Annotated in this window: 93 protein-coding genes and 5 pseudogenes (2 of these 98 cut by a window edge); 50 read left to right on the forward strand and 48 right to left on the reverse strand. The window is 38.3% G+C overall.

Annotated features, from left to right (window positions below; all coding sequences use genetic code 11):
* Nucleotides 1-1117: the 3' end of a S9 family peptidase gene (locus tag D172_RS18300; protein ID WP_007377220.1), read on the forward strand. The gene continues 1346 nt to the left of window position 1, outside the view; only the last 1117 of its 2463 coding nucleotides appear in the window; its start codon lies beyond the left edge, outside the window; its stop codon occupies nt 1115-1117.
* 71 nt (nt 1118-1188) lie between these two features.
* The gene (locus D172_RS18305; protein ID WP_007377221.1) at nt 1189-1806 is read left to right on the forward strand and encodes a LysE family translocator; all 618 of its coding nucleotides are present in this window, start codon (nt 1189-1191) and stop codon (nt 1804-1806) included.
* Nucleotides 1807-1910: 104 nt separating this feature from the next.
* Here D172_RS18305 and D172_RS18310 read toward each other — a convergent pair whose 3' ends face one another.
* From D172_RS18310 to D172_RS18330, 5 genes are read right to left on the reverse strand one after another with little or no spacing between them, the layout of a single operon-like run.
* Entirely contained in the window at nt 1911-3305 is a 1395-nt protein-coding gene (locus D172_RS18310) for a pectate lyase family protein (protein ID WP_007377222.1), read from the reverse strand.
* 25 nt (nt 3306-3330) lie between these two features.
* Nucleotides 3331-4380 carry a pectinesterase family protein gene (locus tag D172_RS18315; protein WP_033023704.1) on the reverse strand — a complete coding sequence of 350 codons (1050 nt, stop codon included), beginning with the start codon at nt 4378-4380 and terminating at the stop codon, nt 3331-3333.
* On the reverse strand, nt 4380-5330 hold the full coding sequence (locus D172_RS18320; RefSeq protein WP_007377224.1) for a sugar kinase: 951 nt from the start codon (nt 5328-5330) through the stop codon (nt 4380-4382). Before D172_RS18320 ends, D172_RS18315 begins: the two co-directional genes overlap by 1 nt.
* On the reverse strand, nt 5331-6818 hold the full coding sequence (locus D172_RS18325; protein ID WP_007377225.1) for a UxaA family hydrolase: 1488 nt from the start codon (nt 6816-6818) through the stop codon (nt 5331-5333).
* Nucleotide 6819: 1 nt separating this feature from the next.
* Nucleotides 6820-8277 carry a tagaturonate reductase gene (locus tag D172_RS18330; protein WP_033023710.1) on the reverse strand — a complete coding sequence of 486 codons (1458 nt, stop codon included), beginning with the start codon at nt 8275-8277 and terminating at the stop codon, nt 6820-6822.
* A gap of 176 nt (nt 8278-8453) precedes the next feature.
* Here D172_RS18330 and D172_RS18335 point away from each other — a divergent pair, with 176 nt between their 5' ends.
* The 6 genes from D172_RS18335 to D172_RS18360 all read left to right on the forward strand — a co-directional run bounded on the left by D172_RS18335 (nt 8454) and on the right by D172_RS18360 (nt 14189).
* Entirely contained in the window at nt 8454-9218 is a 765-nt protein-coding gene (locus D172_RS18335; protein WP_007377227.1) for an SDR family oxidoreductase, read from the forward strand.
* A gap of 21 nt (nt 9219-9239) precedes the next feature.
* Nucleotides 9240-10082 (forward strand): 5-dehydro-4-deoxy-D-glucuronate isomerase, encoded by an 843-nt coding sequence (kduI, locus tag D172_RS18340; protein ID WP_007377228.1) that lies wholly within the window; start codon nt 9240-9242, stop codon nt 10080-10082.
* Between the two features lie 50 nt (nt 10083-10132).
* Nucleotides 10133-11110 (forward strand): TRAP transporter substrate-binding protein, encoded by a 978-nt coding sequence (locus D172_RS18345; RefSeq protein WP_033023705.1) that lies wholly within the window; start codon nt 10133-10135, stop codon nt 11108-11110.
* A 6-nt stretch (nt 11111-11116) separates the two neighbouring features.
* Complete coding sequence (locus D172_RS18350; protein ID WP_007377230.1) at nt 11117-11608, forward strand: TRAP transporter small permease; 492 nt, start codon at nt 11117-11119, stop codon at nt 11606-11608.
* Entirely contained in the window at nt 11608-12909 is a 1302-nt protein-coding gene (locus D172_RS18355) for a TRAP transporter large permease (RefSeq protein ID WP_007377231.1), read from the forward strand. The genes D172_RS18350 and D172_RS18355 overlap by 1 nt, the downstream gene beginning before the upstream one ends.
* A gap of 263 nt (nt 12910-13172) precedes the next feature.
* Nucleotides 13173-14189 (forward strand): LacI family DNA-binding transcriptional regulator, encoded by a 1017-nt coding sequence (locus D172_RS18360; protein WP_007377232.1) that lies wholly within the window; start codon nt 13173-13175, stop codon nt 14187-14189.
* A gap of 171 nt (nt 14190-14360) precedes the next feature.
* Here the strand turns inward: D172_RS18360 and D172_RS18365 are convergent, their stop codons facing one another.
* The 8 genes from D172_RS18365 to D172_RS18400 all read right to left on the reverse strand — a co-directional run bounded on the left by D172_RS18365 (nt 14361) and on the right by D172_RS18400 (nt 27713).
* Entirely contained in the window at nt 14361-15092 is a 732-nt protein-coding gene (locus tag D172_RS18365; RefSeq protein ID WP_157770570.1) for an alpha/beta hydrolase, read from the reverse strand.
* A gap of 221 nt (nt 15093-15313) precedes the next feature.
* On the reverse strand, nt 15314-16999 hold the full coding sequence (locus D172_RS18370; protein ID WP_007377234.1) for a glycoside hydrolase 43 family protein: 1686 nt from the start codon (nt 16997-16999) through the stop codon (nt 15314-15316).
* A gap of 9 nt (nt 17000-17008) precedes the next feature.
* Nucleotides 17009-18202, reverse strand: a complete 1194-nt coding sequence (locus D172_RS18375) for a glycoside hydrolase family 88/105 protein (protein ID WP_007377235.1) — start codon at nt 18200-18202, stop codon at nt 17009-17011.
* 29 nt (nt 18203-18231) lie between these two features.
* Nucleotides 18232-20784, reverse strand: a complete 2553-nt coding sequence (locus D172_RS18380) for a glycoside hydrolase family 88 protein (RefSeq protein ID WP_007377236.1) — start codon at nt 20782-20784, stop codon at nt 18232-18234.
* Nucleotides 20785-20841: 57 nt separating this feature from the next.
* On the reverse strand, nt 20842-22287 hold the full coding sequence (uxaC, locus tag D172_RS18385) for a glucuronate isomerase (protein ID WP_007377237.1): 1446 nt from the start codon (nt 22285-22287) through the stop codon (nt 20842-20844).
* Between the two features lie 64 nt (nt 22288-22351).
* Entirely contained in the window at nt 22352-22981 is a 630-nt protein-coding gene (gene eda / locus D172_RS18390) for a bifunctional 4-hydroxy-2-oxoglutarate aldolase/2-dehydro-3-deoxy-phosphogluconate aldolase (RefSeq protein WP_007377238.1), read from the reverse strand.
* A 14-nt stretch (nt 22982-22995) separates the two neighbouring features.
* A complete protein-coding gene (locus D172_RS18395; protein ID WP_007377239.1) occupies nt 22996-24465 on the reverse strand; it encodes a glycoside hydrolase family 28 protein in 1470 nt (489 codons plus the stop codon).
* A gap of 218 nt (nt 24466-24683) precedes the next feature.
* Nucleotides 24684-27713 (reverse strand): TonB-dependent receptor, encoded by a 3030-nt coding sequence (locus D172_RS18400; protein WP_007377241.1) that lies wholly within the window; start codon nt 27711-27713, stop codon nt 24684-24686.
* Between the two features lie 564 nt (nt 27714-28277).
* On the opposite strand from D172_RS18400, the gene D172_RS18405 reads away from it, so the two are divergent.
* Together D172_RS18405 and D172_RS18410 are read left to right on the forward strand one after the other, a co-directional pair.
* Nucleotides 28278-29048 carry a rhamnogalacturonan acetylesterase gene (locus D172_RS18405; protein ID WP_007377242.1) on the forward strand — a complete coding sequence of 257 codons (771 nt, stop codon included), beginning with the start codon at nt 28278-28280 and terminating at the stop codon, nt 29046-29048.
* A gap of 64 nt (nt 29049-29112) precedes the next feature.
* On the forward strand, nt 29113-29604 hold the full coding sequence (locus D172_RS18410; protein WP_007377243.1) for a DUF2798 domain-containing protein: 492 nt from the start codon (nt 29113-29115) through the stop codon (nt 29602-29604).
* 52 nt (nt 29605-29656) lie between these two features.
* Here the strand turns inward: D172_RS18410 and uvrA are convergent, their stop codons facing one another.
* Complete coding sequence (gene uvrA / locus D172_RS18415) at nt 29657-32215, reverse strand: excinuclease ABC subunit UvrA (RefSeq protein ID WP_007375651.1); 2559 nt, start codon at nt 32213-32215, stop codon at nt 29657-29659.
* Nucleotides 32216-32471: 256 nt separating this feature from the next.
* Between uvrA and D172_RS18420 the strand changes: the two genes are divergently transcribed.
* The 3 genes from D172_RS18420 (at nt 32472) to D172_RS18430 (ending at nt 35267) form a co-directional block, all read left to right on the forward strand.
* The gene (locus D172_RS18420; RefSeq protein ID WP_007375650.1) at nt 32472-32876 is read left to right on the forward strand and encodes a hypothetical protein; all 405 of its coding nucleotides are present in this window, start codon (nt 32472-32474) and stop codon (nt 32874-32876) included.
* Between the two features lie 469 nt (nt 32877-33345).
* Entirely contained in the window at nt 33346-34179 is an 834-nt protein-coding gene (locus tag D172_RS18425; protein ID WP_007375649.1) for a tyrosine-type recombinase/integrase, read from the forward strand.
* The gene (locus D172_RS18430) at nt 34176-35267 is read left to right on the forward strand and encodes an IS91 family transposase (RefSeq protein ID WP_033023067.1); all 1092 of its coding nucleotides are present in this window, start codon (nt 34176-34178) and stop codon (nt 35265-35267) included. The genes D172_RS18425 and D172_RS18430 overlap by 4 nt, the downstream gene beginning before the upstream one ends.
* Before the next feature lie 314 nt (nt 35268-35581).
* Here the strand turns inward: D172_RS18430 and D172_RS18435 are convergent.
* Nucleotides 35582-35932 (reverse strand): annotated as a pseudogene (locus D172_RS18435) (excinuclease ABC subunit A); the annotation flags it as partial.
* 268 nt (nt 35933-36200) lie between these two features.
* Between D172_RS18435 and D172_RS18440 the strand changes: the two are divergent.
* The 7 genes from D172_RS18440 to D172_RS18470 all read left to right on the forward strand — a co-directional run bounded on the left by D172_RS18440 (nt 36201) and on the right by D172_RS18470 (nt 42131).
* Complete coding sequence (locus D172_RS18440) at nt 36201-36605, forward strand: hypothetical protein (protein ID WP_007375644.1); 405 nt, start codon at nt 36201-36203, stop codon at nt 36603-36605.
* A gap of 488 nt (nt 36606-37093) precedes the next feature.
* Nucleotides 37094-38047 (forward strand): DUF2971 domain-containing protein, encoded by a 954-nt coding sequence (locus D172_RS18445; protein WP_007375643.1) that lies wholly within the window; start codon nt 37094-37096, stop codon nt 38045-38047.
* A gap of 115 nt (nt 38048-38162) precedes the next feature.
* Entirely contained in the window at nt 38163-38882 is a 720-nt protein-coding gene (locus tag D172_RS18450) for a hypothetical protein (protein WP_007375642.1), read from the forward strand.
* A gap of 124 nt (nt 38883-39006) precedes the next feature.
* Nucleotides 39007-39714: a MalM family protein gene (locus tag D172_RS18455; RefSeq protein ID WP_007375641.1), complete on the forward strand. Its 708-nt coding sequence runs from the start codon at nt 39007-39009 to the stop codon at nt 39712-39714.
* A gap of 114 nt (nt 39715-39828) precedes the next feature.
* Nucleotides 39829-40191: a DUF3658 domain-containing protein gene (locus D172_RS18460; protein ID WP_168157905.1), complete on the forward strand. Its 363-nt coding sequence runs from the start codon at nt 39829-39831 to the stop codon at nt 40189-40191.
* A 173-nt stretch (nt 40192-40364) separates the two neighbouring features.
* Nucleotides 40365-41339, forward strand: a complete 975-nt coding sequence (locus D172_RS18465; RefSeq protein ID WP_007375639.1) for a transposase — start codon at nt 40365-40367, stop codon at nt 41337-41339.
* Between the two features lie 360 nt (nt 41340-41699).
* Complete coding sequence (locus D172_RS18470) at nt 41700-42131, forward strand: universal stress protein (RefSeq protein WP_007375638.1); 432 nt, start codon at nt 41700-41702, stop codon at nt 42129-42131.
* 328 nt (nt 42132-42459) lie between these two features.
* On the opposite strand, the gene D172_RS18475 is transcribed toward D172_RS18470, so the two are convergent.
* Nucleotides 42460-44043 carry a tetratricopeptide repeat-containing sulfotransferase family protein gene (locus D172_RS18475; RefSeq protein ID WP_007375637.1) on the reverse strand — a complete coding sequence of 528 codons (1584 nt, stop codon included), beginning with the start codon at nt 44041-44043 and terminating at the stop codon, nt 42460-42462.
* Nucleotides 44044-44128: 85 nt separating this feature from the next.
* Nucleotides 44129-46546 (reverse strand): TonB-dependent receptor, encoded by a 2418-nt coding sequence (locus D172_RS18480; RefSeq protein WP_007375636.1) that lies wholly within the window; start codon nt 46544-46546, stop codon nt 44129-44131.
* Between the two features lie 478 nt (nt 46547-47024).
* Between D172_RS18480 and D172_RS18485 the strand changes: the two genes are divergently transcribed.
* On the forward strand, nt 47025-48119 hold the full coding sequence (locus D172_RS18485; protein ID WP_007375635.1) for an NADH:flavin oxidoreductase/NADH oxidase: 1095 nt from the start codon (nt 47025-47027) through the stop codon (nt 48117-48119).
* 74 nt (nt 48120-48193) lie between these two features.
* The gene (locus D172_RS18490; protein WP_007375634.1) at nt 48194-49390 is read left to right on the forward strand and encodes an MFS transporter; all 1197 of its coding nucleotides are present in this window, start codon (nt 48194-48196) and stop codon (nt 49388-49390) included.
* Between the two features lie 82 nt (nt 49391-49472).
* Here the strand turns inward: D172_RS18490 and D172_RS18495 are convergent, their stop codons facing one another.
* From D172_RS18495 to D172_RS18510, 4 genes are all read right to left on the reverse strand, one after another.
* Nucleotides 49473-50336: an EamA family transporter gene (locus D172_RS18495; protein WP_007375633.1), complete on the reverse strand. Its 864-nt coding sequence runs from the start codon at nt 50334-50336 to the stop codon at nt 49473-49475.
* A 284-nt stretch (nt 50337-50620) separates the two neighbouring features.
* Complete coding sequence (locus tag D172_RS18500) at nt 50621-51361, reverse strand: FadR/GntR family transcriptional regulator (protein ID WP_007375632.1); 741 nt, start codon at nt 51359-51361, stop codon at nt 50621-50623.
* A gap of 442 nt (nt 51362-51803) precedes the next feature.
* Nucleotides 51804-52799: a Gfo/Idh/MocA family protein gene (locus D172_RS18505; RefSeq protein ID WP_007375631.1), complete on the reverse strand. Its 996-nt coding sequence runs from the start codon at nt 52797-52799 to the stop codon at nt 51804-51806.
* 28 nt (nt 52800-52827) lie between these two features.
* Nucleotides 52828-53835: an AraC family transcriptional regulator gene (locus D172_RS18510; protein WP_007375630.1), complete on the reverse strand. Its 1008-nt coding sequence runs from the start codon at nt 53833-53835 to the stop codon at nt 52828-52830.
* A gap of 101 nt (nt 53836-53936) precedes the next feature.
* Between D172_RS18510 and D172_RS18515 the strand changes: the two genes are divergently transcribed.
* Nucleotides 53937-55544 (forward strand): GMC family oxidoreductase, encoded by a 1608-nt coding sequence (locus D172_RS18515; RefSeq protein WP_007375629.1) that lies wholly within the window; start codon nt 53937-53939, stop codon nt 55542-55544.
* Here D172_RS18515 and D172_RS18520 read toward each other — a convergent pair.
* The 3 genes from D172_RS18520 to D172_RS18530 form a co-directional block, all read right to left on the reverse strand.
* A complete protein-coding gene (locus D172_RS18520; RefSeq protein WP_007375628.1) occupies nt 55530-56360 on the reverse strand; it encodes a class I SAM-dependent methyltransferase in 831 nt (276 codons plus the stop codon). The two genes, D172_RS18515 and D172_RS18520, sit on opposite strands and share 15 nt — an antisense overlap.
* Before the next feature lie 3 nt (nt 56361-56363).
* Nucleotides 56364-56765: a hypothetical protein gene (locus D172_RS18525; RefSeq protein ID WP_007375627.1), complete on the reverse strand. Its 402-nt coding sequence runs from the start codon at nt 56763-56765 to the stop codon at nt 56364-56366.
* A gap of 67 nt (nt 56766-56832) precedes the next feature.
* On the reverse strand, nt 56833-57252 hold the full coding sequence (locus tag D172_RS18530) for a DUF3429 domain-containing protein (RefSeq protein WP_007375626.1): 420 nt from the start codon (nt 57250-57252) through the stop codon (nt 56833-56835).
* A 258-nt stretch (nt 57253-57510) separates the two neighbouring features.
* Here D172_RS18530 and ahpC point away from each other — a divergent pair, with 258 nt between their 5' ends.
* Both ahpC and ahpF read left to right on the forward strand, forming a co-directional pair.
* A complete protein-coding gene (gene ahpC, locus D172_RS18535) occupies nt 57511-58080 on the forward strand; it encodes an alkyl hydroperoxide reductase subunit C (RefSeq protein ID WP_007375625.1) in 570 nt (189 codons plus the stop codon).
* 155 nt (nt 58081-58235) lie between these two features.
* A complete protein-coding gene (ahpF, locus tag D172_RS18540; protein WP_007375624.1) occupies nt 58236-59816 on the forward strand; it encodes an alkyl hydroperoxide reductase subunit F in 1581 nt (526 codons plus the stop codon).
* Nucleotides 59817-59925: 109 nt separating this feature from the next.
* Here ahpF and D172_RS18545 read toward each other — a convergent pair whose 3' ends face one another.
* From D172_RS18545 to D172_RS18555, 3 genes are all read right to left on the reverse strand, one after another.
* Nucleotides 59926-60165, reverse strand: coding sequence for a hypothetical protein (locus D172_RS18545; RefSeq protein WP_007375623.1), 240 nt, complete (start codon nt 60163-60165; stop codon nt 59926-59928).
* 32 nt (nt 60166-60197) lie between these two features.
* Nucleotides 60198-62222, reverse strand: coding sequence for a hybrid sensor histidine kinase/response regulator (locus D172_RS18550; protein WP_007375622.1), 2025 nt, complete (start codon nt 62220-62222; stop codon nt 60198-60200).
* A 180-nt stretch (nt 62223-62402) separates the two neighbouring features.
* Nucleotides 62403-62624 (reverse strand): hypothetical protein, encoded by a 222-nt coding sequence (locus tag D172_RS18555; RefSeq protein WP_007375621.1) that lies wholly within the window; start codon nt 62622-62624, stop codon nt 62403-62405.
* 642 nt (nt 62625-63266) lie between these two features.
* On the opposite strand from D172_RS18555, the gene D172_RS18560 reads away from it, so the two are divergent.
* From D172_RS18560 to D172_RS18570, 3 genes are read left to right on the forward strand one after another with little or no spacing between them, the layout of a single operon-like run.
* Nucleotides 63267-63554, forward strand: a complete 288-nt coding sequence (locus tag D172_RS18560; protein WP_007375620.1) for a hypothetical protein — start codon at nt 63267-63269, stop codon at nt 63552-63554.
* Nucleotides 63551-65146 carry a PepSY-associated TM helix domain-containing protein gene (locus tag D172_RS18565; RefSeq protein ID WP_205986676.1) on the forward strand — a complete coding sequence of 532 codons (1596 nt, stop codon included), beginning with the start codon at nt 63551-63553 and terminating at the stop codon, nt 65144-65146. Before D172_RS18560 ends, D172_RS18565 begins: the two co-directional genes overlap by 4 nt.
* Nucleotides 65143-65388: a hypothetical protein gene (locus D172_RS18570; RefSeq protein WP_007375618.1), complete on the forward strand. Its 246-nt coding sequence runs from the start codon at nt 65143-65145 to the stop codon at nt 65386-65388. Before D172_RS18565 ends, D172_RS18570 begins: the two co-directional genes overlap by 4 nt.
* On the opposite strand, the gene D172_RS18575 is transcribed toward D172_RS18570, so the two are convergent.
* On the reverse strand, nt 65377-66213 hold the full coding sequence (locus D172_RS18575) for a patatin-like phospholipase family protein (RefSeq protein WP_007375617.1): 837 nt from the start codon (nt 66211-66213) through the stop codon (nt 65377-65379). The genes D172_RS18570 and D172_RS18575 overlap by 12 nt on opposite strands.
* Before the next feature lie 154 nt (nt 66214-66367).
* Here D172_RS18575 and D172_RS18580 point away from each other — a divergent pair, with 154 nt between their 5' ends.
* Entirely contained in the window at nt 66368-67240 is an 873-nt protein-coding gene (locus D172_RS18580) for an SMP-30/gluconolactonase/LRE family protein (RefSeq protein ID WP_007375616.1), read from the forward strand.
* Nucleotides 67241-67274: 34 nt separating this feature from the next.
* Here D172_RS18580 and D172_RS18585 read toward each other — a convergent pair whose 3' ends face one another.
* Together D172_RS18585 and D172_RS18590 are read right to left on the reverse strand one after the other, a co-directional pair.
* Nucleotides 67275-67730: an NfeD family protein gene (locus tag D172_RS18585; RefSeq protein WP_007375615.1), complete on the reverse strand. Its 456-nt coding sequence runs from the start codon at nt 67728-67730 to the stop codon at nt 67275-67277.
* A 21-nt stretch (nt 67731-67751) separates the two neighbouring features.
* The gene (locus tag D172_RS18590) at nt 67752-68705 is read right to left on the reverse strand and encodes a slipin family protein (RefSeq protein WP_007375614.1); all 954 of its coding nucleotides are present in this window, start codon (nt 68703-68705) and stop codon (nt 67752-67754) included.
* A 447-nt stretch (nt 68706-69152) separates the two neighbouring features.
* On the opposite strand from D172_RS18590, the gene D172_RS18595 reads away from it, so the two are divergent.
* Nucleotides 69153-70049: a cation diffusion facilitator family transporter gene (locus tag D172_RS18595; protein ID WP_033015172.1), complete on the forward strand. Its 897-nt coding sequence runs from the start codon at nt 69153-69155 to the stop codon at nt 70047-70049.
* Between the two features lie 48 nt (nt 70050-70097).
* On the opposite strand, the gene D172_RS18600 is transcribed toward D172_RS18595, so the two are convergent.
* On the reverse strand, nt 70098-74609 hold the full coding sequence (locus tag D172_RS18600; protein ID WP_007375612.1) for an EAL domain-containing protein: 4512 nt from the start codon (nt 74607-74609) through the stop codon (nt 70098-70100).
* Between the two features lie 152 nt (nt 74610-74761).
* Here D172_RS18600 and D172_RS18605 point away from each other — a divergent pair, with 152 nt between their 5' ends.
* The 4 genes from D172_RS18605 to D172_RS18620 all read left to right on the forward strand — a co-directional run bounded on the left by D172_RS18605 (nt 74762) and on the right by D172_RS18620 (nt 79671).
* The gene (locus D172_RS18605; RefSeq protein ID WP_007375611.1) at nt 74762-75316 is read left to right on the forward strand and encodes an isochorismatase family protein; all 555 of its coding nucleotides are present in this window, start codon (nt 74762-74764) and stop codon (nt 75314-75316) included.
* Nucleotides 75317-75452: 136 nt separating this feature from the next.
* A complete protein-coding gene (locus D172_RS18610) occupies nt 75453-76919 on the forward strand; it encodes a methyl-accepting chemotaxis protein (protein ID WP_007375610.1) in 1467 nt (488 codons plus the stop codon).
* Nucleotides 76903-77430, forward strand: a complete 528-nt coding sequence (locus D172_RS18615) for a DUF6436 domain-containing protein (protein WP_007375609.1) — start codon at nt 76903-76905, stop codon at nt 77428-77430. The genes D172_RS18610 and D172_RS18615 overlap by 17 nt, the downstream gene beginning before the upstream one ends.
* Before the next feature lie 87 nt (nt 77431-77517).
* Entirely contained in the window at nt 77518-79671 is a 2154-nt protein-coding gene (locus D172_RS18620; protein ID WP_007375608.1) for a TonB-dependent siderophore receptor, read from the forward strand.
* 121 nt (nt 79672-79792) lie between these two features.
* Here D172_RS18620 and D172_RS18625 read toward each other — a convergent pair whose 3' ends face one another.
* The 3 genes from D172_RS18625 to D172_RS18635 all read right to left on the reverse strand — a co-directional run bounded on the left by D172_RS18625 (nt 79793) and on the right by D172_RS18635 (nt 82645).
* Entirely contained in the window at nt 79793-80350 is a 558-nt protein-coding gene (locus tag D172_RS18625; protein ID WP_007375607.1) for a TMEM165/GDT1 family protein, read from the reverse strand.
* A gap of 403 nt (nt 80351-80753) precedes the next feature.
* Complete coding sequence (locus D172_RS18630; protein ID WP_007375606.1) at nt 80754-81881, reverse strand: zinc-binding dehydrogenase; 1128 nt, start codon at nt 81879-81881, stop codon at nt 80754-80756.
* An 86-nt stretch (nt 81882-81967) separates the two neighbouring features.
* Complete coding sequence (locus tag D172_RS18635) at nt 81968-82645, reverse strand: glutathione S-transferase family protein (RefSeq protein WP_007375605.1); 678 nt, start codon at nt 82643-82645, stop codon at nt 81968-81970.
* 190 nt (nt 82646-82835) lie between these two features.
* On the opposite strand from D172_RS18635, the gene D172_RS18640 reads away from it, so the two are divergent.
* Nucleotides 82836-83741, forward strand: coding sequence for a LysR family transcriptional regulator (locus D172_RS18640; protein ID WP_007375604.1), 906 nt, complete (start codon nt 82836-82838; stop codon nt 83739-83741).
* A 601-nt stretch (nt 83742-84342) separates the two neighbouring features.
* On the opposite strand, the gene D172_RS18645 is transcribed toward D172_RS18640, so the two are convergent.
* Nucleotides 84343-84681: a hypothetical protein gene (locus D172_RS18645; protein WP_007375603.1), complete on the reverse strand. Its 339-nt coding sequence runs from the start codon at nt 84679-84681 to the stop codon at nt 84343-84345.
* A 595-nt stretch (nt 84682-85276) separates the two neighbouring features.
* Here D172_RS18645 and D172_RS18650 point away from each other — a divergent pair.
* Nucleotides 85277-85774, forward strand: coding sequence for a hypothetical protein (locus D172_RS18650; RefSeq protein ID WP_033015166.1), 498 nt, complete (start codon nt 85277-85279; stop codon nt 85772-85774).
* A gap of 68 nt (nt 85775-85842) precedes the next feature.
* On the opposite strand, the pseudogene D172_RS18655 reads toward D172_RS18650, so the two are convergent.
* Nucleotides 85843-86261 (reverse strand): annotated as a pseudogene (locus tag D172_RS18655) (group II intron maturase-specific domain-containing protein); the annotation flags it as partial.
* 77 nt (nt 86262-86338) lie between these two features.
* Between D172_RS18655 and D172_RS21965 the strand changes: the two are divergent.
* The 3 genes and pseudogenes from D172_RS21965 to D172_RS18665 form a co-directional block, all read left to right on the forward strand.
* A pseudogene (locus D172_RS21965) lies at nt 86339-86605 on the forward strand (transposase); the annotation flags it as partial.
* A gap of 572 nt (nt 86606-87177) precedes the next feature.
* Nucleotides 87178-87549 carry a hypothetical protein gene (locus tag D172_RS18660; RefSeq protein WP_007375600.1) on the forward strand — a complete coding sequence of 124 codons (372 nt, stop codon included), beginning with the start codon at nt 87178-87180 and terminating at the stop codon, nt 87547-87549.
* Nucleotides 87550-87913: 364 nt separating this feature from the next.
* Nucleotides 87914-88108 carry a (2Fe-2S)-binding protein gene (locus D172_RS18665; RefSeq protein WP_002960627.1) on the forward strand — a complete coding sequence of 65 codons (195 nt, stop codon included), beginning with the start codon at nt 87914-87916 and terminating at the stop codon, nt 88106-88108.
* Nucleotides 88109-88175: 67 nt separating this feature from the next.
* Here D172_RS18665 and bfr (D172_RS18670) read toward each other — a convergent pair whose 3' ends face one another.
* The 5 genes from bfr (D172_RS18670) to D172_RS18690 all read right to left on the reverse strand — a co-directional run bounded on the left by bfr (D172_RS18670) (nt 88176) and on the right by D172_RS18690 (nt 93656).
* The gene (gene bfr / locus D172_RS18670) at nt 88176-88640 is read right to left on the reverse strand and encodes a bacterioferritin (RefSeq protein WP_002958984.1); all 465 of its coding nucleotides are present in this window, start codon (nt 88638-88640) and stop codon (nt 88176-88178) included.
* A gap of 12 nt (nt 88641-88652) precedes the next feature.
* Entirely contained in the window at nt 88653-89123 is a 471-nt protein-coding gene (bfr, locus tag D172_RS18675; protein ID WP_007375598.1) for a bacterioferritin, read from the reverse strand.
* A gap of 275 nt (nt 89124-89398) precedes the next feature.
* Nucleotides 89399-91534 carry a TonB-dependent receptor gene (locus D172_RS18680; RefSeq protein ID WP_007375597.1) on the reverse strand — a complete coding sequence of 712 codons (2136 nt, stop codon included), beginning with the start codon at nt 91532-91534 and terminating at the stop codon, nt 89399-89401.
* A gap of 74 nt (nt 91535-91608) precedes the next feature.
* On the reverse strand, nt 91609-92679 hold the full coding sequence (locus D172_RS18685) for a PepSY-associated TM helix domain-containing protein (RefSeq protein WP_007375596.1): 1071 nt from the start codon (nt 92677-92679) through the stop codon (nt 91609-91611).
* A gap of 98 nt (nt 92680-92777) precedes the next feature.
* Nucleotides 92778-93656 carry a cation diffusion facilitator family transporter gene (locus tag D172_RS18690; RefSeq protein WP_007375595.1) on the reverse strand — a complete coding sequence of 293 codons (879 nt, stop codon included), beginning with the start codon at nt 93654-93656 and terminating at the stop codon, nt 92778-92780.
* Between the two features lie 244 nt (nt 93657-93900).
* Here D172_RS18690 and D172_RS18695 point away from each other — a divergent pair.
* The 7 genes and pseudogenes from D172_RS18695 (at nt 93901) to D172_RS18725 (ending at nt 102925) form a co-directional block, all read left to right on the forward strand.
* Nucleotides 93901-98663: pseudogene (locus D172_RS18695) on the forward strand (PAS domain-containing protein).
* Between the two features lie 12 nt (nt 98664-98675).
* On the forward strand, nt 98676-99158 hold the full coding sequence (locus tag D172_RS18700; protein WP_007375593.1) for a GNAT family N-acetyltransferase: 483 nt from the start codon (nt 98676-98678) through the stop codon (nt 99156-99158).
* Between the two features lie 76 nt (nt 99159-99234).
* Nucleotides 99235-99741, forward strand: coding sequence for a hypothetical protein (locus D172_RS18705; protein WP_007375592.1), 507 nt, complete (start codon nt 99235-99237; stop codon nt 99739-99741).
* Nucleotides 99742-99763: 22 nt separating this feature from the next.
* Complete coding sequence (locus D172_RS18710) at nt 99764-100375, forward strand: superoxide dismutase (RefSeq protein WP_007375591.1); 612 nt, start codon at nt 99764-99766, stop codon at nt 100373-100375.
* A 74-nt stretch (nt 100376-100449) separates the two neighbouring features.
* Nucleotides 100450-101802, forward strand: coding sequence for a DNA-3-methyladenine glycosylase 2 family protein (locus D172_RS18715; protein WP_007375590.1), 1353 nt, complete (start codon nt 100450-100452; stop codon nt 101800-101802).
* Nucleotides 101802-102272, forward strand: coding sequence for a methylated-DNA--[protein]-cysteine S-methyltransferase (locus D172_RS18720; RefSeq protein WP_007375589.1), 471 nt, complete (start codon nt 101802-101804; stop codon nt 102270-102272). The genes D172_RS18715 and D172_RS18720 overlap by 1 nt, the downstream gene beginning before the upstream one ends.
* A 59-nt stretch (nt 102273-102331) precedes the next feature.
* Nucleotides 102332-102925 (forward strand): thymidine kinase, encoded by a 594-nt coding sequence (locus D172_RS18725; protein WP_002958996.1) that lies wholly within the window; start codon nt 102332-102334, stop codon nt 102923-102925.
* On the opposite strand, the gene ltaE is transcribed toward D172_RS18725, so the two are convergent.
* Both ltaE and rlmF read right to left on the reverse strand, forming a co-directional pair.
* Nucleotides 102899-103903, reverse strand: a complete 1005-nt coding sequence (gene ltaE, locus D172_RS18730) for a low-specificity L-threonine aldolase (RefSeq protein WP_007375588.1) — start codon at nt 103901-103903, stop codon at nt 102899-102901. The two genes, D172_RS18725 and ltaE, sit on opposite strands and share 27 nt — an antisense overlap.
* Nucleotides 103904-103925: 22 nt before the next feature.
* A complete protein-coding gene (gene rlmF / locus D172_RS18735; protein WP_007375587.1) occupies nt 103926-104858 on the reverse strand; it encodes a 23S rRNA (adenine(1618)-N(6))-methyltransferase RlmF in 933 nt (310 codons plus the stop codon).
* A gap of 128 nt (nt 104859-104986) precedes the next feature.
* Between rlmF and D172_RS18740 the strand changes: the two genes are divergently transcribed.
* Nucleotides 104987-105895 (forward strand): alpha/beta fold hydrolase, encoded by a 909-nt coding sequence (locus D172_RS18740; RefSeq protein WP_007375586.1) that lies wholly within the window; start codon nt 104987-104989, stop codon nt 105893-105895.
* Here D172_RS18740 and D172_RS18745 read toward each other — a convergent pair.
* The 3 genes from D172_RS18745 to D172_RS21385 form a co-directional block, all read right to left on the reverse strand.
* Nucleotides 105892-107325: a tetratricopeptide repeat-containing sulfotransferase family protein gene (locus D172_RS18745; RefSeq protein ID WP_007375585.1), complete on the reverse strand. Its 1434-nt coding sequence runs from the start codon at nt 107323-107325 to the stop codon at nt 105892-105894. The two genes, D172_RS18740 and D172_RS18745, sit on opposite strands and share 4 nt — an antisense overlap.
* Nucleotides 107326-107574: 249 nt before the next feature.
* On the reverse strand, nt 107575-110232 hold the full coding sequence (locus D172_RS18750; RefSeq protein ID WP_007375584.1) for a TonB-dependent receptor plug domain-containing protein: 2658 nt from the start codon (nt 110230-110232) through the stop codon (nt 107575-107577).
* 336 nt (nt 110233-110568) lie between these two features.
* Nucleotides 110569-110727, reverse strand: coding sequence for an oxidoreductase-like domain-containing protein (locus D172_RS21385; RefSeq protein ID WP_007375583.1), 159 nt, complete (start codon nt 110725-110727; stop codon nt 110569-110571).
* 105 nt (nt 110728-110832) lie between these two features.
* Between D172_RS21385 and D172_RS18755 the strand changes: the two genes are divergently transcribed.
* Both D172_RS18755 and D172_RS18760 read left to right on the forward strand, forming a co-directional pair.
* Nucleotides 110833-111255 (forward strand): hypothetical protein, encoded by a 423-nt coding sequence (locus D172_RS18755; RefSeq protein WP_033023082.1) that lies wholly within the window; start codon nt 110833-110835, stop codon nt 111253-111255.
* Nucleotides 111256-111343: 88 nt separating this feature from the next.
* Nucleotides 111344-112708 carry a leucyl aminopeptidase family protein gene (locus tag D172_RS18760; RefSeq protein WP_007375581.1) on the forward strand — a complete coding sequence of 455 codons (1365 nt, stop codon included), beginning with the start codon at nt 111344-111346 and terminating at the stop codon, nt 112706-112708.
* 38 nt (nt 112709-112746) lie between these two features.
* On the opposite strand, the gene D172_RS18765 is transcribed toward D172_RS18760, so the two are convergent.
* Nucleotides 112747-113133: a VOC family protein gene (locus D172_RS18765; protein WP_007375580.1), complete on the reverse strand. Its 387-nt coding sequence runs from the start codon at nt 113131-113133 to the stop codon at nt 112747-112749.
* 69 nt (nt 113134-113202) lie between these two features.
* Entirely contained in the window at nt 113203-114282 is a 1080-nt protein-coding gene (locus tag D172_RS18770; RefSeq protein ID WP_007375579.1) for a ketoacyl-ACP synthase III, read from the reverse strand.
* 153 nt (nt 114283-114435) lie between these two features.
* Between D172_RS18770 and D172_RS18775 the strand changes: the two are divergent.
* Nucleotides 114436-115343 (forward strand): annotated as a pseudogene (locus D172_RS18775) (amidohydrolase family protein) (it continues 399 nt past the right edge of the window).

Below are 115343 nucleotides of genomic sequence, written 5' to 3' on the forward strand. Positions count from 1 at the left end.
TTATATTTACCTGCGCGGTAATGGTGCTTCAGAGCAAGGTAATGTGCCGTTTTTAGATAGGTACGATGTTAAAACAAATAGCAGTAAGCGTTTATGGCAATCACAAGCGCCATACTACGAGCGCGTACGCGCACTGCTTGACGACGAAGGTGAGCGATTTATTACTATTCGTGAATCTAAAACAGAGCAACCTAACTTTTTTATACGCGATTTAGATAACGACACGCTAACGCAACTAACAACATTTGAGCACCCGTACCCTGCATTTAAAGGGGTAACTAAAGAGCAATTACGTTATAAGCGCGACGACGGGGTTGAGCTTTCTGGCACGCTTTATTTGCCACCAGGGTATGACAAAACACAAGGCCCGTTACCGGTACTTATGTGGGCTTACCCACTTGAATACAAAGATAAAGCGGTTGCATCGCAAGTACGCGAATCGCCTTATGCATTTACCTACATTGGTTATTGGGGCCCAATGCCTTACCTTGCCAAAGGGATTGCCGTGTTTGACGACCCTAAAATGCCAATAGTGGGTATTGATGGCAGCGAGCCAAACGATAACTTTAGAAAGCAGTTAGTATCAAGTGCGCAAGCAGCTGTTGATGTATTGGTTAAAAAAGGCATTGCCGATAAAGATAAAATTGCCATAGCAGGGCACTCGTATGGTGCATTTATGGTTGCTAACTTATTGGCTCATAGCGATTTATTTAAAACCGGTATTGCCCGCAGTGGCGCGTATAACCGCACATTAACGCCGTTTGGTTTTCAAGGAGAAGAGCGTGATTTTTGGCAAGCACAAAGTGTGTACGCTAATATGTCGCCGTTTTTCCATGCTGAAAAAATTAACGAGCCAATGCTAATGATCCACGGCCAAGAAGATCCTAATTCAGGAACCTTCCCAATGCAAAGTGAGCGCATGTACGCAGCCCTAAAAGGTTTAGGTAAAGATGCTCGCTTAGTAATGCTCCCTTATGAAGCACATGGTTACCGTGCGCGTAAAAGCTTATTGCATGTATTGTGGGAACAAGAACAGTGGTTAGATAAGTATTTGTTAAATGATACAGCAAAGCCAGTAGAGGTCATTACTGAACCAATGGTAAGTGCTGGGAAATAGTAATAAACATGAGTAAGTAACAGCGCGGCTACTTATAGCCGCGTTTTTGCTTTTAATATGAGAGTAAATTAATGATTGATGTAGCAGCGCTTGCGGTTTTTATTCCTACGTTCTTTTTTGTGTCTATCACCCCTGGTATGTGTATGACGCTCGCTATGACTTTGGGTATGAGCATTGGCGTGCGCCGCACATTATGGATGATGATAGGCGAGCTATTAGGTGTCGCAAGTGTTGCTATAGCTGCGGTATTGGGCGTTGCAAGCGTAATGCTAAATTACCCAGATGCGTTCGCTATTTTAAAGTGGGTAGGCGGCGCGTATTTAATTTATATTGGCGTTAACATGTGGCGAGCCAAAGGAAAAATGTCGGTCGATACCTCAAAGCCAAGTGATGTAAGTAGGCAGTCGTTATTTACCCAAGGTTTTGTAACTGCAATTGCAAATCCTAAGGGCTGGGCGTTTATGATTTCACTACTGCCGCCATTTATAAGTGTTGAGCATGCTGTAGCTCCTCAGCTTTTAGTATTGTTAAGTGTAATAATGGTGAGCGAATTTGTATGTATGTTAGCTTACGCAACAGGCGGTAAAAGCCTGCGTTTATTTTTAAGCCGTGGCGATAATATAAAATGGATGAACCGTATTGCTGGCAGCTTAATGGCTGCTGTAGGTATCTGGTTAGCGCTAGGGTAATCGCTTAGCGAAGGAGCATATTTGTCATCTCTAAGTTTGACCTATTCAAAGGCCGGATGACTTTATTCACCAGCCGGCCTTCATATAATAAAAGTGAAGAATGATTACTCCGTAATCGAATTTATATAAGCGTTTATATTATGTTGGTTAGTTGGGTTTTTAGCTGCCCAACGATCATTTATACCATCTTTATTTTTATCAATTATGTCAGGGAATCCTAGAAATTGTCGTTCATATTCTTCCCAGCTTTTAATCATTTCTAGTTCACTGTTTATTAAACCTTTGCCGTTAATAGGCGTACTTCCATCTACTTGGTTTAACACTTGTGTATCAATATTATCTAAAAACATGCCATTGGCATTAAAATTAGCCCCTACGTTTTTTTCCTTTATAAGTGTGCTATAGGTTTTTTGAGTACTATTTATTGTCGCACTGTTTGCAGCACCATTGATTGGCTCTAACTTAACTCGACTGAGTCGTTTATCATCCATTGATATATTTTTACGTTTTGCATCTTTGCTAGTGCGATAGTTTACACCCAGTCGGTTATCGGCAGTTATTTCCTCATCTCCCTCAAAATAGTTACCAGATATATAAGCTTGAGACTTCGTTATATTTGGCGAGTACCATAAATCAACAAATTGTATTGCTTTACTTGCGGGTCCCGGTTTGTAAATGTTGTTTATTAAGTTAAAGCGGCCATTCTCGCTACCATAAACATTATTGCTGCCCCAGTTAAAAATGATATTGTTGGAAAATTCAACAAATTCAAACTGTTCATCGTAAGGGGGTTTTAAGCGTGAACCATTTAATCGTGGTGTGCGGCTATTATGATGAGCGATGACATTATTAATAAAACTGGCTTTATTTCCCCCCCAAATTCCACCATAGCCATGACGCCCTTTGGGATGGATTGAATGATTAAGGCTCGCAGCTACAATTGAATTTTGCAGCGTGAATCGTTGGTTATTATAAAAGCTAGCAGTTTCATCGACTGACCAGCTAAATGAGCAGTGATCAATTATTATATCTCGGCTATTGCGCACAGACATCGAATCTTCAGCTAATTTAAATGTACCAAGGCGAAAACGCATATAGCGAATAATGATATGATCAGCATCCGAAACTTGAACTGGCGCACCCGCAACGGTAATGCCACCTGGAGAGGTTTGTCCTGCAATAGTTAAAAAGCCACTTTTTACAATAATGGGTTCTTTTAAATGAATAACACCGGAGATATTAAATACCACTGTGCGCTTGTATTTACGCTTTAAGGCGTGTCTAAGTGTTCCCTTTGCTGGGTTTTTAGGATTATCTTCCAGTGAGTTAACAATATAGATTTTGCCGCCATGCCCCCCTTGCGTGTATTTCCCGTATCCATCGGCATTTTTAAAGGCTAAATTTGAGTCGAGTGCATACCCGTGAGAGGTGAATACGCCCACTAATAAAACAAATACACTTAAACTTAAATATTTAATTTTCTTATTGATTGTATCCAAAGTATGCACCCTAAAATTGTTATGTTTATAAGCTAAAGCTATCAGTAGCAAAAGCAGTTTTATTTATTTGTTGTGCTAAATTATGAAGTACGGCATTTGGTTGCCATTTATCACCAAATACCCACTGTTCGACAGTTTGTTGGGCTAAATAAGTGTTAGTGGGCTGAAAATTATTACGCGCCCATGAATAACTATTAATGTTTTGATTATTCGCAAAAAAATACCGAGCGCCAAATTTGTTTGCCTTATTACGGCTTTTATCAGGGTAGGTTTTTTTGAATATTGGTTTGTCAGCCATGTGGCTAGAGAACTGGTTATTAATTAAATAAAACTGTGCATCATAATGATGTCGACCTAACCAAAAACCTTTTACACCATCAAATTCACTGTCATTTACAACGAGCTTTTGATTTACATTGAGTTCGCCATCATGCCAAAGAGTGGCACTTTGCTTTATGTTGAAGAATTTAGAATGCTCAATTAACGCGGTACCACGAGGACACACCATATCGGTTGCGCCAGTAAATGAGCAATATGAATGGTAATATAATCCATCTTTTTTATTCCACAAACTCAGAGTATCGGCCCCGTCGGAACTAATGTTACATTGATGCAAGGTGATGCGGGTGGCGTTTTCAAAACTACGAACCGCAAACTGGTGCTCGTTAGTGTTGTGTTCTCGGCCGTAGTGATTAGTGATTTGTAAGTTGACGATATTTATATCGCTACCGTTAATATTTACAACCGCCGCCCCCCAATCACTGTCGTGATTTTTTCGCCAGTTATTTCTAAGCTCAGGAAAAGTAATTCGCGTATTACTTTGCGACTGACCAACTAAACTTAAGTTATTGCGAGTTATAAATAGCTTTTCGTTATATTCGCCAGCACTTATTAAAATAATAACGCGTTTAAAGTGAGTACTCGCATCAATAGCTTGTTGAATAGAGCTGAAATATTTAGGGTTATGCTTATCCACATACAAAATAGTACTGGGCTCACTTCCAATGGCCGGTGTTTTTGAGTAGATGTTGCAACTAACCAATAGACAAATAACGAAAAAAGTAAACTTCATCATTAACGACCTATTATTGACGTTTTTATTGAATCAGTATCAATACCTACAATCGCCCCTCGGTGTTGAATAACCTGTCCGGCTAATAAGTTACCAGCTTTGGCACAGTCCTCTATTGAATTACCGTGTAGCCAGTATGCTAGAAACCCCGCATTAAATGAATCCCCAGCCGCTGTTGTATCAGTAACATTATCGACTTTGTTGGTTTTAAAGTAGCGGGGCTCTGAGGTGTTTTTATTACTGTACTGACAACCATCAGCACCTGTTTTTATGAGCACATGCTGAGCGCCGGCTTTGTGTAAACGAGAATGGCAAGCGGCAATATTATTATCGGCCCAAATTTGTACTTCATCATCAAAAGTGAGCAATGATAAATTAGCAAGCGCATACATGACTTTGTTGGTTTTTTTACAGTGTTCATCACTTGCCCAAAGAGCCGGGCGGTGATTACTGTCATAAATAATATCGACACCTTGATGAGCAAGCTTTGTCAGAATTTCAAGCAGGGTATTGCAATCTTTAACTGATAAAATAGCGAGTGATATCCCTGATAGATAAATAGCATCAAAATGACTAAGAAGCGCGACAATATGGTTAAAATCAGGATGTGTTACCAAATATTTTGCTGCTGAGTCGCTTCGCCAATATTGAAAAGAGCGCTCTCCTTGAACATCGTTTTGGATCATATACAAACCAACCTGTTTATCAGGTGCGGTAAGTACAAAATCAGTATTTAATTGATGTTTTTGCCACTGCTTTATCATCGCGGTGCTCAAAGTGTCGGCACCCATGCAAGTAACATAATTTACGTCAACACTTTGACCTGCGAGCTTTTTCAAATAAATAGCGGTATTCATTGTGTCACCGCCATAGTTTTGTTGCATAGAAGAAAATAATTGACCCGATAGCTCAACCATACACTCGCCAATAATTGCTATTTTTTTGATAGACATTTAAAGCGTGACTCCTTTTTTCCAGATAGCGACTTCACGAATATCATTCTTTTCATTACAGGTTTGTTTTCCGTTGACTATCTCAACAAGCAAGTCAACAAACTCACCATGCACTTGCTCCATACTTACATCGTTGATGAGCACACCAGCATCAAAATCTATCCAGCGTGTTTTTTTCTTAGCTAGCTCTGAATTAGTGGCAATTTTAAGCGTAGGAACAAAGCCGCCATAAGGGGTGCCACGACCAGTGGTAAATAGTACAATGTGGCAACCAGAAGCACCTAAAGCACTTGTTGCAATTGGGTCATTGCCAGGTGCATCTAGTAAGTTTAAACCGGGTACGTTCAAACGTTCACCGTAGTGTAAGACGGCTTGTACTTTGCTGCTGCCAGCTTTTTGTGTACACCCTAGTGATTTATCTTCCAATGTGGTTATTCCGCCTTTTTTATTTCCAGGTGACGGATTTTCGTAGATGGGTTGATTATGTGCTTTGTAATAACCTTTAAAGTTGTTAACCATTTCAACTAACTTATGAAAGGTTGCTTCGTCTTTACAACGCGACATCAATAGCGTTTCGGCACCAAACATTTCTGGTACTTCGGTTAACACGGTTGTACCGCCTTGGGCTATTAAATAATCTGAAAACACACCTAGCATAGGGTTAGCTGTTATGCCTGATAGGCCATCACTGCCACCACACTCTAAACCAAATTTAACTTCACTTAATTTTCCAGGTTCGCGTTTGTCGTGCTTTATTCGACTATAAATTTCTTCGAGAAGAGCGACACCATCTTCAATTTCGTCATCAGCTTGTTGTGTGATTAAAAATTTAACGCGGTTTTCATCAAAATCCCCAAGCCCTTCTTTAAACACATTTAATTGGTTGTTTTCACACCCCAAGCCAACAACCAACGCACCGCCTGCGTTAGGGTGCAATACCATGTTTTGTAAAAGAATACGGGTTGTTTCTAAATCATCACCGAGCTGTGAGCAGCCAAATTGATGAGGAAAAACATGAATTCCGTCAATGCCAAGATCAGGGTTTCGTTGCATAAACTCTTTTTTCATTTGTGCAATCATACCGTTTACACAGCCAACAGTAGGGATAAGCCAAATCTCGTTGCGTATACCAATTTCGCCATTTTTACGACGATAAATATTAACATCGGGTGATGGAGTTGCTGCTGCTTGGTCAATAAACTCAGGGGTGTATTGATATTCAAGCTCATCGTTTAGGGTGGTTTTAACACAGTGTGTATGAACCCACGTACCTTTTGGTATATTAGCTAAAGCAAAGCCAATTGGAGCACCATATTTTATAACTTTTTCGTCTTTTTCTATGTCACGCAAAGCTACTTTATGGCCTTTGTCTACATCTTGAGTTACTAAAATGTCGATGCCATCAACCGGTAATGTTTCGCCTGCTCCAATATTGCGCATGGCAATTGCTACATCATCGGTTGGGTGTAATTTGATTAATGGTTTCATTTTATTGACCTAATTTACTTTCAATGGTGGCTGCTACACTGGTGTTCAACATACTCTGTAGATAACCTACGATGCTTTGTTTAAGGCCTGAAATATCATTTAAATTTGTTTCCCAGTGCCAATCACAGGCTAGGAACTTTTCAACCAATTGATCAATACTTAAGCTACCAAGGCCATACTCCAGCCAGTTGTCTTTAAAAAACGCTAACCATTGTTCGCTATCACTGAGAGCTATAGACTCATCATTACGTACACCACGGTAAAATAAAATTTGTCCAGCCATTGCCATCGCAATTAACTCAGGAACCTTTTGGTTTAATTCCACATATTTAAATAGCTGAGGTAGCAGGCGTGTCTTAAATTTAGTCATACTGTTTAGTGAAATAGACAATAGTAGATGGCAAATATAGGGGTTTCTAAAGCGGTTAAGTACATCGCTGGCAAACTTCTTTAGCTCATCTGCGGGTAAATCAAGGGTCGGAATAATCTCATCAGCAATGAGTTGAGTTAAATATCGTTCAAATAATTGAGCACTAAGGGCATCACCAACCGAGTCAATATTTGCCATATATGCCAGCGGCACTAACGCTGTATGTGCTCCATTTAAAATAGCCACTTTGCGTTGTTTGTAAGGTGAAATATCGTCGACAATTTTTATATTTACGTCACTGTCTTTCAAACACAATAACTCAGCGAGATGTTTTGGTCCTTGAATAACAAATAAGTGAAAATACTCGGCAGTGACCATAAAGTTGTCTAAATAACCGAGTGACTCTTGCAGTTGTTGATGTTCGTCTCGTGGAAAGCCTGTCACAATACGGTCAACTAGGCTTGAGCAAAAATGGTTATGTACATTTAACCATTGGGTAAACTCTTCTGGTAATTGCCAATTTTTTGCGTACTTTAAAACGATTTCTTTGAGCTTTTCGCCATTGTAATCAATAAGTTCGCACGGAATAATGACCATGCCACTTTCTGCTGAGCCAGTAAAGTGATTAAATCGATGAAATAACCATTGTGTTAGCTTTGCTGGGAATGCTTTTGCAGGTTTATCCTCTAGCTTGTCTGAATCAATGTACTCTATGCCTGCTTCAGTTGTATTTGAAAAAATGATTTTCAAATCAGAATTTGTAGCAAGCTCTAAAAAACGCTCAAGGTTTTTATAAATAGGGATCTCTTCATTAACGCAACCAATAATACGCTCTTCACTTACGGTTTCACCTTGCTCATTTAAGCCACGAATAATAGTGGTGTACAAACCATCTTGTGTATTTAGCAGCGGTAATGTGTCGTAATCAATTGGGCGAATAATTGCAATGCCTGCACTTAGATCACTCGTTTGGTTTAATTTATCTATTTGCCAATCGACAAAAGCGCGTAAAAAGTTACCTTCACCAAATTGCATTATTTTTGTTGGGTATTTGTTTTTATTAAAGTTTTTTCTATTCAATGTTTGCATAATATAACCCATTTTGAGTATCGATTGGCCTGTTGTTGATTTCATACTACTTATAAATGCCACCGGTGGCAAATTAAATTTGACAAACTGCCACCGGTAGCGAAGAATGGCTTTTAACAACTCAAATTATTTTATTTACATTATATAAATATAGAGATTAACGATAGGAATTGGCAATGAGCATGCATTTATTCGATTTAAAGGGAAAGACGGCCTTAGTAACTGGGGCCAGCCGTGGATTAGGGCAGCAAATAGCCTTGGGTTTAGCTCAAGCAGGTGCAAATATTATATGTAGCAGTAGCAAAGAGAATGGTTGCAAAAACACGTGCCAGATGATTAACAATGAGTCAGGGCAAGTGATTGAATTATCTGCTGATTTAAGCCGCGAAGATGCTGTAATTTCGCTTGCGGAGCGTGCATTAGAGTATGCTGGGACTGTTGATATTTTAATTAATGTAGGTGGCACTATTTTTCGAAGTCCAGCCGTAGATTATCCGTACGAGCAGTGGCAAAACGTAATGAAAGTAAATGTTGATGCTAGTTTTTTACTTGCTCAGGTACTTGCACCTGCAATGATTAGAAAAGGGCAAGGGAAAATTATCAATATTGCGTCAATGCTTTCATATAGTGGTGGCATGACAGTACCTGCTTACACAGCAAGTAAACATGCTATTGCAGGCGTTACTAAAGCATTAGCGAATGAATGGGCGCAATATAATATTCAAACAAATGCAATTGCTCCCGGTTACTTTAAAACCGATAACACACAAGCTTTACAAGATGATCCTACTCGAAACAGTGAGATCGAAAAACGTATACCAGCAGGGCGTTGGGGTGAAGCTGAGGATTTAATTGGAACCGCCATCTTTTTATCATCAGCTGCTAGCGATTATGTTAATGGACATATTTTAGCTGTTGATGGCGGCTGGTTAGCACGATAACTTTATTTTAGGTAGCAAACTATGAGTACAGAAATTGAGTCACGTTACGCCGTTGGTCCAAATGAAGTGAAAGGCTACGATACACAGCAGCTCAGAGATGAGTTTTTGGTTGATAAGCTTATGCAAGTAGACAAAATTTATTGGCTGTACACGCATTACGAACGTTTTATGGTAGGTAGTGCGGTTCCAACAGCAGGAGCTTTAACGCTAGAGACAGTAGATAACCTTAAAGCAGCTCATTTTTTGAATGGACGTGAATTGGGCATTATCAATGTAGGCGGCCGAGGTACGGTAACTGCAGACAATGAGACGTTTGAACTTAACTACAAAGATGCTTTGTATATAGGCAAAGAATCAAAAAATGTGACGTTTAAAAGCTGTGATAACACAAATCCAGCTAAGTTTTATTTAAATTCGGCGCCAGCACACCATAAATACCCAAATAAACGAGTTACCCGTAATGATGCAAACGTCTTGCATTTAGGCGCTTTAGAAACGTCTAACGAGCGTGATATAAACCAAATGCTGATTAATACAGTTGTAAAAACTTGCCAATTACAAATGGGTTTGACTGAGCTAAAGCCTGGTAGTGTATGGAATACAATGCCTGCTCATCAACATGATCGACGTAATGAAGTGTATTTTTATTTTGAAATACCAGAGCAACAAGCTGTGTGCCATTTTATGGGAGAACCCACAGAAACGCGCCATTTATGGATACATAATGAACAGGCCGTTGTTTCACCTGCGTGGTCTATTCATTCTGGGTCGGGTACTCAAAACTACAGTTTTATCTGGGGGATGGCTGGCGAAAATCTAGATTATGATGATATGGATAAATATCAGCCGCATGAACTGAGGTAATGTAGTTCGTACAATCGCTTATTCACACACTGATAAGAAGAAATATAATAATGCATAAGAATCTTCTCAATGTCGTTTTTTTGGTTTTATCGATCGGGCTACTCACCAGTTGTAGCGATGATAAAAAAACCATACGTTTAACATTAGCGCATACACTTGATACTCGTCATGTGGTTCACAAGGCGATGGAATATATGGCAACGCGGCTAGATTACTATTCAAAGGGGAGTATGGAGATAGTAATTTACCCAGGTGGCCAACTTGGTTCTGAACGAGAGTTAATTGAACTATTACAAATAGGCAGCCTTGCTATAACCAAAGTATCAGCCAGTCCTCTTGAAGGGTTTGTACCTGAAATGAAAGTATTTGGTATCCCTTACTTATTCAGAGATAGTGAACATTTTTGGCGAGTACTCAATAGCGAAACAGGCCAAAATTTACTCGATAAGGTTGCAACTGCAAAACTTAAAGGGCTGGGTTATTACGATGCGGGTAGCCGTAGTTTTTATACAACGAATAAACCAATCAACACACCTGATGACTTAGTGGGTGAAAAAATAAGAGTACTGAATAGTCCAACTGCGGTTGCCACTGTCCAAGCCCTTGGTGGTGCAGCTGCGCCTATTGCATGGGGTGAACTCTATGCAGCTTTGCAACAAGGTGTTGTTGATGGTGCAGAGAATAACCCACCTAGTTATTACTTATCTCGCCATTATGAAATAGCAAAATATTATTCATTAGATGAGCACACATTTGTACCTGATGTGATTATAGCCAGCCAAAGTGTGTGGAATTCGTTAAATACTCAGCAACAGCAATGGCTAAGCCAAGCAATGGCTGATTCAGTAAAGTACCAGCGTTCGTTATGGCAAACCGCTTCTGATGACGCCCTTGCAAAAGTAATTGAAGCGGGTGTTGAAGTAACCTATCCAGATAAAAAAGCATTTCGCGATCAAGTCGTTGAGTTTCATGCGTCTTTTGACAACACTCCTGTTGCAAAAGTAATAACAAAAATTAAAGCAATGTAGTGAGAGATGATGCGTAAATTTAACACACTTTTAAATCACCTAATTGAGCGTATTTTGATTATGGCTATGGTTGCCATTGTTGCAGTGGTTTGCTGGCAGGTTTTTTCGAGATTTATAATGCGTTCGCCAAGTTCATATACCGAAGAATTAGCGCGCTTTTTGCTTATTTGGATTGGCGTATTAGGTGCAGCCTACGCTTATCGAACACGTGCACATTTAGGGCTTGATCTGTTTTATGAAAAAATGAAACCGAGACTAAAGCACAAATGCGCTATTTTTATAGAATTAATAGCGCTAATAACAGCCAGCAGTCTATTAATTTATGGGGGCGCTTTATTGATGCTATTAAGCTTTGATTTGAAGCAAACATCAGCAGCTTTAGGCATTAATATGGGATTTGTTTATTTAGTGTTGCCATTAAGCGGGGTACTTATTGCGATTAATTGCTTAGATAATTTACTTCAATTAGCCGCTACTAGACAGAAGGAGGAGGTGTAATGGATTTTACAGCAATAATTCTCGTCGTTACTTTTTTTGCATTACTACTTATTAATGTCCCTATTTCAATATGCATTGGTTTAGCTACTTTACTCGCCTTATTAATGCATATGGATTTTACGCCGGCGGCGACGACTATCGCCCAACAGCTAGCTGGCGGATTAGATAGTTTTGCTTTACTTGCTATTCCATTTTTTATTCTCTCTGGGCTTATCATGGGCCAAGGAGGGATCGCCAAGCGGTTAATCGAATGTGCGATGGCATTAATAGGGTTTTTACCTGGTGGCTTAGCGTTGGTAAATGTTTTGTCGTGTATGCTATTTGGTGCAATATCAGGTTCTGCTGTAGCTGCAACCTCAGCGATTGGTAGTTTTATGGTACCAGAGATGAAAAAACATGGTTACAGTGAAAACTTTGCGGCTGCTGTCACCGCGACGGCATCCACGACGGGCATGCTAATTCCACCCAGTAATATTTTAATTATTTATGCAATCGCCAGTGGTGGTGTTTCAATTGCGGCATTATTTATAGCAGGCTACCTTCCAGGTATATTAGTTGGACTTGCATTAATGACTGTTTGTGCGGTGTATTCTATTAAAAATAAATACCCTGTAACAGCACGCCTACCGTTGAAAATTGTTATTGAAAAAGTGTTGGCTGCCTTTCCTAGTTTGCTGCTTATTTTTATTGTAATAGGCGGTATTATTGGAGGGGTATTTACTGCAACTGAAGCGGGGGCAATCGCGGTAATTTATGCGTTAATATTATCTGTTATTGTTTATAAGGAAATTAGTTTAGCCGCGTTACCTGGAATATTACTAAAAGCATGTGAAACAACCGCGATTGTAATGCTCATCATAGGTGCTTCTTCTGCAATGTCTTGGCTGCTATCGTTTACCCATATTCCGCAAATTGTCAGTGATTTCTTTTTAACACTCAGTGATAACCCAATTATTATATTATTACTCATAAACTTGATTTTAATTCTAGTGGGAGCATTTATCGATATGACTCCTGCGGTGCTTATTTTTACGCCAATATTTTTGCCTGTGGCTGAACAGTTTGGTATGTCGCCTATACAATTTGGTATTATGATTGTACTAAATTTATCCATAGGGTTGGTGTCGCCACCAGTAGGAAGTGTACTTTTTGTAAGTTGTGCAGTGGCTAAAACGTCTCTTCATAAAATTATTAAGCCAATGATCCCGTTATATATCGTTATGTTTTTAGTTTTAATGCTGGTTACCTACGTACCTGCTGTGAGTGAGTTTTTACCTCGCTTATTTGGTCTTATTGAGTAACATAATCTGAACTTGGGATAATAAACTTGTTTTAAGCCGTAATTTTCACGCTAACAGCGTTGAATCTACTACAATAGGCTATACAAAAAGCGGTTGGTCGAATTTATTTTGCGTAAAAGCCAACCGCTGTTATAACTATTGTCTTACAAAATAATTTATTTTTGGGTTCATTTTTGCCTTGAAAGACTAATCACTGCAATGGTTTCTTTACAGACATCAAGTAGCTGGTAAAATTGAAGATTACCCTTGTTCAGGAACTTATAATGTCAGTAACGATCAATGATGTAGCACGGCTTTCAGGTGTTTCAAAACGTACTGTTTCTCGCGTAATTAACTGCTCACCAGCAGTAGGTGAGGCAACGCGTGAGCGGGTACTGGAAATAATTAAAGAAACAGGCTTTTCACCAGATAAGCAGGCTCGTGGACTCGCATCTAGTCGTTCTTATTTATTAGGACTAATTTATGATAACCCTGATGCGCTTTATATTGACCAAGTACAACGCGGTGCTTTAAGTGTGTGCGCCGAACTGGGTTATGAGCTAGTTGTTCACCCCGGGTCGTCAAAGCATGAGGACTTTATTGATGATTGCTTACGTTTTATTTCACGCTCAAAATTAGATGGCGTGATTATCCTACCACCAGTATCTGAAAATAAAGCACTTGCGGCGGCTCTTCGTGAAGCACAATGTCCTTATGTACGCCTTGCCTCTGTTGATTTAGATGATGCAGACAATATAGTTGTCTCGGATGAGCGTGCAGCCATGCGTGATATGGCAAGCCATTTAGTTGAACTTGGTCATACCGATATTGGTTTTATTTCTGGGCCGCAACATTTTCGTTCATCTACTGAGCGTTTAGCCGGTTTTTTGGCTGAGTTACAGGTTTACAATGTGCAACTACCAGACAGTCGTATTGTGGAAGGGAAAAATAATTACGAAAGTGGCTTAATGTGCGCACAAACACTGTTAGACACGCCTAATAGACCAACAGCTATTGTAGCTAATAATGATGAAATGGCCGCAGCGGCATTACGCGTTGCAAGTAACTTAAATATCAAAGTACCCGATGAGCTTTCAGTTGCAGGATTTGATGATAATATTTTAGCGTCGCGCATTATTCCTTCGTTAACGACGATTCGTCGACCTGTTTATAATATGGCATGTTTAGCAGTACAAAAGTTAATAAATAAGTCACGTGCAACAAAAGAAAAGTTACCACTTCAAAAAACGGTTACGCCCACTTTAGTTAAGCGAGAGTCGACAGGGCAATGTAGCGAATAATACCAAACGGCATAAATACTTGAACAATTTAATGAATTAAATCACTCTATAACGTTGTTAAAAATTTTTTATTTAGAACAATTAGATATAAAATTTTTGCCTAGTTATAGTGCAATTTTCTTATCGTTAAATAGACCCCCCATATATAAGCCGGTTGGTATAAAATACCCGTTATAGCTGTTTTTTTAAAAATAACGTCATTGCTTTTATTGTGTCTGTTTGCCACGGTTGAAATAGCCAAAAACAATGAGGAGCATCCTTAAATTGATAAACTTCAGTGGTTATACCCAGAAAATTTAACTTTTGAATGGCTTTTTCTCTGCCTGCATAAAAACGCTTAGCACTACTATTGATAAATAAAGTCGCGGGTGAGCTTGCGTTAATATAGTTAATTGGTGACGCATTATGCCAACGTTGGGGGTTATCCTCATATCGCGAACCGAGCCAAGCACTCGCAGATGTTATTTTTTTACTTGGGTCATTTTCATAGCGTAGGGCTATAGGTGTTGTAAAATCGCTCAATCCATCAATATTTATTAATACGTTAGCTTTTATAAGTGGGTTATTAGTTTCTTTTAATTGCCCTTGACTGTAGGCCAGTAAGGCCGCCATTTGCCCTCCTGCAGAGCTGCCAATTAGCGCTAGTTTTGATGTATCTATATTATATTGTGCTTTATGAGTTGTAAGCCAGTTCAGCGCAGTGGCTAAATCATTAATTGCAGCAGGATATTGCGCCTCTGTTGATAATCTATATGCAGGCACTGCAACCACAAACCCTTGTGCTGCAATAGAAAATGCTAATGTTTTTAATAGTTCAGGTGTTCCTGATTGCCAGCCCCCACCATGAATCATGACAACAAGTGGTAAGGAAGCGGTTGAATTTTTGGGGCGATAAATAGACATTGCTAATACATGGTCGGTAACTTTTTTATAAACAACATCCTGATAGGACAAGATTTCGCGGGGTATTGTTTGTGAGGGTAACTGTATTTGTGGGTAATCCTTTATTAATTTTTTATACCTATTTTGCAACGTGTACTCTTTTCCATATGCGGATGATACTACAAGAAAGGTACTTAGAATGAGTATAATACAATGAATTAATCTGTTGCTATTACGCATTTTTAATTTTGCTCTATTGGTGTGAAACGAAAATAATCAACATCTATAAATTGCGTTGCGTTTGGCTTAGATGCAACATGAAATAAACCCACTTTTGCTCCTACCCAGCGTCCCTTTGTAGCACTAAAATGTTCACCAATAATTCGAAAAGGATCTGTGCTATTAGTGCGATAACTAAAAATAGCATCGCCAGTAGGTTGCATTGTCATACGTAACTCAACATTATTACCAGAGAAAGGTTGAGGTTCTTTTAAGTGTTCATTACAGCCTTTACGTGCATTTATACATTGTGCGTAAACCAGTTGATTAGTTTGCGTTTCTTTATCATAAGTAATACCGATCCATGCATAGTTCTCACCAAATAAAACAAGTCCTGCTTGGCCTTTTAATGGCAATTTAGGTAACGTAAGTTTAGTGGTTAGAGTAAAGGTATTTGTGGGTAATTTTTGTAGTAATAGGGAAGGTGTTAACCACAAGCTGTCATTGCTTTCGGCTATTTTTTTCTGCTGATATAAGCGCAAAACACCAAGCTTTTTAGTTAGCGAATACCAACGTACATCAGAATTTGCATTCCATTGCCATTGTAGAGCCAGTTGTTCAGCAGTAAAATCATCACTTGCTTTAAGTGATTTAATCGTCACTGTATCGCTATGCACTGGTTTTTTATAGCGTAAAACAGGCTCACCTATTTCATCACCGTCTTCGTCTTTGCCGATGATAGGCCAATCATTTTTCCACTGCATTGGTTGTAAATGTACGATACGGCCATACGCTTTTTTTGACTGAAAGTGGATAAACCAATCTTCATCAAAGTCAGTATGTATCCAAGCACCCTGATGCGGGCCATTAATAATAGAATTACCTTGATTCATAACTATTTTAGCTTGGTAAGGACCGGCTATATTTTTACTACGAAACACCGATTGCCAACCTAAATCAACGCCACCTGCTGGGGCAAATATATAATAATAGCCATTACGCTTATAAAATTTGGGTCCTTCAATCGTCCTATATCCAGGGAAATTTTTGCCATCAATGATATGAGTAAATAGGCTGCTTACCGATGATGCATCGCTTGTCATTTCCCTCAAACTTAAAACATTATTAAAGCCTGAACGACTCTTTGCCCAAGCATGTAATAAGTAACTTTTACCGTTATCATCCCACAGAGGTGTTGGATCGATGAGTCCTTTTCCTGATAAAATTAAGCGCGGTTTGCTCCATTTTTTTGCTGGATTGGCTGTTGTGGTAACATAAATACCAAAATCAGGATCTGGGTAAAATATCCAAAACAAGTTATTGTGATAACGTATATTTGGTGCCCAAACACCATTACCATGTTGCACTTTTTGGTAATGCGTTACGGGGATCTGTTCTGTTAGTGCGTAATTAATTAAAGACCAATTAACTAAATCGGTTGAATGAAGTATTGGCAATCCTGGGGCTGAATTAAAGCTAGACGCGGTCATGTAGTAGTGGCCATTGACAGCAACAACATCAGGATCGGAATAATCGGCGTGTAATATAGGATTTGTATAATCGTCGGTATTTAAACTAACGCGCTTAATATCAGTATTATCTGTTACATAGGCCGCGTCTGGTGGGGCAATTGATTTGGCTGAAAATGAAAAAGTAACGAGGTAATATACAAAAAATTTTAACAGTATTATTATATTTATTGGTCGCATTATTAGGCCTTAACGCATCAAAGCAAGGCTAGCTAAAATAAATGGCCCTACGCCTTTAGGATCATTGGCTCGAATATCCTCACTTATATAATACCCAAAGCTACCATCGCGATAGGGTGTACCACCAAGGCCTGCTACGGCACATGTCTGAGTAAAAGAAATACGTTGGTTCGTTGCATCGACTAAAATAAATTGTTTAATTAAACCGTTGTAGCTTCGCTGTGCATGTAACAAGTAGTCCGCAGGAAGGTAGCCGTTCATAACACCTTGAGCCATAGCATAAGTTAACATAGCGCTGCCTGATGATTCTAGGTAGTTGCCTTTAATACTTGCTTTATCAGTTACTTGAAACCAGGTGCCAGAACTATCTTGGTAAATAAGAGCGGCATCAATTAGCGCCTTAAAGCGTGTGTTTAGCCACGTTTTTTTATTGTAATTGTTCGGGAGTTGGTCAAGTACATCGACCATTGCCATGGCATACCAACCAATAGAACGAGACCAATGATTAGGCGATTGTCCCGTTTTAGGATTTGCCCATGCCTGTTGTTTAGATTCATCCCACCCATGTACAGGTAGTTTAGTATCACTGCGATAAATGTATTTTTCTATTAATTCAAACTGTTTGATTACATCGTCGAATTGCGTTTCGCTGCCATAGCGGCGTATATATTGTGCATAAAAGGGCGCACCCATATAAAGCCCATCGAGCCACATTTGGGAGGTATAACGCTTTTTATGCCAAAACCCACCTTCTTTAGTACGAGGATGATGTTCTAGCTGCTTGTAAAGAGTATCGATTGCTAAGCGATATTTATTGTTTTTAGTCTCATCATACATAAAAAACAATAATTTACCGGCGTTGAGCATATCAATATTATATTTACTCTGTTGATAGCTTTTAATGGTGCCATCTTCATTAATTAAGCTATCAACATACTCACGTATATAATCAAAGTAGCGTTTGTCTTTTGTATTTTGATAAAGCCGAGAGAATGCGAGTAGCTCAAGGCCGTGTGTGTAATCCCAACGTGGCGCTTTGCGCCAATCGAGGGTATACGCCTGTGGGTTTCGCTGCATCTCTGATTCAGCCATTCTGATAGACCATAAATTTTCATTTGGTAATGGCTCGGCTTTCAAAGTAAAAACACAACAAAAAATACAGATAAGCACTGAAAATACAGCTGAACTAAATGGTAAATGCATAGTAACGCAACCTTATTTTGAAGAATGACTTACTTTACTGAGTTATCTATACCTAGTAGCTTAACCATTTCGATACCAGCCAAAATGTATGGTGCAACACCTTTGGGATCGTTACGGCTAATAGGTTCGCTCATGTAATAGTCATAGCTTCCATCACGACCAAAACCTAACCCTGCTACGTAGCATTGATTTAGCATAGAAACAGTTCCATCTTTATGAACAAGGGTAAATTCACTGAGTAAACCTTTATAAGCTGATTTTACTAAAGCAGTATATTCTTTAGCTAAGTAGCCTTTATTGATTGCTTTGGCATAAAAGTAAATAAACATTGCTGTGGCTGACGACTCGCGGTAATTACCGCGCTGCGCAGGTTTGTTAAGTATTTGCCACCATGTTCCGGTGTTTTGATCTTGAACACTTTTAAGGCTAACGGCAATCTCACCAATCATTGTGACTAAAAAATCACGCTGCTCGATATTTTCTGTCGGAATATAATCCAGTACATCAACAACAGCCATGGCTAACCAGCCCATGCCGCGAGCCCAAAATTCTTGCGACAATCCTGTGTTTTTATCAGCCCAACTTTGTGCTTTTAGCTCATCCCATGCATGGTAGTAAAGCCCTGTATTTGAGTCGCGTAAAAATTCGCGAGTAAGTTTAAATTCGTTGACTACTTCATTAAGCGTTTCTTGCTGTTTATGACCAAGCTCGAATTTTTTTGCATAATGAGCTAAAAATGGCATACCCATGTAAACACCATCTAACCATACTTGACCTTGGTATTTCTTTTTATGCCAAAAAGCACCAGCAGAGGTGCGTGGTTGATCGTGCAATTGTTCTCTAAGTGTTTCAATAGCTACACGGTATTTAGCCTCACCAGTACGCTCATATAAGCTAATTAAGTTTTGGCCGGGGGGGATGTTATCAATATTGAAGTTACTTTTCTTATACGCATAAATTTTACCTTGATCAGAAATGAAGCTCGCGGTTACTTTTTCAATGACTTCGCTGTACTGTTTTTTTCCGGTCAATAGAGCTAACTGATTATATGCGTAAGGCTGAATACCAATGATATCGTATTCAAATTTTGGTAAGCGTTTACGGTTTACATCCCAGCCCATATAGTGATAACCAAGTACTTTATGAGAAAGCTCGGTGTCAGCTAATGCCTGTGTCCACTTTAAAGCACTTTTTGCATCAAGTGGTGCTTTGAATTGAGCTGCTGATAAACGCGTTTTAATTCGTAAACGTGGTTTTTGTGTTAATTTTTCGGCTTCCTTGTTTAAATAATCAATAAAAGCATCTTTACTATTTATGCCGCTTTCTGGTTGCCACACTGAAGCAAAATAGTAATTAACACGTTGCTGAGATTTATCCCCTTTAGGCTCAAGTATCGCGAGATAGTTGTTTTTATCTTCGGTTACTTTTTTTAGATCGCCTTTTTTGAAAAAAATAGCCATACCAAGTGGTGATTTATCTAAGCTTTGTTTACCCCAACTAGCAATATAGCTATAGCCATAGTTACTTAAGTTGCTTAAATCACCTTGTATGAACACAGTATTTTCATGTTTAACAATGCCTGTAGCCATATTCGGTAAATCTTTACTTAGCTTTAGTGCTACATTTGCTAGGCGTGAACCTGCATGCATACTAATATCAGCAACAAGATTTTGTTGATTATATGAGCTTTTCCAGTCGTTATAATCTAGCTGTACACTCGCGCGTAAATCGCCATTTTCGACAATGCGTGCTGTCCGTGTTTTTACATTGGCGACGTGCTCAAGCTGGTTTTTTGTATTCATTACACCAAAGCCGCCTGCACCGAGAGAGCTTCCTACTTTAAGGATATCCATCCCCCAACGTGCTTTGTGATGATAAGATTCATATCCATCTAAGCCAACTTGGTGTAACACGGGTTCTGGTGTTAATTTACCGAAAATATCAAAGCCATTTCGCCAATCTAAATAAAAGCGATAGCCTACTTTGTCTGATTCAATACCGGGTCCTTCATAGCGTATCCAATTTGAATGGTCCGTATAGTAATCTGGCGGTGTAAGTGATTTAACATTTTCAAAATGACCTCCAACGTATTCTTTTTTACCTGTATTTATTTGGTGTTTAGGGGGGCGACTATGTGGATGCCATTGCCCAGCAACTTTATGGGCAAGATCTGCCTGTACTCGTTTTACTTTATCGACAGGTTTAACACTAACAGGTGTATTTTCAATAGTAATACTGACAGGTGTGCTGTTATTTAAATCAACAACAAAGTAAAGTCCATCAACAGTGCCATCGTAGTCAATATCAACTGCTTGACTTGGAAGTTTCACATCAGCACTGAAAACGCTGAGTGCTTCTTTTGATGTGAGGCCTAAATCGTAGTAGCTCACGTAGATAGGCTCATCAGGACGTGCAAAATCAGAGGGGTTACTGATTTCTATTTGTGCTAAAGGGGGCGCTTTTTTAAGTGTTGGTAATGCTGCAGTGCTTTCTTTTTGCTGGCAAGCCGATAGAAACAAACTTGCAAAAATAATAGCACCGGATGTGAGTGCAAACTGTTTTAAAGGGGCGTTTATTGTCATAATCTTCTCCCAATAATAACAGCCAAGCAAAAAGTACTTGGCTGTTAATTAAATAAGCTAATCTAATTTATATGCTTTTTTAACTAACCCATAGGTTAATTGATAAGCTAACGTGTGAGCTGTTTCTTCATTAATTTGATGATTTGTTACCAGCTCGGCTAAATATCGGCAATCTACTCTGCGTGCTACATCATGACGTGCAGGAATTGATAAAAATGCTCGCGTATCATCATTAAAGCCCACCGTGTTATAAAATCCAGCAGTTTCAGTTGCTTGCTGACGAAATCTTAACATACCTGCGGGGCTATCATGGAACCACCATGCTGGGCCTAGTTTTAAACTAGGGTAGTGGCCTGCGAGCGGCGCAAGTTCACGACTGTAAGTTGTTTCATCAAGGGTAAATAGAATAATCTTTAGATTTGGGTTATTTCCGTATTTACTTAACAGCGGTTTAAGTGCATTAACATACTCGGTTTGACTTGGTATATCTGCGCCTTTATCTCGGCCAAATTGATTAAATATTGGTAAGTTATGATTTCGGTGTGCCCCCGGATGAATTTGCATCACTAGGCCATCTTTTATACTCATTCCAGCCAGTTCAGTTAGCATTTGAGCGCGAAAAAGATCTTGTTCTTGTTCTGTTGCTTGACCTGTACGGCATTTTTCAAAAAGGGCTTCACATTCATTTAAACTTAAATCAGCAGTTAGTGCACTAGGGTGACCATGATCAGTTGCTGTTGCTCTGCCTTCTTGTTTAAAGTAATCACGGCGAGTTTGAATTGCACTTAGATAACCTTGCCATGTAGCAGTATTTTGGCTGGTTAGTTCACCTAGTTTTTTTATATTTTCAATAAAGTCTTCTCGGCTTGCATCAACAACATCATCTGGTCTAAACGAGGTAATAACACGTTTTTCCATCGATGTACCAGCAATCGCTTTATGGTGCGCGAGTGTATCCAAAGCACCTTCAGTTGTTGCAATTAGTTCAATGTTGAATCTGTCCATCAGTGCTTGTGGCTTAAATGCTTCTGTTGCTAAGGCCGCCGTTATTTTTTCATAGTAGTCTTGTGCATTTACAGAGCAAAGTTTTTCTGTAAAGTTAAATACATCACTAAATACCGCATCTAACCAGTAACCACTTGGTGTGCCAGCAAATAGGTGATAATTGTCAGCAAAAATTTGCCACGCTTTTTTTGGATCCGCATTTCTCGAGCGTTCCATATCACCTTCAAGGCCATGCTCGGGGATCCCTAGCGTGGTAAGGTCAATACCTTGGCTGTACAGCATTCTAAATACATAGTGATCAGGTTTAATAAAGAGTTCAGTTGCGTTGCCAAAGTTCTTATTTTCGTTAAACCAACTTGGATCCGTATGCCCATGTGGGCTAATAATTGGTAAATCCTTTATTTTTTCATACAGTTGGCGTGCAATCTTAATAACGCTTGGATCACTTGAGAAAAGACGGTCCGGGTGTAATTTTAATTGTTCAATATTCTTCGTCATGGAAATTCCTGCATTCATTTCTTTTACCTATTTAGCCACCGGTGGCAAATTTTATAAACTTAAATTATTTAGCTTCGAGTACGTGTGAACATGCCTGTGTAATAAGTTGCCACTGTTTATTTATCACCCATTGAGGATTGGCTACCCATGTACCACCTACGGCAAAAACATTACTCAGAGCTAAATATTCTTGATAATTATCTTGATTTATTCCACCTGTTGGACAAAAGCGAACATCTTTAAATACGCTCGATACTGCTTTTAAAAAAGGCTGGCCTCCAGCAAGAGAAGCGGGGAATAATTTTTGTTCATTAAAACCAAACTCTGTTGCAAGTAATATGTCAGAAGTATTTGATACACCAGGTAAGCATGGAACTTCACAGCTAGAAAGCGCATCCAGTAATTTAGAAGAGACGGCAGGAGTAACAATATAATCAGCACCTGCGTTAAGTGCCTTGTCCAAAATATGTGTACTCGTCACCGTTCCTGCACCAACAATAAGGTTTGGTATTGCGTGTTTTATAGCTTTTAAGGCATTAATCGATTGCTCTGTTCTTAATACAACTTCAACAAGATGAATCCCTGACTCGTACATTGCGTTTGCTATATCAATACCTTGTTGTTCATCATTAGCTTGAATGATTGGTAAAATAGGTTGTGATGCCATTAATGCGGAAAACGGTTTATTGCTCATTCATTTACTACCTTTTACTGGGTTATTTTAGCTAATGACATTGGTTGTTTGTTTAGTGTGACATTATCAATTGTAAAATTAGTCACATGGTTAACGATTGATTCATCACCGACTTGGTCAAAGTGGCTGTTTGTTAGCGTAATATCTTTAATTGGATCACGGGCAAAGCCATTAAGATAAAGGGCTTTACTGAGTACATTTTTACAATGTAAGTTGTCTATTTTTATATCGCGGACAATGGGATCAAATTGTCCCGCATCGCCTTCTTCATAGTAAAAGTTAATTACAATCGCATTTTTAACGGTACCAACTTCAATGTTACGAATACGGATGTGTTCAATTAAACCACCTCGAACTGAGTTGGTCTTGATTCTAATAGCACGCTCTAAATGGGGGCTATCCATAGTACAATTTTGTACAAAAACATTATTCACACCGCCAGAAATTTCACTGCCTATTACGACGCCGCCATGACCTTCTTTCATATGGCAGTTTTCAATGACAATATTTTGTGAGGCTGTATTTACTCTGCGTCCATCAGCGTTTCTTCCTGATTTAATTGCAATGCAGTCATCTCCGGTATCAAATACACAATTTTTGATATGGACGTGATTACAGCTTTCAGGGTCGCAGCCATCAGAATTAGGTCCATGGCTTGAAAAAGTGACATCGCAAACCGTAACACTATTACAAAGTACAGGGTTTACTAGCCAAAATGGCGAGTTTTTAATTGTGATACCTTCAATAAGTACATTATTACAGCGATAAGGTTGTATAAAAGGAGGGCGTAAATAAGCGCCATCAGCATAAATGCGCTGCTCAACGGGGATATGTTGCTCAGCATCTCGCATTAACTTATCTCGAGCTGTTTTTTGCTCAATTATCTGGCCATTATTGTCAGTTAAAAGCTCCCAGTGAGCCTCTTTGTGTTTACCTTTCCATGGCCACCAGGTGGTATTATTTGCATTACCTTCAAGAATCCCTTTGCCTGTTATAGCAATATTTTCTTGCTCGAAAGCATAAATAAGCGGTGAATAACCCATCATTTCCAGGCCTTCCCAGCGGGTAAATACAGCTGGAAGATAGTCTTCAGGGCTTGTACTAAAACTGAGTATAGCGCCTTCCTCTAGATGTAAATTAACATTAGAAAGTAGGTGAATTGCGCCTGTTATAAATTGACCTTGAGGAATAATTACCTGTCCCCCTCCTTGGGCGTTACAGGATTTGATTGCATTATTAATTGCGACAGTATTGTTAGTTTTATTATTGCCGTTAGCGCCAAAATCAATAATATTAAATGTTTTATCTGGGAACGAGGGGACTTTAATGGATGATTTAATCGCATCTGCCATTTTCCAGTCATCACCTTTTACAGGGCTGCTTAGCATATCGACAAGGGGGGCTGATTTACATCCAACTAACGCTCCTCCAAGTAATGTACTAGATGCAACTGCCTTTATAAAAAATCTACGTGTATTATCCATGTATGTATCCTACAGTGTGGCACCTTATTTATTATTAGTAGTGCTGTTGGTACGCTTAACTAACACGATTAAATATTATTGAGTTAGTTATTATAAATTAACTTTATCAGCCATTGCCACCGGTGGCAATTTGTTTTTGTGATAATTAAAATCACTATAGCTTTTTGATATAAAATAACCGGTAACAAAGTTACCGGCTATTTTAGGTAAGATCATTGTTAGAATGATCCGCGCAAGCCTACTAAAAATTGACGACCAGAGGATAAGCTCTCATAAGGACGCTGGGTATAAATATCATTCCATTGTTCTTGTTTTTCGTCCGTTAAATTAACTGCTTCAAACGACACACTCATCGATTCGCTCAACTCATAGCGAGCAGAAAAGTTAAGTTTAGCTTTTGCATCATAACCACGTACAAAAGTAGATTCATCCTTATATTCATTGAGGTACTGTTTGTTATACCCACTGCGGTAGTTATAAGAAAAACGTGCCGACCAGCTTTCTTCTTCATAATAAAGTGTAATGTTGTACGAATTTTTAGACGTTTCTTCTTCTACCAAATTTAGCTCAGTACCATAAAAAGGGTCTTCAACATCGCGAGAATAATCAATGTAGGTATAGTTTGATTGCAGACCTAAATTATTAAATGGTGCAGGTAAAAATGTAAAAGGTTGCTGATAGATAAATTCAGCCCCCCACATACCCTCGGCATCCGTATTAACGAGTTGAGATACTTGCCAAGTTATAGTACTTGGATCCATATCACCAATATCAATCCCGAGTCGATCCAACTCATCTTGCGTTAATACCTCATCACTACTGTCCTTAGTTAAGCCAGTAATATCTTTATAAAATAATGAAGTTGCAATAAGCGACTCTTCTGCAAAATACCATTCTAGGCCTACATCATATTGTTTCGATTTGTAGGGTTGTAAAGAGGGCCCCGCGCCACGTTTAATTGATGCTGTAGGATCGTTTTCATCAGGGACATTAACACTAATCGATGAGCGTAAATCAGACAATTTAGGGCGAGTTATCGCATGTGAATAACTAAAGCGACCAACTAGATCTTCAGTGATATCGTAAGCAATATTTAACGATGGCAACCATTCGTCACCTTTACTTACTGATTCGCGCCAACTGTAGCCGTTATCAAAATTTGCACCGTCGCCGCGACCTGCTGTGTAACCATCTTTATAGATGTGATCTAAATTAACGATGCGACTGGTATTTTTATTATCAACATAACGTAAACCTATATTACCGCGCAGTTCATTATCAAAAATGTCGTGCCTAAAGTTAAGTTGAGCATACGCTGTTGTTACTTCTTCTTTAATATAATATGTGCGTTTATATTCTTCTTTAGCTTCGAAAAAATCACGACCTGAAAATGCAGCCATCATTGCATTGTAATCAGGCGTTAACCATGTGCCATCGTTTAGTGTTGATGTGGCAGGTACTGAAGCATCATTACCAAATTTGACACCTTGTTTATCTAACGTAGTTGAAAATAATAAGCCATTTATTTGTGAATTATCTAAATCCATAACGCGTGTTTCAGCACTTTTTCCACTGGTTTTATTTGTTTCAATATTAAGGTCTTTCCACGAAGATCGATAATCATGCTGCTCTGTTTCAAACGAACGTTGACCTACACCAAATTTAACTGTGTATTGGTCATTTATCTCGTAGCTAAAATCGATTTTAACTGTACTATTTTCACTCTCGATTGTTTGAGCGCGGTTACGTGTTAGAGCTGCGGCGTAGTTGTTACCATCTACCATTGAATTTTCTAAATCGGCACGTGTAAATATGGCGCCAGGGGCTTGGCCAGCAGCAAATGCAAATGAAGGCATGGTCGAATTTAACTCACCACTGCCTATTGCTACTCCACCTGGATTATTTATTAACTCCAAAGGGTCAATATTACTATCGTAACTATAAGCAACAGTCGAACCTGCGCTATCGAGTGCAAATGTTCTAGAGTAAGGAACGTCTAAATCAGATTTACCCATACCAACTAAAAAGTTCATTTGGAGGCGATCGTTAATATACCAATCACCAGAAAAACTTATTTGGTCAAAGTCAGACTCAGCCTTATCTTGACGAGCTTCAGAGCGAATAATTGCATTAGAATAGGCTCCCGCTACAATTGTATTGTTATCATCTATATGGATGTTTTCTGGAACAATGTCTTTTTGGTCACGTAATAATACAGAGTATTGATATTCATCCAGTGTTGTATCAAGGGCTGCATGTAATATGTCTAAATTCATAGACAGGTTGTCGGTGGGAGCGTATTGAAAAGCAACCGTTGCACCTAAACGTTTTTGCTGCTTAGAAAAAATAGAATAGCGAGGGATACGCGGTAAATATAAGCCATCTAAATTATCATCAGTATAGTTACCATTTTCTTGTAATAGTGTTTTAGGCGAAGCCGTTAAATAGTTAGTGCCGCCTTGCGTTACAGGTAAACCATCATCTTGGTATTTTGGGTTATTGACGGTCCAGCGCACACTTGATGATCCTTCGCTTTGTACTGTTCCATCGCTGTAAGCAACCGATGCTAACACTCCAAATTTGTTATCCCAGTTATTGCTCAGCATAAATGAAATGCGAGGGGATACATCCTCAGAAATGTCGTTGTAGCGGGCGTTTACGTTGTAAGAACCTTTAAAACCATCATACTGAAATGGACGCGCCGTTTGTAAATTAACATTACCTGAAATACCGCCATCTTCCATTTCGGCAGAAACTGTTTTATCGACATCAATTTGAGTAAAAAGCTCAGATGCAAATACATTATAATCAAATGCACGAGAAGTATTTGAACCGCCAGCAGCATCTGTTGCAGCACCAGCAGATGCTGATTCCATACCGTTAATAGTTGTTTTAACAAAGCGAGAACCTAAACCACGAATCGTGATTTGACGACCTTCGCCGGCATCTTCTTCAATTGAAATTCCGGGTACACGAGCAAGAGAGTCTGCTACATTTAAATCGGGGAATTTACCAATGTCTTCTGCAATAATGGTTTCGCGTGTGCCAACAGCTTCACGTTTTGCCATAAGAGCTGCGTTAATGCTACCGCGATAACCTTTAACTTGAATGATTTCTATGTCATCGCTGTCGTCACTGGCCTTTTGCTGTGATTGCTCAGCTGCAAAAGCATTGCTAGTAATTACGCCACCTAAAATAAGATAGGTCATGAGTGTGTTTAGTTTAAAGTTGTGTGTAATTGCTGCCATTGCGATCCCAGTTGTGTTTTATTGTTATAAATTACATGGCCGTGTCGGTGTTTTGCCATGTGTTTGCTATATTTAACATAAATGACTGAAAAATATATGTTTAAGTAATTTAATTTAAAATGCCAATGAATGAACGATATAAATTGCTACCGGTGGCACGCGATGAAAACTATACCTAAAAATAGCGACTGTCAAATAATAAAAACAATAAAATTAATATTTGGTTCACATAATTTAACATTTAATTATCTGAGATAGACTAGGGTTTGTTTATCTTTCGAGGTTAAATTTGCAGCCGTTTAGACAAGGCGGATGCGGAAACTTTGCTCGGTTTTTACTTAGCCCACTAGGCAAAAAACCGAGCAAAGCGATTTGATCGCCCCTAAGTTGAACAAATATCAATCCAAAAAGTTCAACACTCTCTAAACACAACTGAATAATATATTGACTATATATTATTTTATTTGCCACCGGTGGCAATTGTGTTATTTTTAATAAAAGCCTTTGAATTAAATCAGTCAATTAGCCAAGCGTTATAGCTTATTTCGTAAGCAGGAGATAATAATGATAAAAAAAATAGTAGGCTCAATACTAATATTGAGTAGTTTTTTTGCAATGAGTAAACAAGGTACAACACATATATATATGGCTGGGGATTCAACCATGTCTATTAAAGATGTTAAAGACTATCCTGAAACAGGGTGGGGTATGCCATTCAGCATTTTTTTTAATGAATCAGTTTCTGTGGTCAACTTAGCTAAAAATGGTCGCAGCACGCGTACATTCAAAACTGAAGGGCTATGGAAAAAAATAATAGATAATATTCAAGTTGGTGACTACGTGTTTATTCAGTTTGGCCACAATGATGAATCCAAGAAAAAAATAGATAGGTATACCTCACCGGATCAGTTTGCAGATAATCTTACTCATTTCATTAATGATATTAATGCTAAAAAAGCACATGCTATTTTACTCACTCCAATTACGCGTCGTTACTTTAACAAAATGGGTATTTTAAAAGAGACACATCCTATATACGCTGATAAAGTCCGTCAGGTTGCACAAGAAACAGGTGTTGATTTTATAGATATGGAAAAGGTAACCACGGCTTATTTTCAATCTTTGGGTGATAAAGGTTCTGCACTTCGTTTTATGCACATTGGTGCAAATTTACACCCTAACTACCCATTTGGGGTAACAGATGATACGCATTTAAATCAGCTTGGTGCACGCGAAGTCGCACAATTGGTATTAACTCAACTAAAAATATTGAACCACCCATTGGTAAAAAAGCTACGTACTCCCGATCCAAAGCATTTAAAACTAAAAGGTTGATATTATCAATTAATTTGATATGGTTGACTTTATCATCTATTTGACGTGTAAGGCATGCCCAAAAATGAGTACACCCGTATCAGCAAATCCAGTAATGGTTGAGCCTAAAAAAACACCTGTAATTTATAAAATACTGGTTATGGTAAGTATTATCACTCTAATCGGCGGTACTCTAACTGGCATTATGACTTATATGAATGTGGGTGTTACAGAGCATTTTTATGCAGACTGGTTTACTTCATTTATAAGTGCAGTACTTGTAATGGCGCCTGTTGGTTTTGTAATGATGACCTTAATGCATAAGCTAGTTAATAAGTTATTGCCTACTAGTAGCGAGCTAAAACGTAATTTAGTGATTAGTGTTTTTATGGCGCTGATCATGGAGTCGGTGATGGCGTTTGTTACCGCTACTAATAATATTGGCTATGCAGATATGCGTGTATTTGTAACTGGATGGGCTGAAGGGTTATTAGCCGCATTACCAATAGGTTTAACTATAATGATGATAATGTCGGTTACGGTAAAACCTAAAATAGAACGCTTTTTAAAAAGCTAATAACAAAAAAGAGCCAATGGCTCTTTTTTGTTATTTAGTGTTTACCTGCTCTTTAAATTGCGCCATTCAAAAAAGGTGCTGTTCGGCTTATTTTAGATTGAGCTACATCTGTAGGTTTACCTTGCGCTACAATTAAGCCGCCTTCTTCACCAGCACCAGGGCCTACATCAATAACCCAGTCACTATTTCGGGCTACTTGCATATCGTGTTCAACCATAATAACGGTATTGCCTGCATCAACTAATTTATTTAACTGCGACATTAGCATTGATATATCCGATGGATGCAGGCCTGTGGTTGGCTCATCAAGAATATAAAGCGTGTTGCCGCGCTGGGCACGTTGCAGCTCGGTGGCTAATTTAATACGCTGCGCTTCACCGCCAGAAAGCTCAGTGGCAGGTTGCCCTAAACGTAAATACCCAAGACCTACTTGCATAAGTGCATCGAGTGCTCGCAGTATTGCAGACTCATTTTCAAAAAAGGTATGCGCCGCTTCAACCGTTAAATTGAGGATATCGCTTATGTTTTTATCACGATATGTAACCTCAAGTGTTTGCTCGTTATAACGTTTGCCATGACACACTTGGCAAGGTGAATAAACGCTAGGTAAAAACAGTAGCTCTATACTCACAAAGCCAACGCCTTCACAGTTTTTACAGCGACCTTTAGCAACATTAAACGAAAAACGACCGGCATCGTAACGGCGCTCTTTTGCTTTTTGGGTTGAAGCAAATAGTTTACGCACATGATCAAACAAACCCGTATAGGTAGCTAAGTTTGAACGAGGGGTACGGCCAATCGCTTTTTGATTTACGGTAATCAGGCGGCTTATATTATTTATACCTTCAATGATTTTTCCGCTGGTGTGTGTTTGCAGTTCTTGTTCGAGTAAGTCGGCTTCGTCGGTTGGCGCTTGTGTTATTACTTTTTGCCCAAGTGCTTCGTAAACAAGCTCTACTAAGGCTTGGCTTACTAGGCTTGATTTACCAGATCCCGAAACCCCAGTAACGGTTGTCATAACACCTAATGGAAATTCTGCATTGAGATTTTTAAGATTATTGCGCTCAATATTAGCCAACTTTAGCCACGCTTTAGGCTGCCTTTGATCCTTTTTTTGTGCGCTGTTTTGAGTAGACTCTTGACTGGCGTTTTTAGCAAAAAGGTGGCGACCGGTGTGCGAATTTTTTATTTTTCTTAACCCTTCAACAGGGCCGCTGTAAATAATGTCGCCACCATGCACTCCTGCATCAGGGCCTACATCAACAATCCAATCGGCATGCTTAACAACACTAACATCGTGTTCAACAACAAATACAGAATTGCCAGCCGCTATTAACTCGTCGAGCGCTTTTAAAAGTGCTTGAGTATCGGCAGGGTGTAAACCCGCTGATGGTTCATCTAATACATAAACTACCCCAAATAATTTAGAGCGAATTTGTGTGGCAAGTCGCAATCGTTGTAACTCACCAGGTGAGAGCGTTGGCGTTGTGCGCTCAAGCGACAAGTACCCTAAACCAAGCATGGTTAGTGCTTCAATACGGGTGAGAATATCGCTGGCAATGCGCTGCGTAACAATAGCTTGCTCTGGATTTTTTGTATTTTTATTTACTTTGGTATTGGCGGCGTTACTTAGTTTTTTAGCAAGCTCGTTTAATGTAAGTTGAGATAGCTCGCCAATATCGAGCCCTGCAAATTTAACACTTAACGATGCTTGTTTTAATTTTTTACCTTGGCAAGTAGGGCACTGCGATATTTGCATAAACTGCGATACGCGCTTTTTTGTACGCGGGCTTTGGGTAGTAGCAAAAGACTGTAAAACAAAGCGTTTAGCGCTTGAAAAAGTTCCCATGTAGCTTGGATCTTCGTTATTTTTTATCGCATTTTGTGTTTGCTCATAGGTGTAATCTGGGTATACCGGCACAGTAGGTGTTTCGTCGGTAAATAAAATCCAATCCCGTGCTTTTTTAGAAAGTTTGTTCCAAGGTGTGTCTATGTCATAACCAAGCGAGGTAAGTATACGGCTTAGGTTTTTACCTTGCCATGCTGGTGGCCACGCTTCAATGGCGCGCTGGCGAATAGTTTTTGTATCGTCTGGCACAAGTAGCTTTTCAGTTACTTCAAATACTCGGCCTATTCCTGAGCATTCTGGGCACGCACCTTGTGGCGTATTTGGCGAAAACGCATCGGCATATAAAATACTCTGCCCAGCTGGGTAATCGCCAGCACGAGAGTAAAGCATACGTAGCGCGTTAGAAATAGTTGTTATGCTGCCAACGGATGAACGAACCGACGGTGCGCCGCGTTGCTGCTGCAAAGCAACGGCAGGCGGTAGCCCTTCAATAGAATCAACATCGGGCTCATCAACTTGATCTATCAACCTTCGAGCGTACGGCGATACCGAATCAAGATAGCGGTGCTGCGACTCAGCAAACAGCGTTCCAAACGCAAGCGACGACTTTCCAGAGCCCGATATTCCTGTAAAAACAACCAATGCGTTACGAGGTAAATCAACGTCTACATTTTTTAAGTTGTGAACGCGCGCCCCTCTTACTTGAATGCTGTTACTGGGATCAGATAAATCCGTTGTTGAGTTTTTATGTGTGCTTGCCATACGTTTATACTCCTGTTTAATCGCGTTTTTTACTTTAAGTTAGCTTTGAATTATTTACTCTTATTACTCGTTATTACCCCAAAGTAGCGCAAGCACACTGAATGAGCGCTTAGTCTGTAGTGGCGCAGCCACAGCGCTGGATAAAATTGCGATGATTGTTTGTTTACATAATAGGTATGGAGTGCGAATATAATTTAAACAGTTATTGTTATGTAATTTACTAGGTATGTTACTTGGTAATAAAAAGGAACTAACAGTGAATAAAGTCTTAGTGATTATTTTATTGGTGCTTTCGTGGGCAACCCAAGCCGACTCTATCAACGCGCTAAATGTTGACCGTGCAGTACCAAATAGCATGCACTTATCGTTTGCAAACGATAGCAACATAACCCCTAAAAAAGGGGATTTTAAAATCGTTAATTATGTATTAATGAGCAATGAAGAGGGTGAACGCTGGGCTGTTATCACGCTAACTAACTTATCGTCGGGCAATCGCGAATTAGGCGAGGAGCACTTACTTGCACTTTTTGCTGACGGCAGCCGATTCATGCCAATGGAATTTAAACTCGGTTTTAAAGGCAACGAAACACAATCGGTAACTGTATCGTTTACCGATTATAAATTCCCTATTTTAAGTGTGTATTCGAGTAACGATTTGTAACTAATATTAGTGTAATTATGCTGCCTTAGAGGCATGCTGTGTATTGTATTGTATTGTATTAAATGGCAATTTTGTAATCGCAAAAATAGTATGCTGTTGGAGCTACTCATCAGCTTGGTAATATAGCAAAGGCTTTTTAGAGTATTGAGTATCTGCAAATTGCATGTAGCTATTAGTTGGCTTAGAGTGCTCAGCAGTCATTCAGTGGGCGTTAGCTTAGTCATAATAAGAGGATACTTTCCCCTTTTTTACATGTTTAAATAAGCTACATTAAGCATAATATTTATAACTGGTAATAACTTACACTATTTGTTATTAATATAAGTTCATAAAATAAGGACGTTTTCACGCTAAAGTAGGGAAAGTGTCCTCTGATAAAGTTGTTGAACTAAGCCGCTACGCGGAGATCCTATTCTGACCATTTGAGCCACACTTACCTTGGGGTTATCCCATAACTTGGAGGTAAGTCATGAATACACTCATTGAACAAGTCAAAACTGAAATAGCCTACCGTGGTTATTCACAAAGTACCTGTAAAAGTTACTGCGAGCATTTGCTTAAACTCAGCCATTATTTTAATAAACCACTCGATTTAATTACTGATGATGAGCTGAATATCTTTTTTAAAGATCCCGCCATTCGCAAGCTCTCCAGAGCGAGTCAAAAAATACAAATAAACAGCATTTGGTTTCTGTTTAAGAATATTTTACACCGCCCACTGAACTTAGACATAGCCTTGCCTAAAGCAAAACCTCGGGCACCTACTTATTTATCGCGTGATGATATTCGACGACTTATAGAAAGTTGCACGGATATGCGCTTAAAAACATTGATAGTGGTGTGTTATGGATGTGGTTTGCGTATTGGCGAACTACTGCGCATCAAAGTGCAAGATATCGATGGACAGCGTAAAACCATTTTAATTGAACAGGGTAAAGGAGATAAGTCACGCTATGTTGTTGTATCAGATAGCGTGCTAAATCAATTACGTTGCTATTGGAAAATGTATCACCCAACAGGCTGGATGTTTTATTCACGATGGTTAATGGATAAATCCATGTCACCCTCAAGCTTCAGAAAGGCATTGAGAAAACATGCACAAGCGTGTGGCTTAAAGCACTGTAACCCACATGCTTTACGCCATGCTTATGCAACACACCAACTTGAATCAGGTATGCCACTTCATCAACTGCAACATCAGCTTGGTCACAGTGATATTAAAACCACACAAAGTTACTTACATTGGTTACCAGAGTTAGGTCATGGCGGCATTGATTTGCTTGCGAGCTGGAGTAAACAATGAGCGCTTTACACCTCGCTGATATTTTAAACTCGAATCTTGAGAATTATCGCCAGCATCATACGATGAGCTATCAACAACTGCGTGTCTGTCAGCACCTTCAATCATGCAGAACAGGTCAGCTCGGTTACCAAGCATGGCAATGTGATAACTGTGGTGAGTCACAAAAGATTGGATGTAGCTGTCGAGACCGTCATTGTCCGCGTTGCCAAGGCATGGCTACGGCTAAGTGGGTGCAAAGGCAGCAAGAGGATTTATTACCGTGTCGGTATTTCCACCTTGTTTTTACGCTCCCCCATGAGTTGAATGTCATTGCGCACTATAACCCAAACGCGTTGTACCAGTGTTTATTTAAAGCCGCATGGCAAACGCTGAACAAATTCGCGAAACGAAAGAGGCATGGTCAGTTAGGTATGACAAGCGTACTGCATACGTGGGGGCAAAACTTAAGTCAGCATATCCACTTGCATTGTTTGATACCCGCAGGTGCACTTGAAAAAACGCACTGGCATGAAATAGAAAAAGGCTATTTATACCCCGTGAAAGCGTTATCAACAGTCTTTAGAGGTAAAATGCTGGCGGCGTTAAATGAATGCGATAGTTCATTTACGAAGATAAACATGCCAACCAAATGGTGTGTTTATAGCAAAGCCTGTTTAACGTACAGTGAAAAGCTAGTTAGTTACCTTGCTCGTTATACCCGAAAAGGCGTGATGTCAGAATCGCGATTAGTGTCAGCGACTGAAGAAACAGTGAGCTTTAAATACCGCGATTATGCAGATAACAACCGCGATAAAGTCATGACTCTGAGTTGTGATGAATTTTTACGGCGCTACTTACAACATGTATTGCCCAAAGGGTTTATGCGCATTCGCCACTATGGATTTTTAGCTAATGCGTGTCGCAAGCGAAAGTTAGGGTTAATAAAGGCTCAAGTATCAGCAACCCCATGCAAAGCGGTGAAGCCGAAGGTAGAGCAAGAACGATTAATACCCCATTGGCCTTGCCAGCATTGTAAGGCAGGTACCTTACGATTTATTGGTGTGATGAATTTAGATGAGGCGACAAATAAAATAGCGCGAACGAGTTAGCAGCCTTGCTTGCTGCATCAAATTAATAAGTTAACCTGCTTAATTGCTCAGGCTAATAGCGACTGTGCGAGCGAAAAATATCCTTGCTTAACGGTTAAACATTCGGTTTAATGAATAGATAATAAACGCTGAGCAATGCAGGGAAAGCTTAAATTATAATAGGTAAGCTTATTAAATTAGCTGATTTAGCTAGAGCCTCTAAAAAGCAAATTCCCATAGCATAAACAACACCAACTCTGACACACCGAGCAGGTAGCGCCTCAGTCCAACAAGCGATTATGCAACACAAACTGCGTGTCGCATAAATACTAAAGTGTTATGCTGCCAACTGATGAGCGAACCGACGGTGCGCCGCGTTGCTGCTGCAAAGCAACGGCAGGCGGTAGCCCTTCAATAGAATCAACATCGGGCTCATCAACTTGATCTATTAACCTACGGGCGTATGGCGATACCGAATCAAGATAACGGTGCTGCGACTCAGCAAACAGCGTTCCAAACGCAAGCGACGATTTTCCAGAGCCCGATATTCCTGTAAAAACAACCAATGCGTTACGAGGTAAATCAACGTCTACATTTTTCAAGTTGTGAACGCGCGCCCCTCTTACTTGAATGCTGTTACTGTGGTCAGATAAATCCATTGTTGAGTTTTTATGTGTGCTTGCCATACGTTTATACTCCTGTTTAATCGCGCTTTTTACTTTAAGTTAGCTTTGAATTATTTACTCTTATCACTTGTTATTACCCTAAAGTAGCGCAAGCACACTGAATGAGCGCTTAGTCTGCAGCGGCGCAGCCAAAGCGCTGGGTAAAATTGCGATGATTGTTTGTTTACATAATAGGTATGGAATGCGAATATAATTTAAACAGTTATTATTATGTAATTTGTTACGTAATTTACTAGGTATTTTACTAGGTAATAAAAAGGAACTAACAGTGAATAAAGCCTTAGTGATCATTTTATTAGTGCTTTCGTGGGCAACCCAAGCCGACTCTATTAAAGCGCTAAATGTTGACCGTGCAGTACCAAATAGCATGCACTTATCGTTTGCAAACGATAGCAACATAACCCCTAAAAAAGGGGATTTTAAAATCGTTAATTATGTATTAATGAGCAATGAAGAGGGCGAACGCTGGGCTGTTATAACGCTAACTAACTTATCGTCGGGCAATCGAGAATTAGGCGAGGAGCACTTACTTGCACTTTTTGCTGATGGCAGCCGATTCATGCCAATGGAATTTAAACTCGGTTTTAAAGGCAACGAAACACAATCGGTAACTGTATCGTTTGCTGATTATAAATTCCCTATTTTAAGTGTGTATTCGAGTAACGATTTGTAACTAATATTAGTGCAATTATGCTGCCATAGGCATGTTGTATATTGTATTAAATGGCAATTTTGTAATTGGCGGGATCACTGAGATACTATTTGTGCTAGTAATACTTACCCAATCAAAAGTATGGTCTTAAAAACAGAATAACAAGCTCCTATAATGGCAAAATAGTGTGCTGTTGGAGTTACTTTTCAGCTTGGTAATATAGCGAAGGTTTTTAAAGTATTGAGTATCTGCAAATTGCATGTATCCATTAGTCGGCTTAGAGCTATAAGCGGTCATTCAGGTGAGTCGTTATTAACTTAGTAAGAATAAGAGGAAACTTTCCCTTTTTTACATAGCGAAATAACCTACAGCAAGCATAATATTTATAGCTGGTAATAACTTACACTATTTGCTATTAATATAAGTTCACAAAATAAGGACGTTTTCGCGCTAAAATAGGGAAAGTGTCCTTTGATAAAGATGTTATATTTGCGGTGTAGGAGTCAATATTGAAACAACTTTTTAAATACATGAATGAACCTCGAGGTATATTTCACGAGGGATTCATTCGTTTGTCCCAACCAGTTGTTCTTAATGACCCGTTTGAAGCTTCTTTCTGTCGTGAAAGCCTAGATGAACTAGCATCGCACTTTGATGAACCAATGGCACAAGATCCAACATATGGAAATATTACTTTCTCAGAGTATATTGAAATGAGGATGCATAATATTGGTGTTATTAGTCTTTCAGAAAATAAAGAACACCTTTTGATGTGGGCTCATTATGCAAATGAACATAGAGGTATCGTTGCTGGTATTTCTTACTTTCCACAGCTTGGTTCTATATTCAAAGACCTTTTTAGAGAAACATCTGCAATTAGCTTTTCTTTAGGTGAAGAATTCTCCCCATTCGATAGTATACCTAAGCCAGTTTCTTATAGAAAAGGGCTGCGTTATAGAAATGACAAATTTGATTATGATTATTCAAGTATCTCAGCTGAAGGTGCTGATCGAGTCTTATATGAAGTATTCATGCAGAAAAGTGATGAGTGGATTTATGAACAAGAACATAGGGTTGTGTTAAGGCTTGAGCAAGCAGATAGAGTGATAATTGAAAATATCAATCAAATCATAAATGAACGAATTAGAGATCGTGTCAGCAATTCACAATATTCGCATATTGAATCTGAATCGAGTATTTGCACTATTAATTTGTTTGAAATTTCAGAAGTTGCAGAACGGCTAGCGGTTGCAATGGAGTTAGCAAAATTAAGTAGAAATCCAAGGACAATATACTTAATGAGATTGAACCCTAGTTGTATTAATAATTGTTTACTTGGGCTTACAACGAGCTTCACTAAAACTGACGTTCAAGGAAGTTTTGCTTGCTCTGTAGGGTACTTAGATATTTGGAAAGCTCAGAAAAACATCGATTACTACAGCCTCGAGTTTAAGCAAATATAACAAGGCATTTAAAACGGAACTAAAACAGTGGGTTAGGTTTCGCTTCGCTACACATTATAACCCACTGCTTTAGTCCGCTTAATGCGGCGTTATATTTTTAAGGAGTCAGCAATATATGATCGATGCAATTTGCTTTAAGGATATCGTAGATTCAGTAAATCAAAATCTCAAGTCTTTACCAATAAGAGGAGTATGCTTCGATTCTGTTGATCCTGTAACATCTAAGGCAATGCAAGAAATTAATAGTAAAATTAAAAAGCATGCACTTGTAGCCATTCTTTTTTGCAATCCCAAGACTGACTTTTGCCAAAAAGAGATTCTTGCATCCTTAAGCTATTTACATCACCGTTCAAAGCATCACATTAATATATTTTGTTGTGGCTACGGCGCATATTGGCCTGAGCATAAATATCCTGATTTAGAGGTTGTAACTAGCATTGGTGGCACAGACTGGTGCTACAGCGACAATGCGTTTGTTGAAGCTATTGAAGCATTTGAAAATACCACAAAGTGGAAATATAGCGGTGAAAATGAATTGCTACTGTTGGATGTTAGCCCTTCGAATGAGAGTGATAACTTAAATATAAATAGTGCAATTGTTTGTAATCTTGAACGTATGAAATTGGATAAAGCGTTTAGCTCGGTACGCTCCCTACTTGAAGATATAATACGTTATGCTTCTAGCACTAATGCAAATGATGCATGGGAATTTAGTGACATAAAGGGTGGTGAACTTGCTGTAGATTTTTTAAAAAATATAATGTTAAGTTTTCTTCCTAAGCAATTACAAGTTTCATATAAAAAAGCGGAAAGTTACGCAATAAAAAAAATATAACAAGCGCATTAAATCTGACGTCTCACATTGTCCGATTTTTTGCTTAAAAGAAAAGGACGCAAAAAAGTGTCCAACATGCTCCGCAGTTTATGCGGGCGTTATAACTCAAAGGAAACGTTCGGTGATGAACTCTAGAATATTTTTTATCATTATATTTACTTTATTTTCCAGTGGTTGCCAATTAACTACCAAAATCCCCAAAAATGTAGGTAGTGAAAGACCATATGAACTAAGAAATGAAATTTATAAAAATAAAGCCTGCTGCACAGAGTTACATGCCCTTAAACACTCAAAAATGAAAGACTCCTTGACTGTTACTATGGAAGAAAATGAAGACTTAATTCAAGTTGGCTCAGTCAAATCTACTTACCAGTTATTAGAACTCGAAGATAAAGAAAATATCCAGTTTTACTCCGTTAAAAGCTTTTATCTAGATCATAAGTTTGCATTTATACCTATGGTTAGTATTTTAGATTCAAGCTTCAATATAATTAATCAGACTAATTTGGAGTATATGCGTTATAAACATCAAGACTTAGTATATGACGATTCTCATTTTTGGATGTATTTCAGTGTTGATAAAAAGACAACTCCAGAAGCTCAATATATTCTTATTCATTCTGCTAAGGAATTAGGTACTACAGCATCAATCAATAGTGATTCTTATGGCGGTGCCCAAATGACAATGATTGGTGACCAACCAATAGTTTATCATCAAAAAGCCACCGCATTTAAAGTTAATCCCATTGCATCACCTTCAGGAGTTGTTATTGTCAACAAGCTAGATACTTGGTCAAAACCGGTCAATGATTGGGTAATACAGCCACTGTAAATATTGAGTTATAACAAGCATTTCAAGCGGGACTGCTAACAGTTTGCTCGGTTTCGCTACGCTACACATTTTAGCAAACAATTATCAGCCCATTAAATGGGCGTTAGTTTTACGATGATGAAATCAAGTTTAGCAATATTAATCACAATGTATTTTCTTTTAGGTTGTGACAGTCGAGATGAGAAAACTATGGAAGTACCTGTTGAAATCGAATTTACAGAAAGTGACTTAAATTACTTTAATCAGCTTAGCCAATATGAATTAGAGTTAATTGATAATACTCTTTATTCTCATACGAGTGAAAGGTGGCAAAAAATAGCTATGGTTATTGCCAAATCTTTAAAATTGCGCGATCAATTTAAAGATCTAAATGATGTTAAGTTATTACTTAGGGTTCATCACTTGATAAACACTAGTAAGCTTGAATCACAAGGTAATATCAAAGCTATGCGTTTTAGTGAAGTAAAGCGAAAGTAAAACTAACAAGTCACTGCAAAGGACTAAAACAGCTGGCTATTTCTCGTGCCTCGCTATTTAGCCAACAGTTTTAGCCTCTGAGAATGAATAGAACAGACACCCACTCTAAATTTTGCACTTTATGAAAAGAAGTACTAGGCTTTATTTAGTGTAAAAAACAAGCAGGCTGTCTTATGGCAATTGCAAGAAAACGACAAGTAAGTTTGGTTGATACAAAATACTACCACTGTATTTCACGCTGTGTTCGTCGTGCATTTTTATGTGGAGAAGACCGTTTTACTGGTCAATCTTACGAGCATCGACGAGGCTGGGTTGAAGATAAGCTGCTTGAATTAGCGAAGGTATTTTGTATTGATGTATGTGCTTACGCTGTTATGAGTAATCACACCCACTTAGTACTGTATGTTGATGATAAAAAAGCGAATCGATTAAACGATAAAGCGATTATCATTCGCTGGCATAAGCTCTGTAAAGGCACTGTACTTACGCAAAAATATGTACAAGGTGAAAAGCTAAGTAAAGCCGAACTTATCTTTTTCAATCAAACAGTAAACGACTACCGCGAGCGCCTATCAAGTATTAGCTGGTTTATGCGGTTGTTAAATGAAAACATTGCTCGCAGAGCAAATAAAGAAGATAACTGCACAGGCCGCTTTTGGGAGGGGCGCTTTACGTCTCAAGCATTATTAGATAAAGCAGCACTTGCCGCTTGTATGGCGTATGTCGATTTAAACCCAATTAGAGCTAAAATGGCTAAAACGCCTGAGGAATCAGACCACACCAGCGTTAAACAACGACTAACATACGCAAAAGAAGGCAAACAACCAAAACAACTACTGCGTTTTGCAGGAATACCACGTCAGATAATGCCAAAAGGACTCCCGTTTGAGCTTAAATCGTACCTTGAACTTGTTGAATTAACAGGGCGTTGTATACGAGAGGATAAACGCGGTTATATTGAAAGTTCGCACCTACCCTTACTCGAAAGAGTGAATATATCCCCCGAAAACTGGTTAAAACTCACCACACAATTTACGCGTGTATTTCATGGTGCAGTAGGCAGGCCAAGTTCACAAGCAAGTTACTGTGAAAATTTAAACAGAAAGCGACGGGCGAATATCAGTAACTGCGAAAAGCTACTTGCATAAAGTTTAAGCTACTCAGTAAAACTATTCAGTAATAAATCACAACTGCACCATGCAGCCATTTTTATGCGTGTGATTTAGGTTTAATAGAGTTAATGACTTATTTAATAGGTGAAATGAAAGTAATCCAGTAGGAAAGGTAAATTTTTAACCTAAAAGATAAATTTTATGACACAGTTTGGCTTGTATAATTAAAGTGGCTGTCTAGTTTCGCCGGTTTGAGTTAATGACTTATTTAATAGGTGAAATGAAAGTAATCCAGTAGGAAAGGTAAATTTTTAACCTAAAAGATAAATTTTATGACACAGTTTGGCTTGTATAATTAAAGTGGCTGTCTAGTTTCGCCGGTTTAAGGAGAATAATATGCGAACAGGTAATATTTTATGGCCTACGGATTTTTCTGATACTGCATCACATGCTTTGCAATATGCCATTGAAATGGCGAATTTGTATCAAGTAGGCATTCGTATTTTACACATTGTTGATCAGCCTTCAGATAATGAGAATTATATGATCCTTGCGATAACTCCCCAAGAATTAGCTAAAAATATGGAAGACGCTGCGGCGAGTAAAATGCATGAGTTATTAGGTCAGTTAAATACTGATTTAAAGATTGAAACGGTTATTCGACATGGTGATGGCATTAATGAGATTTTAGATGAGACTAATAGCGGTGATATAGGCATGGTGGTAATTGCCAGTCATGGGAGAACCGGACTTTCTCATTTTTTGAATGTTAACGTTGCAGAAACGATCGCCAATAAAGCTGATTGCCCAGTGTTAATAGTCAAATAAAATTGGCGCGTATCTCTTGTCCCGCTGCGGTTTTAGACGGGACAAAGTGGCCAGCAGGTTGGGTAAAAATGTGAGTTGTGTAAACATCAATACACGGTTTAATTGCCCGAAAGTGAACGTTTCATACTGGGGCAGTACCTGTATGTATTCCTCTTGAATTGACTGAATAATGAAGGTCCGCTTATGGCCACCCTCCAATCACTCAACAACATAAAATGTTGAAAATAATTGGCAAGGTATTTTACTGTGTCGGATGACGCTTCGCTTATCCGACCTACACTTACACAAAGCCTCTTATTTGGCGTCTCTCACCGGTAAAATAAAGCGTTTACTCAATACTAATACCTTGTTTTAAAAGGTACTCCACTGCTTTATTAGTATGTGGCTTAAACGCCTTCCAGCGGCCGATTGCTTTATTGTTAAGTGGTTGGCGTACTTGCATTTTACTTGCAGTAGAAACCGGTGCGGTGTTTAAGTGAAAATCTATACATTGCTCTTGCCACTCTAGATTACAAAAGCTGACTAACTCTTTTATTTGTTGCTCGGGCTGTGCGACTAATTCTTCGTATTTTACTAATTTTATATTGCTGTGCAGGGCGCTAAAGTGCTGCATTAGTTTGTAAAAACGGCTGTAAAATTTTGCAGTGTCGAGTAAATCGAGCGAGTACGCGTAGTAGGGGTTATTAATGGTAAATAATTGGCGATAGTTGCCAATACAGGTGTCCATTGGATCGCGCAGCATACAAATTATTTTGGCGTTTGGCAGTGCTTTGGTTATTAAATCGATATAAAAAAAGTTAAACGGGAGCTTATCAATAAAGTGTTTATGGCTGCCTGTTATTACGCGTGTTGCGTTTAAATAGGTTGACCCAAGCTGATTAAAATCAAGCTCGTAGGCTTTACTGAGCGTTTGAGTGTCGAGCACGTGAGGTGTTTGTGTTTGGCTTAGCTTTTTAACGCTTAGGCCAAAGTCTTGTAATTCACCGGCTGATTGCACGTCGCTGTGGCTCGATAAAATACGCTCAACTAATGTGGTGCCAGAGCGGGGCATGCCTAATACAAAAATAGGTTCGGCCGTTGGGTTACCTTGCGTTAGCGCTTGTGTGTGCTGCTCACTTAAGAGTTTAATATGTTCAAATAATTCAGTTGAGCTTTTATGATCAAACGGTTGTACAGCACGTTTTGCTAATTTACCTTGCTCTAACGCGTTAAAAGCCTCTGAAAATTCACCAAGATCTTGATACTCTTTTGCGAGTGCATGGCCAATATGCAGTTTTGCATCGGGGTGTGTTACTTGCTCAAACACGTTTTTTAAGCGTTCAATATGGTTGTTTTGCTTACTTACTTTAGTTAAATCACTTAATGCAAAATGACTTTGATGGTGCAGCGGGTTAAGCGCTATGGCATTTTCAAAAGCGTGTTGGGCTTTATCAAATAGCCCTAAAAATTTAGCGCTTACGCCGTAGTTATAATAAAACGGTGGTTGAGCTTTGTTAGCTGCTGTAGCCAGTTTAATAGCGCACTCAAAGTAGTTAAGTGCGTGTTCGTGAATGCCTGCTTGAGTAAGTGCAACGCCGAGTGTGTCGGCATCAAGTGCTTTAGTTATTTGCTTTAATGGCACCGATAGTGCGGTGTTTTTTGCTTTTTGTAATTCGCCAGTAAGTGCGTAACATTTAGCAAGTTGCGCGGTATATTCAATACTTTGGCCAAGGGTAAGGGCTTTTTCGATGAGCTTTATTGCTTTGTGTATTTGCCCAACAGTTAAATTAACCATTGCTAGCAAAAAATACCCATCAGCAAAGTCTGGTTTGAGTGTAACTAACTCCACTAGGGCTTTGTGTGCTTGCTCTATTTTACCTTGGTTTAGGGAGTGTATTGCGCTTTGATGAAGTTGCTTTAAATTTGGCTGCATGGTTTTTGGTAATTATTTTGTGAAAGAAAATAAAAAGGCTCAAATAAATTTGAGCCTTAAAACATTGTTTAAAAATTACTATAAATTATATTTCAAATTTGTAGTTAAATTTAACACCTACCGTAAGCGGGCGATTAATGTAATGGCCGTAGTTACGTTGTATGTCGGCGCCATTAGCGGATGTTATATCTGCATCTGAACGACGAACGGATGTAACCGCGTATTTGTTGAATAGGTTATCAACATATAGGGTAGTTGACCATGCATCAGCTGTTAATTTAGCTGATATATTACTTAAGCTGTAACCTGGTAGTGTTTCGCCGTTATCACGAAGCCCTACTCTTGAAAGCACGTCGCTTTGCGCAGTTAAACCGTAGTTAATATCAAGCGTTTTGTCGTTAAACACGTCTGTTTGATAGTTTACACCCATCGAAAATTGGTTTTCAGGCGAACCTGGCAAACGGTCGCCGTCTTCTGCGCCACCGGTACCGTCGGCATTAAACAAAAATGGTGCATCTGATGTTAGCTCTGCTTTTGTATAAGCATAGGTTGCGTAAACCGAAAACGAGTCAGATAAAATAGCGCGGGTTGAAATTTCTACCCCTTTTGCATTAGCGCTACCTGCGTTTGAAATATATGTTAATTGGCCTATATCCGTAGCGCCCGTAATTTGTGCATCATCCCAATCTATATTAAATAACGCGGCATTAAAGTGTAGTTGGCTCCTAAACCATGTACTTTTAAAACCTAGCTCGTAGTTAGTTGTTGTATCAGCATCGAATAGTAATTCGTCAGGTTGACCACAGCCTTTTTGTTGATCCTCCGAAATAGCTTCCTCACATGACACTAAACCGTTAGAGCCGCCAATTCTAAAGCCTTCACTTACCGTTACATAACCCATTACTGAATCAGTAAACTGGTATTTAGCATTAAATTTAAATAAGTTACCGTTATCGCCAGCTTTATCTTTTTCGTATGCAACAGTGATTACATCAGGATCTACGCCACCATATAATGTATTTGCTAGTGGAAAGTCAAAAGCAGCTTGCGATTCTACATCGTATTCGTAAAAACGTGCACCAATGGTAATATCTAATTTTTCGGTAACTTGGTAACCTACTTCACCAAATAGTGCAGACTCAGTGACGGTGCTTTTTGTAAGCTCTAAGTATTCTAATGAGTCAGGTCTTAGCTGCTCGCCACCAAAGTTATCAATAGCGAATTGGTCAAACCCAGGCGTAAACTCTCGGCTTGACGCTTCGGTTTCTGTTTTGTTGTAAAAGCCACCCACAATCCAGTTAAAGTCGCTGTCGCCTTGCGACACTAAACGCAGCTCTTGGGTGAATGTGTCTTCTTCTTCAATCTCGCGGGTAAACGTTGAAAACGAAGGAAATTCTTCATAGCCATAATCAAGACGAATAAGTAAGTCTGTTTGGTCGCGTTGACCGTCGGCATCAAAGCTCGAAATACCGGTTGCCGATACTAGCTCTGCAAAACCTAGGTCGGCTTTTAGTTCGAGGCTTAGTAATTGATCTTTTTTCTCGCGAGGCTCTTCAAAGCGATAAGCCGATTCGTATTTACCTATTACGTCGCTTAAACCGTTGTTTGCATTAAGGCTGTTGTAATGAACAATCGAGCGGCCTTCGCTGTCTTGGTATTGGTAAAAGTAGTTAAGCGTACCTTCAAGCGATTCATTTGGTTTAAAGCGAACAGAAATACGGCCCGTAGTGGTGGTTTCGCCGTTGGCGTCTTTCACATTTTTAAGGTTGTTATTAACTGCTGAGCTGTCGCTCCAATCTGGATCTGGCAACGATACGCCAGATTCACGTACTACGTAGCCGTAATCGATAAAACCTGGGTCTTCATATACGTTTAAGCTGGCGCGTACTGCTAATTTATCTTCGATAATAGGAAGGTTAAATATAAAGCCGCCTTCGCCACCTAAAGAGTCACTTTCTTTTGTTTGAAATAGGTCGCCGTAAACTTCAAGCGATGTAAAATCAAGCTCAGGTTGTTTAAGCATATAACGGATTGCACCGCCCAATGTGCCAGCACCATAAAGCGTGCCTTGTGGCCCAATTAATACTTCAACACGCTCAATATCTACTAGGCGCATATCTACCGAAACCGGAATTTCGTTTATGTAAGTAGATACGGTGCCGCCATCTGACGATGGACCAGATGAATTAGTATTTAAACCACGAACAATAATAGGCGAGCCAGAGCGGCCACCTTGATCGGTAATTGTTAAACCAGGTACCCAGCGCGCTACATCCGCAAGCTCATTGATATTTTGATCTTTCATTATATCAGCGTCTAGGGCTGTAATATTTAACGGTGCATTTTGCACAGAGCCGCTGCGCCTTGTTGCTGTAACTTCGATTACTTCGAGTGATTTGTTTTTAGCTGCAACTTCTTCTTGAGCAAGTGCGGCATTAGGCAATAAAAATACGCTAGAAACAGCGCTCGAAATAGCCAAGGTTAACAAGCTTGGTTTAAACATAAAAAGTGATCCCCGGTTCAAATGTTTTACATTAGTAAATTAAGTTAAGCAGTTTATCAGGGAGTGAAGTAGCTTGGAATATTTAAATTGAATTTTAATTCACTTTTATAGAATAAATATGGTTTATGTGTGGGGTTTTTATTTAGCTAATAGGCAATATAAGCAATAGCTTAGTGCTATTAGGTACAGTTAGGTTAAAAATCACACATTTGTTTAAAGGTAAATAGTCATTCATATTTTAAAGATGGTGTTATGACGTGCTCGTTAAACAAATTATTACATTAAAATTGATATTTCATAACGCCATTACTTATGTTTTTATCAGCACTATTAAAGTGTATTTTGATCCCCATTAAGAATGTTAAGTCGCCATTATTAGTGACAGTTTAAATTATTGAGTGAGCGTATTTGATTGCCGCTTCGTATTCTCTTTTTTGTTTTGTCCGCACTTTTTTGTGCGTGTTTTTAAGGATTAACAATGAGCCAACTATTTTCGCCTTTATCACTTGGGCAAGTAACGTTAGATAACCGTATTATTATTGCCCCTATGTGCCAGTATTCAGCCAATAATGGCGCTGCTAGCGATTGGCATACTATTCATTTAGGCCAATTGAGTTTAAGTGGTGCAGGGTTACTTATTTTAGAAGCAACAGCAGTAAACCCAGAAGGGCGTATTAGTTACGGCGATTTAGGGCTTTGGAATAACGAAACCCAACAAGCACTAGGCAAAAGCCTAAAAGCAGTAAGGCAATACAGCCCTATGCCTATTGGTATTCAGTTAGCGCATGCTGGGCGCAAAGCATCGACTGAAAAACCATGGGACGGTGGTGATGCCATTGCACCTGATGATGTAAATGGCTGGCAAACGCTCGCACCTTCGGCAATTGCGTACGACGCTAACAGCCCAGTGCCAAAAGCAATGAGCCAATCTGACATAGATTCACTAATTAAAGATTTTGTAAGTGCAGCTAAACGCGCTGATGAACTCGGCCTTGATTTAATCGAGCTTCATGGTGCGCACGGTTACCTGTTACATCAGTTTTTGTCGCCACTTTCAAACAAGCGCGATGACAACTACGGTGGCAGCCTAGAAAACAGAATGCGCTTATTGCTTGATGTGTTTAAAGCGGTAAGAGCGGTATTTCCTAGTAATAAAGCGGTAGGTGTGCGTATTTCGGCAACCGATTGGGTTAAAGGCGGCTGGGATTTAGAGCAATCGATAGTGCTTAGTAAAGCGCTTGATGAACTAGGTTGCGATTTTATTCATGTAAGTACAGCGGGCCTAAGCCCAGATCAACAAATACCAGTAAAACCTAATTTTCAGGTACCGTTTGCAACAGCCATAAAAGAAGCGGTTAAAATGCCTGTTATAGCGGTGGGTTTAATTACACAGGCGCAACAAGCAGAAGATATTATTAGTGAGCAGCAAGCCGATGGCGTAGCACTAGCGCGTGGTATTTTATATAACCCGCACTGGCCGTGGCATGCAGCTGCAGAGCTTGGCGCTACAGTAACTGCACCTAAACAATATTTACGTTCAAGCCCACATGGGCAGCCATCACCAATAAAATAAAACGAAGCTTTTTGTAAAAACCCAACCCGCGCTTGCTGGTTGGGTTTTATTATTTTTATAAAGTAGAGACACACATGACCCAAACAGGCGTTTCAGCGCAACCACTTAGCAATACACTCGTTACTATTATTGCTTTGTGTTGCGGTCTTATTGTTGCCAATATTTATTACGCTCAACCTATTATTGAGTTACTTGCCCCAGAAGTTGGATTAAGTTCACGCAGTGCTAGCCTTATCGTATCGCTTACACAAATAGGCTACGCTTTGGGGTTGTTTTTTTTAGTACCATTAGCTGATTTAGTTGAAAATAAAAAGCTTATGTTGGTCACTCTTGGTGTGTCGTTTTTGAGTTTAGTGGGTACGGCACTTGCTGATTCACCTAATGTAATGCTTATTTTGTGTTTGATGATAGGTATAAGTTCGGTTTCTGTTCAGGTGCTTATTCCGCTTGCTGCGCATTTATCGTCTGACGAAAAACGCGGGCAGGTTCTTGGTAATATTATGGCGGGTTTGTTGTTAGGTATTTTACTAGCAAGACCTATATCGAGCTTAATAGCCGATCACTTTGGTTGGCGCGCTGTATTTTACTTTGCAGCAGGGTGTATGGTGTTTATTGCTGGCGTAATTTATTTTGCTATTCCAAGTAGGCAACCAACTCATAAAACAACGTATTTTAAGTTATTAAAATCGCTTAAACAGTTAATGATAAGCCAGCCAGTGCTGCGCCAACGTTCACTTTTTCAAGCGTTAATGTTTGCATCGTTCAGCTTATTTTGGACGAGCGTACCGGTTGTGCTTGCCCGTGAGTATGGTTTATCCCAATCAGAAATAGCATTGTTTGCACTAGTGGGCGCCGCAGGTGCTGTAGCAGCTCCCATTGTTGGGCGTTTGGCTGATAAAGGGTATACGCATCAGTTATCGTTATTTGCCAAACTCATTGCAGCACTGTGCTTTTTACCAAGCTTATTTGAGTTACCTTACGGCATTATAGTATTGGCATTAACCGGTGTGTTTATTGATTTTGCTGTGCAGGCCAATATGGTATTGGGTCAACGTGCAGTGTACGCACTAGAGCCACAAAGCCGTGCGCGTTTAAATGCTATTTACATGACGAGTATATTTGTAGGTGGCGCAGTAGGCTCGCTTATTGCCAGCCCACTATATGAAGCGGGCGGATGGACAGGTATTGCACTGGTGGCTACCGGCATGCCGCTTATTTCGTTGATTGGCTATTTAGTTACAACTAAAAAGCAGAGTAAGGCTGTGAGTTAAAAAATTACCGGATACAACACAATAAAGTCACCATGTTGCGAGGTGACTTTATTTAGCTTGTTTAGGTTAGTTTGGTAGTTAATTAAGTAGTTTGTTTTTTTGCGTTTGAAAAAGAGCTACCAACAGATGCAATAATTACAAGTAAAATAGCGAGCCACTGCCATAAAGTAAGTAACTCACCCAGTATAATAAACCCTGCGAGCGAGGCTATTGCAGGCTCTAAACTCATCATTACGCTAAACCCTTGTGAAGGCATGTTACGCAGTGCAACCATTTCAAGTGTGTAAGGCAGTGCGCTTGATAAAATAGCAATGCCAATACCCAGTGGGATAATTTCCCACGTAAACGCGGCGCTTTGCAGAATGCCGCCGTAAGGTACTAGCACTATAGCGGCAACGGTCATACCCAATGCGACAGTTGCTCCACCAGAGCTTTGTGTGCCCGTTTTTTTACCAAATAATATATAACCTGCCCAACATGCACCAGCACCAAGCGCAAGCGCTACACCCAATGGATCAAGGCTGTCTTGGCCGCTCATATCAGGAAGCAGAAGCAAAATACCGGCAATAGCACACGCAACCCAAAATAAATCACGTTTACGGCGAGAGGAAAACAAGGCAACAGCAAGCGGGCCTGTAAATTCAAGCGCTACACCTATGCCTAGTGGAATGCGTTCAATGGCGTAATAAAACAAAATGTTCATGCCGCCTAAACTTAAACCATACACAATTATAGGAATACGATTACCCGACGTGGGTAAGTGTTTCCAAGGTTTAAACACTAAGCAAAGTATAAAGGCAGAAAAACCAAGCCTAAGGGCGGTTGTACCTTCAGGGCCAACAATCGGAAAAAGCTGTTTTGCAAACGACGCGCCCGTTTGAATGGTCATCATGGCAAGCAGTACACACACGATAGCCAGTAAATAACTTTTTGAAGATGCTTGCATAATACTCCTTAATTATACCAATCTGCATAAATCTTTCATTTAGAACAACTAGATACAAAAATTTTTGCCTAGTTCTAGCGTGATTTTCTTATCGTCAAATAGATCCTATACAAGCAGATTGGTATTATAACCAGTTGAATGGCAGGCATAGTATCTTTTTTTATATTTATACGTAAGGTTTTATGTTTAAAAGTAAGGAGGGTTATTCTAAATTTAAGTGGTATTTTTATTACTAAAGAGCAGAAACAGCTAGCAATCAGGACGAGTGCTAGCTTTTCATTGTATTAATGAGCGCTTTTTACTAAGCCATCTAAAGAGTAGAGGCCTCGTTTTTCGCTATTTTTACGTTTCACTTCTTCTAAAGCGCGCGACTCAACGGCATCAAATAACGCGTTAATGAGTCGATTAAAATGTTGATGCATTGCTGCACGAGCAGCATTTGCATCATGTTGCTTTAATGCATTATAAATAGCAGTATGTTCGTCCATTACGCATTCGTTGTTATTAGCACATACGCTACTGTAATCAGTTACAATTTGTGCATTAGTTAAGCGTAAATCCCATAAATTAGCGACGGCAAATTCAAGCGCTTTGTTGCGCGTTGCACGTGCTATTATTTCATGAAATTCTCTGTCTGCTTGCTCAACATATAAGCCTTCTTGCATGGCTTCAAGCGTCTTGTTTAGTTTTTCAAGTTCTTGTTCTGTAATACTTAACGCTGCTAAAGCTGCAATTTCACCTTCGATGAGTGCACGGGCTTGAGTTAGTTCAAAAGCACTGATTTCTTGGGATTTAATTGGTGCGTCGAGGCTTTCTACTACGTAAACACCGGAACCCGTTTTTACTTCAACACGACCGCGCACTTCTAATGCGATAATAGCTTCTCTAATTGTAGGGCGGCTAACGTCGAACATCTCTGCTAGTTCTCTTTCTGGCGGCAAACGCATGCCAGCAGAAAATTCACCTTGGTTTATTAAAGACTCAACCTTATCAACGATGCGCCAAAATAAGCGACGATTTCCCATATTTTACCTTTATATACCTTAAGGACTGTACGCGCTAGATCTTGTAAAACTTAAAGCGTAGACCAAATGTTAAGACCAAAGGTTACCGTAAAGTTAACCACTATGTCAAAATTGCAAAGTCATATTATAACTAAAATCATAGTACATTATTGGTAATTTTTACATGTATTACCAATTTAATTTAAAATAAATAATTGGTAATCTTGATTGGTAGGTTTTGCTGTGATAGTTTTGCATCGTACTTTTTTGAAATAAATAATTTACATATTCAAAGTGCATGTGCCATTAGCAGCAATTGTAAAAAGTAATTTAAGCCAAATTGATTGCCCATGGAAGGGGGTCGCTCTGGCTTAGGTAATATTGGTAGCTAAGTCATATTACAAAATAAATTACTGTGGGCGTTAATTGTCGTTGGTTAACGCCCACATTTATTTTTAGATCTTTAGGATACCGTGTCGTTTGGGTAAATAACCCCTAATTGTTTACGGGCCTCGTCAAGTACTGCCATCACATTACGTGCTAATTGATGTGTGTTAATGCCCGATTGTAACTTTTTTTGACTAACCATTTGCATAAAATGCTCAACTTCAAATTTCATAAAGTGCTCGTCAAATGCGATAGACACTAACTCACGCTCTCCATTGTTAGCAATAAACTCTATTTTTTTAAGTTGTGATACGGCTTCGATACGAATACGGCCAAGTTCGCCTTGTATTTCGGTTATGTTGTCGCCTTGCGATATTTTGGAGTAACTAATAACAGCTTGTTTATCTGCGTAATTTAGTAATACATCGCCCGCACCATCTACACCTGTATCAAGTAATACGCCACTGGCACTCACGCTTTTTGGTGCGCCCCAAAGTGCAATGAGTAAATAAAGCGGATAGATACCTAAGTCAACCAGTGCACCATTAGCAAACTCAGGTAAAAATGTATTTGGCCGTTCGCCATTTTTGTACTTATCGTAGCGAGATGAATATTGACTATATTGCCCAATGTATTTACGTGGTGTGCCAATTTTTACCATTGCCTGTTGCAGCCGTGCAAAGTTAGGCAAGTGAGTGGTCATCATGGCTTCCATGTAAAGGCGCTGATGCTTTTTTGCTGTAGCTATAATGCTTGCAAGCTCTTTAGAATTGGCTGCTGATGGTTTTTCGCCAAGGACATGTTTACCCGCTTCTAGGCACATAACGGCATATTGTTTGTGTAAGCTGTTAGGGGCGGCTATGTAGACAGCATCGACATTGTGATCTTGGCAAACTTGCTCGATTGAGGTGAAAATTTTAGCTTGGGCATTTTGTGGGTGTTTGGCTAAAAACGCTTCGCCGCTTGATACTGCACGCGAACACACTGCGTACAAATTAAAATCGTTTAATGTATTTGCAGCGGCTAACAATGTGTCGCTAATAAAATTGGTGCCAACAATAACAAAGTTCATACCCGCTCCTTAGAAAATATAAGAGCGTTTAGTCTATCACTTTTTTAGCCCTGTATGTACGAGGAGAACACCCAAACCAGCGTTTAACATTAGCACATAATGTTGCTTGCTCCTGATACCCTAAAAGCTCAGATATAGTTGATATTGTATATTGGTTCTGCGCTAAGTAATGAGCAGCTAAAGCGCGGCGAGTGGCATCTTTTAGTTTTACAAAGCTCGTATTATGTTTTGCAAGTTCTCGGTGTAGGGTGCGAGGGTGCATACCCAGCGCAGCAGAAATAGTTTGGTTACTGCATTGATAAATAGGCAACATTGGCCTTATTAACGCACTGACTTGGTTGGGTAATGATTGCGTGTGCTCTGCATTTTTGGCTAAAAAACTCAGCGCAGCTTGTACCTTATTTAGCTCTGATTGTTCAAGCTTAAGTGCCAAGTCGCTTTTCACTATTACAATGCCGGCGCTATTACGGTGTTCTATAACGTCACAGCCAAAATAAGCGTTATAAGCGCGAGCGTTAGCACTTAATCTTTGTGGCAAAAATACATTCATTGGTTTACAGCGGTTATTGCTCAGCTTTTTTATAATAGCGAGTGCTAAACCAATGGTAAGCTCAATCGCTTGGCTAATGTTAGGTAAGGGTTTTAGGCTAATTTCGAATGAGAGAAATAAGCTTTTTTCATCCTCTAAAGGGTGCGACGTTAAACTCAGTGCAGGGCTATGTAAATGCAAGTATTTAACAACCCAATTGAGCGCATCACCTAAGTTAGTGCCGTTTTTGGCTGCTATTGCAACGTGTCCTAAAATATCAAAATTTTGCCTGCATGCAAGCTGAAGGCCAAAGCTGAGGCAATTAAATTTACAGGCGCAGTATTCTAATACCTCGGCGTAGGCACGATAAGGCAAATATTGGTTTTCCAGACATTCAAAGTCAATATTAATATTATTACTTCGCATGATCATATACGGATCGCCGCCAAACTCTCTAATTAGGGTATCTATACCTTGTAGTGACGTAGCTCTAATTAGGCTGCTCATAGTTAACCTCAAATAAACGGTGTCTAAAAATATCAAGTTTTGCTGGGTTTTTCTATGCACTATTGCCATTAAAGCCGTTTAAATTTTAATTAAGGTACACCATGAACAACACCGCATTTGACTACATTGTTATTGGAGCTGGCAGTGGCGGTTGCGTTATTGCATCGCGCTTGTCAGAGGATAAAAATGTAAGCGTGTGCTTAATTGAAGCAGGAAAAAGTGATAACAGCGCATTTGTTCAAATGCCAGCGGGAATTGCGGCGAGTGTGCCTTATGGTATTAATAGTTGGCATTACAATACAGTAGTGCAAAAAGCGCTGAATAATCGTTGCGGGTTTGTACCTAGAGGCAAAGTATTGGGTGGGTCAAGCTCGACTAATGCAATGGTTTATATTCGAGGTAATAAATACGATTACGACCAATGGGCGGCTAATGGCAATACTGGTTGGGATTTTGAGAGTTTACTCCCATATTTTATTAAAGCTGAAAATAATAAAACGTTTATAAATAATGATCTTCACGGTACAAAAGGCCCACTGCATATACAAGAGCTAAATAGCCCAAGCCATGTCAATCAATACTTTTTAAATGCCTGTGCTGAGCAGGGCGTTAATTTAAGTACCGATATAAATGGCGAAGAACAAAGCGGTGCACGTTTATCGCAAGTAACGCAGCACAATGGCGAGCGTTGTAGTGCAGCAAAGGCATATTTAACACCGTATTTAAACCGCCCAAATTTAACTGTATTAACCAATAGCCATGTTAATAAAATAAATATAAAAAATAACACAGCGAAAGGCGTGCAAATAGAGCGCAATAATCAGGTTATTAATTTGCTCGCACGTAAAGAAGTAATATTAAGCGCAGGTGCTATTAACTCTCCGCAAATATTGATGCTTTCAGGCATTGGGCCAAAAAATCACTTAAAAGCGCATAATATTGACGTTGCTGTGCCGCTTGAGGGAGTCGGTAATAATTTACAAGATCATTTAACCGTGGTGCCATTATTTAAAGCCAAATACAATAAAGGCACGTTTGGGATGAGCCCGTTAGGTATAGGACATATTTTAAAAGGTTGTGTAGATTGGTTTTGCAAACGACAAGGGCGTTTAACCAGTAATTTTGCAGAGTCGCACGCGTTTATTAAATTATTTGAAGACTCGCCAGCGCCAGATGTGCAATTAGAATTTGTTATTGGGCTGGTGGACGATCATAGTCGTAAATTACACACTGGGCATGGTTACAGTATACACAGCAGTATTATGCGCCCTAAAAGCCGAGGCACGATTACGTTAGCTGATAACAATCCGCGTAGTGCACCGCTTATCGACCCTAATTACTTAAGCCATCCAGATGACTTAGCAGCAATGCTTGCAGGCCTTAAAAAAACACTCGCTATTATGCAAAGCAAAGCCTTTGATAGCATACGCGGAAAAATGGTGTATCCGCTTGATATAAATAACGATGAGCAACTTATTGCATTCATTCGTCAAACAGCAGATACCGAATACCACCCAGTTGGTACATGTAAAATGGGACAAGACTCGATGGCTGTGGTAGATACAAGCTTAAGGGTTCATGGGATGAGTAATTTACGCGTGGTTGATGCGTCTATTATGCCTAGCATTATTACTGGTAATACTAATGCACCCGTTATTGCTATTGCAGAAAAAGCGGCTGATTTAATTAAATCATCACTTAGAGATTAACGAGCTATAAAAATCATTTAGCCATTGTTGCCAATCGCTTTCAAGGTGCAGCATTTGCTTATGTTTTTTAGCATTTATATGCTTAGTTTCATCTTCATTTGCCATATAGGGACCAACGCGACAAAGCGGGCAATTGTTTGGTGTTAAGTATGCAGGCTTTGTGAGACGTGAGCTTAATTCGCTAGTATGTTTATCGATACTTTTTGGGCTGAAAACGTAAGTTATACCGCTGGTGTCTTTGACGTGTTTATCGCGGTCAACATTACGAATTTTATAACCTTCAAAGCGGCTAATATCAAAAGGCATTTGCCCACAATACTCAATGTTTAGATGAGTATTTAAACTGCCTTCAATATTCCATTCGCGATAGGGTTTTACATCCTTTGAGGTGATGTAGCACAGCATTGGACCATTTTTATTAAGCGCGTATTCGTTAGCGTATTTAATAAACTGGTGCAGTAAAGCGCGGTTAAGTACATTCATGCTGGTTTGGCGCGTGTTGTTTTCAAACGCTTCACGGCCAACAAACGCAGGTATGAGTGGAAACTGAAAAATAACCACATCAAAGCTGTGCTTGCTTTCACTTAGAGCTTGCCAACACGCAGGGTTTGTTACGTCAAAACCATTGAGTACTTCAACGTTGTGCGCTTTTAAATTGCTAAGTGCATTGTGCTGGTACTTTTGCTCAATTGTGGTCTGGTCATCGAAAGTAGATGCAACTAAAGCTTTTGGCGATAGGTGAGTGTAAATAGCATTCGAAAACGATAAATCGCCATCGCCTACAGTGAGTATTCGCCATTGAGGATTTAAGTACATATTTTATTTAGCGTTTATGTTTGTAGCAGTATTATTTATATTGCTATTTGTTTGTGAGTCTTTTGCTAGTAAACGATGAAACGCAAGTCTGGTTTTTAACCCTTCGATTGCGATTTGTTTAATAATAAGATTAAAAGTAATTAAAACAGCAAAGGCAATATGAATAGGGCCATGAGTAAATCCTGCATCTGTATCGTAAAGTGTTAAACCGAATAGCAAAAATAAGACGACTAAAAATATTTCGAGTAATTGACTTGAATAAAAGCTCAAACGACCTTCGCTTTTATGATCTTTTTTAATGCGAATAGCGCAAAAAAAAGGGATCACTTTGATTTTAAATGCAGCGTTTTTCTCTACGTAGTTTTCGCCTAGTTCATCGAGTTGTTGGCGTAGTTGGTCAATCATGGTGTGTCCTCAAATAGCAGTGCGCGGATATTACCTTATTACCGAACAATATTTAAGTTTACAGCTGCTATTTAGGATAAATACTCATACCGATAATAAGGATATGACAAACAAACACAACAGAGGTGAGTACTACACGCATTTTTTGGTAATCCTTGTGGTAGGTTTGCCATTGTGCAGTCGCTTTTTCAAAAAGTAGTACTAGCCAAAAACTTATAGCTAACCAACCAAGCGCCCACTCAACAGGTAAAAATGCTAAAAATGGTACTGGTATAACAGGTAGTACAGCTTTTACTGCATCGCTGTAGCGTTGCTCACCTGCACGCCATAAGTTACCAGCCATAAATGCTAATATTGCAATGCTGTAAAAAGTAAAAAACTCTAAATTAATACTATTACTACCAAACACAAGAGGCCAACCTACACAGCCTAAAAATGGGATTAAGCCTAAGTAACCTAATTGAATGTGATTGATAAACTTTTCCATAACAGTATGCCCTGTGTTTATATAATTAAAAGCGCGGGTATTGTAACAGTATTCTGGTCCAAAAATTAGAGCCCGTTTACCTTTACGGAAAAAGACACAATCTAGTTCAATCTTAAAAATCGATTGGTTTAATCTAAACAATCAATTTTATTTAATTATCCATTACCCTTATTGTATTAATCAAGCCAACGCAGAAGGTCGTTTTAAACGAAGCGTTGATTACTTTTTAAATACATTAAACCTAGTTGAGGAAATACCATGAGCACTTCATTAATAAATACTAAATTACAACCATTCAATGCAACCGCTTACCACAACGGTGACTTTGTAGAATTGTCTGAAAAAGATGTTCTAGGTAAATGGTCAATCTTCTTCTTTTACCCAGCTGATTTTACATTTGTATGTCCTACTGAACTTGGTGATGTGGCAGATCATTACTCACAACTTCAAGAAATGGGCGTAGAGGTTTACTCAGTATCTACTGACACTCATTTTACTCATAAAGCATGGCACGACACGTCAGACACAATTGGTAAAATTACTTACCCAATGATTGGCGACCCAACAGGACGTATTACACGCAGCTTTGGCGTAATGATTGAAGAAGAAGGCTTAGCACTTCGCGGTACATTTGTAATGAACCCAGAGGGCGAAATTAAAATTATCGAAACTCACGATTTAGGTATTGGCCGTAGCGCTAAAGAACTTGTTCGTAAAGTACAAGCTGCACAATACATTGCAACTCACGACGGTGAAGTTTGCCCTGCATCTTGGCAGCCAGGTGAAGACACACTTGCACCTTCACTAGACCTAGTTGGTAAAATCTAAGTACCTGATTTTCCAATCAAGTAAGGGCAGGTTACTGCCCTTAAATCAACAAACGTACGCTTGTTGATGCCTCCTATATCAATATATTTGTTTAAGCACATGCATTATTTGGCATGGGAGGCCTGCTGTTTAAATTTTCCTAAAAGGGTTAAGTCATGTTAGATAACAACATAAAAAATCAATTAAAAAGCCATTTCGAATCGCTTACTCAACCTGTTGAGCTGCTTATTGCCTTGGATGACAGCAAAAAATCAGCAGAAGTAGAAAGCTTAGCAAACGATTTAGCCTCACTAAGCGATAAATTTACGGTAATAAACAATCCTGATACAAGCGCTCGTCGCCCATCAATGGTTGTACATTCACCTATTAAAAACACTCATATTTCGTTTGCAGGCGTACCTATGGGTCACGAATTCACAAGTTTAGTGTTAGCACTTTTGCATACTGGCGGACACGCAAGTAAAGCTAAAAGCGAAGACATTGAGCAAATACAATCGCTTACTCAAGAGCTAAACTTTGAAGTATACATAAGTTTAAGTTGCCAAACGTGCCCGCAAGTAGTGCAAGCACTTAACACTATGGCTGCGACAAACAGTAATATTAAAGCCACCATGATTGATGGCGCATTATTTCAAGATGAAGTAGAAGAGCGAAATATTTTAGCTGTACCGGCTGTATATTTAAATGGCGAACCATTTAGCCAAGGTGCATTAAGCCTTACTGACATACTCAATAAAGTAGATAGCAAAGGGGCTGCTAAACAAGCCGCAGCGCTAAGCGAAAAAGATAAATTTGATGTACTTGTCATCGGTGGTGGGCCTGCGGGTGCATCGGCTGCAATTTACTCAGCGCGAAAAGGGTTAAATACAGGCATTGTGGCTGATAGATTTGGTGGACAAGTTGCCGATACATTAGCAATAGAAAACTTTATTTCGATTAAGGCGACTGAAGGGCCAAAATTAGTTGCTCAGCTTGAAGAGCACGTTAAAGAATACGATGTAGATGTAATGCACAATCAGCGTGCATCGGCACTTGGTTATAACAATGGTTACGAAATTACACTAGAAAATGGCGCAATACTTAAAGCTAAATCGCTCGTACTTGCCACTGGCGCACGCTGGCGCGAAATGAACGTACCAGGTGAGCAAGAATATCGCGGCCACGGTGTGGCATATTGCCCGCATTGCGACGGCCCTTTGTTTAAAGGCAAACCTGTTGCTGTAATTGGCGGTGGTAATTCAGGTATAGAAGCGGCAATCGATTTAGCTAATATTGTGCAAAGCGTTACGGTACTTGAATTTGCAGACACATTACGAGCTGACGAAGTGCTTATTCGTAAAGCTAAAAGTATGGCAAATATTACTATTATCAAAAGTGCACAAACAACCGAAGTACTTGGTGATGGTAAAAAAGTAACTGGCTTAATGTACACAGATAGAGTGACAGGGGAGAGCAAAGAGCTTGAACTTGCTGGTATATTTGTACAAATAGGCTTAATACCAAATACCGAGTGGTTAAAAGACAGCGACCTTGAATTAAGTAAATTTGGTGAAATACTGATTGATGCTAAAGGCGCAACGTCATTACCAGGCATTTATGGCGCGGGGGATGCAACCAATACTCCGTTTAAGCAAATTATTATTGCAATGGGCAGCGGTGCAACAGCAAGTTTAGGTGCATTTGATTATTTAATTCGCCACAGCGATGAAACTGAGCAAGATCAAAGTGCTGCGTAGTTAACCAGAAATCTCTCTTGATATAACAGCGTTCACCCTTAGCTGTTTGTTCACCCAAGCCGCCCTTCTCCAAAGGCGGCTTTTTTATACTTAAAAATTAACATGCGATTTAATCGCAGCCACCACCAGAATCACCACCGCCGCAATTGCTATCCGTATGAGACGTGCCACCGCTTACATAAATTGACGAGCCTCTAGTAGATTTAGCCTTTGTAACAAAAGTTGAGAGTAGTAAAATACTGATCCCCACAATGGCAATAATTAATGGCGGCCATTGTTGAGTTGAAAAACCTTTGAATAGCACTATAGCTAATATAGCGAACAGTACGGTTCTAAATATATTTTTCATTGTTGAATTCCTTATACAATTATATTTTCTTATTAATGTTTGAGTTTCAGCCGCTCAGCAGCCGATGCAATCGCAATTTCTAATGAGTGCATTTTAAACGGTTTTGAGATAAACATATCCATACCAGCTTGTTTGCATGCTAGCTTATCTTGCGCTGATGTATTAGCTGTTAAGGCAACAATATAGGTTGAGTCATGTCTGCAAATGTTTTTTGAACGCAGTTGTTTTGTTGCCTCAAAGCCATCGAGTATTGGCATAATACAATCCATAAAAATAAGATCGTAGTGTTTTTGCTGACACTTTAATATGGCGTCTTGCCCATCAACTGCAAAGTCGGGTCTCACACTAAACTTATTTAATGATGCATCAAGTACTAATCTATTTATATCGTTATCATCAACAACTAAAACAGAAAGCTTGCAAGCATAAAGATTAACTTGCGATATGTTACTTGAGTGATGTATTTGTTCTTTGCCCGGTTTAATTGGAATACTCAGTAAAAAATGAGTGCCTTTATTTATTTCACTCTCTACTTTTATTGTACCGCCCATATATTCTACAAGCTCTTTAACTATTGCTAAGCCAAGTCCTGTTCCACCTTTGCTGTTTTTGGCGTCAATTTCTTGAGTGAAAGGCGAAAATAATGACTTTAAAAACCCACTTGTCATGCCTCTGCCAGTGTCATGCACTTCAATATTTAAAGTGAATTGATTACTCGCTTTAGTTATTGATGTTTGCAATTTTACCGACCCTTGCTCGGTGAATTTTAAAGCATTACTTAATAGGTTAGAGACTATTTGACTTAATCTTGTATTATCTGAATAAGCCCAGCAATGGTCGGGTATATTATTGCTAACTTTTAAGTCCACATTAGTATTTGTAAACAATGGGGTGTACAAGGAAGTAAGATCAGTGAAAATTGTTTTAAGTAAGAAATCGGTTGGTTCGAGTTTCAATTCACCATGATTGATTTTAGAAAAATCGAGTACTTCATTGATGATGCTCAGAAGAATATCGGCACTGCGTAATGCAACTTTTATTTTTTCAGACCGTTTTTCTTCGTTTTGTTCATCTATTAATGTGGTTAGCATGCCTGTTATACCGTTGAGCGGTGTTCTTAGTTCATGACTTATTTTTGCAAGTAACATGCTTCTATCGTCAAGTAATCGTTCCGCTTCGGCCTTTTTATTTTTAAGTTCTTCTCTGAGGGTGACTGACTCTGTCACATCTTGAAATGTGCCAAAAAGTCTTACACAAATACCGTCATCAAACTCAGCTTCGCCAAAAGTTGACACCCAAATATGTTGCTTTTTAGCTGTGATTATCTCCAGTTCTAAATGCCACTTTTCACCTGATTGTACGGCAAGTTCGACTGCTTTTGTTATACTATCTCTGCTTTGACCTTCTTTATAAAACTCAAGCGCAGAGTCTATTTTTGGTTGATAATTTTCGTCAACTTGATGGATGCGTTTAGTTTGTTGACTCCAATAAATATTATTATTAGTTAAGTCTACTTCCCACGTGCCTATATTAGCTACACTTTCTAGTTTCAATAAACTATTACTGTTTTTAGTGAGTTCTTCTCTTGTGATGCTGCGAGCAAATTCAGCCCCTAACCATTGTGCAAACAACTCAATGTAGTCGTAGGCGTCGTCTGAAAATACTGGTGATTCAGTTGCAGAAGAGAAGTTAACAGTACCGTATACATTGTTACCTACTTTTATAGGTGCACCAATGTACGATTCTAACTGAAAATTAATATAGCATGGGTGATCTGCAATTATGCTCTGTGATACTTTATGAAATGCAAGTGCGGAACCTGCCTCAAGTGTGTGTACGCAGTAGGTGCCATCCAGATCAAATTGAGTGCCTATTTTTAATTCGTTATTAGGGGTTATGGCATGTAACACTGAATAACAGTTATTTTCAACACGGCTAATGATTGCTAAATCGAGGTTAAAAACCTCGAGTCCGAACTCTAGAAGCTGGTGGGTTTTATCGTCAAAATTAAGGTCTTGATCCGATACTATATCGTGAAAACGTCTAAGAAAATTCAATAGAAAACATCCCTTAATTTTTTAGAATCTAATTAATATCTTGATATGGAACTAGCTAGTAAAGCAGCTTAACTAAAGATAGCGTTATTCAGCTTTTATTTGTAGTACTTGTTCAATATTTTTTACTGAATTTGAGCACAAAAGATTATTTATAAATCTTTTAATTATCAAATCATTATATTAATAAGTTGAATTGGGTGTGTACTCAGGGTTGATATCGCCGCCTACTTCTTCAGGATCAACATCGTTAATAAGCAATGTTTCGCGTACAGCTTCAATGTGATCAAGCACACTTTGGTAGCGCTCGCCATATTCATACTTTGTCACTTCAATCGCTTTAGGCATGTAAGTAAAGGCTATTTTAAGTGCGTGGAGTGCTTCTTCGTTTATTTTTTCGCTCATAATGTTCTCTTATGTGTAGGTTATAGCTAACCTGAGTTCTGGATAATAAATCTATCTCAAGCAGCTATTTTTAGCGCTAATTGCGTTGAATTTCCTTGCAATAGACCAGCTATTGACGCGTAAATTCGCCTTGTTTTCACCAAAAATTTCTAGCTAGAGAGAAACAGACTTAAATATCGTTATTATTTATAGTGTTTTTAAATCTCTTAACCAGAATTCAGGTTAGTTAATAAAATACCACCAAATACGATTCGGTAAAGACCAAAACTAACAAAAGTGAAATTTTCTAGAAACCGTATGAATAGTTTAATAGAAAAATAAGTGACTATAAAAGGCTTTAAAAGGGCTGTTACGCCATCTAATGTTTAAGCAACTCGTAGCCTGAGGGAGTAGCTAATACAGGTAAGCCAAGAGAAAACGAAAAAATCAAACTCGGCTTCACTGAAAAGGGGCATTACTGCGTACCTAAATTGCACTGCATAGCATAAAAGCTAATAAGAAAAACCAACCGTGTTTTTAGTATAAAAGCGGCTTAATTTGTTTAATAAATTGCATTAAGTAATAAATACACAATATAATGGCAATTGTTATCATTTGCATGTGCGGTTTTGTATATGTTTAGGCAAATTTAATGAGCGAAGAATGGATAATAAAAAAACGTTTACAGCCACACGGCGAAGACACTTAATTGCGTGTGTATTAGCACTAATTACTGCGGTAATAATAATTCCGGGTATGACAACCTACTTACCGTTTCAAATGAATGAACAAATATTACTGCCTATTTTACTTTTTCCTGTTATTTGGACTGCGTTGTTTATTTATGCGTATTTGGCGCAAAAGGTATGGCAACCTTTTGTTGTGATGATTGTACTGTGTGTATCACATGGTTTATTGAGTTTTTGGGCGTTAACGCAGGGGCAGGGATGAAGTCGATTACTTTAAAAAAGCTATTTTTATTACATAGCTGGGTAGGAATTATTACTGCGGTACTGCTGTTTATTGTTGCATTTAGTGGGGCATTAGCAGTGCTGTCGCGACCTGAGTTAAAAATATGGGCAAATCCAGAGCTACAATCTAGCCAACACGTTGCCAGCGCGCAAATTAATCGACTAGTAAACGAATACCATAAACAAGTACCTAGTGAATTTGGCGAAAACATTCATGTGTTTTTGCCAAGTGGACATAACTTTCATTTATTAACGTTGGTATTTGAATCTCACCATGGTGATGAAAATTACGACCAAGAGGTGGCCAGAGTATTTCAATTTCATCCCAATACATTGGCGCTGGAAAATACTTACTATGGGCCTAGTAAAGAATTTTACGCTAATAAAAAAACGGATGCGCCAACTTATATAGGCGAGTTTCATGCAGACTTGCATTTAGGGCGACCAATTGGGTTAATACTCACTGGGTTTTTAGGCCTAACGCTTTTAGTAAGTGCGGTTACAGGCTTGTTTATTCATCGTAAATTGATAAAAGAGCTTTTTACGTTTAGACGAAATAAAGGGTTAGATATTGCAGTCAGTGATGCTCACAAAGTTATAGGTATTTGGGGCAGCGTATTTAATATTGTGATTGGTTTTACAGGATCATTTTTAGGGCTCGCGACCATTATTTTACTACCAGCAGCTGCGTTTGTGAGCTTTGGTGGCGATCAAGATAAGTTAATAGAAACGTTTACCGCCATTCCTGAGCCGGTAGTTAGCCATATTAAGCAACCTACAAAAATAGACACTATTTTAGAGCATGCTCATAGCCGTTACCCTGAAGCAGTAATTAGGGATGTCACAATAATGGCGCATAACGATGCGAATGCGCAGGTGTATTTGCGTTTGTTAGGTGGCGAGGCTGTTGCTTCTCAGTTACTGCATTATCGTGGTAATGGTGAGTTTGTGCAGTCGATGAGTAGTTTTGGTGATATTTCGGGTGTATCAATACAAGTAATTGAGTTGATGTTTCCGCTGCACTTTGGGAACTTTGCAGGGGTGTTTGTAAAATTACTTTGGGTATTGCTTGGCTTAAGTACCGCGCTTTTACCTATTTCAGGGATGATGATGTGGCTGGCAAAGCGTACACGTGGCAGTAGCCCGTCGCTGAGTATGCAGGCATATGCACGATGGAATCGTTTTATTATTGGCAGTTGTGGAGGTTTGGTATTAGCAAGCTTTGTGTTATTTCCTTTACAAGTTGTACTTAATTATACCGTTATTGGTGTGGCGCAAAATAGCTTTTTTGGACCCGTGTTTTTTTATACGTGGTTGGCATGGTTACTCTTAAGTGTATTGCCTGTAGGTTATAAAAACTATTTTAAGCTGACTCTTTTGCTATGCGGCGCTTCGCTTGCGTTGGTGCTGCCGCTCAATATTATATTTGGCGTGAGCAATGTTATTAACCTTAATAGTACGTTTGTTGCGGTAGTAGATATAAGCTTTATGGTGGTGGGTATCGCGTGTATTTTTGCTGCCTTAAAAATAAAAAACACACAAAAATTACAAGCCGAGGTACAACCCGCATGAACGAGCTACTAATTACAATTGCAATGGTGAGTTTGCTACTAATGATGCTCAACATACGAAAAAATACACTAACAATAGTGACTAAAACATTTTTAAGTACGCTGTTATTTGGTTTAGCGCTGATATGTTTTATGAGTATTTACGGTATTTTAGGCGGTGCAATATGCACCGTTGTCGGGGCCATGTTAGCTGGTTTACTAACTGCAGTTATTGCGGGTAAAGCACCGCAGTTATTCAGCTAAAAAGGCCTTAGCAGCATCAATCCCCATGTTGTAACCACTATTAAGTATTTCAAACTTTTTAGTGGTACGCCCAACTTTAAAGTTAGCAGGTGGTGCAATAATATTGATTTTGCAGTCATTTGGTGGATTCATAATAAAATCGATAGACTTATTATAAAAATCAGATCTACCTAACGTAGTTTGAATTAATGCGGGGTAGTCTTTATACATTTTTTTAGTAAGCCAAGGTGCTTTACTTGGTTTTTTACGATAGCCCAAACATTGAGACAAAATAACGGTGATTTCACGTGCGCCCATTTCGTAAGCTTTTATTACCGGAATTGAATCAGCAACCCCGCCGTCGGTCATCGCTATGCCATTAATAATAGGGTAGTCACGATATGCGATGGGTATAGCGCACGATGCTTTTAATTGATGTACCATATCGGTGCTGGTGGCTTTTAAATAGTGCGCTTTGCCCGATTCGATTGCCGTAGATACAATATAAAACTCGTGTGGAGTTTGATCAAATACTTCCGTATGGAGGCGTATTTCGCGAATTGTTTCTTGCCAGAGCCAGTCTAAATCAAATAAATGACCACCTTTAATAAAACGCGCTAAATTGATAAATTCAGGTCGGCACGAGTAGTCGGTAATCACTTTATAATTTCGCATTGGTTGCTTACATAAAAATGCGGCTATATTCGTTGCGCCAGCTGATACACCAAAATAGCGTTCAAACGGTTGGTATTGTTGTTTTAAAAACTCATCAAGTACACCTGCGGCAAATATACCACGCATTGCACCGCCTTCAACGACGAGTGTATTTTTATTATTGTTGTTCATGGTCAATCCTTTTATGAAATTTGATGTTATCAACTCAGTCTAAAAATTACTAATGGTGTTGATAAATTAAAGCCTGGTACACATCGCGAAATTCACTGTTTTCTGGTAAGGTTTAATATTACAAGGCTTTGTTAATAATAAAGAATAATTACTTATGTTTGATCCTAGCGTAACCATTTTTGAAAGCACACAGTATCAGCTTGCAGAAAGTCCACTTTGGCATCCTGTGCTGAATACTTTTTTTTGGGTCGACATAAATAAAAAATTACTTTTAAGCAAAAACATACACAGTGAAAGCCAACTAAAAACAGTTAATATGCCCGATACGCTCAGTGCAATCGCTTGGATTGATGAGCAGCACTTGCTGCTCTGTACAAGTACTGGCTTATATAAATATCATATTAATTCAACTACTCGACATCTTATTCTTAATATTGAAAATACACAGCTAAATAGGCGTTCAAACGACGGCCGTGCTGATCCATGGGGTGGCTTTTGGTTAAGTACAATGGATGTAAATGCTAAAAAAGGGGATGGTAAAATATACCGTTATTATAAACGCCAGCTTAAAGCCGTTGTAAATGGCTTGAGTATCCCAAATGGGTTGTGCTTTGATAAGCCACGTTTACGCGGTTATTACTGCGACTCTTTAACGAGCTGTATTTATGTATTAGATTTGGATGAGCAAACTGGCGAACCTTGCGCTGAGCCACGTGTTTTTTATCAATTTAATAATATGGATGTTGACCCCGATGGCTGCGTAACCGACAAATTAGGCAATTTGTGGCTAGCTGTGTGGGGAATGGGGTGTGTTATGTGTTTATCCCCAGACGGTGCGTTAATTAAAACGATAAAGCTTTGTGCAATAAAACCGACATGCGCTGCATTCGGTGGTAAAAATGCTGAGTTGTTACTTGTGACATCGGCGTTTGATGAGGCGGTTAATAATACTGTTAGTGAGCAAGGCGCTGTATTTCAAATCTCAGGCATAAAAAACGGGCAGTTTGAGCCGCCCGTTTTACTGTAATTTATTATACACAGTGCTTGTTTTAAAGTGATGATTAGCTTTTAGGCTTAACCCACATAACACCCACTTCTTTTTTGGTTACTAAGACTTCAGTACCGGCGCTTATTTGTTGCTCACTTTTGAGTTTCCAGCTAATACCTGAGTATTGATGTGTAGTTAAACCTTGTTCTGTTACATCGCTAGCAAGTACAAAAGTAAGTTCAGCAAAATCACTATTTACCTGTTTTTTATCTACGCGATTTTGCATTTGTTTTAATGGTTTCCAAAGTACAACCGCCAAGCCTGCGGTTACAACTGCGTTACTCCAAAGGGCTATGGTTAATGAGTCAGGTAAAATACCAAAACTCATTAATAATCCGGTAAGGAATAACGATAATCCAAAAAACAATAAAATAAATGTAGAAAGGCCAAGTACTGCTACTTCTATTATTAAAGCAACAATACCAAGTACCATAAGTGTTTGCGGTAAATTTTGCGTAATAAAATCCATACAAACCTCTTTATTTAGTTATTAACCCTGATGCTTTTTATTTAAGCTATTAATGATTGCCATACCTTGGGCAACCATTGAACTTGCATCTGTCGCGTTGTCTGGCAGTAATACAATTGATGACTCACGAGCAATGGCTTCTTTAGCAGCGATTGCTTTAGTTGCTAAGTCTAACTGAATTGCTTTTTGGCCTTGCTCTGTATCTGCGGCTTCACCTATTTTAATAAGTGCATTTGCTTGTGCTTCTGCAACCGTAGTAATAGCTGTTGCTTCACCTTCAGCGCGTAAAATTTGCTCGGCTTTGTCGGCTTCAGCAGCAAGTACTTGTGCTTGTTTTTTACCTTCAGCAACGTTGATATTTGCTTGGCGATCACCTTCTGACTCTAAAATTTGAGCTCGTTTAACACGCTCAGCTTTCATTTGTGCTTCCATCGCTTCCATAATAGAGTTAGGCGGCACAATATCTTTAATTTCGTAGCGAAGTACTTGAATACCCCAAGGCTCAGATGCCTGATTTATAGCTGCAACAATGTTTGTATTAAGTAAATCACGCTCTTCAAATGTTTTATCAAGCTCCATTTTACCTAATTCTGAACGCATGGTTGTTTGCGAAAGTTGTACAACCGCAAACGTATAGTCGTCAACGCCATACGTTGCTTTGTAAGGGTCTAGCACTCTAAAGTACAGTACGCCATCAACGATAAGTGAGATGTTATCTTTAGTGATAGCTGACTGCGATGGTACATCTTGAGCTTGTTCTTTTAAGCTACGATCAGCCGATATTCTATCTATAAATGGAATAATAAAGTTAAGGCCAGCTTCTTTAGTTGATTGGTACTTACCAAAACGTTCGATTAACCAAGCGCGATTTTGTGGTACAAATTTAACGCTACTTTTTAAAAGCACGATAACAAAAACAAGTAAAAAAGCCTCAACAGTAAAAACCATATCGAGAATTTGTGTGACTGGATCCATTTAAACATTCCTTATAATAATTAAACGCTGAGCAGTTGTATTGTTTATAATTTCAGCGTGTGTAGATTATCACTACTAAGGCGTTTTAACCACAAAAATAGGCACTAGAGAAGGGGGGTGATATAGCATTTTTTGAAAGTGCTGGCATTTTAATTTTATTAATTTTTACTGCACGAAACGGAAAGTTTACTTTCACAAAAATATTCTATTTTCAGTTTTATATTGGATGTAACTCAATAGGTGTATATTAATTTACTTAAATATAGGGCTATTTAACAATGAGAAAACCACCCCATAACGAGACAAAATTTTTATATCTATTTACTTAACTTTTTAGTGCGTTTAAGTGCGTAAAGTATTACAATTGATACTGTATATCATTACTCCTTCCAGTTGAGCCTTTTAATGGCTTACTTGCATTTTAAGTATAGGTAATTCAAGCACTTCATGACAGAGATCACTACACACCAAGCTTCACGCCGTAGGCTACTGATTGCCCTGGCTATCACGTGCTCATTTATGGTTATTCAAGTCATCGGGGCTTATTATTCAAATTCACTTGCGGTACTTGCTGATGCGGGTCATTTATTTGTCCATAATAGCTCACTTTTTATTGCTTTAATTGCGTCTAGCTTAGCGATTCATTTTGCTAAAACCTATAATGATGGACATCAACGGGCTGAGTTATTAGGTGGACTTGTAAATGGTGTTTTGTATTTAGCTATTAGCTTAATTATTTTGTATGAAGGCGGTGAACGGTTCATGCATCATAGTGAGGGGCATGAGCTTGCTATTAATAGTTATTTAATGTCGGTAATTGCGGGGATCGGGTTTTTGTTTCATGGTGCCGCTGCTTGGGTTTTATACAAAGGACGCAAAGCAAGTATTAATATCTATGCCGTATTCCTACACTCATTTTTTGATTTAATTTCTACTGTATCGACTTTTGTTGCTGGTGTGCTTATTTATTTTACTGGCTGGGATGTAATTGACATTCTATCTAGCATGTTGATTGCGTCGTTTGTTTTATTTACTGGTATTAAAGTAATTATTAGTTGTATTAAAGGTTTACGTTTAAATAAAACGCAGTTACCAAAAGCAATTGATATTGAAAACGAAATAACGCGTATGGAGCACGTGCATGATGTGCATAATGTCACTGTTACTCGTAAGTACAGAGGGATCGTAGTTGGTGCCCATGTTGTACTTAAACAGCACTGCACTATTGAAAAACACGACGAAGCGTGTCGCTTAAAAGTAGAGCAAGTGCTGTCAGACAAATTCAATGTTAAAAGTAGTGTGTTGCAAATAGAGAGCCATGCTGAGCATACGCATGTTCATTAATTTATGAACATGCTGGGCGTGATTTTATTTGCATACGAATTAGTAACATTAAATCAACCCCAAAATTTCTTCAAAACAACTATTTTTTCGTAACTCTTTGGCGCTCATTGGCTTTGCAAAGTAATACCCTTGTAGTACATGGCAACCTATATTTGCTAAAAATATCATTTGCTCTCGTGTTTCAACACCTTCGGCAATGCAATAAAGCTCTAAGTTTTCAGCTAACGAATATATCGTTTTAATAATAGATTCGTCGTCTTTATCAATGCCAATACTATTAACAAAACTTTGATCAATCTTAATTACATCTATAGGGAACTGACTTAAGTACGTTAATGACGAGTAACCCGTGCCGAAGTCATCAAGCAGTAATTTGAAACCAGCTGCTTTTAAGTTTTGTAATTGTTTAGCTGCTTTAAATTTGTCTTCAAGTAAGATACTTTCTGTAATTTCAAGTCTGATCTGCCTTGGTGATATTTGTGATTTTGCTAATATATAGAGTAGCCGATCAGTTATATTCGCTTTTAAAATATGTTTAGGTGATAAATTTAAAGAAATATAAAACAATGGGTTATTGCTCAGAATTGGAGCAAGCTCAATAAGTGCTCGTTTCATTGCTTGCTCTGTAAGTTTTTCTATTAATCCTGTTTCTTCTGCGATAGGGATAAATACAGCGGGTGACACTAATTGACCTTTATTATCCCAGCGCATCAGTAGCTCTACACCATTTATAGTTTTTGTTTTTATATCAACTATAGGTTGGTAATGATTAAAAAACCGATTGTCTTTTACGGCATCTTTTAAATCATTTTCAAGAATAAGCTTTTGTTTTATTTCTTCATTCATTTCTTCACTAAAAAATTTAAATCCATTTCTGCCAGCTTGCTTTGCATGCATCATTGCAACATCAGCATTTCGGATCAGTAGATCTGCATTTATAGCATCGAATGGATAAAGAGCAACACCAATACTGGCAGATATATTGATAGAGAAATCCTCAATAATGACTTTGCTTGCCAATTCGCGGCTAATTTCTTTTACTGTCTCAGTAAGCGACTTTAGTGAATCTACGTGCTTTATCAGTACTAAAAATTCATCACCACTTTGGCGGCCAAGTATTGCTTTGTTACTCAGTATATTTGTTACGCGTTGTGTAATATTACAAAGTAGCTTATCGCCCACGGCATGCCCAAATGAGTCATTTACGGGTTTAAATTTATCAAGATCGATAAATAGTAGTGCACATTGCTTATTGCTTTTGTCTGCATGATTAATCGCTTTTTCTATTTTTTGATGCATTAAGCTACGGTTTGGTAAGCGTGTTAGGGGATCAAAATTTGCTAGATAGCGAAGCTCGTTTTCTGCATTTTTCTGTTCGGTTAAATCAGAGATAACGACAACGTAGTAGCTTACGTCATTGGTGTCTTTTGCTACTGCTGTAACGCTTATATGTATAGGATGCTCATTGTTTATTGCGGTGTTGATATAGGCATCTGTACGCCAATTTTGTGTTGGCTTTAACGCCTTTAATATTGCTGAATATTCTTTACACTTGGCTTTACCTATCGCTTTAATGAAAAGTTTAGGGTTTAATTCGGCAATAGATTTTTTGTTTGAAAATGTATTAATAAAGCTATTATTGGCTGAAAAAGGCATAAGTTGATCATCAAGGATCAATAGCCAATCGGTTATTTGACTAAAAACCTGACCAAGAATAGCCGCTTGTTGTTCATTGGCTCGTTGCTCTGTAATGTTTGTATAAATACCTGAAATATACAAAGGCTCAGAGGATTGTGGTTTATACACAATCTGGCCAAGGTCTTGATACCATAACCAATGACCTGTTTTATGGCGTAATCTATATGTAGCTTGCCAATTATTTTGCAAGCTTACCGTATCGTTTTGCTGAGCATATGAAAGTAATTGACTCTCAATTCGTCGGCGATCATCTGGATGTATCAAGGCTAAAAAATCATCTAGTTGAACACGTTTAGGTAAGTCTAAATAACCTAGCTCTTTTCCACGTTGTGTGTTTACTGAGTTATCCTTAAAGTAATAGTTCCATACACCACTTTTATTATTTTTAAGCGCAAGCTCAGTTTGCTTTTGCGAATCGATCGTCGCTCTGTGAGCTTTTCCAATCACAATTTGGCGACTGCGATACTGCCAAAAAAGTAAAGATAAAATGATGATAATGCCGAATAAGTAGGCAGTATAGGCAATAGGTGATTGCCAAGGGGCATACGCTACATTAAAGTTGAGTGTTTTTGGTATGCTTATATTAACTCCATCTCTGGTGTATGCCGATACAGTGAGAGAGTAATCGCCGGGTTGTAATTTAGTAAAAAAGACTTTATTTACTTTTAAATCATCATAGGTAAGTAAGGTTGGTCCTGATAAAGTGACTTTATAACGTACTTTGTCTTTGTTTTGATAATCAAAGATAGAAAAGCTAATCATCAGGCCCATATCTTTATGGCTAAGCATTAATGGCTTGTTAGTGTATTCATTTGGATAATAACTTAGGCTTTTTGAAAATAGGCCTATATCAGTAATTGCAAGGCTACTCTTTGAACTGGTAGTGATAAAATCAGATGGATCAAATACCTGTAGTCCAGAGTTACTGCCAAATGCGAGCTGATTATCTTGCAGTCTAACGGCTGAAATTGGCTCAAATTCATTTGTACTTAAACCATCTTCTATTGTGTAAGTATTAGTATTAAGCGTATCTAAATTGAGCTGATATAAACCATTATTACTGCTAACCCATAAAAATCCGTTGTGATCATCTGCAAGCAACGAATAGATAGAATCAGTTCTCAGTGTGTTTTTTAAGCCTATATAATGTTTTCTTTGATACGTACTTGGGTTTACACCAATTAGCCCTTCCTGAGTGGTAGCTAGCCACAAAGTATCACGAGCTTCATCAAGGTAAATATTTTCTACTGTATGAAAAACATTATCTTTAGTGCTGTTCGATTGAAAAATAGTGGTGAGCTTTTGCGTTTTCTCATTATAGCGATATAGTCTTTTTGCAGTGCTCAATAGCAGCTCTTTAGGATGCGATTTCAATGGTTGGTGAAATGTATAAGCCTTTAGAGGGTTTACTTTGTCTTTCAATCCATTGATTACTCTGCTTTCTCCTGTTTTTCCATTATAGATATAAAAGTTTTCACTAGACATATAGGTAAAAACATCGGAGCTGAAAGGGGTAAATCCATATAAATTCTCACCATTCACGCCACTTTTTTTCTGGTTTCTTTTTTCGATAATTTTGCCGGTGCTTTTATCAAATAGATCCAGTCCATTAAACCGCACTAACCAGAGGTACTTATCATCAAGCTGAGAAGGAAAAATGTCGTATACGGAATATTCACCATAAACCGCTTTAGAGTCAGTTGATTGCAAGTATGTTTTACTGTCTTTTGTTGTTAAGTTGTAGCGAGTTAGACCATCGTTGGTGCCTAACCAAAGAATGTGATTTTTATCTTGATAAATTTTATTTATGGTATTGTTTTTAGGTAAGGTAATTTGCTTAAATCTACGGGTCTGAGTTGCCCATGTAAGTACGCCTTGTGTTCGAGACGCGAGCCAAAGTACACCTGATCTATCAAGCATTAAATTGTTTATTGTATTTTCGGTGATGTTAAATTTGCTTTTATCAAAGCTTAAAATGAATTCTAATTGGGTTGTGTCTCTGTGATATTGAAACAAACCACTTTCAGTTGCAATAAACTCACCATATACAGTGTTCGCATAATCCCAAATATTATAATCAGCAATAAGAGTGGTAATCTGGGTAGGATCAATCTGTTTAGTGGTGTTAAATGCAATGCGATACATTCCTTCCACAGTGCCAATTAACAGCCCTAAGTCATCATCAATTGTTAAAAACTTGATGTCATTGTTGTCGACTGTTGTTTTTTTAGGTTGGTGAATTGTCAATGGCGCCAGACTTTGTGTTTTTAAATTATACGTAAAAAGTCCATTATCTGTACCTATATAGAGTGTATTGTCGTAAATTTTGAGAGCTCTGATGTAATAATTTTTATTTTTTAGAGCTATTTTTAAATCTAATTTTTTTTGATCATTATTAAAGCTAAATATTTTTTCGTTTATCGCAAAATAAAATGTATTTTCTAATTGTGTGATACTAGATATAGGAGAGAAATCTGTTTGTTTTTTATCTAGTTGACCCGAATAAATTTTTTCTGTTTTTAGGGTCAGCGGGTTAATCATGTATGCGCCAGATACATCGGTAGAAACAATTATTTGACCGTCTTGGGTTTTAAACAGTTTATTAATGTAGTCTTGGTCTAGGTCGAAACCCCCATCAAAGGTTTTTATTTGATAACCATCATATCTGTTTAGTCCTTGTGCCGTGGCAATCCAGATGTAACCAATATCATCTTGAATCGATTGCAGTGCATAACTTTGTGATAAGCCTTCATCAGTTGAGATGCGTTGTAGCTGTTGAGCATAATTTTGCGAAGCTGATACACTTCCTATGCAAAGAAAACAAACAGTGATGGTGAGGAAAAAAAACTTACTCCAATACACTTATAAACTCGCCCCATAATAAGTAGGATAGTATTGTAATATAGCATAAATTTAAATTTTGACTCGTATGAAAGATACATGAGTCAAACATTTTTTGGTGATTGAATTAAGTTAACTTTTAAATACTGGTGTTATAAACCCATGAGGTAAATATGAGTAGGGTATTCAATATTGATGCTTCACAAAGTGTGCTTTTAGTGATTGATTTGCAAAGCAAGTTGGCACCTGCGATAGAGTGTTTTCCTACAATCTTGAGCTGTACTTTACAGCTGGCTCAAACGAGCCTTATATATGGTATACCCGTTTTAATTACAGAGCAGTATAAAAAAGGCTTAGGTGGCACACAAGATGAAATAAAAGCCCTTTTACCAAAAGCAACGTATTTCGATAAAACACATTTTAGTGCCTGTGCCGAACCTGGTTTTCTGGCGAGTATGAAGCAGTTTGCTCGGCCTCAGATAATTGTTGTTGGTACTGAAGCACATGTTTGTGTATTGCAAACTTGTTTAGATCTTTTACAAAGCGGGTTTGACGTAATTGTGATTGCAGATGCCGTTGGTTCTAGAAATGAAAAGCATAAGCAAATTGCTATTGATCAATTACAACAAGCGGGTGCTATAATTTCGTGTGCTGAAACTGTTATTTTTCAATGGGTAAAAAATTCAGCAACGACAACATTTAAAGAAGTTTTGTCTATAATAAAATAATGAATAGACCCTGCTTTAAATTAAAAATAAAGCGGATAAATAAATTCACCAAATTTTCCTGATTCCAATGAACTTATTGGCGTTTAACTACGTATGAATCAGGCTTAACTGATAAATCAAAAGTAGTAAGGTTTTTATGTCTAATGTTTCTAGGTTATTTACAATTATATTTAGTCTGCTATTTATTGAATCAATAGTTTTAGGCTTATATTTTGATACGTTGATGCAAGCTTTTGTTGTAGGTTTGCCACTTTGTTTGTTACCTATTTGGTTACTCAACACAAATGTAAATAGTCAAATAACACCACATATTGTTGCAGCAGCAACTATGATGTTTTCTTTTTTGCATATACAACAAACGTTTGGTCTGATTGAAGTGCATTTTGAAATATTTATTTTAATGCCCATGCTAATCGTATTTGTACAATGGCGTGTATTTATAACTGCAATTTTATTTGTCGCTGTCCATCACTTTTCTTTTTATTACTTACAAACTCAAAATACAGGTGTGTATGTATTCGACCCTGACAGACTTGCTTTTACAACGGTACTTATCCATGCCGGGTATGCAATAGTTGAAGTAATCGTAGCTGGGTATATCGCAATAACATTACGACGAGAGCGTAGAGCTGGTTTATCGCTAAGCTATGCAACAGAGCAAATAATGCAAGACCCTGCTCACATTAAGCTTTCTTTACGGGCTGACGCTACTGAAAGTGAAGCTGTTTTAGGTTTTAATACGTTGCTCGACTATTTATCTGATGTAATTAAAGAAGTGCAGACACAATCTGACTCTTTACAAGGTAACTCTCAAGAGTTGATTCAAGTACAGGCTCAATTAGCTGACGGGGCACAGCAACGAACACAACAAACTGATGATATTGCCAGTTCGGGTGCCCAAGTTGCGCATGGCTTTAAACTTGTAGAGCAAGAAAGTGAGATTTTAAAACATCAAGTAGATAACATCACCCAAGCCGCAAGTGATGCCTTGCATGAAGTGCTACAAACTGACAGTAAGAGTAGAGAACTACTAACTCTTTTAAATCATACTGAAGAGCAAATTAATCATTTAGTTGCCGCTGGGGATGTTATTTCAAGTCTTCTTAATGAAATATCAGGTATTGCTGAACAGACTAATTTATTAGCATTAAATGCGGCAATTGAGGCTGCGAGAGCGGGTGAGCACGGCCGTGGCTTTGCTGTGGTTGCTGATGAGGTTAGATCACTTGCGAATAACAGTAAAGCGACGACAGACAAAATTAGCCTTACATTAAAAGATTTAGTTAATAACAGTAAAACATCAACCCAGTCTATGAGCCAATGTGTTGATTTTGTTGTTGATTTAACGCATATAAGTACTGCAATGAAAGAGAATATTTCTGCAATGAGCGAGCAAATTGCTGCGGTATCTACAAGTACAAATTCGGTATCACAGGTTGTTGCAGAACAAGCAGTAAACACCTCGCAAATAGCTACGAGCACTGATCATATGCGAAAAAATCAATATGAAGACACTAAAATAGTTCAACAACTGACCTCTAAAGTACAATTAATACATGTCAGTATTGACGTGCTAGAGCAAAGTATTGCCAAATTTAAATAAGGTTAATTATTGGAATGCCATACTTATCATTGTGTGGTTTAGTGTTGTTATAACTGGGCTGGTGTATTTTCAATTAGGGCAGTTAAAAACTTTTGATAGCGCTAAAGTATTTATGCAAAAAAGTTGGTTTAATGACTTTAAACAACAGATTGTGTGGGACAATAAAGATACTGCGTCGCTGCTACTCGTTACTGAGGAAAGTTGTGGCTGTTTTACGCAGGCTAAGCCGCATATAAATTCACTCACTACTTTTGCCAAAAGCAAAGGACTTGGTGTTGTGCAGGTTCAACTAACGCAGCAATTGAAGCGAGTTGTACCTGCTACGCCTGCTGCTGTCATTATAGATAAGCACGGGCAATTTGTTTATGCAGGGCCATTGTCTGAAGGATTAGCGTGTTCACAGGGGAGTGGCTTTGTTGAAACAGTCATTACTAATTTGGCTTCAGGGTTTAATTCTGAGTTATTAATTACTGACACAAAGGGCTGTTATTGCACAAATAACGAATCATAAACACGCCTCGTTAAGCAATTACGTTATTGCAAGTGAGATTTATTTTCATTATCATGCCCACACCGTATTTTTGCCTATTTAATTCTAATGAAATTTTCTCTTTTATCTCTTGCAATCACATCTATTATTTTTAGTTCTGCAAACGTAATCGCTAGTGAAGTAGAACAAACATCACCTAATTCAATAAACAAAGCTGAAAACGCTATTGAGACTATTGAAGTAACGGGTCGCGCTTTTTCATTATATCGACCAACAGAGTCAGCATTTGGCACACGCACCAATACTCCACTAGAAAAAATACCACAATCAATTCAAATATTGCCACAAGCTTTAATAAGTGACCAAGCTGCACGTCAAATTACCGATTTATACAGTAATATCGCAGGTGTAAATGGTTTTAGCTATTCGGGTGTTACTTTTAGAGGATTTCGCCAAGACGAAATTTTATATGATGGCGTAAAAGGTGATCCGTTTAATGGCTTTGCTGTTCCGCAGTTATTTAACATTGAACAAGTTGCTGTGTTAAAAGGTCCCAGTGGGGCAGTTTATGGAAGTGGTAATCCTGGTGGGATTATTAACTATATGACTAAAAAGCCACAATATGACGCTAATACTGCCATTGAATTAGAAATCGGGAATGATGACTTTATAAGTGGCGCATTCGAATCAACGGGTAGCGTGAATGATGAGCAAACGCAAGCTTACAGAATTGGTATTTACAAAGATAGTCAAAACCCGTTTAGATATAACACGTCAGAAGATAATACCATTATAGATTTAGGCTATCGCTTTGATTTTAATAATGAGTCTAATCTTGTGCTGCAATATACTAATATAGATCAAGATTTAGGAGGAGCACGTTTACGTGGTGTGCCTGTTGACGAAAATGGTGATTTTATTGCAAGTAGAGATTGGAATCATAATGAAGCAACTGACTATCAAAAAATGTCTGCGGACGTATACCAAGCAACGTATAAAAACCAATTAAGTGATGTGTTTAGCTTAGATGTTACGACTCGTTATTTTACCAATGAAGAGCAACAAAACTATCATGAGCCACGTGGCTTGTCTGATACCGATAATGATGGTGTTGTTGATTGGAGTGAACGCGAATTTAGAGATCAAAAGCGCGAGAATGAAGGGCTAAGTATTACCGCTAATTTAATTGCTGAAACAACCATAGCCAATATGGAACATATGTTTTTAGTGGGCTCTGATTGGTACTCATCAAAATTTGATGCCGTGTACCGCACTGCGACTCAACAAAGTAAAGGCGGCCCTGTACCTGGACTCTCGCTGATTGATCCACAATATGGTTTAACATCGGCGGCTAATTACGACTTAGAAAATATAACACCGCGAATTATAAGCACAGACTCAAAAAGGTTAGGTATTTATATACAAGACCAAGTAGATATCACTGAAAAATGGAATATAACCGCAGGCTTGCGCTACGATCATTTTGAAGACACGGATAAAGTATCTAACGTTGAGTTCTCTGATAGCGATGTTACTTTTAGGGTAGGTACTAGCTACAATATTAGCGATACCTTTTTTCCTTATGCTTTATATGGCACCGGTTTTTTACCGCAAGATGCAGCAAGCCAGTCGCAAGAAGTTGGTGGACCATTTGAGCCTGAAAACAGCCATATTACAGAGCTAGGTTTACGTACTAAGTTACTTGATGACTCGTTAGCCATTAATATTGCGACGTATCAGATTATTCGTAAAAATATATTACAAACCAGCTTATTGCAAAACGACACGGGAATTGATCAACTTGAATCCCTAGGTGAAGTACAAAGTGATGGTTTTGAGCTTGAGATAGTGGGTGATATAACTGACAAGTGGGTTGTAACCGCAAGTTATGCGTATAACGACACGCGTATTAATGAGCAAAGTGAAGATTTTTCTGCGCAAGCAGAAGGCACTGATAAATTTGCAAATGCCCCACAAAATACAGCTGGCTTATGGACGCGCTACGATTTACCAAACATCAACTCATCAATAGCTGCAGGGCTTGACTATGTTGACGAACAAGTAAGCCTTGATGGCGCACACGTTAAACCATATACAATTTATAACATGGCCTGGAAAACGCAAGTAGAAAACTGGACATGGCAAATATCAGTTAAAAACGTCTTTGATAAAGAATATGCATCGAGTGGCTTTATTGACCGTACTGGGCATTTTCCTGGTGAGCCAAGACGCGTATATTTATCTGCAAAATATCAGTTTTAATACCAAAGTACCTCTAAGATAAAAGTACGAAAGCTCAATAATATTGAGCTTTCGTTTTAAATTAAATGTAGTTAAGGTTGGAAATAGCTGCTTGAGATAGGTTTATTCTCCGGAGTTTAGGTTAAATAGTAGCAAAGCCATATAACCCTAGTAAAACAAATACACTGGCCGAAACTGCACGCACTGTATTTAATGGCACTTGGCTTAAAAGCGCATTACCTGCAAAAATAACAGGTACATTTGCTATTAACATGCCCAGTGTAGTGCCAAGAGTAACCCACAAAATTGATTGGTATTGCGCGCCTAATAGAATGGTTGCTATTTGTGTTTTATCACCAACTTCGGCAATAAAAAACAATATACACGCGACAAAAAAAGCACCATATTTATCGTGCTTATGGCTAATTTCTTCATCCTTATCAGGAATAAGCAGCCAAAGGCCAACGCCAATAAAACTAGCATTAACAATCCATGGCATGTACTGAGTTGCAAAGTTATTGCTCAGCCAATTTCCAAACAAAGCACTGAGGCCATGGTTAATAATAGTTGCGGCTAATACACCTAAAATAAGTGCTATTTTATTGTGAAAACGTACGGCAAGTACTAACGATAAAAGCTGTGTTTTATCGCCTATTTCAGCTAAGGCTACTGTGACGGTTGATGTGAAAAAAACTTCCATAAATATTACTTACAGGCGGGAATATTAAACCAAGGCAAACAACTATCTCCCGCCATGAGGATAGTGCCTACCTAGGTCTCGCCGATAATGCTGCTACAACATTACAAACCTACCATGCACGTGAGGTGCAATTATGTTGATAAGTTTACTCGTCTATCAATTAATTAAAATATAAGTGCTCTAGTTCACTAACTAGTTGTTTATTGTAATTGACAGTACTGAGTAGGCTACTCCCCCAAGAGAAATTGCATTATTCCATAAATTTTTTATTCGGTAAATATTAAGAAGAGTATGGCGTTTGCTTTTATTTTAAAAAATGAATAAAAAGCAGACGCTATAAATAGCATCTGCTTTTACATATTTAAAATCAATTAGTTAAACCATAGTGAGCTTTAAAATTCACTTAAGCCTGAGGTTTAATTAAGTATTTTTCACCGGTTGCTTGTTTAGAGTAAGCCGCAATTGATTTTAAATGCAATACTTCAGCTAATGACACTTCATGTGTGTAGTGACTTGCAAATGTGGTAGTAATTTCATTTGCAACACGTTCGCGCATCGCCATTACTGTATTAGTTCCTAATTTACCTAATGCATTAAATAATAAAAATCCATTTACAGCCCAAGCAAAACCAAAGTTACGGTTTAGCGTAATTGGGCCTCGATCTAATGCACCATAAATATAAACTTGCTTGAATGTGTCAGAGCCATAAATAGTGTGCTCTTTCATATCACGAGCTGCAGCAATTTCCATACAATTAAGAATATCACTTGTTAATTGACCACCGCCAATGGGGTCAAACGCAATCGTTGCACCCGTTTCAATAATTGCCGCCGTTAAGTCCGAAAGAAAAGAGTCGCTACTTGAGTTAACAATATATTTTGCACCCATGTTACGTAATAGTGTTTCCTGTTCTGCTTTACGCACAATATTTATTAAATCAATACCATCGGCAATACAAATACGGTTTAACATTTGGCCTAGGTTAGAAGCTGCAGCGGCATGAATAATGGCTTTATGACCCTCCGCGCGCATGGTTTCTACCATTGCTAGTGCGGTAAGCGGGTTAACAAAAGATGACGCACCTTCTTTAGCTGTAGTCCCTTCTTTTAATTCTAAACAGCTCTGCACATTGGCACATATAAATTGACGATAAGTTCCTCCACCAATTACAGCTACGGTTTTACCTATTAATGCTTGTGCTGCTGGCGATGAGCCAGCTGCAACAACAGTCCCAGCACCTTCATTTCCAACTGGCGTTGCTTTATCAACTCGCGTTTTAAGTGAGGGCATGAATTGAGCCGGAACATCAGCTGTAATAACAGGGTTTTGCACAGTACCTGATTGCACCGCTGTAGACATATCAGCTGCGCTGAATAAAACGCCTAAGTCTGAAGGGTTTAGTGGAGCAGCTTCAAGACGAACAACAACCTCATCGGGGCCAGGTTGCGGCATTTCGATGTTTTTTAAAGCAAGTGTTAGTTTACCATTTTCACTAATAGTTGAAGTAAGTTGAATATTTGTATCAGTCATTTGGGTCACTCCTGTCAATAATTAAGTTCGTTGAACCAATCGCTTTATTGTATTGGTTATTTTTTGATTACACTTAGCGTAAAATATTACTTTGGATTCACTGCTTGAATTTGAGTTTTAATCTTTTGCATAAACTCAGGTATATTTGCCTGTCGATCCGCTTCTACTTTTTGGGCAATAGCAGATTGACTCATCGAATCGTTCCACTCTTTCATTTTAGGTACTTGTGCAAGTACATCCCAGTCAAGTTGGCTAGAGCCAAAAGCACTGACAATGGTGTTAACGTAATAAACGTAAATATCAGCCATTGTAAATTGCTCACCCGCAATACAAGGAGAAAATTTACATAATCGACTTAAGGCAATAACGCCACGGCTTAATACTTGGCGTACTTCAACTTTTAGTGATTCAGGGGCTTCAGTGCCTGAAAATACATAAGGTATTAATCGTCTACTTGGCAATTCAAAATAAAGTTCAGCTACTTTCATTATTTGGCGAACAACAGCGCGTTCTCCGGCATTTTCTGGGTATAACGCATTTTCAGGATAAGTTTCTTCAATAAAGTCGCAAATAACACTCGACTCTGAAATATTAAGTCCTTCAGATGTAGTAATAGCCGGGACTTTACCGACCGGACTGATGGCCAATAAGTCATCGTTACCACTATAAATTAGGTGTTCTTTAAATGAGAGTTCTTTATACAAAAGTACATGTTTTACTAAGTTGTAATAGTTACTCGCGGCGAAACCGTGCAAAGTAATCATAAATCAGTTCCCATTATTAATGTGAAGGTACTTTTTAATTGCATCAAAAATGCAAATTAAAACCTCATTTGTTAAGCTAAATACATTATTACTTGTTTTAATTTGGTTATATATAAGAGAAAATGCGAATCACTTTTGCCTTTAAGACAATAATAAAGGCATTCGCAAATTTACTTAATGGAGAGAAGAGTTGGATCAACTTCGGGCAATACGATATTTTAATAAAGTAGTAGAAACAGGAAGTTTTACTAAAGCTGCAAAAGTTTTTAATGTACCGCCATCTTCTTTATCAAGGCGAGTTGCAGATTTAGAAAAAAGTTTAGGTGCAACGCTTTTAAAGCGATCGACCCGTATTGTAAAGCTGACTGAAGTAGGCCAGATTTATTATAACGACATGCAGCAAATACTAAATCAGTTAGAGCAAAGCAATGAAACTGTTCGTAGTTACCAAACTACCCCAATGGGACGTCTACGCATCAGTTCGATGGTGGGTTTTGGCGAAAAAATCCTACTTCCTTTACTTGATGAGTTCAGCCAGCTGTACCCAGAAATTATATTAGATGTTAGTTTAAGTGATGAGTTATCAACACTTGGACGTGATGATGTTGATATTGCTATTCGTGGCGGTTACGCCCCAAATGAGCGAGTACTTGCAATAAGGCTTATGGACAATGGATTCATTCCCGTCGCTTCACCCCGTTATTTAGAAAAATACGGGGTGCCGATGAACGCGATGGAGTTGCAGCATCATAAGGGTCTTTATTTTAAAGCTCCATTAGGGCCAACGCCTTGGTTGTGCAATATGAATGGTCAATGGCATGATGTTTCAGGGCCTGCTGTCGCTATTTCAAACAATGGACCTTGGCTTGCAAAAAAGGCGTGCAACGGTGAAGGTATTTTAATGTCTACCCGATGGGCGTTAGCTTCATATCTAGAGTCAGGAAAATTGCAAGAGCTTACGTTTGAACATGAACTTACCATAACGCAAAGCGCCGAAATGGCCGTGTACTTGTTATATCAAAAACAACGCTACTTAGTACCAAAGGTAAAAGCGGCTGTGGATTTTTTAGTGCAAAAAATAAAAAGTAACAAATGAAAGTTAATAAAGTGAGTAATCTCAGGGCGCTATATTTACGCTTAGGCACTTAAACTGTGTAATTACCCTTTTTAGGAGAAAATCCTATTATTTTAAATCGATTGTTTTTAACCTGCGACCTATTCGTTCACTATTATCTAATGGATGAAATGAAAATAACCCGGCAATAAAGAGTAAATTATTAACTTAAAAATTAAATTTAATTGCCATCGTTTTGTTTGCGCAATTAGAGTGGCTGTCTAGTTTATTTTTAGAAAATCGTGTCGATAACAAGGCAAAAATTTCGTTATTTAGTTGTTCTATATCAGAAAATTTTAACGCGGTTAGCGTTAAATTTAATCCCTAAAATTGATTAAGTATTATTGCGGATTGGTATTACTACTTATCTTTATGCCGCTTAAAAACTAAGCCATGGACCAGAACTGACATAAAGGTAGTACACCCAACCCACATAAAATATGTATCTCATTAAGCCGAAAATAAATTATATTCAACGTCTTAGTTTCTTAGCTTAGTTCTGAAATTGAATTTTAGTAGGTCAGGATATAATCTATTAAGTCACTCAGTCGTAACAATATGACTAAAAGGCTACAACGTCTTATTAGTTAATCTTTGATAAACCAATTAATGCATTCTCACTTTCACCATCATGGCAACGGCTATCATTACCGTCTCTATTCTCTATAATTAAAGTATATTCACTGCCATTTTTTCCTTCAGCTATTGCCACTAATACCGGTGCTAATAGATATGCCTGTTCTGGGTATACAGTAACAGGTTCAAGCTCAAATCCAGAAGCTCGTTCATAACGAACTTCAAAAGTATCAAACGTTGAAAATACGTCTGTAATAATACCACTGCAAGTAAATACTTTGGCTTGACTTGAAAATGATATCGCCAAAATAAGACTTAAAACTACTTTCAAAAATAAATTTTTCATCACTGTAATCCTATATTATTTACCAACCTAATTGTTAGTAAAATGATAATACCTAGTAACTTACTTAAGATTGGTGACAAAAAAATTAACATTTAATGACATAAGTGAAAGTAACAAAGACGCCCATCCTAAACTTTCGCGAGTATTTCATGATGTAGTAGACAGGCTGTCATAATAAGCAAGTTACTGTAAAATTTTTAACCGAAAACGGCGAGCGAATATCAGTAACTGCGAAAAACTACTCGCATAAAACTTAAACTACTCAATAAAAAGTTAAAACTGAATCATGCAGCCATTTCATGTGTGTAATTTAGGTTTAATAGGGCTAATGACTTATTTAATGGATTAAATGAGAATAACCGTGCATTTACTTGTTCAATTAGAGTGACTGTCGGCTTTAGTTTGATCCCCTAAAATAAACTTCTAAAACCCCCGTAATTCCTTGTAAAACCAGTTAAAATAACAGCAAATCCTCTTTTTATATTTTACGTAAAATTGAAGTAATTAATTGAATCAAAATAGGAACTCGGCTATGGTTAATGCATCAATAAAAACAAATAAAAAACGAGTTAATCTACAGGCTCGTTAGACACTCATGAAGAAACAGCGACCCACAATACCAATTTCAGAGTGGAAGCTAGCTACTCACCTAGAGGCTACCCGAGAAATACAGAATCAAAAGGGTTTGCCTGCCCATGATTGCAATTGCGAATGGTGTTTTATCTGGAAATGCGGATTTACAGAGTTGCTACCTAAAGATTTGCGGGAGCAGTTAACTAGAATAGGTATCGAGATAAGGCATCCCACTGATCTATATAAATTCGGAGATACTGATAACGGTTCATCTATTCGGGTTGTCTTTCACGCCATAGGAAAAATATTAAGTGGTCCAAATCAATGGACGGCCAATGAAATGGGTGAAACTCTGATGTACCATACTGTTCGTAAAGAGCCATTCCTATCTTTAGTAGTTTTTCCTCAATGTAAATCATTTGATGAAGCGCCTACTCTCAAAAACACAGCGGCTGGGGATTTAGTTCGTATCGATATTCGTTTAGAAATACCAACTGAGGTAGTAGATATATATGCCTAATCGGGTAGCCGGAGGTCTCTAACCTCCAGCCCCCACACCACCCATCATGCGGGTCCGCAATGGGCGGTTCATCTCCAGTAATGAATACCGATCCAAATATCTCTCAATGACACTAAACCTTGTGATGCTAAATAGTCATTGCCTAGCGCAATGTTAATTCCTTTTGTTTTTGAGCTCCGACAAGGCCCTTTACTGGTGATACCACAGGCTATGGCGAGTCGTTCGCTAACACCCAGTTTTATTAAACTGCGTACTTTCGTGCGTGGTTTACGCCATTGCCGCCAGTAGCACATTCTTATCCTACGGCGGATCCAATGATCTAAATCCACCTTTAGCTGATAAGCGTTGGCTATTAGGTAATAGTGTCCCCAGCCACGTAAATACTGCGTAAGTTTATGAATATGTAGGGTCATTGAGATCCCCAGTTGCGGCTGGTGAGTTCTCTTACATTTGCTTTAAATTTCTTTAGCGCCTGTTCGTGGAACTGTGGAAGATTAGGATGGCACCCATCCTAATTATTACGAAAAAAGCCAACAAAAATAGCATGAAGAGTGCATTATTATAAATAATGAATCACGCAAAAAGCTGAACTATTTTAATAAGGTGAAAGTGAAAATAGAGAGCCCAATCGGACGGCGACAGCTGTTTATTAAAGAATGGCAAACAATTCGGCTGTATTGAACCTGCTTTCCTTTAAATAAAAAGCGGAATATTACAGTGAACACAGGCATGAATAAATTGACCTTACGGAGCCAAGCGAAAGTGAACGCCCAATGGCAACTGTATTGCCTTGTTCATAATATAGAAAAGCTGCAAAACACGATGCATTAAGAGAGGCAGCCCCTTTTAAGCCAAAATAAAGCCACTGAAACACCCGCAACTCCTTCCAAAATGTGACAATTAGGATGACACCCATCCTAATTATTACGAAAAAAGCCAACAAAAGCAGTATGAAGAGTGCATTTTTATAAATAATGAATCACGCAAAAAGCTGAGCTATGTTCATAATATAGAAAAGCTGAAAAACACGATGCATTAAGATAGTTAAGCCCTTTTAACATAAAATAAAGCAACTCAACCCCCCGTAATTCCTTCCAAAACACCTATTAAAACAACATCAAACTCTTTTTATATTCTATGAAAAACACAGTAATCGATTGAACAAAAATAGGAACTCAGCTATGGTTTGTTTATCAATAAAAACAAATTTAAAAACGAGTTAATCTACAGGCTCGTTGAGGCTGTAGAATTACTTATTTTTAAGAAAAACAGCCTGTTTTATGGGTTCCAAATGAATTACCTAATGCTTTAAAAACGCTTAGCGTTGATTTTAGGCGCTCGTTTTAAATTAATTTGGTTGTTGGAGTTATTCTACAGTCTCGTTATGTTCGAAAAGGAATATTATGTTTAGAATTTTAAAGTTAGTAATTATAGTTTTTTATTTCGCTAGTTTTTACTCGTTCGCTGAAAATATTGACGACAAAGCGCAATTAGAAAAAATGGTAGTAAAATATGAGTCGGCGGTTGAGTTAAGCAAAGAATGCATATCTTCAAAAATGAAAAATATTTCGAGTTGCAAAGCGTTTCAAAAGATTTATCTCTTTGAGTTAAAGGACAGCTTCGCAGCGTTTACGACTAATTTAGGTTCGTACATAGAATTAGATGTAGACATCACCTTGCGTGGCGTGGCAGCTATAACCTCAGCAAGTGAAGCGGCGCTTGATATATACGCACATAACAAAAACATTAAGACGAACAATTCACAAGAGCAGTAAATCGCCGCTTATATGAGTGTTACCAATGTCTGCTCATGGCACAAACCGGAAATCACCTTCCCATAAATTCCGTACTTATACATTAAGGCTTCTGAAGCCTTAATGTCATTAATTTTCAACCATTCAAATATTTACCTAAACCTAACCTTACTTAAATTTAAAGTCGACTCTAATAAATCTCAATCTGTGTGCCACACCTTGCGTAAAATTAAAACAATTCTCAAGCTGCCGCGAATTCTCAATTTAAGTGGCGCTGGCCACATAAGCTGAAAAAAGATACATTTTAGCCAATAAAATAATTGATAACTATTTTCGTTTAGATTAATATGCACATACTAAATGTAATTGAGAGTGGTTTGTATTCATGTATATTTGTCTATGTCACGGTGTGACAGATAAAAAAATTGAGCAAACAATTGACGATGGTGCAACGACCATGCGTGAATTAACTAAAGAGCTTAAAGTGGGCAGCCAATGCGGTAAGTGTTGTGGTTGTACTAAAAAGATCCTTAATCGCAGACTTATTCAGATTGCGGATGTAACGGATCAAGTTGCTTAATTACGTATAAAATTTAGATATAAAAAAAGCAGCTTTTTAGCTGCTTTTTTTGTGGCTGAATTATTGTTTACAGTTGAGACTGTAAATAGTTTTTAATGCCCGTATTTTTAATAAGTAACTGTTGGGTTTCTAACCAATCAATTTGCTCTTCTTGTTCATTTAAAATGTGATCAAGGGCTTCACGGGTAATATAATCTTTTTTACTTTCAGCCAGTTTAACTGCGCTTCGTAATTCATCAATCGTATCGAGTTCAAAGCTCATGTTAGCAGCAATCATTTCTTCGCTGTTTTCACCAATACGTAATCGGCCTAAGTCTTGAAGATTTGGTAAGCCTTCTAAAAACAAAATACGTTCAATTAATCGATCGGCGTTTTTCATTTTTTGGATAGATACTTTGTAATCTGCTTTGTCTAGTTGAGTGAAGCCAAAGTCTTTAAACATGCGTGCATGTAAAAAATATTGGTTAATACCAACAAGCTCATTAGCGAGTACTTTATTTAGCGCCGCAATAACGTCTTTATCGCCTTTCATAATATGCTCCTACTAAGCCATTTGTGCTTGATGATAATTTTCAGAACCAATTTTATCAATTAGACCAAGTTGTTGCTCTAACCAGTAAACATGATCTTCTTCGGTATCAAATAACAGCTTTTCTAAAATGCTACGTGATTGGTAATCTTGCTGTTCTTCACATATTGCGATTACGTCTTTAACACACGCTACTACTTCAAGCTCTAGTGTTAAATCGTTTTGCATCATACTTTTTACATCGCTACCGATAAGTAAGTCACGGCGCTTAGTCATATTTGGTACACCTTCTAAAAACAAGATGCGCTTAATAAGCCAATCTGCGTGATCTTTTTCTTCTTCCATTTCATGGTTAAGGCGTTCGTATAGCTTGTTTAAACCCCAGTCGTCATACATGCGCGAGTGTATAAAATACTGATCGATTGCTGCTAATTCGTTAGCTAACAATGTATTAAACGCATCGATTACTTTTTGATTACCTTTCATGATAAATCGCCTTAACTATTTCAATTGTAAGCAGTGTAGTATAAATTGAATGAATTGCAAGTTTTCTCTATAAAAATCATTGTGTTACTATTGGTTTTGATTCTTATTTAAGTTTGCGTTATTGCTTGGTTTATGGACAGTTTTTTATTTGTATTAGTATCTGAGAATGATTACTAGAGGTATTTATAGACAATAAGTTGAGATACTGCTTTTTATATTATTTTTTTAAATAAATAGGCATGCTGATGATGCCTATTTATTGAGTCTATTGCTAATTAAAACTGGTATTTAGCACCGAGGGTAGCCGTTGTGCCTAATCCTTTGATGTTATAGCCGCCGTAAGTGTAAGATTGTGCGCGGGCAGGGTAGTAATCGCTATTGAACAGGTTTTCGATACCAAAATAGCCACTCCACCTGGCGTTAACGTTGTACTGGCCACTTAAGTTAAATGTGTTGTAGCTACTCACAGGGCCCTGATCGCCAGAGTATTGGCCTTGCGCATTTTTATCAAAGCGCTTTCTGTCACCTACATATAAAAAACTCATTGCAAGTGATAACTTTTCGTTAGTTTGCCATGTTAAATTAGCAGTGGCTTTAGGTGGGCTGATTTGTTTTGCCCCTAAATATTCATCCGCTTCAGTATTTTTTCCTTCTACGTAGCTGTATGTAGCACTTAATTTAAGATCTTGATTAATAGTATAATTAACTAAACCTTCGTAACCCCATATTTCTTGCGGTGCGCGTACGGGTTCGTAAACACCCGTTACTTCGTTAAATTCATTACTGGTGCCAAGCTCTGAAGTACTTCTGTACAGTGCAAATTCAAAACGAACGTTTTCAAACTGTGAAGTAAAACCAATTTCGTAGTTGTCAATTATAGATGCTTGTGTCTGAATAAGTGCAATATCGTCAACGGTTGCAGCGCGAAGTAAGCGCCCAATATCAGAAATATCAGATCCCTGTGAATAACTAAAAAATGGGCTGAATGCATCTGTTAAATTGTATTTTATGCCTGCATTATACGTTGTAGCGTCATAGTTTATGGTATCACCACGCACATTTAATGGGACTGAGCATTGCGAAGGGGTTCTACACAGTTTTAATGTTTGGTAATCACTTACGCTCAAATCAATACTTTCGTTTCTTACACCTGCTTTTACAATAATATCGTCGTTTATTACCCATTTTGTTTGTAAAAAACCAGCAACACTTTCCATGTCCATTTCTGGTACCCACACACGGCCATCCACCAAAGGTTGTGATGTTTTATCGTTTAAGGCATCAATGCCGTAGATTAGGGTGGCTGCTACGTTCTCAAAATCAAACTGGCTATTAAATGTAGCCCTTGCACCTTGCTTTTCTGATTTAATAACGGACTGACCACCGGTATAGCCTTCATCGAGGTTAGCTAGGTTAGTGGAGAAAAAGAATACGTTTTCTATATCTTGTTTATAAAGATCGAGGGTCATTTGTGTATTTTCAAACAACGCGTAGTCAACATATTTTAGAGTAATATTAACGTTGCCATCGGGTCCTTGCGGCTTACCTTGCTTTTGTAGTTCTTTAGGTACGTGAATAGCGTGTGTTTTTTCCCCTATATTGCCATCGCCAGTAATATCACCTAAGTCAGTTTTTTGCTGTGAGCTGTAAAAGTTATAGCTAAACTGCAATTGCTTTTCGTCGTCAAAATCGTAACTTAGTTTAGTAAAGTAATTTTGAGTTTCAGAGTCTGATAAACCGTATTGTAAGCCTAAAATATCGCCCTGTGCATCGCGTTGCACGCCGTTTTCTTCATAGCTTGCCGTTAACAGGTAGCTTAATTTATCGATCTTGCCGTTTACTGCTGCCGATATTCTACCGCCGCCACTTTCTGCTAATTTAACAGCGCTAAAGCGGCTTGAAATACTTATTTCACCTTCAGGCTTACCATCACTGCGAGCCTGTTTTGTTATGTAGTTAATAATGCCACCTGAAGCACCATTACCATAAATAGAAGTCGCGCCTTTTATAACTTCAATGCGCGCTATGGCACTTGCATCAAGTGTTTTTATGCCTAAAGAGCCGTTACGAAGAGGGGTTGATTGCGGTACACCATCAATCATTATTAAAGGCGCACGGCCACGTAGCGTTTGTCCTGAATTACTTGAGCTGCCTGTATCTGGGGCAAGCCCTGGAACCATTTGTGCAAGTAAACTCCCCAGTTCTGAGCTTACTTTTAAATGCTGCTGTATTTGTTGTTGATTAATAACGGTAATAGAGGCAGGTACTTCGTCAATACTTTCTGAGATACGACTGCCAGATACAATGACATGTTCTAATTGTTCAGAAGCGTATTCATTTTTATTATTTTCATCTGCTAGCGTGTTAGTACTTACTGCAACAGCAATAAGGCAAAGCGAAGTTTTTAACATGGGAGAGCTCTTAGTTGATAATAATTTTCGCAATGGTAATTATTATCAACTAATCACGCAAGTGTTAATGAGATTTATTTTCGTTTGTGGCGTTTTAACCAAAAATACACACCGCTTACAATAAAAAATGCGAGTGAAAGGGCAATCAATAACCATATAAATTGCACTATGGGGCCTGCAAAATCCCCAATGTGAAATTTATACTTAAAGTTCCATGCTTGCGTCGTAAAGTTGGCTTTACTTGCGTCAAATGAGTTTAATACTTTGCCTGTAAATGGATTTACCCATACCCAACTATAAGCATGGCTTTCACCAGGGTTTTGAATTCTGAGCGCAATGGCATCGTCTGCTTTTTTAGGTAAGTAAATTCTAAATAATCGACCATCAGGGAATACATCCCCAGCATTTTTAATTGCTTCGTTATAGTTTATATCAGCTTGAGAAGGCGCTATTATTTTTGGCGCTTTGGGCCTTTGTTCTACTTTATTAAACGTTACAAATTCTAATACTGATTGAGTTTGTGTTTTCCAATTAAATGCCATACCAGTAAAGGCAATAAGTACAAGCGGTATAAAAAAGTAAACACCAAGTACGGTATGTAATTGATACATTAGCACTCTAAATTTGGCTTTAGGCTTAATAGCTAAACGCTTAATTCTGTTTTTTGGTTTTATCCATAGGTAAAAGCCGAGTAGTACATTGATTAAAAGTAATAATGCACACACTGACATCCAATTTTTAAATGGTTTTTTACCATCACTATCTTCAAATAATAACCAGCGATGTAAGCCTAAAGCAAAGCCATAAATTGTGTCTGTTGTTTGATAGCTATGAATTATTTTTCCAGAATAAGGATTGACACTCACGTAGTGCTTGTTAGCCAATCTAAATTGCCAAGCTAATGCTTTATTTTGCTCGGGCATAAAAAAAACAATTTTTTGTTGTGTTTGCGTTTGCACGCTTTCTATCAATTTTTGATTGTTTAATGTACGAGGCTGCGGAATAACTTGCCATTTATCTGGCTGAATGAAGTGCTGTATGTCTTTTGCATAAATCATAACAGCACCGGTTAAGCTCACTATTAATAAAAATAGTCCGCTAATGAGGGCAAGGCCTAAATGAATTCTACGTAACCAAAGTTTCAAAAACAGTATCTCATTATAAGTTAGTAGCAATATTGTAAATGATAATACGAGATGTTTTCAATTAAATAGTTATGTATTTGTTTAGCTTATTATCGCTATTATGCTGCGCTTTTATTTGCAATAGGTCTGGTTTCTATTATGCAATTTTCGATGTTAAAATTGTCGTGTAAGAAGCCTTTTACTGCGGGTAAATCAATTGTTTGTTGAGTGCTAATAACAAGCTCACAATAATTTTCTTTATCATCTAGTTGCCAAAGCTTAATGCTGACTACCGATTCGATATTAAATTCATTACTAATAGCATGTGATATTGCGTGTGTATCAATGTTATTAGGGGCTGCTTGCATTAAAATTTTGCCGCTTTGCTTTAATAATAAAATACCATGATAAATTACATACACAGAAATAAGCACTGTGGCAATTAAATCAACGATATACCACTGGTATAAAATAATTAAAGTGCCAGCAATAATAACAACAATAGAGGCCATTGCATCTGAGATGTTGTGAATAAAAGCCGCTTTTATGTTTATGCTGTGATTTGCACCAGCTCGGTAGGTTAAATACGCTGTTGCTAAATCAATAACTAATGCTATTGCTGCCACCCAGACAACTATCCAACCATTAATAGGCTGCGGATTTAAATAGCTAGAAATGGCTTCAAAAATTAAATATAGGCCAATTATAATTAATGTAGTGCTATTAAAAAGAGTAGCGAGGATTTCAGCGCGCTTATAGCCAAAATGATGAGTTACGTCAGCTGGTTTATTACCGATTTTACGTGCAATGAGCGCTATAAATATTGCCCCAGCATCGCTTAAATTGTGAAGTGCGTCAGCTATAAGCGATAAGCTACCCGAAAATACCCCGCCAATAACTTGGGTTACGGTTAGTAATACGTTAATGATAACAGCAACGGCGAGCTGTTTATTGCTTTGGTTTTCGTCTACATGACTATGTGAGTGATCGTGCGCCATAATGCTCTCAAAACACTTTTATTGAATAATGCTTATATCATGGGGAGTTTAAAACAGCTACAAGAGTGACAAAGGAGTCAAAAAATTAATCCTATTGGCATGTTTTTTATTGTAATGCTAATTAGACGTTATAACGCTAAACACCGATTTTTTAAGGCGTTTATAGCTCAAAACTTGCGTCTTTATATATTTAATGCATTAATATAGTCACTATAAAATGATTATAAGCTATTAGGCAATAAGCATGGATAAGGGTTTAAACTTTGGAGTATTAACAGTTAAAGGACAATCTGTTCGAAGTAAATTAATTATTACCTTTATAATTATAGCATTAGGGCCGTTATGCTTGTTAACGTGGTTTAGTTTTCAGCATGTAAATAATACGCTTAAGCAAAATGCGCATAGCGAACTAAATGAACTCAGCAATATTGGAAAGCAATTTGCTGAAATTTGGTTTTTAGACCAAGTTAATGATCTGTATTTATTAAAGTCGCAATTAAGTATAAGTCCAACCAAGGAACACGCTTTAATAAATGATTTTGTCAGACAATATGATTTTATAAATCATATTGAAATCATTGATGTGTTGTCTAACAAAGCAAAAATAGAACTTTCCTTATTTAATCAAATTCAAGAATCAGAACTCACTAAATTATTCATAGCACAAAATAAAACAGATAAAGCATTATTTCATTCTATGGTGGTTGAAGGACATGCGCATCATATAGTGTCGTTACCTATATTTGACGATCAAAATAAACTAAAAAGTGTATTACTAGCCGATGTAAACTTACAGGGACTGCTAAACAACTTAAGCAAAATACAGGCAAAAAATACGAGTGTTGCATTCTTTATACTGCACAATAGCAAAATCGAAAAGCAAACAAGGGCTTCCGTTGCTACCCCACCGCTTTTAAATCAAAACAGCTCTGCACCAAAACAAGTGTTTAGTTATGCTAATAACAATGAAAAATATTTTATGCATACATTAATGAACTTGATTTTTTAGGCCAGCAAGGTTGGCAGCTATTAGTTTCCAAACCAGCTGAAGCAGCATTACAAGGCAGTCTCTATTATAAGCGGCTTGCTATTTTAACTAATGCTGGATCTTTGCTGCTTATTTTATGTTCGTCTTGGTGGTTTGGTCGTAGATTATCTCGCCCGTTAATTCGTTTAACTAATATTGTTGAAAGTATAACTAGAGGGAAACATGTAAAAATCCCTATTTTAAACGACAGTATTGAGTTTAATCAGCTTTCAAAAGATCTGCATGAGCTTGTAAAAGTAAATCAAGAACAGCAAAGTACTTTGCAAGAACAACGAGCTGCATTGCAAATTGCACTTAAGCAATTAGCAGAGCAAAAATCAGCGCTTGATAAGCATGCAATTGTTGCTGTTACTGACTTACACGGAACAATAGTTTTTGTGAACGGAAAATTTTGTGCAATAAGTGGTTATGAAGAATATGAGCTTATAGGTCAAAATCACCGGTTATTAAATTCAGGCACGCATTCACATGCTTTTTTTGAAGAAATGTATGCAACGCTTAAGCGTGGTGAAGTTTGGAATGGGCAAATTTGTAACAGATCAAAGGACGGTAGCTTATATTGGATGGACACCACTATAGCGCCATTTTTAGATGATGAAGGTAAACCACAAAGCTATATAGCAATTCGCACTGATATTACTCCACTTAAGTTACAGGAATTTGAATTAGAACAGCATAAAACACAACTTGAACTTGTTATCAATAGTACCGCTGTTGGTATTTGGGATTGGTACGTAGGTACAAGCAAAGTTACGTTTAATAAACGTTGGGCTGAAATCATTGGTTATACACTTAGTGAAATAGAACCTTGCAGCATAGATACTTGGTATAAATATGCACACCCAGAAGATTTAGTTGAATCAGAATTAAAATTAAAAACCTACTTAGCTGGCGGCAGTGATTTTTATGTTAGCGAAGCTCGGATGAAGCATAAGTTAGGGCATTGGGTCTGGGTACTTGATACAGCTAAAGTAGTTGAATGGAATAGCGACGGCTCACCTAAACGAATGATTGGGACGCATGTAGATATTACTCAAAGAAAAACAACGGAGTCTGAACTACAAAGCAGCCGTGATCAGTTTGCGTCTCTTGTTGAAAATATTCCCGGTATTATTTATCGCTGCGAGTCAGATGAAATATGGACGATGCTTTATTTAAGTGATCAAACTAAAGATATCACTGGTTATGCCGCAGATGATTTTATTAATAATAAAAATAAGCGTTTCTTTGATCTTCTTCATGAAGAAGATATTGATCATATTAAAAAATCAATTAACCAATCTATTAAAGAGCATAGTACGTGGTCAATTGAATACCGAATTATAGCAAAAAATGGTTATGTTCGATGGGTTAATGAAAAGGGTAAGGCAATCTATGACTCTGACGGTACTGTTCTGTACCTTGATGGCTTTATATTGGATATTACTGAGCGCTACAATATACAGTTGAAAATAAAACGTCAGCAAAGTTTACTTGAATCAATGAGTAAGCAGGGACAAATTGGCGCGTGGGAAATAGATTTAAAAGCCCATACTCTTTATTGGTCAGATGAAGTTAAAGTTATTCATGGTGTACCTGATGAATATGAACCCGATTTAGCGACCGCAATAGATTTTTACAAGCTGGGAGAACATCGCGATAAAATCTCTAAGCTATTTGAAAATGCAGTTACTTTAGGTGAAAGCTGGAGTGTTGAGCTGATAATTTTAACCCATCAAGGTAAAGAAAGGTGGGTTAAGTCTATGGGTCAAGCTGAATTTAAAAATGGTGAATGCATACGTATATTTGGCTCATTTCAAAGTATTGATGCTCATAAACGTTTAGAGATCGAAAGTGAAAAAGCAAACAGATATAACAAAAATCTTGCTCAATTAACCATTGCGCCTGAAGTACAAAGTAGTGATGTAAGCGAAGTGAACAAACTAGTTGTTAAATCAATGTGTGAGGTATTGAATGTAGAGCGTGCTTCGTTATGGATTTTTAATGAGGCTGGTGATGCTATGGTGCGTCATAGTTTACATACTAAAGGCGAGGGACTGGTTCGCACGGAAGATGAGCTAAAAGTTAAAGACTTTCCTGCGTATTTTTCTGCTATTTACAAGCATAACTTAATTGCGGTTGATAATGTAAATATGCACCCTGCAACAGCTGAGTTTATTGATGACTACACCAAGCCGCTAAATATTAAATCGTTAATTGATGTTGTAATTTCTTCGGGTGACGGGAATTTGGGGATTTTGAGTGCTGAAAAAGTGGATGAACACCATTATTGGACTCAAAACGAAGAAACTTATTTACGTTCATTAGCAACCTTAGTCGGAAGTACGCTTATATCGCAACGCCGTAAAAAAATAGCAGAAGAGCTTAGTGTTGCCCTCGTTAAGGCTGAAGATGCTGCGGTTGCTAAAAGTCAATTTTTAGCGACGATGAGCCATGAAATTAGAACGCCGATGAATGGTGTACTTGGCATGCTAGAGCTTATTGAGCTTGAAAACTTATCGAAACCAATTGAAACAAAAGTAGGGATTGCTAAAACAAGTGCTCACTCATTGCTGGGGGTTATTAATGATATTTTGGACTTCTCTAAAGCTGAAGCGGGTAAAATAGAGCTCGAAAGTATTAATTTTAATGCGGGTGATTTAATTGGTGAAGTTGCAGCTGCGCAAGCTTTTACAGCTCAAGATAAAGGCATTGAAATTATCTTAGACTTAGTCGCTTTAGAGCCTTCACAATTGTGTGGCGATCCAGGTCGTATCCGTCAAATTCTTACTAATTTATTGAGTAATGCAGTCAAATTCACCAGTAAAGGTGAAGTTGTCGTTAGTGCTCAAATAGATAAAGTAGAACAAGGCTTAGTGCTACAAATAAAAGTAAAAGATTCAGGTATTGGTATTAATGAGCAAAAACAGCATCAATTATTTTCACCTTTTTCTCAGGTAGATGCTTCAACAACGCGAGAATATGGTGGCACTGGACTCGGTTTAGCTATTTGTAAACAGCTGTGTGAGCTGATGGGCGGGGAAATTTCACTTAAAAGTGAAGCAGGCCAAGGCAGTGAATTTACTGTGACTATACAAGTCACCCAAAGTGAGCAAAAAGAACGTTATATACAAAAGCTAAATATAAAAGGTTTATCTGTCTTAGTTGTTGATGATAATGAGACTAATAGAATTGTTATATCCCAGCAGCTAGAGCATTGGGGCGCCCATGTAGCGCTTGCATGCGATGCATATGATGCACTTGCAATGTGTGAAAGCCGGATCAGTAGTAATCTAAAAATGTATGATATTGCAGTGCTTGATATGCAAATGCCTGGCATGGACGGGATTGGACTTTGCAAGGCTTTAAAAGCAAACGATGACTTTAAAAACATGCCCCTTGTTATGATGACGAGTATTGCTGGTATGGAAGGTGCTCAGCGTTATTCAAGCATTGGATTTCAAGCTTATTTCCCTAAACCTGTTACAACGGCGGATCTGATTTCAGCGTTGTCGGTAATTACAAATAATGAGCATGATGAAGCATTACCGTTGGTTACATCCGGTTATATCTCATCTTTGAAAAAAGAAAAATTAGGTGAACCTATTCAAATATTACTTGTAGAAGATAATCCAATTAATCAGCAAGTATCCACATTAATGCTTAAAAAACTTAATTGTAATATTACGCTTGCTGAAAATGGACAGCTCGCTATTGATATTTTAAATACTCATGGGCAAGGTTATTTTAAAGCTGTGTTAATGGATTGCCAAATGCCAGTGATGGACGGCTTTGATGCCACAAAAGCTATTAGAAATGGCTTAGCGGGCGACAAACACAAAGATATTAAAATAATAGCATTAACGGCAAATGCGATGGATGCAGATAAGCAAAGGTGTTTTGCTGCCGGAATGGATGATTATTTAAGCAAGCCAATACAATTGGATTTTTTAAAAGATAAATTAGAACAATATATTTGAGGTATAAAGTATATGAGTGAAATAATTGAAATTCGTGATGCGCGACCAAGTGATTCAAAAACGATTTTACATTTTATAAACGAGTTAGCCATTTATGAAAAAGAACCAGACGCAGTAAAAACAAATGAACAAGCCATATTAGATACATTATTTAGTGAAGGGGCGACAGCACATAGTATTATTTGTTTGGATGGCGATGAGCCAATAGGCTTTGCTGTTTATTTTTATAACTACTCTACATGGTTAGGTAAGAATGGCTTATATCTCGAGGATTTATACGTAAGTCCAGATAGCCGTGGGAAAGGCGCAGGAAAAGTAATTATGAAACACTTAGCTAACAAAGCGATTAGCAATAACTGTGGTCGGTTTGAATGGGTGGTTTTAGATTGGAATAAACCGGCCATTGATTTTTACGACAGCATGGGTGCTAAAGCGCAAAATGAATGGATTATTTACCGATTAGCAGGAGATGAATTAATTAATTTTGCAAAATAGATAATGGAAATCATTTGCATTTGCGTTTTGTGGTGTGTAAGTTAATAGCATATTAAATAAACGCATAGATGATTTTATGATCTTAGGTCAAAAACAGCAGCAACCTGATTTACTTTATCTTGAGCAAGCATTGAGCCCTTGGCAGTCAAACATCATGCAAGGCAATTATGCCTTTGAGCAAGGTGCATTACTTGAAGCGCGTGACAAGTACTTATTAGCTAAAACACTCGCTGGCCATCTATTACAACAATTCTTATGTGCGCAAATTAATACTAATGTCATTTATGCTATTGAACATTGTATTCCTGCACTTGTTGTTGCCTCCCATAATTTAGCTGATACCTATATTGCAATGCAGCAACCTGAAAATGCATGTAAATGGTTATGTGAAGTTCACTTATCATTATCTCCACTTATTAAGCACACTCATTACGATGTACAAAAGGTAAGTAAGCATCATTATCTTAAAACATCAGCTGAGCTTGTGTCATTTGCACGTCGTTACCCCTCTTTACCCGAACTTATTGAGCAAGTAAATTTTTGCTTATGCTCAGAGAGTACTACAAACAATCAACTGCACTAATTTAAAAGAAAAAGGAGTATTTATGGCTTTTACTTTGCCTGCACTTAACTATGAGTACGATGCGCTTGAGCCTCATATTGATGGTAAAACAATGCATATTCATCATACTTTACATCATCAAACCTATATCAATAAAGCTAATGCTGCTTTAGCGAATACACCGTTTGCTGATTTAGATGCCGAAAAGTTATTGAGAGAGATTAATGGCTTACCAAATGATTTAAAACAAGCAGTGCAGGAGCATGTTGGTGGGCATTTAAATCATAGCTTATTCTGGTCAGTCATGAGTCCCCACGGAGGAGGAGAGCCAAGTGATATTATGGCACAAGCAATTAATGAGCAGCTTGGTGGTTTTAATCAATTTAAGGAAAAGTTTACTGCAGCGGCTGTGAGTCAATTTGGCAGTGGTTGGGCATGGCTATGTGTGGCACCTGATGGGTCATTAGTTATACAAAGCAGTACTAATCAAGATAGTCCCTTAATGGAAGGTAATACACCTATATTAGGCCTTGATGTGTGGGAGCATGCGTATTATTTAAAATATCAAAATAGACGCCCTGAATATATTGCTGCTTTTTATAATGTGGTTAATTGGGCTGAAGTACAAAATCGCTATTTAGCTGCTATTGGTTAAGTGCCGAATATGGCTAGTAATACAGTTTATTTTCTATAAGCTAGGCTCTATTAAATTAGTTTGTAGAGCCGTTTATGAAATTTTTACATTGGCAAAAAGCACGTCAAAGTCGAGACCCTCGTTTTGATGGTCTTTTTTATGTAGCGGTTAAAAGCACTGGAATATATTGCCGACCAATTTGTCCGGCACCAACGGCTCATGAAAAGAATGTGGCTTATTATCAGTTTGCGCACAATGCAGCGCAAGATGGTTTTAGGCCATGTATTCGATGTAGACCTGATAGTGCACCTGGCAGTGCAGCGTGGCAGGGGACAAAAACTACCGCGTTGAGAGCAAAACAATTAATAGATCAAAATGATGAACATGACTGCGAAAAATTAGCAGGTCGTTTAGGTATTAGTAGTCGCTATTTAAGACGTTTATTTAAACAATATTTTGGTGTGTCTATTACACAATATAGGTTATTCAATCAATGCCATTTTGCTAAAAAACTGATTCAAGAAACAAACCTACCAATGACAGAAATAGCTTTTTCCGCTGGCTTTAAAAGCATTAGGCGCTTTAATGATGCATTTTTACAGCAGTTAAATATAGCCCCCTCGAAGCTACGCAGTGGCGATAAAAAACCAACGTCAACACTCACATTAACTTTACCATTTAGGCCGCCTTATAATTGGCCTGCTTTGCAGTGTTTTTTACAAAGGCGTTTGATAAAACCAATGGAGTGGATAACGCAAACGAGTTACGGGCGTACTTTTGCAAGTGAGGAATATAAAGGAAGCTTTACCGCTGAATTTATAGCGAGTAAAAACCACTTTAGGGTGTCTATTGACATAGATAATACGCGTCATCTGCAACCAGTAATAAATAATATACGTCGTGTACTTGATTTGGATGCCGATATTAATTTGATTGAAACGCATTTAAGCGCTAATACAAACAATGCATTTACAGTGTGCGAGGGGCTCAGGCTTCCAGGAATTTGGTCAAGCTTTGAAGCCGGTATAAGGGCGGTACTTGGGCAACAAGTAAGTGTTACTGCGGCGCATAATTTAGTAACAAAGTTAGTTGATGAATTAGGCGAAAAAAAGGGCGATGCCATTTATTTTCCTACGGCTAAAATTGTTGCTAATAGTGATTTTACATTTTTTAAAATGCCACAGGCGCGTAAAAATGCGCTGCATAACTTAGCGCAATTTTGTGCGTTAAACCCTCAAAATGATGATTTAGACGAATGGCTTAGTTTAAAAGGAATTGGCCCTTGGACGGTAAACTATGCAAAGCTGCGAGGACAAAGCCAACCCGATATATTACTTGATGGCGACTTAGGTGTTAAAAAAGCTCAAGCGGCGGCAAACCCTTTCGTACCTGCTAATTGCGCTCCTTTTCGCTCTTACCTAACGTTTCAACTTTGGCAGCAATTATAATGATCATTCAAACATCAATTTCGAGCCCTATAGACGACATAATTATTCAAGCGACTGACAAAGGTGTGAGTTATGTTGGGTTTTATCCACCAGTTGAGCACCCTCATACGCCATTTGAGCAAGTTACAAATAAAGCGGTGCTTATTTGCGCTGCGCAATTGAATGAGTACTTTGCAAAAAAACGCATTACTTTTGAGGTACCACTTGATACAAACGGGACAGTATTTCAACAAAGTGTATGGCAGGCGTTATTAACAGTTCCTTTTGGGGAGTCGCAAACATATGGCTATATTGCTAACCAACTCAACAACCCCAAAGCAGTGAGAGCGGTAGGCGCTGCGAATGGTAAAAACCCGATTAGTATTATTGTTCCGTGTCATCGGATCATTGGTGCTAACGCAAAGTTAACGGGTTATGCGGGAGGCTTGGATAGAAAACGGTGGTTATTAAAACATGAAGGGCTAATGTGAATTGGTATTAATTTAATATTAAGGTAGCATAAGCGCACTTTTTATAAAATGGCACAGCAATGGCTCAATTATATTTCTACTACTCTGCAATGAATGCAGGTAAATCAACCACGTTATTACAATCGGCATTTAACTATAAAGAGCGTGGTATGGAACCTGTGATCCTCACCGCAGCCATTGATGATAGGCAAGGTGTGGGTAAAGTATCATCTCGTATTGGCTTACAAGCAGATGCGCATGTTTTTGATGCTAGTAAAGATGTTTTTGATCTTATTCAATCACTCAATAATGATAAAAAACGCCATTGTGTATTGGTTGATGAATGCCAATTTTTATCAAAAGAACAAGTAATGCAATTAACCGATGTAGTTGATGAATTAGGTATACCGGTATTGTGTTATGGTTTGCGTAACGACTTTAGAGGCGAGCTATTTATAGGCTCGCAATATTTGCTAGCGTGGGCTGATAAGTTAATTGAGCTTAAAACTGTATGCCACTGCGGACGTAAAGCAAACCATGTACTGCGTACCGATGAAAATGGTGAAGCAATAGCCGATGGTAACCAAGTAGAAATTGGCGGCAATGACCGATATGTCTCGGTATGCCGCAAACATTATAAAGCCGCGTTAAATATGGGCCGACAAAGCATTTAAAAATATATCAATACCTTCGCGGGTTATATCTAAATGCGTTACTAGCCTAAGCTGCTTGCTTGGGCTAAATAATATACCTTGTTGTTTAAGGGCTTTAGCAACCTCTTCAATGCTTATATTACCAGCGTAAGTTGCGTAAACCATATTAGTGGTGTTAGTCATATCGACAGTAAAGCCACTTATTTCACTTAGCTTTTGAGCCAAATAACGTGCATTTTCATGATCGTCTTTTAAGCGCTCTACATTGTGCTCAAGTGCAAACTGCCCAGCGGCTGCAAGCATTCCGGCTTGGCGCATACCGCCACCAAGTACTTTTCTCCATCGTCTTGCTTTATTAATAAGTGCTGGTGAGCCTAATAATAAAGAGCCTACGGGCCCCCCCAAACCTTTTGATAAACAAATAGAAACTGAATCAAAGTGCTTTGTGATTTCAGTGATATCAATATTTAGCTCAACAGCGGCATTAAACGCACGTGCGCCATCTAAGTGCAGTGCTAAATTATGCATATCAACAAAGTCGCGAGCTTGGGCTAAGTACTCAAGCGGGAGTACTTTTCCGCCAATGGTATTTTCTAAGCTGAGCAATCGCGTTTTTGCAAAATGGCAATCGTCTGGTTTTATAGCCGCCGCTATTTTATTAAAAGGGATACTGCCATCAGCATCGTTTTCGATAGGTTGTGGTTGAATAGAGCCTAAAACAGCTGCGCCACCACCTTCAAACTTATAATTGTGAGCATTTTGGCCACATATGTATTCGTCACCACGCTCACAATGCGCCATTAACGCAAGTAAGTTGGCTTGTGTACCTGAGCTACAATAAAGTGCGGCTTCGAAGTTAAAACGCTTACACGCATAGATTTCTAACTGGTTAACGCTTTCATCATCACCATATACATCGTCACCAACCGGTGCGTTGTACATAATATCGCGCATTGTTTTTGTTGGTTTTGTAACCGTATCAGAGCGAAAATCTATCATGGTTTGCTTTTCCTTTTATAGCTTAATCAAGCTCGCTACATATTTGTTCACGAGTTTCTTTATCAAAATAGCTCCATGCAATAAAGCGGCTAATTTTTTGACCCTGTGCCATATCAACTATTTTATACTCGGCTATTGGGTGAGCTTTTAACACTTCTTCAAGCGCTGCAATATTGTCTTTTTTAGAGACTAACGACGTAAACCACAGTACTTGTTCTGCAAAGTCTTCGCTTTCTTTAATCATATTAGAGATAAACTGTACTTCACCGCCTTCGCACCATAATTCATTATTATGACCACCAAAGTTAAGCGTGCTACTGGGTGTTTTTCCTAAGTTTTTCCATTTACGTTCACTGCCTTTACTTGCCTCTTCTTCACTTGCATGAAACGGCGGGTTACAGAGCGTTAAATGGTATAGATCTTTTTGATTAATAACGCCTTTAAAAATATGTGATGCGTTTTTTTGTTGTTTTAGGGTTATTTTTAAACCATTAAACTGCGCAATTTGCTTTGCTATTTTTACTGAGGCTGCGTCAATATCAGTCCCTGTAAAATGCCACTTATATTCACTTGTACCCGTAAGTGGATAAACCAAGTTAGCGCCAGTGCCAATATCAAGCACTTTAATTTGCCTACCTAGAGGTATTTGTTGTTGATTATCATCACTTAATAGGTCGGCCAAGTAGTGAATATAGTCAACACGCCCAGGTATAGGCGGGCACAAGTTATGCTCGGGTATATCCCAAAAATCAATATTATAATGCGCTTTTAAAAGAGCTTGATTAAGTGTTTTAACGGCTTTGTTATCACTAAAATCAATGCTTTTAGTCCCTGCAGGTGTGGTTATAACAAATGGCAGTAGAGCAGGGTGCTCTGTTGTTAATAAATCGAAGTCGTACCCATTTTTATGTAGGTTGCGAGGGTGTAATTTTGAACGTGTTTTATTTTCTTTCATGGCTTCATTTTAACAACAGATATAATGACGTAAGTGTAACAAATGCTGATGAGTAAAGTGCAGACATTTCCTTTGGTATATTTAATATTACTGGTAGGATGAGTTGAAAATAATAAAAAGGAATAACTGTGGCAATTTCTCAGCAATCAATAATTATCAATTTAGCTGATCAACAAACACTTCATTTACGCCGTATCAGTGATGAAAATCAGCAAGGGCCTGTCGTATTTTTTATGCATGGAGCTGTAGAAAACGGTAAAATTTTTTACACGCACTCCAATAAAGGACTTGCCCCTTTTTTGGCTGAGCATGGGTATAGATGTTATGTGGCTGATTTACGTGGCCGAGGTGATAGTAAACCGGTTATTTCAAGTGACGCTAAATACGGGCAAACCGAGGCCATTTTAGAAGATATCCCAGCCTTTATTAAGCAAATAGAGTTGATTGAAGGTAAAAAGCCTGACTACTGGGTTGCTCACTCTTGGGGCGGGGTATTGATGAACAGTGTATTTGCACGCTTTCCAGAATATATTAATGATGTAAAAGCGTGTGTGTATTTTGGCTCTAAGCGTTCTTTATTTAATAATCATCCTCAAAAATTATTACAAGCCAATTTAATTTGGTATTTTATGGCACCTTTACTTGCTAAAAAGCATGGCTATTTAAATGCTAAAGGTTATAAGTGGGGAAGCGATAATGAAACTCAAAAGTCGCATTATCAAAGTATGCAATGGGCTAAAAAGAAGCCATGGATAGATTCTGATGATAATTTTGATTATGCAAAAGCGCTAAACAGCCTGTATTTACCGCCAACACTTCATATTGCTGCGGTAAAAGATAAAGCATTAGCGCAGCCAATCGATATTCAAAAATTTATGGACGAATCGGGGCCAGGCATTCAACAAATGCGAATTTACGGTCGTAAACACGGGCATAATTTTGATTACGACCATATTAATATGCTTACCCATCCGAGTGCCCGCGATGATCAATTTAAAGATTTACTTAATTGGTTTGAAGTACATTCTGTTAACTAGTTCTCATCAAGCAATTTAAGCAAAGGCGCTCTATAGCGTTCCCATTTTGTAAGTGCTGAATTATTAACAGGCTTTCGAATGGCATGCTTACTAAGCGTAGTAACAGCTGATGTACGCTTATGAAATGCTAAACAACCATCTTCATATTGACAACCTAAAAAGTTAAGTAATGTAGTTAGCTGACCTTTTGGGTTGTTTATTAATGCTTCGTAATTGACATCATAAATTGGCATCTCTTTAAAGGAATGCCAATGGCTCATCAGTTTTTCATACAACTTATGATAAAGCTTAAACTCAGGTAGTGAGCAAAAATAAGGCTCGTTTTCAGCAAAGTAATTAGTGAAGATAGAAAATGCGGTGGCATTAAAGTCACGACTTAAGTTTATAAATTTGGCATTTGGAAAAAGGACATAAATAAGTCCAAGAGATAGGTAGTTACTTGGTAGTTTATTTATTATAAAAGGGCTGATGGGCGATGCTGTTTTTAATGTTGTGATATACATTTCGCGGGCTTTTTTGATTAAACCCGGCGTTAAATGTGCTAAACATTGCGGGTAAGTAACTCCCGTTTTTTGTTCGATAAAAGCAACTGCGTCATTACTAATACTCGTACTCTCTCCTAGGCTCGAAAACTGACTATGGCTTGCCAACATTTGCTCCACAAGGGTAGAGCCACTTCGAGGCATGCCAATAATAAAGACAGGCGTAATATTAGTTGTAAAACTTTTATCACGTTTTTGCATAAAGGCATTGGTATTGTGTTTAATTATTTCGCTGTAAAAAGGTTCAAGCTCTTGAGTATTAAAGTTACTTAATTTTCGTTGTAGTTTATTTGCTAGTACAAAGTAAGTAAATGCTTGTTCAATGTCTTCAAGTTTATCGTAACTTTTAGCGAGTGCGTAATAACACACCATTTTGAGTCGTAAATTATCTGTTTGCATTAATAAATGATGCAGATTACTTATGTAGTTGTGTTCTTTGTCAAAGCGGCCTAATTGAACTAACTCAAATAAAATATAAGCAGTTACGGGGTAAATCCCCATACTCAATGCGTGTGCAAATGTGGTATGCGCTTTATTTAAATTGCCATGTGTTAAATAGTGCTGAGCTAAGTAGTAATGAGGTTCAGGGTTATTATTTGCTAGACTTTTTGCATATTCAAGCACAGTAAGTGCATCTTTTGGTGAGTTGACACCATTAAACGCATCGGCTAGTGCATGCAGTGGCTCAAGCATATGAGGCATGCGCTCACACGCTTTTTGGAGTAGGTATACAGCAGCGTCGTAACGTTCTAGTCGTAAGGCAATTCTGCCTAAGCCAAATAAAGCCTCACCATTTTCAGGGTTGCTTTTTAATAGTGTCTTATAGTGAAACTCAGCTTCTTTGAGCATGTTTTGTTGTAGTAACTGATTAGCTTTTTTGAGTAGCATAGTTATACCAATTTTATTAAAAAAATAATCATTCTATCGCATTAAATAGCGTACTCACTGCGTTAAAAATTATTCATATAGAGCAACTATATATCATAGTTTTCGCCTTGTTATTACGCTATTTTCTGGGCGCTATAATAGAACACTTATTCAATGCAATTGGTATTGTTCATTATTATTTTTATTTACTATAAAATAAAAAAGGCGAAATGTCTTAACATTTCGCCTCCACTTCTTTATGTAAAAATATTAGAACGTGTATGTTGCTTTAGCGTAGTAAAAGCCACCATTAATACCGAACGGAGATGTTTCGTAATACTTACCGCCCCAGTTGTTATTTGGTGCGCCAGCTGCTTCAGCAAAATCAAGTTTTTCAGCATCCTGATCAAATAAGTTTTGAGCACCAACCGAGAAGCTAATTGACTCATTCATGAAGTAAGTAATTTCAGCATCAATAGTTACAGCTGCGTCAGCAGTTTTTGCTGTTGCATCGTAATCTACGTGAACGCCTTGGTATTCGCCGTAGTAATTTGCACGAGCAAATGCAGAGATAGATTCCCACTGTTGAGACAATGTGAAAGTAGCACGGTGATTAGGTAAGTCTTCTTCTAAACGCTTAACTTTAAATGCACCGGTAATATCACTAAATTGAGTTACTTCAGTATCATTCCAGTTGTAAGCAAGGCTAAAAGTAGAGCTACCGCCCATTAATTCAGCTGTATAGTTTGCAACTAAATCGATACCTTGTGTTGTTGTATCAAAGTCATTCGTGAAAAAGCTTACTTGTGCAAGACTCTGTACATTAGGTACGCCCGCTGCTTCAAGTGTATCTTTATCGCTTTGACTTAAATTAATCTTATCTGATTGGCTAATACGATCTTCTACTTGGATATTGTAGTAATCAAGTGTTAAAAATAAATCACCAATAGTGTATACAGCGCCAAACGTGTAGCTTTGAGATTCTTCTGGCTCAAGCTCTGTACCACCTAATTGTACCGCAATTGGGTTTGTTGGTGGAAGTAGTGCTGAATCTTGTAATACACCATTGTCTAAGCTTGTTTGTACGTTACTTACATTAGCTTGACCAACCGTTGGTGCACGAAAGCCTGTACTAATAGAGCCGCGCACGTTTAAATCTTCCGTTACATGGTACTGCGCCATAACTTTATAGTTTGTTGTTGTGCCAAAGCTGTCGTAATCTTCAAAACGTAAAGCTAAGCCCATTAAAAAATCTTCAGTAAATGGGGCTTCAATATCAACAAATGCAGCGTAGTTACGGCGAGTGTATTCACCCGCGTCAGATGGTTTAAAACCAGGGAAACCATTAGAACCTATACCAAAACCTTGCTCAGTAAACTCACCTGCAGTAAATGACGCTACATCACCAGATGTTACTGTAAATGTTTCTTCATGCCACTCTAAACCACCGGCAATATTTACATCGTATGCTAAATCAAAATCAAATCCTTTAGAAATATCTAAATTGAAGTTTTTCTCTAGTTGCGAGTATTTACCTGGACTAAAGTCGCGTGGTGAGTCTAAGCCTAATGACGCATTAACTGTATCGTAAATAAAGTAGCGAGATTCATTAAAGCCAACCGTACCACTAATGTCATAAAATGCATCTTTTAAGAAGCCACCAGTGAACATGCCTTTAGTACCAATTGTTAAAGAAGTATCGGTAATGTTACCACCAAAGTTAGGTGTAAAACCGCCAGGCAGTGTTTCATTAAATGCAAAACAGTTAGCAGAAGTTAGTGAATCTATTGCAGATTGATCTGGTGCACCGTTAGCTTGAATTTCTACTACTGGACAATCTAATTGAGCGTCATAACCGTCTAAAGAACCAACTAAAACAGTAGGTGTAGCAGCATCCCAAGCAGTTTGTCCAACTGGGTTGTCATCACCAGGGCGGCGCATATTTATACCATTAACATCGCGAATGTTACCACCATATACACCTGGGCGAGATGTAGGGTTACGATAATAGAAGCCACCTCGTACATCGCGCTCAGAGTAGTTACCAAACATGTAAAATTCAGAATCGTTTGTTAGCTCTAATCCAACATTACCAAAAATTGAAATATCATCATCGACTTCTGGTGCGCCCCAAACTTGAGCTAAAGGAGATACGTCTTGAACACCAGCTGCTGCAAGTCCAGCAGCATCAGGACGCTGTACAGAGCGACTAGTTGCATCAGCTGTTTTGTATTGAAAGCTTAAGTTAGCAAAACCGTTGTCGGTAAACGGTAAACCAATGTTACCCGATACTTGAGTTGTATCGCCATCACCTTCGTAGAACTGGCCGTGGCGAACTTCTAATTTACCGCCTTCTGACGCGTCTTTAAGTTGGAAGTTCATTACACCTGCAATTGCATCAGAACCATACTGAGCTGCAGCACCATCACGAAGTACTTCTACTTGCTTGATTGCAATACTAGGGATAACTGAGATATCAGCACCTTGTGCACCATCATTAATACCACCACCTAAAAATGCGATTACAGAAGCACGGTGACGACGTTTGCCGTTTAAAAGAACCAATGTGCTGTCTGATGGTAAGCCACGTAAGTTTGCTGGGCGAACAAGTGATGCTGCATCACTAATAGGGTTTTGGTGAACATTGAAAGATGGCACTGCACCTTTTAAAAGCTCAAGCATGTCAGTATTACCTGACTTTTCAAGCTCTTCACCACCAATAATATCGATAGGAACCGGTGAATCACCAATTGAACGTGGAGCTGAACGCGTACCTACTACAGCAATTTTTTCAACATTTTTATTAACTTTAGCTTTTGCTTGTTCTTCATCTGCAGCAATAGCAGAGCTTGAGATGAATAAACCAGCGGTAGTGGTCGCTAGCGCAAACTTAATTGCCTGATTTAGTACGTTGTTTTTTAATTTCATTCTAATTTTCCCCAGTTAGAATAATTTTTGTTTAGTAAGACTTTGTAGGTATTACTTATTTTATATTTTTGGACTGGAATACAGTGGATGTTAGGAGGAAGTTTAATTACTTGACCCCTTAGAGTTTTAGCTCACATCTAGTGAAGTCCTAATTACAGACTATACATAAAAAACAACGAGAGCAATTATTAATTAACTATTAAATAACAAAAGTTTAAATTAACTAAAAGCAGCTAGAGTGGTGCGTTATAAGAAGTTAAATGGACTAATTAAGTGCAATATGGTGTTTTTAAGGGGAGTTAATGCATTTTTTAGGTTGTTAAACTGTCGGCTTTGTTAATTAACTGTATCTATTTGGGGTTGTGTTAGCTGCCATTTTTTAAGCTTTTCTTTGTATGTATCCCATACGCACGGGCAGCAAGAGCCTCCGCCACAACATTCATCAGATTTTGGTTTTTCAGGTTTTAAAATATTTTTAGTATTTTCTTTGAACATGGAAATAAATTAATTCGGCACTAGTTTGGTGCAAATAATAGTAGATGAGGCGAATCAAGTAAATTATTCTTTGTGAACATGGATGCCTGTGTGAAAATGCATGTTATGCGATTATATAAAGTTATTCACCGTGCACCTTGGCGGGTAGTTAAAATTAGTAAAAAACGCCAACAGCTGCGTTTTCGCCGTGCTATGGTGGCGCTTAAAATCGCACTCGCCCAAGAAAAACAAGAAACAAAAGAAATGCTTTCTATTTATAGGCGCTATACGCAAGGACAAACAAATCAAGCTGAGTTAAAGCGTGCCAACGAACAATTTGTCGATATTTTAAAGGGCCTTGGCTTGGGTGTATTTGCTGTATTACCATTTGCACCTATCACTATTCCCTTAGTGGTTAAATTAGGAAGTTTAGTTGGGGTAGATGTACTACCTAGCTCCTTTAACATGAACAAATCAATTAAAGAGCTCGACGCAGAAATTAATCAAGAAAATCAAAAAGAAACTCAAAAAAAACAGACTAAAAAGTAATCTTACAAACCGTTAAATTAGCGATACCTTTTAAGTGTACTTATTGATATGCTCTTAAGTACCATTTTCATATTATACGAGCTATTTAATGAGTGCATTACTACGTCATACATCTTCTGGTATTCCTTTATCTTTTATTTTAAAAAACGAATTATCTGACTGGCAAACTCAGCAACCTGCATTTATACAAAACTGGTTAAATAACACGGGCTTTGAAAAGCAAGGGCTAGCCCTTATTCCCGATGCTAACACTGGCGAGTTAAGCCAGGTATTTTGTTTAATGCAAAGTAGCGATGACTTTTGGGCTGCGGGTAATTTAGCAAATACACTTCCTACAGGTACTTATCAAATTCAAGGCGGCAGCGCTTTTGTAGAGCAGGTTGCTTTAGGGTTTGTACTTGGTGGTTACGAATTTAGTGAATATAAAGAAAAACCAACAGCAAAAGCGCAATTAGCCATTAGCGATAAAGCGTTATATGAACGCATTAGCCAACAAGCTGATGCCATTACACTTGCACGTGATTTAGTTAATACTCCAGCGGTTGATATGATGCCGCAACATTTATCGCAAGTAATGGAAGATTTAGCTGCAACTTACAATGGCGAATTTTCACAGTGGGTTGGCGATGAGTTACTAGAGCAAAACTACCCGACTATTCATATGGTGGGTCGTGCAAGCGAAAATAAACCGCGTTTACTTGATTTAAAATGGGGTGCAACAGATGCTCCATTAATTACACTAGTCGGTAAGGGCGTATGTTTTGACTCAGGCGGACTTGATTTAAAACCAAGCTCTGGCATGCGTAACATGAAAAAAGACATGGGCGGCGCCGCGCATGTAATTGCACTAGCGCAGCTTATTATGGCAGCTAACTTACCAATTAGATTACGTGTACTTGTACCCGCTGTTGAAAATGCAGTATCGCGAAATGCATTTCGCCCTGGCGATGTTGTTAAAACACGCAAAGGCATTATGGTCGAAATTGATAATACCGACGCTGAAGGCCGTTTAGTATTATGTGATGCACTAAGCGAAGCACAAAACGATAACCCTGAGCTAATTATTGATTTTGCTACTCTCACGGGTGCATGTCGTGTTGCGTTAGGCACGGAGCTTCCGGGCTTTTTCTCAACAGAGCGCGATGTAGCAAACGGTATTATTGATGCAGGTTTAAGTGTCCATGATCCTGTTTGGCAACTTCCGTTGTTTGAGCAATATAAAAACTTACTAAAAAGTGATGTAGCCGATATGGCAAACTGTGCAAGCACACCGTTTGGTGGTGCTATTACTGCAGCGCTTTACTTAAAAGAATTTGTTGAACCAACAACACCGTGGGTACATTTTGATGTAATGGCGTGGAACTTACGTGCATTACCAGGTCGTCCAACGGGTGGTGAAGCATTAGGTATTCGTGCTGTATTTAACTACTTACAAAATCGTTTTAATAAATAAGTTTTTGATTCAATAGTAAGAACTTGAGCTTATGAGTTTTAAACCTCATAAAGCTCAAGTGGCAAGTTATCTGGATCGGCAAAAAAGGTAAACTTTTTGCCGGTTATTTCATCCACTCTAATATCCTCAACGTTTACATCGCACGACTCTAAATACGTTTTTGCAATCTGTACATCCGCTACCTTAAAAGCTAAATGTCTTAAGCCTTTTGCTTCGGGATAGCTGGGTCTTTCGGGCGAACCATCAAACGAAAATAGCTCTATTTGGCTACCATCGGGCATGGCTAAATCTAATTTACATGAATTACGATCAGCTCTAAAGTGCTCATTAATAACGTTAAGTTTAAGTACATTGCTATAGAAGTGTTTAGAACGTGCATAGTCACTACAAATAATCGCGGCGTGGTGAATACCTAAAAGTTTCAAATTTAATTCCTTAAAAGCAAAAACGCACTTAAATAAGTGCGTTTTAAATGTGGCTTATTATATGCTGCGTTAGCTTTGCTCGGCTTCTTTACATGCTTTAACTGCTGGTGCTACTAGCTCTAAACCAGTTTTATCACACGGCGGTAAAGCAGCATCGCTTACACTAATAGGCGTTACACGTTCGCCCCATTTTATGTAACTTGCAGCCCATGTAAGGCCTGCACCAAATGCTGCAGACATAATGTTTGAATGCGGTTTAATTAACCCTTGCTCAACGGCTTCACATAACGCAATAGCAATAGTCGCAGCAGAGGTATTACCATACTCACCAATGTTAACCATTACTTTTTCGTCAGGTACTTTTAAGCGATGCTGAATAGCCTGAATAATACGTAAGTTAGCTTGGTGTGGAACGAGTACATTAATGTCGTCAAGGCTTAAGTTGGCCTGTTTCAGTACGTCGTCGCAAGCTTCACTCATACCTTTTACAGCACGTTTAAAAATTTCACGACCTTCAAATAATAAATCAGATGGACCAATTGGCTCATACTTATTTAAATCGCTACCAAAGTTGGTGATGTGTAAAATATCGCGGTCTTCGCTGTCACAACCGGTTTTGGTACCAAGTAGACCAGCTGGGGTATCTGCCGCTTCAAGTACTACTGCACCTGCGCCATCGCCAAATAAAACAGCGCTGTCGCGACGTGCCCAGTTTACGTACCAGGTCATACGCTCAGCGGCAATGACGACTGCTTTTTTAATCATACCCGCTTGAATTTGTGCTGTTGCAGCTTGCAACGCATATAAAAAGCCCGAGCATGCAGCGTTTGTATCCATTGCGGCAGCGCCTGTTGCACCAATATTTTTTTGCACTTGTGAGGCGGTATTTGCCACAACAGTAGAAGGTGTACAGGTTGCTAATATCACTAAATCAATATCTTTAGGATCAACGCCTGCGCACGCAATAGCATGCTTAGCAGCAACAGTTGCCAGCTCGGCGGTACTTACATGGCTCACTCGGCGAGATTTAATGCCTGTACGCGTGGTTATCCACTCGTCGGTGGTATCAACTATTTCACTAATTTCATCGTTGCTAATGCTTGCTGGTGGAATGCATTTACCCCAACCAGTGATATGTGCGTAAGGCATAGTATGTTCTCTTAAGGTGGTCTGACATGTGTTAATTATGGGGGAGTTATACCAAAAAACGGCTTTCAAGACTAGTTTATAGCATGCTTTGTATCGTAAATATTCGCAATTACAGGTTATTTAAGGTAATGCTAGTATAAAAAAGGAGCAAGTATGAAAACAACACTAATAACAACATTCACTGCAATAACGCTGGCATTAATAGCAAATGGGGCTTTTGCTCAACAGCATAAAATTATTTATGCGGGCAGTTTACTTGCATCCGAGGATCAAAAAGTAAAAACAGAGCAAACGTTAGTCATAACAGATAATACAATAACAGCCATTAAAAACGGCTACCTCACAAAAGCAGAACTTAACCTACCTGATGCCGATATTATCAATCTTAAAAATCAATTTGTAATGCCTGGTCTTATTGATATGCATGTTCACGTTACGTTTGAGCGAGATGCTAAAGCAAATCCTCACCGTTGGGCAACAGAATACGATGCGGATTATGCTTTGCGCTCAATTAAATATTTACAACGTACGCTCGATGCGGGTTTTACATCAGTGCGAGATTTAGGTAGCGATCACAAAGTAATATTTCCGCTAAAACGCGCTATTGAGCGAAATGATATTAACGGCCCTCGCATTTTTGCAGCGGGTAATACAATATCGCCTACCGGTGGACACGCAGATATGCACGGATATCGAAAAGATATTACAGATGCGGTTACAGGCGGGATTGGTATTTGTAATGGCGCGGATGATTGTAGCCGTGCGGTACGCGAGGTAATTAAAAGTGGTGCTGATGTAATTAAAATTACTGCCACGGGTGGAGTACTAAGTAATACCGCTGCTGGTGTTAACCAACAACTTACAGATGCAGAGCTGGTTGCAATAGTTGATACGGCTCACCACTTAGGGCGTAAAGTTACAGCCCATGCACACGGTACACAAGGTATAAAAGCGGCCTTAAAAGCCGGTGTGGATTCTATTGAGCATGGCTCTTATTTAGATAAAGAGGCAATAAAGTTATTTAAAAAAACGGGGCTTATTTAGTACCGACGCTTTTAGCG

Origin of the sequence: Pseudoalteromonas sp. Bsw20308 (assembly GCF_000310105.2) — a bacterium.
In the GTDB taxonomy this organism is placed as follows: Bacteria; Pseudomonadota; Gammaproteobacteria; order Enterobacterales; family Alteromonadaceae; genus Pseudoalteromonas; species Pseudoalteromonas fuliginea.

Coding starts and splice junctions, on each gene's coding strand:
- D172_RS18305 (WP_007377221.1), top strand. CDS start 1,189: ATGATTGATGTAGCAGCGCTTGCGGTTTTTATTCCTACGTTCTTTTTT.
- uxaC (WP_007377237.1), bottom strand. CDS start 22,287: ATGACGAAGAATATTGAACAATTAAAATTACACCCGGACCGTCTTTTC.
- D172_RS18330 (WP_033023710.1), bottom strand. CDS start 8,277: ATGCAAACATTGAATAGAAAAAACTTTAATAAAAACAAATACCCAACA.
- D172_RS18315 (WP_033023704.1), bottom strand. CDS start 4,380: ATGATGAAGTTTACTTTTTTCGTTATTTGTCTATTGGTTAGTTGCAAC.
- eda (WP_007377238.1), bottom strand. CDS start 22,981: ATGAGCAATAAACCGTTTTCCGCATTAATGGCATCACAACCTATTTTA.
- D172_RS18745 (WP_007375585.1), bottom strand. CDS start 107,325: ATGCTACTCAAAAAAGCTAATCAGTTACTACAACAAAACATGCTCAAA.
- D172_RS18525 (WP_007375627.1), bottom strand. CDS start 56,765: ATGATTGACCAACTACGCCAACAACTCGATGAACTAGGCGAAAACTAC.
- D172_RS18510 (WP_007375630.1), bottom strand. CDS start 53,835: ATGAGCAGCCTAATTAGAGCTACGTCACTACAAGGTATAGATACCCTA.
- D172_RS18565 (WP_205986676.1), top strand. CDS start 63,551: ATGAAGTCGATTACTTTAAAAAAGCTATTTTTATTACATAGCTGGGTA.
- D172_RS18370 (WP_007377234.1), bottom strand. CDS start 16,999: ATGCGACCAATAAATATAATAATACTGTTAAAATTTTTTGTATATTAC.
- D172_RS18715 (WP_007375590.1), top strand. CDS start 100,450: ATGAAATTTTTACATTGGCAAAAAGCACGTCAAAGTCGAGACCCTCGT.
- D172_RS18395 (WP_007377239.1), bottom strand. CDS start 24,465: ATGGATAATACACGTAGATTTTTTATAAAGGCAGTTGCATCTAGTACA.
- ltaE (WP_007375588.1), bottom strand. CDS start 103,903: ATGATAGATTTTCGCTCTGATACGGTTACAAAACCAACAAAAACAATG.
- D172_RS18400 (WP_007377241.1), bottom strand. CDS start 27,713: ATGGCAGCAATTACACACAACTTTAAACTAAACACACTCATGACCTAT.
- D172_RS18705 (WP_007375592.1), top strand. CDS start 99,235: ATGATCTTAGGTCAAAAACAGCAGCAACCTGATTTACTTTATCTTGAG.
- D172_RS18575 (WP_007375617.1), bottom strand. CDS start 66,213: ATGAACAACAATAATAAAAATACACTCGTCGTTGAAGGCGGTGCAATG.
- bfr (WP_002958984.1), bottom strand. CDS start 88,640: ATGAAAGGCGATAAAGACGTTATTGCGGCGCTAAATAAAGTACTCGCT.
- D172_RS18665 (WP_002960627.1), top strand. CDS start 87,914: ATGTATATTTGTCTATGTCACGGTGTGACAGATAAAAAAATTGAGCAA.
- D172_RS18410 (WP_007377243.1), top strand. CDS start 29,113: ATGAGTACACCCGTATCAGCAAATCCAGTAATGGTTGAGCCTAAAAAA.
- bfr (WP_007375598.1), bottom strand. CDS start 89,123: ATGAAAGGTAATCAAAAAGTAATCGATGCGTTTAATACATTGTTAGCT.
- D172_RS18760 (WP_007375581.1), top strand. CDS start 111,344: ATGAGTGCATTACTACGTCATACATCTTCTGGTATTCCTTTATCTTTT.
- D172_RS18660 (WP_007375600.1), top strand. CDS start 87,178: ATGTTTAGAATTTTAAAGTTAGTAATTATAGTTTTTTATTTCGCTAGT.
- D172_RS18360 (WP_007377232.1), top strand. CDS start 13,173: ATGTCAGTAACGATCAATGATGTAGCACGGCTTTCAGGTGTTTCAAAA.
- D172_RS18335 (WP_007377227.1), top strand. CDS start 8,454: ATGAGCATGCATTTATTCGATTTAAAGGGAAAGACGGCCTTAGTAACT.
- D172_RS18430 (WP_033023067.1), top strand. CDS start 34,176: ATGAGCGCTTTACACCTCGCTGATATTTTAAACTCGAATCTTGAGAAT.
- D172_RS18460 (WP_168157905.1), top strand. CDS start 39,829: ATGATGAAATCAAGTTTAGCAATATTAATCACAATGTATTTTCTTTTA.
- D172_RS18620 (WP_007375608.1), top strand. CDS start 77,518: ATGAAATTTTCTCTTTTATCTCTTGCAATCACATCTATTATTTTTAGT.
- D172_RS18605 (WP_007375611.1), top strand. CDS start 74,762: ATGAGTAGGGTATTCAATATTGATGCTTCACAAAGTGTGCTTTTAGTG.
- D172_RS18680 (WP_007375597.1), bottom strand. CDS start 91,534: ATGTTAAAAACTTCGCTTTGCCTTATTGCTGTTGCAGTAAGTACTAAC.
- uvrA (WP_007375651.1), bottom strand. CDS start 32,215: ATGGCAAGCACACATAAAAACTCAACAACGGATTTATCTGATCCCAGT.
- D172_RS18470 (WP_007375638.1), top strand. CDS start 41,700: ATGCGAACAGGTAATATTTTATGGCCTACGGATTTTTCTGATACTGCA.
- D172_RS18355 (WP_007377231.1), top strand. CDS start 11,608: ATGGATTTTACAGCAATAATTCTCGTCGTTACTTTTTTTGCATTACTA.
- D172_RS18710 (WP_007375591.1), top strand. CDS start 99,764: ATGGCTTTTACTTTGCCTGCACTTAACTATGAGTACGATGCGCTTGAG.
- D172_RS18500 (WP_007375632.1), bottom strand. CDS start 51,361: ATGGGAAATCGTCGCTTATTTTGGCGCATCGTTGATAAGGTTGAGTCT.
- kduI (WP_007377228.1), top strand. CDS start 9,240: ATGAGTACAGAAATTGAGTCACGTTACGCCGTTGGTCCAAATGAAGTG.
- D172_RS18495 (WP_007375633.1), bottom strand. CDS start 50,336: ATGCAAGCATCTTCAAAAAGTTATTTACTGGCTATCGTGTGTGTACTG.
- D172_RS18545 (WP_007375623.1), bottom strand. CDS start 60,165: ATGAAAAATATATTTAGAACCGTACTGTTCGCTATATTAGCTATAGTG.
- D172_RS18625 (WP_007375607.1), bottom strand. CDS start 80,350: ATGGAAGTTTTTTTCACATCAACCGTCACAGTAGCCTTAGCTGAAATA.
- D172_RS18380 (WP_007377236.1), bottom strand. CDS start 20,784: ATGACAATAAACGCCCCTTTAAAACAGTTTGCACTCACATCCGGTGCT.
- D172_RS18345 (WP_033023705.1), top strand. CDS start 10,133: ATGCATAAGAATCTTCTCAATGTCGTTTTTTTGGTTTTATCGATCGGG.
- D172_RS18520 (WP_007375628.1), bottom strand. CDS start 56,360: ATGTACTTAAATCCTCAATGGCGAATACTCACTGTAGGCGATGGCGAT.
- ahpF (WP_007375624.1), top strand. CDS start 58,236: ATGTTAGATAACAACATAAAAAATCAATTAAAAAGCCATTTCGAATCG.
- D172_RS18425 (WP_007375649.1), top strand. CDS start 33,346: ATGAATACACTCATTGAACAAGTCAAAACTGAAATAGCCTACCGTGGT.
- D172_RS18365 (WP_157770570.1), bottom strand. CDS start 15,092: ATGTCTATTTATCGCCCCAAAAATTCAACCGCTTCCTTACCACTTGTT.
- D172_RS18650 (WP_033015166.1), top strand. CDS start 85,277: ATGAAGAAACAGCGACCCACAATACCAATTTCAGAGTGGAAGCTAGCT.
- D172_RS18580 (WP_007375616.1), top strand. CDS start 66,368: ATGTTTGATCCTAGCGTAACCATTTTTGAAAGCACACAGTATCAGCTT.
- D172_RS18450 (WP_007375642.1), top strand. CDS start 38,163: ATGATCGATGCAATTTGCTTTAAGGATATCGTAGATTCAGTAAATCAA.
- D172_RS18505 (WP_007375631.1), bottom strand. CDS start 52,799: ATGAACTTTGTTATTGTTGGCACCAATTTTATTAGCGACACATTGTTA.
- D172_RS18320 (WP_007377224.1), bottom strand. CDS start 5,330: ATGTCTATCAAAAAAATAGCAATTATTGGCGAGTGTATGGTTGAGCTA.
- D172_RS18350 (WP_007377230.1), top strand. CDS start 11,117: ATGATGCGTAAATTTAACACACTTTTAAATCACCTAATTGAGCGTATT.
- D172_RS18635 (WP_007375605.1), bottom strand. CDS start 82,645: ATGATTACTTTGCACGGTTTCGCCGCGAGTAACTATTACAACTTAGTA.
- D172_RS18645 (WP_007375603.1), bottom strand. CDS start 84,681: ATGAAAAATTTATTTTTGAAAGTAGTTTTAAGTCTTATTTTGGCGATA.
- D172_RS18475 (WP_007375637.1), bottom strand. CDS start 44,043: ATGCAGCCAAATTTAAAGCAACTTCATCAAAGCGCAATACACTCCCTA.
- D172_RS18585 (WP_007375615.1), bottom strand. CDS start 67,730: ATGGATTTTATTACGCAAAATTTACCGCAAACACTTATGGTACTTGGT.
- D172_RS18530 (WP_007375626.1), bottom strand. CDS start 57,252: ATGGAAAAGTTTATCAATCACATTCAATTAGGTTACTTAGGCTTAATC.
- D172_RS18770 (WP_007375579.1), bottom strand. CDS start 114,282: ATGCCTTACGCACATATCACTGGTTGGGGTAAATGCATTCCACCAGCA.
- D172_RS18480 (WP_007375636.1), bottom strand. CDS start 46,546: ATGTTTAAACCAAGCTTGTTAACCTTGGCTATTTCGAGCGCTGTTTCT.
- D172_RS18570 (WP_007375618.1), top strand. CDS start 65,143: ATGAACGAGCTACTAATTACAATTGCAATGGTGAGTTTGCTACTAATG.
- D172_RS18610 (WP_007375610.1), top strand. CDS start 75,453: ATGTCTAATGTTTCTAGGTTATTTACAATTATATTTAGTCTGCTATTT.
- D172_RS18590 (WP_007375614.1), bottom strand. CDS start 68,705: ATGGATCCAGTCACACAAATTCTCGATATGGTTTTTACTGTTGAGGCT.
- D172_RS18560 (WP_007375620.1), top strand. CDS start 63,267: ATGGATAATAAAAAAACGTTTACAGCCACACGGCGAAGACACTTAATT.
- D172_RS18700 (WP_007375593.1), top strand. CDS start 98,676: ATGAGTGAAATAATTGAAATTCGTGATGCGCGACCAAGTGATTCAAAA.
- rlmF (WP_007375587.1), bottom strand. CDS start 104,858: ATGAAAGAAAATAAAACACGTTCAAAATTACACCCTCGCAACCTACAT.
- D172_RS18515 (WP_007375629.1), top strand. CDS start 53,937: ATGAACAACACCGCATTTGACTACATTGTTATTGGAGCTGGCAGTGGC.
- D172_RS18490 (WP_007375634.1), top strand. CDS start 48,194: ATGACCCAAACAGGCGTTTCAGCGCAACCACTTAGCAATACACTCGTT.
- D172_RS18755 (WP_033023082.1), top strand. CDS start 110,833: ATGCGATTATATAAAGTTATTCACCGTGCACCTTGGCGGGTAGTTAAA.
- D172_RS18325 (WP_007377225.1), bottom strand. CDS start 6,818: ATGAAACCATTAATCAAATTACACCCAACCGATGATGTAGCAATTGCC.
- D172_RS18405 (WP_007377242.1), top strand. CDS start 28,278: ATGATAAAAAAAATAGTAGGCTCAATACTAATATTGAGTAGTTTTTTT.
- D172_RS18630 (WP_007375606.1), bottom strand. CDS start 81,881: ATGACTGATACAAATATTCAACTTACTTCAACTATTAGTGAAAATGGT.
- D172_RS18375 (WP_007377235.1), bottom strand. CDS start 18,202: ATGCATTTACCATTTAGTTCAGCTGTATTTTCAGTGCTTATCTGTATT.
- D172_RS21385 (WP_007375583.1), bottom strand. CDS start 110,727: ATGTTCAAAGAAAATACTAAAAATATTTTAAAACCTGAAAAACCAAAA.
- D172_RS18485 (WP_007375635.1), top strand. CDS start 47,025: ATGAGCCAACTATTTTCGCCTTTATCACTTGGGCAAGTAACGTTAGAT.
- D172_RS18690 (WP_007375595.1), bottom strand. CDS start 93,656: ATGGCGCACGATCACTCACATAGTCATGTAGACGAAAACCAAAGCAAT.
- D172_RS18465 (WP_007375639.1), top strand. CDS start 40,365: ATGGCAATTGCAAGAAAACGACAAGTAAGTTTGGTTGATACAAAATAC.
- D172_RS18750 (WP_007375584.1), bottom strand. CDS start 110,232: ATGAAATTAAAAAACAACGTACTAAATCAGGCAATTAAGTTTGCGCTA.
- D172_RS18455 (WP_007375641.1), top strand. CDS start 39,007: ATGAACTCTAGAATATTTTTTATCATTATATTTACTTTATTTTCCAGT.
- D172_RS18725 (WP_002958996.1), top strand. CDS start 102,332: ATGGCTCAATTATATTTCTACTACTCTGCAATGAATGCAGGTAAATCA.
- D172_RS18595 (WP_033015172.1), top strand. CDS start 69,153: ATGACAGAGATCACTACACACCAAGCTTCACGCCGTAGGCTACTGATT.
- D172_RS18555 (WP_007375621.1), bottom strand. CDS start 62,624: ATGAGCGAAAAAATAAACGAAGAAGCACTCCACGCACTTAAAATAGCC.
- ahpC (WP_007375625.1), top strand. CDS start 57,511: ATGAGCACTTCATTAATAAATACTAAATTACAACCATTCAATGCAACC.
- D172_RS18720 (WP_007375589.1), top strand. CDS start 101,802: ATGATCATTCAAACATCAATTTCGAGCCCTATAGACGACATAATTATT.